The sequence below is a fragment of the Paenibacillus plantarum genome (assembly GCF_013141695.1).
Classification (GTDB): domain Bacteria; phylum Bacillota; class Bacilli; order Paenibacillales; family NBRC-103111; genus Paenibacillus_E; species Paenibacillus_E plantarum.
Genome location: NZ_WHNY01000036.1, coordinates 1 through 115,343, shown reverse-complemented (window position 1 = coordinate 115,343; position 115,343 = coordinate 1). Strand labels below are relative to the sequence as shown.

The following is a 115,343-nucleotide window of genomic DNA, read 5'->3' as shown; positions in this document are numbered from 1 at the left end:
ATCATCATGTAAAGGAGCTGTGGCAACTCGTTAAGAGCTGCACGTTCCCTGACGGACGGTTGATCCGCATCGGCGGGGACACGCGGGCTCGTTATACGTATTGCCAGGAATACCTGGTGCCGGTATGGCTGCTGGCACGTGATCTGTACGGGGATGACGTCGCCAATATGGAGAAAGGTTGGCTGAAGCAAATCCACTGTGAGATGGACGTCAACGGTGACGGCACGTTTCTGTCCAAGCGGTGCGGCGCTCTGGCGAAAGCCTCGCCGCTGTATTACGCGCGGCTGGAATCGGATCGAGCGGCGGCGCTGTCCATGGGTGCGATATGGGCAGAGCTTGCCGGCAGACCGTCGACGACAGACGAAGCGGCACCCTTCGAGCGAGAGACCATCGAGCCGCTGCAATCGTGGAATGACGAGTTTCACGGCGCTTACCTGCATCGAAGCGCCAATCGGGTCGCCTCGTGGGTATGGGATTCGGCAGAGAAGCCGCAGGGGCTGTGTCTCCCTCCGGATGCAAGCCATATGGCGGAGTGGAGAGAAAATCTGGCGGGCAGTATAAGCGGGCTGGGCAAAGTCAGCGGTCAACGGCTGGAGCGTCACGCGGGAAAAAGCTTCGAAGGCGGCTTCATAACGTGGGGCAGCACGATTTATTATACGCATGGGCTGATTGCCGAAGGTAGAGATGCGGAGGACATCGCCCACAATCAGCTGGTTTGCGTCGCGATTCCGGATGACACGCATATGGTTATGTTGCAGCACGCTAAGGCGTTAGACCGCCGAGTGTTTGTCGATGGGGTGAAGGGATTGCAGCTGCTTATCCCGAACGATGTATATAATGGTAATCATCGCAGCTACTATTATTCGGATGGCGTTCATCCGATTCATGGCTACGAGGCGAAGCAGGAAATTGTTGACTTGGACTCGGCTTGGGCCAACGTGGATGATCGTCTCGGCGTCTTGGCGGTCTACGGCACGGATCAACTGCATGTAAACCGGCCGGGACAAAGGCAGATCGGTCTGAAACGATCGCTGCGCTTCGAAGAGAAGGAAGGTTCGCTGTATGCCGATGAGCTGTGCGGTCCAATTCGGCTAGGGCTGCATTCGTTAGATCCGAACGAGACGATACTGGATACCGGGTACGTACTGCAAGCAGGCAAATCGCATTTGTACACGGATCGTTATGCGTCCGAAGGAATGGTGCGAGAGCTGAACGGCATCGCCTCGGATGGGCTCATCCGAGGCGTCGAGCTTCTGGGAGCCGATGGTATACGTTACTTGGTTATTGCGAATTTCGGCATGCAAGCTGAGCCAATAAGCTTCAATGCCGATTATGCCATCTGGGATCTTGCCGAAGACAGCTCTTTGGAGCCGGATGCCTCGGGTTATGTTCGGTTTACGCTGGGCGCGGGGGAAGGCAAGACGTTTAGCCAAATAACGAAAACCTATCCAACTGGTACCAGTACGCTATTTAGATAGAAGGGGGAATTCCGGCATGAAAACGATTAAGTTAACCGAAGCTTGTCTTCGGGGTGCCGTCTCCATAGCACCGACAGAGGTGGGACTTCGTCCTTGGCGTTTGCCTCATCATCAGCTTAACTTGTTCGCCTCTGACTTGGTTGAGAAGGCGGGAGTAGCGGCAGGTGTTCGAGTTGCTCTTGCAAGTGATTCCACTTCCATGGAGCTGCAGGTCGCAGCAGCGGAGCAAGATCTGCAGGTTGACCTAGTGATTGACGATGAGTTAGTCGGTACAGGCACGTTTGTAGCGGGGGAAGAGAGCTGTTTATTTACAGGCATGCCTGCGCGTATGAAGAGGGTTGAGCTGTATTTGTCGCAACAAGCCGCCGTCACAGTGAAAGCGCTGAGGATCGACGATGGGGCCTCGGCCTTGCCCTTGCCGAACAACCGGCCGCGATGGGTAACGTACGGTAGCTCAATCACACAATGCGTTGCAGCTGAAAGCCCCGCTCAAACTTGGCCGGCGATCGTAGCGCGCCGCAAAGGGTGGGACTTGACATGCATGGGCTACGGGGGTCAATGTCATCTGGAGCCAATGGTAGCCCGCGTCATCCGCGACCTTCCCGCCGACATCATCTCCATGTGTCTCGGCATTAATGTCATGGGCTGGGGCAGCTTGAATATCCGGACGTTTCGTTCGGCCGTTATCGGGATGGTAATGATCATTCGGGAGAAGCATCCGAGAACGCCGCTGTTTTTAATCTCTCCGATATATTGTCCTCACAGGGAAACGGATGGGAACTTGGTCGGGTTGAACTTGGTAACCATGCGGGAGGAAATCAGGGAAGCGGTTCAGATTCTAACCTCGTATGGGGATGAGCATCTTGCCTATGTAGACGGCTTGGACGTTTTTGGACAAGCCTTCGCGGATAAGTTGCCGGACGACCTGCATCCGAACGCCGAAGGATACAAAATAATGGCTGATCGTATGCTAGACAAATTAACGTTATAGCTTGCAGGCATCCTTGCTCGCCGGATAGTTGAATCTGGGGGACAAGGGCTTTTTAAGAGTTCCTCGAAATGAGGTGTCTCAAAAGCCATAGGCTCTAGGGGCACCCTCTTCAAAGTTTTGAAATCTGTAAAAAACAAAGAAATCAACCATTGGTAAAATGGAGGTACCACCGCATCTTTGCCGACGCCTATCCTGATGGTGGTCGTATCATCTACGCCTACACGCAACGGATCTACTCTTATTGGTAATGAGTCGATCATTGGACTGTACCCTAAGCGTAGAAGTGCTGAGTACAAGAACGCTTCGGGAATTTCCGGGTCGGTGGATGCAACGCTTGCTGTTGGTGTCGTGGTGCGTGGCCTTAATCAAGAGAATGTAGGGCTTTTCTTAAAAATGTGCAAGTGTGGGTAGGGTTTAGCCCTATGTGTGAAAGAGTATGTCGGTGGGTATTCGTTCAAACGTAGTGGAAGCGGAGACGCACTATGTAGGGGACTCTGCAGTGGAGACTTAGCTAACGTATTTGTCAAAGCAGACATCAAGGAGAAAGTCTAGGATATGTCAAAAGTATTTCAAAACTAATTTGTCATCCAACAGTAGTATCTGGTGATATCGGGTGACGAATATTAAAATAGGAAGAGTTTTTTTAGGCGTTCACGCACTTGGGAGAAAGCTTTAATTTAAATTTGACTAGCTTTTGAAAGTATTATATTGAAGTTCGGATTGAATATCAGGGGTTATTAAATGTATCGACAGGCGAGTTCTGAAATGGAATTCGCCTCTTTATTTTAAATCATAAATCATGCATGATACATGATATATAATAAAGAGCAGATGATGGATTTGAAAAAAGAGCTTAAATCGTTCTGTAATAACGGATGAAATCTATGCGTTGCTTAAGGAACAAATCATCAACCATGACATACCCTCTGGTGAAAAAATTAACATCGATCAGCTAGCTCGTGATCTTGAAGTGAGTAACATTCCTAGTCTCCAGCCATCTGTTGTCCGAGATGGAACTTATGTGCGACCGGGTCGCCATCCTGCAGCAGGGCAAGTTGGTCGACGTGAAGCCGATTGGGCATTTTACCCAGGATAGCGAGCAGACACCAACGTATCGGATTGAAGCACAGCCGATTGAAGAAGCGTTGGATGTCTTGGGACAAATGGAAGGAATCCAGAGAATTAAGCTTCTCGATGAGGCTCTCATTGAGGTCACGACGGAGCGGGAACGCGTTCCGGACATGCTGGATGGGTTGATGCAGCACCATATTCGAATCTATGGCGTCCAGGTAGTTCGCCTGTCACTGGAAGATCGCTTCTTGGAAATTACGGGTACAGGGAGGAAGCAGATTGGTTAATCTTGTTCGTAACGAAAATATGAAGATCTATCGAAGGACGAGAACGTGGATTCTAGTCGGATTTATGATCGCATTGGTGCTTTTTGTCAACATTATCGAATGGCATTCTGATGGTAAACAATCGCAAGGTGAAGGCTGGCGGGTGGAACTGCAGCAGGAGAAAGAACACCGAAACGAACTTTTGACCAAGCCCGAACTCGCAGAGGAAAGCCGCACTTATAACCTACAACGGATCGCCCTCATCGATTATCATCTGGAGAAGGGTATACTCACAACGGATGGTACGATGTGGGATGGCATAAATGGTTCAGCCTCTATGGTACTTGTAATAACCGTGTTCACTATCATCATCGCCGGAGATATCCTGGCAGGCGAATTCTCGACTGGCACCATTAAGTTGCTGCTTATCCGACCAGCTAATCGACTTAAAATCCTAATAGCAAATATATCTCTTCCTTGATGTTTGGCATCCTTTTGTTGCTCACGCTTTTTTTCGTATCCGTCACGGTCAACGGTGTCTTATTCGGCTTTGGAGATTTGAATCTGCCTTTGATCGAAGTGACCTATGAGGGGTATATCGTCGAGAAGAATATGGTTCTTAACTTGTGGAAACCATACCTGCTTAACGGGGTATCAACGATTCTGTATGTCACTATGGCTTTTATGATCTCGTCCGCTTTTCGCAGCAGCACCATGGCCATCGGGTTCTCCATTGTCGCCTTGTTTGGAGGTAATATTTTGCTGGAGGGGCTACACCGGTTTGATTGGAGCAAGTACCTGTTGTTTGCGAATACCGACCTCACCCAGTATTTGAGTGGGAGACCCTATCATGATGGAATGACGCTTTCGTTCTCGATCGGAGTGCTTGCGGTCTACTTTCTTGCATTTAATCTGATTTCCTGGCTTATGTTCACGCGAAGAGACGTGGCGGCTTAAGTTGATGGTATGATAGTAGAATCCGTGTTATAGCAAAAAAGGAATTCACCAAAAAAAGGTTGTTTTAGTTCATCCAAATGATTAAACTTACGGATACTAGTAGATTCAAGTAACCGATGAGATGAAGAGGAGGATACGGAAATGAAGACGATTAAGAGCATGATGGATCACCTGATCTGGGCCGACGGACGCATCTTGGACGCGCTCGGGGAAAGTGGGACGAAGAACAAGGACCTTCTGAAGTTGGTTCGGCACGTCGCGGTCGCGGAACGAGTCTGGCTTTCCCGATTGCAGGGCAAGGGCACCGCGCAATATGCGTTGTGGGAGGAAGCGGATGACCTGACTGCGATCCGGGCGATGTTCGAAGAAAACGCCGAGCAATATCGCGTCTATATCGAAGAACTCGAGGAATCCGAGTTGGACAAGATGATCGACTATGCGAACCAGAGCGGTGTTCCGTTCCGAACGTCCGTCCGCGACATCCTGTTGCAGGTCCTCTTACATGGGCAATATCACCGGGGACAGATCAACCGGGCACTTCGGATCGAATCGGCAGAGCCTGCCCAAGTGGATTACATTACGTTCGCGAGGCTCTAAGTAGTTTGTCAGAAGTAGTTCAAAACTTAATTTGTAAATTGATTTCAAATGGAAGCCAGCAGACCTTTGCGTTTGCTGGCTTCACCTATTAACATTAAAGTTAACACAATAATGACCAGAGCTAAGTAAAAACTCTGGTCATTAATTCGTAAAGCTTATTTTTTAATACTAAATCCATTCGTAGAATCATAGTTAATCGTCAATCCAAGTTCGTCAACTGCAAACTTCCAGGTCATTGGAAAGTAGGTAATATCCTTATAAACAATTAAGGGATAGTCCTCTTTGTAGTTATCAAGCCATGAGTCATTTATGAATACATTAAATGTTGGAAGATCGATGATATATTCGGAGTAAGGATTGTTATACGTACCCTTTTTTTCTGTCAAGAGCGAAGCCTTATTTTCGGTTTTTCTTATTGAGAAGCCTGTATCATCACTCCAATTTACTCCCACACCTAAGGCCTGAGTGTAACTCCAAGTCATCGGGAAATACGTGATATCTTTATAAGATAATACCGGATATTCAGCATACGCATTATCGATTTGAGTTCCGTTTATCAAGATTTTATAGGAGGGTATAGTTGCTTTTAAACTTGTATCAACAACTTCTACTTTTTTAGTTTCTGGGGCTGCTGGAGCTTTTGTTGAAGGAGATGTAGAACTACCACCTGAGCTGCCACTTCCAGAACCTGAACTTCCAGAGCTACTAGAACTTCCACCGTTATGATAATGGTAACCAGAACACAATCCTTTAGACTTGGATGCTGCCGAACAATTATGACCACCGCTAGAATCTGTTCTTCCCGAGTGTGCAGCAGCAGTAGTAGAGAAAGTAATGAGTAGTGCCAATGAACTAAGTAACACTTTATATTTCAAATAAAATCCTCCTAAACATAGTAAAATATTCCTAAATGAGTATATCATAAAAATTAAACCGAATATTTTTTATTTTAGATTTTGAAAAGACTTGATATCCAAGGCTACTTAATTGTCACCCAACAGTAAGTATAAATATCGAAATACAACCTCGTCTTTCCTCATCCTTTTGAGGAAAAATGAGGTTTTTTGCCGTTCCAACAGGCTTTTCCGAAGGAATACTCGGTTGTGATTGTTCACTCGCCTTTGATTATCAGCAGCTATTTCACATTCCCTTCGGTAATGATTGTAGACGGTAATAAGTCGATTCGATAGGATCAGTGTAGTCGGACGGAGAGTTGCTAGCCGATGTTACGGTATGCTGCAAATGAGAGCCTAGCCATGAGCTGGGCATCCATTTAGGGCCTCTGGAGGAATAAGAATAAGGGAGGATACAAGTGGAATACGAGAAATATGAAGATCGGGTTCGGATGGAGAAGCAGCGCGTAGAAATTAGGGAGAATCAATATTCACCCTACTGCGACTTTATTTATTACAACTCTTCCCGCCATCCCGAACTTCAATTAGCAATGCGGGTGCTGAAGCCAGGAAAGCCTTCGCGGCTAGTAGTGACGACACATGGCTGGCATATGAGCATACCGCCTTTCGAGGTAATGGATACACCTTGCGTCGATGAGTTAATTGTAGAAGTAGATATGCGAGGACGTGCATTCTCTGAAGGTTCTCCGGATTGCAACGGCTGGGAGCTGTTCGATGTGATTGACGCGGTCACCTATGTACAGCAACAATATGAAAGCTTCATTGAAGATAGCTCGCTCGTCTATTTTGAGGGTGGAAGCGGTGGCGGTGGGAATGCTTATGCAATCATCGCCAAGTTTCCCGATTTCTTCGCGGCAGCGACGGCGATGTGCGGCATTACGGACTATACGGTCTGGTATGAGAATGACGCGATTGGTGAATTTCAAGATGAGCTGGACGTCTGGATTGGACATCCTCCGCGAGATAATCCAATGGCTTACGCTTCACGAAGCGGGCTAGCGTTAGCTTCGAACCTGCTAACACCCTTATTTATTTGCCATGGAGATACGGATATTCGTGTGCCTGTTGATCATGCCAGGATGTATAAGGAGCGTTTGGAAAGTCTTAATTTGAGCGATAGGCTGGATTACTGGGAGCTGGAAGGTGTAGGAACGCGCGAGCATTGGGGGCATGCCACACAGCAGCAAATGGTGGAAATACATAGCCGGAGCGAGCAACATCGTGCAAGGCATGCAACGCCAATTGATATGCCAGAACGAGGACGGTTTATGATAGGTGGCTACTTATTTACGAAGCGCTTCTCGATCGTACTCGACTCGCTCGATCACATGGCCATGGTCGACTATGACTTAGTTCAAAAACAATTTATTGTAACATCCGTACAAGGAGATGAATGCGGATATAAGTTGGAGCTGTACGGCGGATTAGATTAGTCAGGCATAAGGTTGTTAAAGAAAATATAGAAATTCGCCGATCTTGCATGCGGCGAAATGCCAGAAGGAGGAGGAGCACCATGCTCGCACAACATAAGGCTGTCCCTGGTACCAAAGTAAGGCCCACGGCGGTCGATAGAAAACGAATCGCCAAATTGCTCATTCGCGACCAATGGCTATATTACATGCTGTTGCCCGGCATTATTTATTTTATTTTGTTCAAATATTTGCCGATGTGGGGTGTGCTGATATCGTTTCAAAATTATCAGCCATTTCTAGGATTCTGGCATAGTGATTGGGTGGGCATGCAGCATTTCACCCGTTTTTTCGGGGAGCCAACGTTCTGGATGCTGCTTCGCAATACGATCGTGCTGGCGATGTACAATTTGGTTTTCTTCTTTCCGCTGCCGATCATTATCGCACTCCTGCTGAATGAGGTACGCAAGGAAGCATTTAAACGTTTTGTTCAAACGATGATTTACATCCCGCATTTTTTTTCCTGGGTCGTAGTTGTCGGTATGGTCTATATGCTGTTTACCGTTGAAGGTGGGCTTGTTAATGAACTGATCGCTAAGGCGGGCGGCGAGAAAATCAATTTCTTGATCAGCAGCGAATGGTTCCGCACGCTCATTATGTCTGAGGTGATCTGGAAGGAAACCGGCTGGGGCACGATTATTTTCCTAGCGGCACTCGCAGGGGTTGATCCGCAGCTGTATGAGGCATCGAAAATAGACGGTGCTGGCCGTTGGCGACAACTGTGGCATATTACACTGCCCGCGATTCGAAGTACAATCGTTATTTTGTTCATTTTGCGACTCGGGCATTTTCTGGACACAGGCTTCGAACAAATTATTTTAATGCTAAATGCGTTGAATCGCGAAGTAGGCGAGGTTTTCGATACGTACGTTTATTCCGTAGGTATTAATCAGTCTCAATTCAGCTACAGCACAGCGGTGGGTCTGTTTAAATCGCTCGTTGGCTTAGTGCTTGTTCTTGTAACGAACGCGCTCGCCAAAAAATTCGGGGAAGAGGGCATTTATTAATGCCGAAAGGAGGGGATCTATGTGGGCCGAAATTTAGGCAGCCGATTGTTCGATATGGCAAACTATACATTCTTGATGTTGCTCGGGTTGTTGACGGTCGTGCCATTTCTTTATATGGTGCTCGGCTCGTTCGCAGCGCCTGAGGAATATGCGAAGCAGGGAATTGTTCTACTACCAACACAATTCTCACTATCGGCATATACGTATATTTTTTCAACGGATACGATTATGCGAAGTCTGCTCAATACAGTTATTATTACGATCGCCGGTACATTCATTAACATTGTCTTTACGTCGCTGATGGCGTATCCATTATCGCGCAAGGAGCTGCTTGGGCGCAGGCCAGTGATGTTGTTAATTATTTTCTCCATGTTATTTAGCGGCGGGATGATCCCGACCTTCTTGATTGTTAAGGCACTGGGGCTAACGAATACCTTATGGTCGCTGCTGCTTCCAGGTGCAATAAGTGCCTTCAATCTCATTATTTTGAAAAACTTTTTTCAACAAATGCCTGAGGGGCTGGAGGAATCTGCCAAGATAGACGGATGCAATGACATGATGATATTATTCAGAATCATATTGCCGTTGTCGATGCCTGCCATAGCCACGTTTTCTCTGTTTTACGCGGTTGGGCATTGGAACTCATTCTTCTCAGCTATTCTATATATTAACGATACGACGAAATGGCCTATTCAGGTACTGTTGAGGCAGGTAGTCATTATGTCCGAAGGGGGTATCGGTGATTCAAGTCAAGTGAACGAAGCCATTGCGCTTCCGCCACAATCGCTCAAAATGGCCGTTATCACCGTTTCGACACTGCCGATTCTGATCGTATATCCATTTTTACAAAAGCATTTTGCCAAAGGTGTATTGTTAGGCTCAGTTAAGGGTTAAATGATTTAACCATATAAAAGGGAGGCAGGAAACAAGATGGAAAGAACAACGAATGGGAATAGATTGCGACTATGGGGGTTGGCGTCAGTTGCCTTAACGACATTCCTCGCAGGATGTGGGGATCAAGGTGCATCTTCGGCAACGAAAGCTCCAACAGCCACGGAGGCCACAAAAGAGCCACTCAAACTATCCATGATGAATATGTATTACTCGGCTGAACCACCAAAGGCGGATAATGAGGCGATCAAGCTGATTGAGGCGCATACGAATACGAAGCTCGACATTACGTGGGTGCCTAATTCCGCATATAACGATAAAATCAATGCCACCATTGCGGGGGGCGAACTGCCCAAAATTATGATGATTGCGAGCAATAAGGCTTCCGGTATTGTTAATGCGGTGAAGTCCGGAATGTTCTGGGAGATTGGGCCTTATTTAAAAGACTTTCCGAATCTTAGCAAGTTGAATCCGCTGGTGTTGAACAATATATCCGTAGATGGCAAGGTTTACGGTATTTATCGCAGCCGGCCTGTTGCCCGTGAAGGCATTATTTATCGCAAGGACTGGCTGGAAGCAGTAGGTCTTACTGAGCCCAAAACGATTGACGATTTTTACAATGTCGTGAAGGCGTTTGCAACGAAAGATCCAGACAAGAATGGTAAAGCTGACACTTTCGGCATGTACGAGGGTCGGGGAATGAACGGCTTTCAGACCATTCTGAGCTGGTATGGCGGGCCTAATTTATACGGCGTGCAGGACGGTAAGGTGGTACCTGATTTTATGTCCAAAGAGTACATCGACGCACTCAAGCTGTATAAACGGATGTACGATGAGAAGCTGATCAATCTGGATTTCGCCGTCGTTCCTGGTACGAAACGTCAAGAGTCGATTAACCAAGGAAAAGCAGGACTCATTATCAGCACATTGGACGATGTGAACTCAGGCTTTAACGATTTGGTTAAGGCAAACCCAAGTGCGGTTCTTGACGTGGCTAGTCGGATTACTGGACCTAAAGGCGAGCGTCTCATGCTGTACAACGGCGGTTATGTCGGGGTTTATATGTTTCCAAAGACGAGCATCAAAACCGAGCAGGAGCTGAAACAAATTCTTGGCTTCCTTGATAAGCTTGGTGACAAAAAAATGCAAAACTTGTTTGAGTGGGGAATCGAAGGCAAGCATTATAAGGTGGAAAATGGCAAACCAGCTCGCCTAGATGGTAAGGCGTACGAAACGGATATTAGCTCCATTTACCAGCTTCGCTATGATGATGGCAGCCAAACCGATGCAGGAGAAGATGTGCCGATTGTCAAGAAGTATAAGCAAATGTTCCAGAAAAACACGGAAATTGCCGTCGCCAATCCAGCGGAATCATTCGAATCAGCAACGCTAGCGGAGAAGGGCTCGGAATTGACGAAAATTGTCCAGGATGCGCGAATCAAGTTTATTATGGGTAATATTGACGAGGCTAGCTGGAACCAGGCGGTTGAGCAATGGCGTAAAAGCGGCGGTGATAAAGTCATTGAGGAATATACCGTACAATATAACAAGCAGAAAAAATAAGCGCTAGTGAATCGCAAGACGAGACAGTCGCATCTGCGTTACAATAGAAGCACTGACTCCAGCCACAGTATTCAGCTGAATGCGGGAGTTTACAACAAGACGCTGTCTTATGGAGGTTGATCTTTAATGAAAATCCGCTCACCCCGTTTCTTAATAAAGCTGTTCTTATTCAGTTTGGCTTTGGGTACTCTGCCTGTCCTCTTGCTTGGTGTACTGTCGTACAATAAGTCGTCTGCTATGATCGAGGATAAAGTGGCGAAAGGAAACCAACTGAATTTGCAGCAAACACAGCAACGGGTAGAGCAGATTCTCCGGGCGGCTGACACGTCAGCCACTCATTTCATTAATTCAGCACTGGTCGTCAGTGCGATCAATATGAAGCTGGCACCGGAACAGTTCGAAACGGTTAACGGCTTGCTTCAGGGGCTGCATCAGTTGCAAAGCTTCGAGCTAGGGATCGATGATATCGTGCTTGCCAGCTTCAATCAGGGGTGGGTGCTCGATAACAATACAGAGGTATTGCCGTTGTCAAATTATCGCAATGCCGATCTGATTGAGCGATATAAGCGGGATAACAAATCCACATTCTGGGCACCTTCGGTGTCTGGCGATCAAGTACATTTGGTGAAAAAGCTGCCTTTACATTCGCTGAACCCGTCGGGGTTGCTCATTGTCAAATTTCGGAGCGCGGAGCTTGCTCGCTTGCTAGCGGGCAGCAATGAGCTTGGCGAGGCAATGATCGTCAGTGAAACAGGTGGGTTGCTTGCTCATAGCGATCCCTCTGCGATTTCGCAGGCAGCCGGGTACGAGGAAGCGTTGCAGACTGTGCGTACTAGCAAGGAACCGGTTGGAAGTTTCCGTACGACTGGTAATAATCATGCTGCAGTGGTCTATCGGAAATCCGCCTATACGGGATGGGCTTATGTATCTATTGCATCTGTCGATCTGATCACACGAGATTCCAAGGCCATTGAATGGTATACCTACACCATTTGTTTCATTATTTTAGTCATAACGTTAGCTTTGTCTTGGCTTGGGGCGAGCCGTATGTACCGTCCGATCAACCGGCTTTACCGCGATTTACAGGCTGAGCCGGAGCTTAAGCCAAATGGCAGTTCCGACGAAATTGGCTATATTGGCAGCCAGGTGAAGAATATGCTGGGTGTACAAAGCAATTTGAAAAATATCGTTGAGCGGCAGCGGGTCCAATTGGAAGAGCTGTTTATGATCAAGCTTTACGAAGGTGAGTTGGCACAGCGTGAAATCAGCGAGAAGCTTACTGCTTTCAAGTGGGAGCGGAAGTGGACGCAAGTGTGCGTCATCGCCGTGCAAATTGATGCGTTGCGCGATACACGCTATGAAGAGATAGATGAGGATTTACTGCTATTCTCCATTAATAATATGGCGGAGGAGCTTATACCGCTGCAGCGGAGATTGAAGCCTGTCGTCATGCACCGTAAGCAGGTCATGCTGATTGGGTGTGCAGCAGGTGAGGAAGACCGTTATAAGCAGATCGTCAACGATCTGTGTGCTGAAATGAAGCAGAAGGTAGCGCAGTTTCTGGAGCTGAGCATTACCTTGGGAGTCAGCCGGTTTTATGGGACGATTAACGAAGCCCGGTCTGCCTATGAGGATGCCAACGAAGCGCTGAAATATGCAATTCGTATGGAGCCGGGCTCCGTTATTTATATTGAAGATGCTGAGCCGGAGGGAACACAACTTCGCTTTCCCGTGACGCTGGAACGGGAGCTGCTCGATGCCGTAAAGCTGGCCGATGAGGAACTGGCCAATGAGCGGTTGTCCGCGTATTTGCATAGCGTTTTCCAAGAAAAGGTCAGCCATCGTGAATATTTCGTGACACTAACGTCGTTGCTGCTTGCGCTTGTACGTCTGAAACAGACGTTGGGCGACGAGAAAGAGGCTGTATTTGAGGGCGAGAAATCGCTGATTGACGAGCTATACAAGTTGAAGACAGTAAGAGAGGTGGAGCAGTGGTTTGGGCAAACGCTGATCCACCCCCTTATAACCCGTTTGGAAGGACTGCGTAAAAAGCAATATGCGCGTATTTCCGATCAAATGCTTGCCATTATTCACAATGAAGCGGGAACCGAGCTATCACTCGACGACTGTGCTGCAAGGCTTGGCTATCATCCCGACTATATCCGTGGCGTATTCCGCAAGGAGGTCGGCGTTAACTTCAGCGAGTATTTATCTAATTATCGGCTTAAGCAGGCCAAAGAGATGCTAACCGATACAGAGTTGAAAATCACTGACATTGCTGAAAAACTGCACTATACGAATCCACAAAATTTTATTCGCTATTTTCGCAAGCAGGAAGGAATGACACCTGGACAATACCGTGATTTGCAAAGGAAAAAGGAGTGATCCAATAATGAAGAATAAACGAATAAGCAAACCCAATGCTCGCATGTTTACGTTCTCTCGGTCCGCGAAAAGAGGTATCGCCCTTACGGCCATCTGTTCTATGTTCTGGTCGAGTCTTGTAGCCATTGGAGTCCCAACCCCTGCTGCATGGGCAGATACGCCCCCTCGTGCTCCTATTATTCGCGATGGAACCACGTATGCGCTAGATTTCAACAGCGGCACGATGTCGAACGGAACCTATAACGATGGTGTACGTAATGCGTTCAAATTTGCCGGGGACACGGCGAATGTAGCCTTATCAGGGGGAGAGTTGGCAGTCGGTCCTGTTACTGCTTCGACAGTGGGCGTGTTTGACTATGGCTTCACGAGTGCCCCTGAGCATAAATACAGTGACTTTGAAGCTTCATTCGATATGACGGTGACTCAGCGCGAGTTAAACCGTCAGCTTGGTGTTCAATTCCAGAAGAATGGCTGGAGCGATGGCTGGGATGCTCAGCTCAAAGCGCATATCACCTTTGATGCCAAGATGAATTTGTTCGAAGGCTCGACTTCAATTGCGAATACGGATGGGAACAAATACAGAGGCTTGAAGGAGTACGGGATGCCAGCATTAAACCGGGATACATTGCCGTGGGGGACATTCCGGATGAAGTTATCGGCTGAGGGGAATCGAATTCGCGCCTATGTGAATAATGCCACTTTGCCGATTATCGATGTGACACGCAGTTCGGTGCTAGGCGAAGGCTTCGTCGGCGTGTTTGCGAACGCTGCTACCGGATTTCGTATGGATAATTTCGTCTTTAATCGGCTTCTTCCAGTATCAGATCGGGATCAAGTCAGACTTGCGGGTGATACAAACGGCTTTTATATCTTTATTCCGGAACTGAATGAGAGCGTTTCCAAATTTAATATTCGCTACCGCAATGTAACGGATGGAACCGCTGCGCAGCTCAGTGTTTATAACGCAGAACGCGGCAGCTATGCACGGATTGGCGGTTTGACTGCCGGCAAAGATTACAGCGTCGAGCTGCTGCCGGTTTACACAAGTGATCGTACACTTGTCGATACCGAGTTGACCATGTACCAAGGTGCAACAGTTCATGTAGGCAATCCGTTACAGACGCAGCTATCGCTGTCAGCGGGTGAAACGTTTTATGGAGCGTCCAAATCGATCGATTACTCGGTCATTGGCGCAGATGCAATCCGATACACACTCGATGGCTCTGAACCGGATGTAACCCATGGGACGGAAGTGACTGGCGATACAATCTTTAACGGATCGCTGACGCTCGACCATACAGCCACGCTGAAAGCCGTAGCCATTCAGGACGGTCAGATCAAAGCGAGCAAGCAAGAGACGTATGTGGCTGGCGCGAATCCTGTTACGATGTCTGCCTCCCAAGTATTTTATGACAGTCTCCCGGTTTCACTCGCATCCAGCTATGCCGATGCGATTATATATACGGTAAATGGAACGACTCCACAATACAATGCGGCGACCAATACGGCTGCCAACGGGATGATGGTCAGCGGTGCTGCAGCTACTATTACGGTAACAGATTCCGTCTATATGCAAGCACTGGCGGTCAGAGGTGGTGTAGCCGGAACTGTGATTCGTTCAGCTACTTATACCAAAGTCGCTTTGAACAGCGGACTGGTTACGTCTTGGGATTTTACAAGCAACACGGTTCTCCATGCGGAGGAGCAAGATGAGCTGTATGGCAAAAACTCGGCTCCATGGAGCAACCTTCTTGGCTGGGACGTGAATTCGGATAAGGGCGTCTACGCCAATCATATTGTTACCGATAATGTGTACCGCGATGTGAACGGCGTGCATCTGTTCACGACATCGGAGCCGATTCAGTCCACGACATCCAATCCCAATTTTTATTTGGATACGCATGATGCTGGCCTGCAGCCGATACCATCGGCTTATCGATACGTCAGTGTATGGATGAAGACGAACCATACGGCGAATGCCGCCATTTATTTTGCCACGGATGCGGGAGCAGATACGAATAAACTGAGCGAATCACGTAAAGTGGCGTTCCGAAATACGGCGGCTGAGACGCCTGAGTTTCAGCGTTATATTATCGATATGGGTAACAATCCTGGTTGGACAGGAAACATTACAAAGCTGCGTATTGACCCAATGGCCACATATCCAAGCATGAAGAATGGCATTGAAATTGTTGTGAAGGAGATCTCGCTGCTGCGCAAGCAGGATCTTCCAGCTGAAATCCGACTGACGAAGTTTCAGTCTTCTCCGCACGAGATTGTATCACCAGGCGACCATTTTCAGGTAGAGGCGATGCTTGAAAATATCGGTGCTGACGCATCTGGGATCTCCATCCATCTGGATGCCCCTGACTTCGTGGAGGTGACGAGGGTATCCCCGGCACCGGGGACGACGCTGGCTTCCGGGCAAACGCTTCAACTTGTCTATGACGTGACGGTTACAGGCACAGGCGCCGGAGGCATAGGGCTGACAGTGACGGGCAGCGGTCTCCCTACAACCAGGGACACGGCGAGATTGTTCAGCGTGGCGAACTCGCTTCCGGAGAGCGGGCAGCCGGATGATCTCATCCTCGGCGACGCAGACAAAAGGCTCGTATTTCCGTCGCCAGCTTCGACAGGGCTTGACGGTTATGGTTTCGGCTGGTTGGAAGCGAAACGTGCAGGAGCTTGGGTACGCATGGCCGTACTGCCTTCGCTTGGCAGCGTGCAGCAAATCGTTTACGGTGATCAGTTGGCCGTCCGAGAGCTTTATGCACCAGCACCGGACCCAGAGTCGCCTGGCAACTTCGTGGTGTCATTCACCGATCCTGAAGGAGCGGCATGGAGCGGCAACGTAACCATTACATCAGATGTGTATGGAGACTTTCAGTTCTCTCACACCTTGCAAGCTAACTCTCTGCGGCAAATTGCTGCCATCGTCGGTCCCACGTTATTGCTGGGGGAAGCGGGAATTGCATCTGTGGATCCGCAGCAGAAGGTGATCACCTCGACCTCGTCAACCACAGGGGATTACGTGAATGAAGCTTTGTTCCCTGGCCTGGAATGGCTTGACGACCACAATCTGAACAACCGTTCTTCGGATACACAAGCGGTGTTGAATTCGTCAGATGCGTTCCGTTATGTGCCTCATCCGCGTAAAATTACCGTCCCACTGATGGCGCTGCGCAAAGGAGGCATTTCATTCGGGCTGATGTGGGATGCTCGGCAGTCATGGGATGGTGTACACGATCAGCCTGCAGCATTTTTCGCACTGCCTAACCGTTTGGAACGAGGGGAAGACACGGTATCTGCGAAGCTAAGCTTATTCATCCCGTCTGTTCTTAACGGGGTTAACGAAAATGCCACAATTGCCACGGGGATACCTGCCTATTACGAGCAAGTGACGGCTAATGCCAATAACGAAAATCCAGTGCGTCAGCCGTACTCCCTGCCAGCAACGCAACCTATATCGCTGCAATCAAGGTTGTTCGTGTCGCATGATACGGAAATTTCTTCGACAGTGGGGCGATGGATCAGGACATATGGGCTACCTGAACCTCTTGCGTACGCAAGCGGCACGATGCAGAAAGAAAGCAAAGCCCTGCTTGGCAGCTTTGAGAATTTATGGCTGCCTGAGCAGAATCAATGGATGAACCGGATCGGTCCGGCCGCCACACCTATCATTACGTCTGCTTTTGTCATGCCATACGCGGTGCTTGGCCCTTATGGTGATGCCACGAGGAGGGCACTGGCGGAGCAGCGTGTACAAACCGCAAAGAATCAAATCGGCACGAATTATTCCACATATGGCTATATTTTGCCGTATTATTTGGATGGTATCGCTGCTAAGACGATGGAAGCACTTCAAACCATTAACGTTGATTCATTAGTCGCTTCGGCTACACTTGTAAATCCCTCTAGCGTTACAGCAGGCGTATATTGGGATTATCAGACCTATATCCAGAAAAAAGGATTTCCCGTCAGCGCCTATATGGGTGCACCGAATGAAGTGACGCCAGGCTCAAACGCAGAGTTTGCTTTCAAAATGCTGCGCCAAGCCCGGATGACTGGCAATGTCAATGCTTCGGTATATGGTAAGGCAGCGATTGATTACATCAACGCGAGCTTCACCTTGCCACGAGGTTCACAATCTTGGGAGCTGCGGAACATGATTCCGGAGCTGGAAACGGCTGCTTTCGCTGTCCGCGCTAACGTTGAGGCCTATCAAATCACAGGGCTTGCTGCATACTTGGAGTACGCTAGACAATGGGCCGATCGCGGATTACCATTCGTATATGTATGGGATGACGGCAGCTACGGTATCAGCAAAAACAACGGAGAAGGCGGGGAGTTTGGCAGCCATACGTTTATGCGCTATGGTGCTCTTGCCGCTTTCGGGCAGTCGATTTATCGCAGCGACGGTAAGCCGCTGCCGGGTACTTGGTTCGGCCGTCCTGTCCAGTGGTCGGGACACGACTATGGGATTGCGCTGCTAGAGTTGGAGGCAGCGATGAAGCAACAGGGAAGCTGGAACAGCTATATGCAAAATGGCGGGGTTGATTATCACAAAATCAGCCTGGGGCTATCCGTCAGCGGCTCACGCCAGACAACGGCAGCCGATGCTGAGTATCCTCGCCATTTATATGATGCGACCAGCCTGTTGAAATGGGAGACGTCCGATTATTTATATCCCAATTACCAAGGCGCTGAACTGCTTGGTAAGCTGCTTGGTTCGAAAACAAGCCCGCAGACCGTAAAAACAACTATTGGTGCTAAAGAAATTCGTGTCAGTGCTGCGGCGGAAGTGAAGTCTGTAACCCCTCAAACGAATGAACTACAGCTTAAATTAGGTTTTGAAGAGCCTGGTGACTATACGATACTTGTTCAAGGCGCTTCTGTCATAGGCGGAGCCACAGTCGTTGAAGGTACGGCTCAAATGGTTTCATTCGCTGCTCGTTCTGGTAGTGGACTAGGAGAGATTCATCTCCGGGTAGTGGCAGAGGGGAGTTCGGAAACCGTGGTAAGGCTCACGTCAGTAACTTGGAAGTAAGTTGTCTAGGTATTCCAATTTGGCAACATGGACTATTTTGTCATCTGTGCCACACTCCCAGGTTTTCACCAAAAAGCCAGCAAACCCAAGGGTTTGCTGGCTTCTTTAAAAAACATCTTAAGCCCCTTAATTGGCTAAGAGCTCTTTCTTTATTACTTACAAGCTGAATTCACTAGGATTTAATCCAAGCGAATTGCATATGTCACGAACCGCGGCTTTCTCTTTATCATCGAAATCGCCATCTGCAGCTCCGATTGCACTACATACACCAACGATGACTCGTCCCATCTCAGGCTTACCACTAAATTTGGCAATTGACTTTAGTGCTTCTTGTTTGCCAATCATGGCATCGAACTCAAGGTTTCCAACATAGTGATTGAATCGAGCAATTACATCGCTCATATCAAACACTTTTAGTTCTTCACTGCGGCTCATGTATCCAGCCATTTTTTGCTTTTCATTAGCATCAATGGATCCGTCAGCTGCTGCTACAACCGCACAGCCGGCAACTACGGCATCCATAAAGTCTTTGTTCTTGAATTTTTTGACCTGTTCGGTTAAGCCTTGTTTTGAATTTTGCAACCACGATTTGAATCCAATACTCATATAGGAAGCCTCCATTATAATAATTTGCACGCTTCCTTTATTTTAGATACAATTTATAAATTTAGCAAATTATGTAGAAATCAATCGACATAACTAATTATCTAAAAACATGACGCGTTCCACGGTTAAAAGATTCATGATGCTCCAAGTCGTCCTCATCATCGTCAATATCCAAACCAGTCGCAATGATCGTGTCATTCACGAAGGTTTCCAGCTCACCATCATCCATTGAAATTCCTCCATTTCACTCATGGTTCAGATGCCTCTCATTTTTATTCTCCGCACAATGCAATTATCCTGCTCTTTTCGTATAAGGATGGCATCTCTACGATATCGCCTTTAATAATCCTCCGGTCGCCGATTTTGAAGTGCTATACTTTTCACCTTATGCAAATTAGTTGATTCGATCCTAAAATTAAGGAAGTGGACAACACTGTTTCTCTAGACCCACTCGTGTTATGTCGAGTATGATTGTCTTCGACATGGATCGTGAGGTGGGAACAATAGAAAATTTGTATGATGACATCAAGCAAGGTGAAAAAGGTGCCTGGTTAAGTATTATTACGTATATATGCTTATCAGCTTTAAAATTAACCATAGGGCACTTAACCAATTCCGAAGCGCTGTCCGCGGATGGTTTAAATAATGCTACAGACATTATCGCTTCAATTGCTGTTCTAGTCGGGCTAAGAATATCACGAAAGCCACCTGATAAAGACCACAGATACGGTCATTATCGAGCTGAAACGGTAGCCGCTTTAATCGCCTCTTTCATTATGTTTGCGGTAGGCATTCAGGTTCTCTACCAAGCATTTATTAAGTTTCGGTCTCCAAATATCGAGTCTCCCGATATGGTTGCCGCATGGACGGCTGTTTTTTGTGCGATTGTTATGTACGTTGTCTATGTATACAATATTCGACTTGCAAGGAGAATCAACAGCAATGCCATGATGGCAGCAGCACAAGATAATCGATCGGATGCGTTTGTCAGTGTAGGTGCTTTTATCGGTATTGTTGGTGCTCAATTTGGTTTACCGTGGCTTGACACATTAACAGCATTACTAGTTGGGGTCATTATTTGTAAAACAGCGTGGGATATTTTCCGAGATTCAACTCATGCGCTTACGGATGGGTTTGATGATGCTGAACTTCAAACCATTAAACAAACCATTCGTGACGTCCCCGGGGTGGAGAAGGTCATTGATATTAAAGCCCGTATTCATGGAAACAATAAACTGGTCGATGTAACCATTGGTGTAGATCATGAGCTTAACGTAAGCGAAAGCCATGACATTACCGAGCATATTGAAAATCGCATTCATGAACTTCATAACATATCGTATGTACATATTCACATCGAACCTATCGAGGTATCAGGTAGTCAAGAAAAATAATATCAGAGTGACTTATCTCACATACACGGACTTTCCTTCGACCTATAATGAAATCATAAGGACGAAGGAGATGGTTGAAATGATGAAATGGGTAAGAGAAAATCATTACGCTGCAATACTTTTGACAATCATTCGTTTGTATGTCGGTTGGGAATGGATGATCGCTGGATGGCACAAAATCACCGGTGACAAAGCTTTCGACGCTGCAGGTTATCTGAAAGGGGCCATTGCTAAACCTGTTCTTGAAAGTGGAACGACGGATCTGGTTTACGCGAACTATGTGGCTTTTTTGAAAAGTGTCGCACTTCCGCATGTAGGGTGGTTTAATGTTCTAGTTCCTTGGGGTGAACTCTTAGTTGGTGTGGGGTTACTGCTCGGTGCGTTGACGACGGCAGCGATTTTCTTCGGCTTACTGATGAACTTCATGTATATGTTTGCTGGTACGGTTAGCTCGAATCCATGGTTAGTTCTCCTCGGGTTCATTATTTTTGCAGCTGGAGCGAATGCTGGGAAATTTGGTGTGGATCATATGATTCTTCCTTACCTGCACAGATGGTTTGATAAGCTCTTAGAGCTATGTCATTTAAAAACGAAACTCAGATGAGCTCTGCATCCATGTAAATAGTTGATAAACCTATTCCTTTCTCCATCGAGAGGGGAATAGGTTTTTTGTTTTTTTGGAGTGTGACATTTTTCACTTACAGATGATCATTTTTGAACTAAAGTGACAGGTACATGATGTAGAAAAAGGAGAAGTGATGGGTATGCTTTCAGGAGTTATTTTAGCTGGTGGAGCAAACCGTCGAATGAACGGAGAACTGAAGGCGTTGCTGCCATTTGAGGGAAAGCCGCTCATAGTCCGGCAATTAGATTGTATGAGGGAAATATGCGATGAGTTGATTGTTGTAACGAATGATCCTCAGCCTTATTTAAACAAAGTAGATCGTTCGGTCCGGATTATTACGGACTTTTTCAGGGGACACGGGTCGCTTGGAGGCATGCATGCCGCATTATCCCTAGCTAAACATGCTTCCGTCTGGGTTGTCGGGTGCGATATGCCCTTCATATCCAGCTCGGCTGCTCAATTGTTATTGCAAAGAAAACGGGATGGATTTGAATCCGTTGTCCCTTTGGTAGCAGGTAGGGTACATCCCTTGCACGGTATTTATGATCGCGCATGCGCGTCTCACATCGGGCATCTCCTACAGCAAGGGCAAACCTCGGTTTCCGCACTGCTGAACCATATTTTTTGGAGTGAGCTGGGGGATCAGTTTTTGCATGAGAATGGCGTTGACTTGAGGTTCGTTTCTCAGATCAAGACCTTGGAGGACTACCAGCTCATGAAGCACATGGATACGCAGTGGAAGTAACGAATCGTTCATGATTCTGATTGGCGATCGTGATGAAAGTCACTGTAAACGCAGGGTTATTTTCTTACAATAAGTGCAAGACGTTTACATAGTAGGGGGTATTTCGTATGAAAAGTCATTACAAACAAGCACAAGTATCTGAGCGAACAGAGCACAAGCCAGAGCCTTCCTTGCGGGGTACATTTGCCTCAGTGTTGCTAGTAGGGCTCTTCTTAGTGATCAGTTGGGTCGCGGTATTTCTTCTTTTTATATCTAGACAGTAAAGGGGATTAGAACATGCATATTCATAAACTCGAAAAAGTCTGGTTAACCATTGGGATCGTCATGTTGTTTGTATTTCTAGGTGTCCTTGGGGTTTCCGCATTTGCTATGGGGGCCAAGCCGCCAAGTGCGCATCATCATCAGATTGATCCTGCGAAGGTGTCGGAAACCGCGCCTTTCGATAAGCCAGGACTTCATCCCATCGGCAACAATACCTATGAGGCGGTCATGACTGCATTTACGTTTGGTTATGCACCAGACAAGATGGAGGTCCCCTTGGGCGCAACCATTAACTTTGTCGTGACAAGTCAAGATGTGGTACATGGCTTTGCTATCCCGGGTACGAACGTAAATATGATGATTGTTCCAGGCGAAGTCAGTCATGTCAGTCACACGTTTACTAAGCCAGGTGAATATCTGATTCTGTGCAATGAATATTGCGGCGGTGCACACGAGTATATGAAAACAACGATTATTGTTAAGTAGCCTAGATGCCAAGAAAGGTGGAAGACAGCATGAGAAGTGAACCTACCCAGAAGTTGACTCCTAAATTTGATCTCAAGGATGGCAAATTGGTTGTCGCCCATGTCCTTGTGGCATTCATCGCGCTGCTTATCGGCGGCATTGCAGGGCTTCTGCAGACCATGGTGAAAAGCGGGACGATCAAATTACCCTATAACATCGGCTATTACGAGCTGCTGACAGCTCACGGAGTGTTGATGGCCATCGTGTTTACAACGTATTTTATTATCGGCTTTATTTATTCCGGTGTCTCCTATACCCTTGGCGGCAAACTGCTTCCGGTGGTTCATCGCATGGGGTGGGTTGGATTTTCCCTCATGACTGCGGGGACCACGCTTGGTGTTGCGATGGTATTAGCGGGGAAGGCTAGCGTTCTATATACCTTTTATGCGCCAATGAAGGCATCGCCCTACTTTTATATCGGATTAGCCTTGCTTGTGGTAGGGAGCTGGATTAGTGGTTGGGGGATTTTCTATCAATATAAATATTGGAAAAGGACGCATGAAGGCAAGCTGTCTCCGCTTTTCGCTTTTATGTCTGTTGTGACTTTTCTGATGTGGCAAATCGCAACCATCGGGGTTGCGGCAGAGGTGCTGATTCAGCTAATCCCCTGGTCTTTCGGTTGGGTGGAAACGATTAATGTCATGCTCAGCCGCACATTGTTCTGGTACTTCGGCCATCCCTTGGTGTATTTCTGGCTCATGCCGGCGTATATATGCTGGTATGTGATTATTCCCAAAATCATTGGCGGCAAAATTTACAGCGATGCGCTCGCGAGACTTTCCTTTATTCTCTTATTACTATTCTCGATTCCGGTAGGCTTTCACCATCAATTAATGGAGCCAGGCATTAGCTCTTTTTGGAAATACTTGCAGGTCATTCTGACCTTTATGGTGGTCGTTCCATCGCTGATGACGGCATTCTCCTTATTTGCAACTTTTGAACTGAATGGTCGTGCACTTGGGGCAAAAGGGTTATTTGGCTGGGTGAAAAAGCTGCCTTGGAAGGATGTGCGATTCTTCGCACCTTTTATGGGGATGCTCATTTTCATACCTGCTGGTGCAGGCGGACTGATTAATGCAAGTAATCAAATGAATGCCGTTGTCCATAACACGTTATGGGTAACTGGGCATTTTCACCTGACGGTGGCAACGAGTGTGGCACTTACGTTCTTTGGGATTACGTATTGGTTACTTCCAGCTGTAACCGGTCGTGTGTTAACGCCCCGCATGCATACCTTAGGGATCATTCAAACGATCATCTGGTGCGTGGGCATGTTCTTCATGTCAGGTGCTATGCATTTAGTCGGATTGTTCGGCGCACCAAGACGGACTGCTTTCACAGACTATGAAGGAAGTGCAGCAGCAGCAGGCTGGATGCCCTATTACGTCTTCATGGCAATCGGTGGAACGGTGTTATTTCTCGGTGTCCTGCTTATGGTTTATAATGTCATTGCCTTGCTGTGTGCCCCAAAAGGGGAGACGGAGTATCCGATTGCTGAAGCGATGGAATCAGCCGAGGCAACACCAGCCTATTTGGATCGTTGGCGGATATGGATCACGGTATCGATTCTTCTAATCTTGTTTGCTTACACGATCCCGCTGATGGATATGATTATGAACTCAGCCCCGGGTTCGAAAGGGTTTATTACTTGGTAAGGAACAGGTGCTCAAATTCGGTATGTAAACGAACCTAGGGAGGGACTCTGTGTGGCGATTCAATCTAATGGGTACATTTCGGGGCTTGCTTCTTCAGACCCCGCGAAGCTTGCTTATGCGATAGATCGTTTAAAGGAAGAACATGGTGAATTGAGAGAGAAGCTGAGGAAACTCGAAGCGAGCGCTAAAGAGTTGATTCTTGTAGATGATTCGGAAAAAGGGATACAGCAGATTCGGGCACTCCGTGTCATGACCAATCACTTCATGCAGGAGCTGCGAAAGCATTCAGAGTGGGAATATCGGGATTTTTTTCCATTCCTCCTCACCTATTTCCATCGTCAATCGGAGCCTTCAATGATGCCCTCCTTCTGGGTTTTGGAGAAAGATCATCAACTTGGCGTTTCGTTTATAAGGTCTTTTCAAGAGGCTGCCATTGATGTCACTCCACTTGTTGTGAAGAAGCAATTAGCTGATACCGCAGCTCATCTCGTTCAGGCGTGTCTGATCTTAAATGACCACTTTACGATGGAAGAGCAGCTTGTTTTCCCTTTAACGGAGCGTGTGTTAACCGATTTGGAGCACTTTTTTTCATAGATGAAGATCATTCAGTATAAATACAGCGGCATACTTTCTGTTCACGCTTTTGTACGCGTGTCCGAAAGTATGGCGCTGTTTGGTTTCACTTCATTGAACTATCTTTCCTCGTTAGTTGAGCGCTTTCTGGGACCTTTGAGTAAAATTAACCATAATTACCTATACTACCCATATTCTATTGAAGCAGGTGTATCGGTACTCATGACGTTCCGGCTATTAACAAAGATTACACCAATTCAAGGTGCTGCGCTTTGGATTAAGTCGAAAGCACGGGGATGAGCAAATGAAAAACGAGTTAAAATCAGGAGGCAACAATGAGAACGATCCTAACTTTTTGTGTTTGTTTTTTGTTATTTCAATCTGCTAGTTACGCGGCTCCTCAAAAAAACCGGTCTTATTATGAAACACGCGGAGAAGTCGTCTGGGAAGTATCAACCGATGAGAAAGTGATTGCCTTAACATTCGATGACGGCCCTCATCCGAGTCAGACGCCGATGATTCTGGACTTGCTCAAGCAGTATCATGCAAAAGCTACTTTTTTTGTGGTTGGGAATAAAGTTAAGCTCTATCCTGACGTGCTCAAACGAGAAGTAGACGAAGGACATGAGATAGCCAATCATACCTATAGCCATGCTTTTCTTTCTAAACGGACAAATATGAAAAATGAAATTAATAAAGCAGAGGAAACCATTTTGTCCGCCGCCGGGATTCGATGTCATTTATTTCGTCCACCCGGGGGCTTTTATAATGAGAATTTAGTTAGTATTGCCAAGCAAGAAGGATATAAAATGATCATGTGGTCATGGCATTTGGATACGAGAGATTGGAGTAAGCCAGGGGTCAATAAAATTGTAAATAAAGTTTTAAACAATTCGAGCAGTGGGGATATCGTACTGTTCCACGACTACGTGGAAGCACCTAATCAGACCATCGAGGCTCTAAAAATAATCATGCCGGAATTGGAAAAGAGGGGATATCGGTTTGTTACCGTCTCTGAGTTGTTAACCTATCGGAAGGCAGTCCCTGCTAAGAATCCGTGAACTCTACTGTAACCTAGCTTACTTACATGCGGCATATTTCTACGGGGCAGTTTTCGCAGTGGCAGACTTCACGGAGGTAGGTCACATTCTTAATGACAATTTGCCCATGATCAAATTCTACAGCATCTTCTTTCTTCATATCGCTTAACATGCGATTGACGCTTTCCCGTGTAGCCCCAATCATATCAGCCATTTCGGAGTTGTTAATCTTATAGTTAATGTGGATATGGTCACCTTGGGGTACACCATACGAATTACTTAACCGTATTAATAATGAACAGAGCGCACCGGACTTACCATACATCATTAAATCGCGAAATTTCGTTTCTGTCATACGGTGCATAAGCCCCATCCATTTCATAAATTCAATGGCGAGGTCTCCGTGCTGCCATAGCAGGACCTCGAGATCTTTGCGCTGAATGACCCCGAATTCACAATCCTCTGTTACTTCGGCACTAAAGCTCTGCAAAGAGTTCTGAAACGGATCTATTTGACCGAATAAATCACCTGTTTGATGAAGATACAGAATGAAGCTTTTACCCATTTCAGATAGCTTGGTGATCCGCACGCCGCCATGGATGACGTAATACAAGCGATCTGCGAGATCGCCTTCTCTGAATAAGAAGTCTCCCTTTGCAGCGTGCTTCCGATACATAATGCTTTGCAGTCTATCAAAATTTTCTTCAGAAAAGAAATTCATTATACCAGTATTTGCTTTAACCATGGAAACCAACTCCTCGACGATTCTTATTATCTTTATCATAACGTCTTTGGATGATATTGGTTATCGGGGGTTCACCTGATCTTTGAAGACAATAATCCCCATCTTCTGTGAGGAAAATCACAGTAAGAATCCCTAATTCCCTGAGGATTTACTAAGGGAATCATACTGTGAAATCCCCTGATTTCCTGATAGGGAAATCAGGGTTTTCCCTGACTTACAAGATGGATGCAAACATCTACAATGATAAGTAAAGAGATTCTGCACGGCTGCGTCGAAACGGAGGGGCCCGAATGGCAATAGACGATACAACTTTGTTAACAGAATTAGAACGATTGCGAAGCTTGACGTCATGCGATTTCGTGGCAATAGCGCCTCTTCAAGAGCATACCGGACGCAACCGCTGGCAATATGTCATCGGCAACAGTAATGACCGGTATCAACAAATGGTGATCAAAAAAGGTCAAGGATTAGCTGGTACAGCCCTACGTTTAGGCAGATGGGTGAAGCTGGATGGTTCTCATCCTAATCGTCAGCAAGAAAGACTCCATTGTCCGCTCATGCTTGCAGAGCAATTGCAGGCGGCGGCGGTATTTCCACTCGTGCCTAACGCTAGCTCACAGATTAAGGGCTTGCTTTTCATCGGCAAACGAGAGCAAACCAGATTTGAACACGGCGAGTTGCTAGCGGTCCAAGATACCCTGAACACATTGACTTCGTATCTCTCCGCGGTTGAGGCCAAAGTGTAAGTCGAAAAAATCGACTTACAGCCGCCCGAAGCAGCCCTTACGGGGATTTATTTATTTAAATATAGAATGTAATATGTTTCACATTATAAAATGGCTATATTTCTAGATAAACGCTCCCGTCATGTGAGGACGGTGTAGCCGTTTATTATGTGTTATGATGGGACTACAAGGGGGAGAGTACGCTGAAAATTCTTGTAGTGGATGATCATGCCGTAGTGAGATCTGGCTTAATGATGCTGCTCCATGGCAAGCATAATATGGAAGTCATCGGGGAAGCTGCTGACGGTGAAGAGGGGATTCATGCTGCGGGGCTGCTGAAGCCGGATGTGGTCTTGATGGACCTGAATATGCCAGCTGGCATGGATGGGCTAACTGCGACGGCGGAGCTGCGGCGACTAATGCCTGATTTAGCTATTCTGATATTAACGATGCATGACGATGATGAATATTTATTTAGAGCCATTCACGTTGGCGCATCCGGTTACATTTTAAAAAGTGCACCGCACGAGGAGTTATTGACAGCGATCCGCTCTGTTGCAGAAGGAAATGCCTATCTATATCCAACCGCCACGAAGCGGCTGATGAATGAATATATCGAACGGTTGAAGCAAGGCGAGAATGTCGACACATTCGGGTCACTTTCGGAACGTGAACGGGAAGTTCTGGCTTTAATCGCCAAAGGATTCTCCAATAAAGAAATCGCGGAACAATTGGTGATCAGCGTCAAAACCGTGGAATCACATAAAAGCAACGTCATGGAGAAGCTAGGCCTGAAGACAAGACCGGAGTTAGTGAAATATGCGGCGAAGAAAGGACTGTTGAACTTTGAGTAAGGATTTGAACCGGGAATACCCGGAAGTCATCGGCGAAAATGTAACGGAATTATTAAATCGTCTTGATGAACATATCACGGACTCGTTGTTTCAACAGGATTTGAGACAGTCGCTTAAACAATTATCCAATGTTAAATTTGCTCTCGATGAATCTTCCATTGTAGCGGTTACGGACCATAAAGGAAAAATCCAATATGTGAATGATAAATTTTGCGAAATTTCCAAGTATGCGCGAGGTGAGCTTCTCGGTTTAGACCATCGGATTATTAATTCCGGTTATCATGGGAAAGACTTCATGACCGACTTATGGCGAACGATTTCCTCAGGGCAAGTATGGCGTGGCGAGATAAAAAATAAAGCCAAAGACGGCAGCTATTATTGGGTAGACACAACGATCGTGCCCTTTGTCGATAACCAGGGCCACATCCATCAATATCTAGCGATTCGAAATGAAGTCACGCAACTTAAACGGGTGGAAGAAGAGCTTCAGCTGATGATGTCACAGGTGATGCAGATTCAAGAGGAAGAACGTAGAAAGTTTTCCCGCGAGCTGCATGATGGGATTGGACAAAGCTTATTCTCCTTGTTGATCCAGATGGATCGACTTATTGGCGAAGGTGAGACCGATCAGACGGAACTAACGCGACTTAGGCAAAATGTAACTGGGATCATCGAAGAGGTACGAAGTCTAGCTTGGCAAATCCGTCCTTCCGTTCTGGATGATCTAGGCGTCATACCTGCTATTCGTACGTATATTGAGAATTACACAGACCACCATGGCATACGGGTAGAGCTGAATAGCCATTTGCCTAGACGTCTTGGAGCCCTTGAGGAAACTACCATCTATCGTGTCATACAAGAAGCGCTTACGAATATTGCCAAGTATGCGGGAGTATCAGAGGCAAGTGTTGTCGTTAAAGAGACGGATGGCTTTGTCGTGGTTCGAATAGATGACAGAGGTCAAGGCTTTGCCAGAAACAGCAGTGCCAAAGGTGTAGGCCTGTTTAGTATGGAAGAGCGAGCAAAGAGTATTGGCGGCAAAGTCACAATTGACTCAGTCGTGGGAGAAGGGACTACCGTAACGTTGATCGTTCCCATGAAGATATAAAAGGATGTGTCTCCTTGTTTGTAAAGGAGGCATGTCCTTTTTTTGTTTTTGGTAAAGGTACGTAGTGGCCCTGTGACATTTGTCACAGAGAACATGTTGAAATAGGAGTACATTTTAGATATAGGATGAGGAGTTGAGGATAAATGATCACATGCGAACAATGTGGGAAGACGAATGGCTCAAGAAAGATAGGCAACAGTTGGGTCTGTGGGGATTGCAAAATAGGTGAAGTCAAAACGATTCTTATGAACAAAGCGGGCAAAGTTACGATGGTTAAAGAGAAGATAGTGGGCTATGAAAGCGATGACGAGTCATTGTCCAGAGATCATAAAGTTGAATAAAAGATTCATTAGAAATGAGACGCATGCACGGATTACATTATGTCGAAACGAAGGTGCTCATTCATGAAGTTGAGTTTAGTCAAAAAAATTGTAATTGGTATTGTTATTGTTTCTATCGTCACCTATGGCTGCAGTGCGCTATTTATTTTCTATGTAAAAGACATCATTGCGCCAAGTATGGCAGATTGGCTATACCTTTCTATCATTATGCTGCTTGGCATTTTTTGGACAGGTTTATTGGGATGGTTTGGCGCCACCTGGTTTACAAAACCACTTATCCGATTGACGGATGCCGCAAACGAAGCCGCTACAGGTAACTTACAAGTAGAAATTCCATTGTACCATTCGGATGACGAAATACGCTTACTTAGTGGATCCTTTGAGAAAATGATCGGAAATTTACGGCAAATGATTACGGATATATCGGCTAGTGTTTCGTTTACGGACAGTCATGCCGGCGTATTACGGAGTGGTATGGAACAGGCAGCCCTACAGATTGAACTCACAGCCGGCGCTGTAGAAATGATATCGAACGGTGCATCGGAGCAAGCAGCATCTACGCAAGGAACGTTAACAGCGGTCGTGCAGATCAAACAAGCTGCTGATGAAATCGGCGCCAAAGCAGGAGATTCACAGACCATTTCGCGAGAAACGCTGAAAACGATTAAGGAGAGCGAGGTTATCGTGCGTTCACTCGTACAAGGCCTGCTGAACCTAGCGAATTCCAATCTGGAATCCATTGGCGTCGTCAGACAGTTACACGATAATGCAAAGGAAATCGGACATATCACCCGAGTTGTTGGCGATATTGCAGAGCAAACGCACTTGCTTGCCTTAAATGCTTCTATTGAAGCAGCAAGGGCAGGGGAGCATGGTGCAGGCTTCATGGTCGTAGCTGGGGAAATTCGCAAACTGGCCGAACAAAGCGCCAGGGCGGTGAAGGATATCGACCAGTTGACCACTCGGATTGAATTGGATGTAGCGGGAGTAGTAGAGAAAATAACCGCTCAAGAACAACTCGCAAGCCGTGAAGTTGGCAAAGGTGAGGAAGGAAAGAAGGCACTGAATCAAATCAACAGGGCTGTCTTGGAAACCGCACAAACGGTTGAGAATATTGTAGGTTGTGTGACGGATCAGATTCAGAAGATTGGAAGTGCCTTAATCAAAACGAACGAAGTGGCGGTGATTGCAACTCAAATTTCAAAAGAGACAAAACATGTGTCCATGTCCGTACAAGAACAAATGGCTGTTATGCAAGAACTATCTTCATCTTCGGAAATGTTGCGATGTCAGGCCGATCTGTTGAAATCCAAAATTAATGTTTTTCAAATATAAAGATGAGGTTTAAGGTAGCTGCACCTTTGCACCCAAAATAGAAAAGCCATGAAATTCAATTTGAATTTCATGGCTTTTTGTGAATTCTTTTATTTTCTAATGTTGAAGCCGATAAAAGCTTTTGTGTTGAAATCGAACACAGCAGTTAACGGTCCAAGCAGCTCATCTTGGTCTGTTTTGTAAGTAACCGTCACGACATTGCCGTGTGCAGCTTGCACGTCTGTCAGCAATTTCTTCTGCTCGTCGGTGGAAGGCAATACGCCTACTTCGTTAGAGGAAACGATTTGAACAGCTGCTTCGTCTTGTTTCGTTGTAATATGAGACGTTTGCTCTTTCACTTGTGCCCATGCTAAGTTGCGGTATTCCTGTACTGCCTCTGGGGACATTTTCGGCGTGCCGATTACAGGTGATTGAGTCTGAACAACGAGAAGGAACACTGGACTTTGTGGAGGCAGGCTTTTCGTTTCAATTGGACCGTAGTAGGCTTTTACTTTCGTGCCAGCTTTCAGATCCTCCCATTTCAGGGACTCACCTTGCGACGTCATGACGCGAGTTTCTTTACCGCCATTAAGTACCAGATTGTCTAATTGAACTTGCCAACCATCATCGGTATGTTTCACTTCTTTGATTGTATCTTCTTTAACCAAACGATCTGCGTGAACGTTAATGTTTACAGCATGTGCTTGGCCCGGATAGCTCATCGCCATTGCGGGTCCGAACTCGGCGTCGATTTGAGTACCGGCTTTAAGATCGGCTGCAGTTAGTGTTTTACCGTCTAAGCTCTTAATAGTAGTCGATTTGTCTACGGTTAAAATAACCCAAGTGCTGCCGAGCAACTCGATGCGTGTATTTCCGTCTTCCTTCGTCTGTACGCTTACGATCACACCGGTTGCAGGCATCAAGGCAGCTTCTTCCGCTTCGTCAAGCTCGATCTCTTTGTTCGCTTCATCGTAATTTACCGTATAGCCAAGCTGAGTTGCAGCGTCACGTACGGGAAGGTATGCTTTGCCGTCAATATAGACAGGCGTTAGCTTGCTGTCTTGTCCGTTAACAACAATTTTTACATCCTTCTGCAAGTAGCCTGTAACCTTTTCTACGAAACCCTCAGCTCCGACTGCAGCTGTTGTGCCAAGTATCCCAACCAAACTTAATATGACAGTTAGTTTTTTCTTCATCCGATAAATCTCCTTCCGATATTTGAAAAGTAGCGCCAATCTTGTTGACAATCTCTCAGACGGGGGGTGATAGGAATAGGTTGCAGTTATTCAAGAATTGAATATATATACATTAAAGTGTATTATTATACATAACAAAATGCGCTAGGGGTGTAAAAGTGACATATAAGATATTTGTTGATGGTCAAGAAGGTACAACTGGATTAAAAATACATGATTACTTATCTAAGATTTCTGACATCGAAGTCATCGCCATTGCGTCGGATCAGTGAAAAGATTACGAAACCCGTAAAGCATTAATCAATGAGGCGGACCTCGTATTCTTGTGTCTTCCCGATGATGCTTCAAGAGATTCCGTAGCGATGGTAACGAACCATACGACCAAAATCATTGATGCAAGTACGGCGTTTAGGACTAACCAAGAGTGGACATATGGATTACCGGAATTACATAAAAATCAAAGAGAAAACATCCGGAAGTCGTCGAGGGTATCCGTCCCAGGATGCCATGCGACTGGGTATATTTTGGCTATACAACCTCTAGTGGCTGAAGGCATTATACCGAAGGAGTACCGTACGTCTTGTTATTCGCTCACAGGATATAGTGGCGGAGGTAAGAAGCTTATAACGGAATATAAGAATACGAATCGAGATGAGCTTTTCGCACCAAGACCATATGGATTAAACCTGAACCACAAGCATCTTCCAGAGATGCAAAAATATACGGGGTTACACACAGCGCCACTGTTTACACCAATCGTCGGAAATTATTATCAGGGTGATGCGGTTACAATTCCTTTATTCCCTAGCCTGTTTACTAAGCGGGTAACAGCAAGGGATATTCAAGAACTGCTCGCCGCGTATTATAAAGATGAGCGGTTTATACGCGTGATGCCATATGAATCTGAGGCGAATCTGGAAGACGGATTCTTTAATCTTACGCAATGCAATCATACGAATAATTTGGACATCTTTGTTTTTGGTCATAATGATGAAGTACTGCTTACAACTAGATTCGATAATCTAGGAAAAGGCGCCTCGGGGGCAGCTATTCAAAATATGAATATTATGCTTGGATTTGATGAAGGTGAAGGACTAGAGTGAGCAGGGCATTCCAAACCTTGTATACGATGTGGTAAAATCGACTTCATAGAAACATGTAGGAGGAATGACATCGTGCGTTATGGAGCCATCGAAGCAGGGGGAACCAAGTTCGTTTGTGGGATTGGAAATGAAGAAGGTATCATTGAGGATCGGGTTAGTTTTCCGACGGAACATCCCGAGCAGACAATGCCGAAGGTAATTGATTATTTTGCAGATAAAAATGTGTCAGCGATTGGCATCGGATCATTTGGACCGATAAATGTCGATCCAAGCAGCCCCTTATATGGCTATATCACAACGACGCCTAAGCCAGGATGGGCCAACTATGATGTATTGGGGAAATTGAGAGAATCCTTCAATGTCCCTTACGGTTGGGATACGGATGTCAATGCCGCTGCTTTCGGAGAAGCGAAATGGGGAGCTGCACAAGGTCTTGATAGTTGTGTCTACTATACGGTCGGTACTGGAATCGGCGTAGGCGTATATATGGAGGGCCGCTTGGTTCATGGCCTGGTTCATCCTGAAGGTGGTCATGTGATGATCAGACCCCATCAAGGCGATAGTTTCAAGGGGACATGCCCGTATCATGGTGACTGCTTAGAAGGAATGGCCGCGGGCCCTGCCATCGAACAGCGCTGGGGAGTGAAAGGCAGTGAGTTGCCCGTAGACCATCCCGCTTGGGATTTAGAGGCCTACTACTTGGCACAGTCCATTAGCTCCACGATATTAATGATGTCACCGAAGAAGATTATTCTAGGTGGCGGTGTGATGCAGCAAGCTCATTTATTTCCATTAATTCATGCGCATGTTCAGAAGATCTTGAATGGTTACATTCATACTGAATCCTTATTGGAGAATATTCATAGCTACATTGTGCCTCCTGGATTAGGAACGAATTCAGGCTTGAGAGGATCACTTGCTCTAGGCGTAGAAGCCAAACGTAATCATTCGTAATGTTCGCATGCTCACTAGCAGTCCCCCAAGGCTTGATGCTTGGGGGATTTTTTCGGAGAATCCACGTGCTAACATGTATGTTCCATTTTAAAAATAATAGTTGCAATAACATCCTATTTAGCATATGCTGAAATTAGTTGCAATAGCATCCTATTTATGGAGGGAAGTAACATGAATCAACAATGGAGTCACAATGTCGATGGCATACCCACAGAATCACATGGCCAATATATCTCAGCCATTTATCGCCATATGCAGATAGCGATTTCAGCCGAGTTGGCGCCATACCGCATCGGAAGCGGGCAATATATTTTTCTAATGGCCATCGCGTTTGGGCAGCCCATTACGCAGAAAGCACTGAGCGAAAAGCTGCTCATTGATAAGACAACAACCGCGAAAGCCATTTCCAAACTAGAAGCAGAAGGTTATGTACGGAGGGAAGTCGATACCTCTGACAATCGCTATCAGTTGTTATATTTGACGGAAGCGGGACGTGATGTGGTACCCAAGGTACAGGAAGCACTGGCTCGCGTGAAAAACAAAACCAGGAAAGGTATGAACGATGAGGAGTATGACAAGATGATAAATCTCCTGAAAATCGTGCTTCACAATTTGACTGATTAGTAGCAGACGCAGGGTTGATCGGAAACGAGTAAGTAACTATGAGGAGGGGATGTACATGATGAAAGCTATTCCTTTTATTGTGGTGGAAAATTGCAAGGATGAAATCAAGTACTATCAGCGTATTTTTGGTGGCGAGGTCACGATTTTACGCAAACAGGGAGAAGAAGTGCTTAACGCGGACCTACATGTCGAGGGGGCCATCCTTAAGTTTGCGGATACACTGGCGGCAAAGCCAGTCATGAAAGGCGATTACGTGAGAGTGTTCGTGACGATCGAGAGAGAGGAAGCGTTCCGAACCATCTACGGAGAGCTAGCCACAGGTGGGGCTATTAACGTGGATATGTATGAAGCGCCGTTCAACGGACTGCTGGCCATTGTTACGGATCGAAACGACGTGTGCTGGGTGTTGTCCTATTATCGATAAAAGAGGCTGTCTCAAGAGTGAACGGCACCCCAATTGTTAGACACAACTAACAATTGAGGTGCCGTTCAAAGTCGATTTAGACTTTTTGAAATAGCCTCTTTTTTTCGTTAATGATCGATGGATAATAAACCTGCTTCCCGCAATCTAACTGGATTTTCTCCATCTATTTGAAGTGGATTTCTCGACTTCGAAGGATTAACTGTATTTCCTGTAGTTAAATTCCTTCGATTTGCTCGATTCTTCAAATTTCACCCAAATTAAATGTACTTTCTTCATCTAATCGCGAAAATACGTCAGATTCGAGCAAATTAGCTGTAGTTTATACATCTAACACGAATCGGCAGTCACCTTGCGTTCGCAAGCCACAATCCTATCCCAAGTTCAGTACGCACCAATCCGCCAAGCACACAATCGACTGTGGATTCCGGTATCTGAACACCTTTTCTCATAGTTCCAAAACCTTCACCCCATAAGGAGCGATCTCCAGCTCCCCCGCACCAATCCGGGCACCTTCCAACAAGTCTTCCAGCTCCTTCAGCAAATTAGCTTTGACTGGTTTGTCGGTGTAGTTCAGGATAAAGGCAAACTGGCGATCCTGTTTCACGCGGATCGCAACCTCCACCTCAGGCGGCAGCTTCGCCCAACCTGCAGTTGCAGGTTGCATCCCAAGGCGGCGGATCAAGGCATCCGCTACTTCGCGGCTGAAGGCTGCCCCGAAATAATAGGCTTCACCGCTGCCATAAGGGTTGCGGGTAAGCGCCGGTTTGCCTGCATAATAGTCGCCGTCAAACAAGGCTAGTGTCTGTACGTTCTCGTTCTCAGGATGGAGAATGTCGTTGAACAGACGTGCAGGCGTGCTGGCGTCGTCCCCGCCATCAATCCAGCGCATGTTAGGTGTCGTTGCTTCGTTCACGATAAGTGTAAAGTCTTCCACTGTCACACCGCACAGTTCCGCAACGAGACCAGGGAATGGAATCATTCGGCAATGTCCGCGTTGGTCTTTATAACCGGAGCGAGCACCGAAAAGCAGCTTGCCTCCTGCTGCTACGTACTGCTTAAGCAGCTCGGCCGTTTCCTCCGACATGATGGCTGGATGTGGGTAGACGAGCACTTTGTAACGAGCTAGATCATCTAGGGTAGTCTTATTTTGCACATACAAATAATCGTAGGGGATATGGCTGAATTGTAAGGCTTTCCCCCAGCTATATTGGCTTTCTCTCGTTAGAGGACCGTGATATACGTCAAGCTCCCCATCCCACTCATTATCATAATCGTGCAGGATAGCCACTTCCGCAGCGAAACGAGAACCGGCAATAACTTCCCCGATTTTCCCCAATTCCCGGCTAATCGTTGCGGCTTCTGTAACCCTGCGGTTGGGACGGTTATGATAATCGTTGATCCCATGCCAATAGATTTCGGTACCGAAGGTTGCCGTTCGCCATCTGAAATACAAGACCATATCCGCCCCATGAGCAACCGATTGATACGTCCATAATCGCATTTGACCTGGTTTGGGTGCAGATTGTCCCATCGTGTTCACCCAACCGCCAGGGCCGGACTGTTGCTCCATAATGCAGAAAGTGGGGGAGATCGAGCGCACCTTGGTGAGTTGGTTGGAATTGCCGCGGTCCATGAGCGGATGCTCGCGATCAGCATCGTTCCAAATGGTTGAGAAGTTCGGATACGAGTCGAAAGAAAAGAAATCCAACAGTTCATCCGTCATGGCATGGCTATCTAGATGACCAAACATGCCATTCGTTGTAATCCACTGAGTGGGCGCTAACTCACGCAAGATGTCTGCCTGCAAACGGGCGAAGGAGATTGTGTTGTCCGAGATAAATCGCTTTTCATCCAGCGCTTGATGAGGGTTAACGGACTTGGAAGGCGCAGGACGAGTTAAATGAACTTGTTCCCAGTCGGAGTAACTCTGGTTCCAGAAGACGGTGCCCCAAGTCTCATTTAATGCCTCTAAGGTACTGTATTTCTCCTGTACCCACTTCCTAAACGCTGCATGATCGGCTTCGGCATAGAAGACATTTACCTCACAGTTAAGCTCATTGTCAATCTGCCAGCCTACGACCCCTGGATTGTTGGCATAATGCTGCGCCATAGCCTCAGTAATTTTCGCACAGTATTCGCGGTAAATAGGGCTGCTGTAATTGTAGTGACGTCTCATCCCGTGCTGATACTGCACACCATCAAAGTTAGCATTCAGAATTTCGGGGTATTTGTAAGTCATCCAAGCAGGCGGCGTTGCTGTGGGAGTGCCGAGAATGACCTTCAGTCCATGCTCGTGAGCAAGATCTATCGCACGGTCGAACAGATCAAAGGCGAATACTCCTTCCTCTGGTTCAAAGAAATTCCATGCAAACTCACCCATCCGTACGATGGTAAAGCCGATTTCTCGCATTCTCCTATAGTCGTCCGCCCACATACCCTCTGGCCACTGCTCAGGGTAGTAGCATACGCCTAGATCAAAATTCTCACCCGGAATGGTCTTTTCCATGAGTCATAACATCCCCGTTTCTATAGAAATAGTAATTTTTTGTTATTAAAAATCCTTTATGTACTCATTATATTTCTTTATAATATGTTGTATATAACATCATTTTGCGACGTATATCATATTCTTGCGTTTTGGAGGACACATGAAAATTCATTATGTATTACCGGAGCCCATGTACAAACACTACACGGTTTATCCGGATATGATTGGTCAATATGCAGATTTCCCTGAGCATCAGGAGCGGCGGTTTAAGGGGCAGCTGCAACAAGCCAATTTGCATATTGTGTTAAGCGGTAAAGGCTATGTCAAAGCGAACAGGAAGGAATTCTCACTGGAAGCAGGGCAGGGCTTTTATTACGGAGCGGGCCTTGAACAGGAGTATCGAACCGATCCAAACGATCCGTGGCAAGTATTCTGGGTACACCTTGCAGGTGAGGGACTCGACAGGCTGTTGAATGATCAAGGAACTTCAGCTGTGTGGCTGTTTACGTACAGGGATGTACCTAAGCTCAAACAATTGACCGGGGATTTATTGGAGCTGGCATCTCCATATGATCGGAACGAGGTACAATTGGCCGTGAAGCTCTATGAACTGCTTGCTGAGCTTGCCTTACGTGCGGAGACGCATGGAACAGTAACGATTCTGGATAAGCGTGCACGGATGAGAGTGGTCGCCGAGTATATTCGTACGCACTGTACGAAACCGCTAACTCTCTTGCAGATGGCCGAGCAGGCAGGCTTCAGTACCTATTATTTTAGTCGAATGTTTCACGAAGTAATGGGGCGGACTCCGGTCGTGTGGCTGTTCGAATGTCGTCTGGTTGTAGCTAAACAACTGCTCATGTCGACCGAATGGACGATTAAGCAAGTGGCTGAGCATGTCGGATTTTCTCAGAGCAGCTACTTTATTGCGCGCTTCCGAGAGCATACCGGAATGACACCACAGGAGTATCGACGGCTGTACAGCACGTAGGTTTCCTAGGTCTACTGAGCTTCATCTCCTAAAGAGCATTAATAAGTAGCAAAGTATGGGATAATCAACGACACCCTTATATGTATGCGCTTTCATCGACTACCAAAGTCAAATAAGCAATAATTAAAGGCGAATCTACGTTTTACAATCGATAAAGAACGGCGTAAGATTCATTACGACAAGTTGATTTTATGTGAAAAGAAACCACTTAATTCCCAGTAGGGGAAACGGGGGAACCAATCGAAGCCGTTCAAGCAATACTTGGCTTCATGGGGTGAATCCTGATGCTCGCAAGCATTAGGTAGGACGCTCTCAAGTCCGAATCCGACAGCTAACCTCGTAGGTGCATTGAGAGAGAACCGCACACTCGCCTTCTTATGTAAAGAAGTCCGAGAGTAGAGATTCTCTGCTCTTAGGGCTTCTTTTTGCATGCCATTAACCCAAAATGTTACATAAATGTTATAAGGAGGCTATATCATGCATGCTATTGAAATCAACAATTTGACCAAGACCTATGGGAACGCAAGAGGTATTACGGATGTTAGTTTTTCGATCGAAGAAGGGGAGATCTTTGGTTTTATCGGACCGAATGGGGCAGGGAAATCAACAACGATTCGAACGCTGCTGTCTCTGATTTTTCCAACAAGCGGCAGTGCCAAAATTTTCGGTAAAGACTGCATCCAGTTTGCGCCTGAAATAAAGAAAGAGATCGGCTACTTGCCGTCCGAAGTTTTTTATTATGACAACATGAAAGTGATCGACTTACTCAAGTATTCAGCCAGCTTTTACAAGAAGGATTGCACCAAGAGAATCAAAGAGCTTGCTGAAATCATGGATCTGGATGTTACGAAGAAAATTGATGATCTATCTCTGGGGAACAAAAAGAAAGTGGGCATCGTTCAAGGGTTGCTGCATGATCCTAAGCTCATTATTCTGGATGAACCGACAAGTGGACTGGACCCGCTCATGCAGCAGAAGTTTTTCGAATTGCTCGAACAACAGAATCAAAGAGGAGCCACGATTCTTTTTTCCTCTCATATATTAAGTGAAGTTCAAAGATTATGCGATCGCGTCGCGATTATTAAGGAAGGCAGGATTGTGACGGTTGAGAAGATAAGCACGTTAAAAGAAAACAATTTCAAGCGATTTAAAGTGGATACGGCACAAGCGCTTGATCCTAACTTTTTCAAAATGACCGGAGTCAATAACATTGATGTCCAAGGCCAGACGACGAGCTTCTTATTTAAAGGCAACATTAATCAAGTCATGCGAAAGATTGCGGAAATCGAAATAGAGAATCTGTGGATCGAAGAGCCTGATTTAGAGGAGATCTTTATGCACTACTATGAGAAGGAGGCTTAAAGTGGAATGAATATATACCTTCATGAATTGAGAGCGTATCGGAAATCCACGATTACGTGGACCTGCTCCTTAATTGCGGTCATCGTCTTATTCCTATCCCTTTTTCCTTCGGTCTCTAAGGACTTTGCTGAGTTCTCTTCCATACTAGAGGGGTATCCCGAAGGGGTTAGGAAAGCGCTTGGTATTCAAATCGAAACGTTTGGTACCCTGCTTGGATTCTATATGTACATCTTTATGTACATTACGCTTTGCGGAGCCATTCAAGCCATGGTTCTGGGAACGTCTATACTCTCGAAAGAAATGCGCGAGAAAACAGCAGACTTTCTGCTTACGAAGCCCGTAACACGTACGAAAATCGTCACTTCCAAGCTATTAGCGGCTGTTACTTCTTTAGTCATTACCTGCGTGATTTACATCGTTGCAGCCTATCTAATGGCGCTTCAAGTCAAAACAGTTGATTTCGATGTGAGCACATTTCTATTGATTTCCCTCACTTTGCTGTTTATCCAGCTGATGTTCCTTGCTATTGGATTCATCATTTCCGTCGTATTTTCTAAAATCAAAGCCGTGTTATCCGTCAGTCTAGGTACGGTGTTTGCCTTTTTCGTTATCGGAATGATCGTTGCCGTAGATGGGGAGGGGGTCAAACGGTATTTCTCGCCATTCAAATACTTTAGCGGGACATACATGCTTGAGCACGCCAGCTATGAAGCCTCTTATGTCATTGCTGCCATCGCGATTATCGTCATTTCGATTGCGGCCAGCTACTTCATCTACACGAAAAAGGATGTTCATGCCGTATAAATGCGGGTGAGGGGAGGGATTAGCACGTGAATATTTTTTGGCGAGAACTGAAAACGTATCGGAAATCGATGATTTTTTGGAGTCTAGGACTCATTTTTCTAATCGCAAGCGGGATGAATAAGTATCAAGCAACAGCAGCGAACGGACAGATTAATGATCTTATGGCGGAAATGCCGAAGTCACTCCAAGTGATTATGGGTGGCGGCGCGTTAGATTTATCGAAGGCAAGCGGTTATTTTGGGATTCTGGTCCTCTATTTCTTGTTAATGGCAACAATCCATGCGGCAATGCTGGGCGCGAATATCATCGCGAAGGAAGAGCGGGACAAGACGGCAGAGTTCCTATTCGTGAAGCCGTTATCCAGGCATCAAATCATCACGTGGAAGCTGCTAAGCGCTTTCGTGAACATACTTATTTTTAACCTCGTGTCATGGATTTCGAGCATGTTGATTGTTGGGGCTTATAGTAAAGGTGAGGCCGTCAACGGGGATATCTCCATCGTCATGCTGGGTATGTTTATTCTACAGCTGCTCTTTCTAGTCATCGGGACCTCCATTGCAACCGTTTATCGGAATTCCAAAAAAGCAGCTTCGCTGTCAACTGGCATCATGCTCGTTACGTTTATCTTATCCATTGCCATTGATTTCAACGATAAGCTGGCATTCTTGAAATATGTAACCCCGTTTAAATTTTATGAGGCGAAAAATATCATGTATGGCGGTGGATTGGATGCCGTGTATGTCGTTATCTCCGCAGTCCTCATTGTCCTGTTAACGGTTGTTACGTATGTTTCCTTTAAAAAACGTGATTTGCACGTTTAAAGAGTAGAAAGACCTTTCACCCTATCCATCGCTGGATGCGGGCAAAAGGCCTTTTTTATTTTATGAGATTAATGATTGAATGATAGCTTATTTCTTCAAATCCAAACGCACATCGCGACCATCATCTTGGACAGACAGCTCTTTACCCGCAGCCTTCAAGGTATTGACGTGATTGACCCAAGCGTCCAGCATAATGGCGCCATCTTTCCAATCCTTCACTTCACCGAATACCGTAAAGCCATCGCCAGTGCCAGTAGCCATGAAATCATTAGTTGTTACTTTGAACGTACGGTCGGTATTGAACTTGCCATCGACATAGATCGGAGTGCCATCTGCCAAAGTGATTTTGGAATATTTCTCACCAAGCGGCTTCGTATTATCCCACTCAACCTTCAAACCTGAGAATTGAATGGCTGGCAGATTTGTATACTTGTCCGTAACTTCGAGCGCTTTTTTGATTTGAGCAGCGGTCATTGTACCCGTTACGTTGTAATTGCCAAAAGGGAGTACTTCGAACATTTCGCTGTAAGTTAGCTCACCTTTATCAATATCCGTGCGAATACCGCCAATATTCGTGAAAGCAATATCGGATTTCTCAGAAGCACGCATCGCATCTGTGATGCTGTTGCCTAACTGTGTTGCGCCGTCACGATCAGCCCCGCCATTAGCTTCAAAGCGGAAAGATTTACGATTTAGCGGCTCTGCAACTACGACTTCTACTTCGCCGGATTTCCCCGAAATTTTGGCTTTATAATCCTCAACCGTTTGATGAATGTCCGCGTCAGCTGTCGTTAAGTTCGTGTACGTTTCTAGCAAGCTTGCATTGGAGGATACGACTTGCTTGGTGGATTTGTCTACAAAGAGTTGAATGTGCCCAACCGCATAAAGCCAGCTTTGCGCCTCAACCACGGGAATGCCATTTACGATTCCGGCTACACGCATGTGGGAGTGACCACCAACAATCGCGTCTAAGGTTCCATTTCCAGTGCCTTTTGCAAGATCAGCAAGCTCACTAATGATTTCAGCGGATTTCTGGTTTTGCTCACCAGGGAGGTGGGAGGTAACCATGATGATATCCACACCTTTAGCGCGAAGCTCGGCTGACAATTCTTTGGCCAAAGGAACTGGATTTACAAAGGAAAGGCCTTCGATGTTCGTTGATTTTGTAGTAGTCGTCGTTTGTGGCGTTGCGAAGCCGATGATACCGATTTTCAGACCATCTTTTTCAACAATGACATAGGGCTGTGTCCAGTCAACGCGTTTACCTGTCTGAGCATCGATAATATTAGCCCCAAGGATAGGGAATTTAGCCCTCTTAATATTATCGATCAGAACGTCACGGCCGAAGTCGAATTCATGATTTCCGATAGCTGCAGCATCATATTGCACTTGCGCCATGGTATCCATCACGGATTGGCCATTCGTTGTATTGGAAATCAGCGTACCTTGCCACGCATCTCCGCCGTCAACTACGACGGTTCCTTTGGGATTCACAGCACGGAAATCGGAGACGATGCCGCCGAATGTTTCGATGCCGCCTTGACCTTGGTTGCGCTTTTTATCGAAGCCGACTTCGATTTTACCGTGAATATCATTCGTTGTTAAAATATCAACCACTTTAAATAAAATGGGTTTAAGCGCCTTAGCGACTTCATCGCGCGTTACTTCAGCAGTAGGATTGAAGTTACCGTCGAGCGTAGGTGTGAAAATTCCGCTAATGACGGCATAAGCGACATAGGGGCGGGAGTCTTTGGCGATGGATGCGGAGTCTTTAAAATAGTTCAACACATTCTCATTTACTTGTGGCAGTTGGCCGCCAGTTACGACTTTCACGATTAACTCAGCAAGCTCTTGACGAGTCACGGCAGCATTCGGATGAAAGGTACCATCAGCAAAGCCGCTAATCAGTTTAGCTGCAACGGCATTCGCAACTGCTTGTTTTTGCCAAGTCGCAAGGTCCGTGAACGTAGCTGTACTCGAATCAGCGCTTTGCAGCTTGGCAGCGCGGTTAATCATCGTTACGACTTCAGCGCGAGTAGCGGCATTTGTACCACGGTAGTCTGTATCTCCGTAACCCTCGACAACGCCGTTATCAATGGCAAGACGCATATCGGATTTCATAGCAACAGGTGAAGTTGGCGCGGTTGTTTCGGCAAATGCTAGAGAGCTAGCGAAAGAGCCAGTGAGAACGGTTACAAGCGCCATGGCGGTAAGGCGGGTAGTAAATGTTTTTTTCATGTTAAAAATTCCTCCTATATATTAATAGAACGATGGTTAATAAGTTCGTCTATTAGTATAAAGGAAATGCTAGATTTTGAGAAGTGAAGAAATTATTAACTATTTAGTCTCTGAATTCCTTCGGTATAAGCGGTGCTAAATCGTGGAATATAGATCCTTAAAGGGGGAGGATCTTATGCATGTGGACTGGATTTGGACAGCTATCATCATTATCACCGCGGGTTCATTGTTCCTCCGACTTGCCGGTCGTACATCAACCACATCATTAATCTAGCTGTGCTAACGGCAACTAGTAGACAATACTACAAGGCTGACAACTTTAACTCTTTGCTGGAAGCTGTATTAGTCCGATATCTCCGAATTAAAACGAAGATTTCATTTGAAAAAGGACGAATAGTCAGATTCTACCGAATTATCTTCGCATTTTCCTTGTGTGAAGGTTGTTTGGGGCGATTTAGTTGGGTTATTCCGGACTAACTAAGAATAAATGGCGCGGACAGTGAGATTAATTCGGCAATTTCGAACTATGGGTGTATGGGAGTAGTCCGACTATCCCCACATGCCCCTGGAGGAGACCAAAAGCAAAGGAGCTAAGCGCTATTTAAGCCGCGTAGCTCCTCTTTTTACTGCGAGATTACTCCTGCGCCGCTAAGCTCATTTCCACACACATCAGGATAAATGCGCCAGCGCCATGCAAATCGTTCTCGCTTGTAGGACGGGCGATGTAGTGGGCGTAGTCGCCGATTCCCGTACCGATACAGATTTGGCCAATGATCACATGACCGTTCTCATCAAACTTCAGCGTATCAATAACCCCTTGATAGCCTTTCCACGCATAGGTCAAATACTTCGCATCCAAATAGCCGAATCGCACGGCTTTAGCAATGGCATGTACATACAATGCGGTGCAGGAGTTTTCCAGCCAATTATCTGCCATGTCACCTTTATCCACAACTTGATACCATAAGCCTGTCGCGGCATCTTGGAATGGGATCAAAGCGATGAGCAGGTCTTGCAGGATGCTCGTTAACTCAGCTTTATCTTTGTGGTCCGCAGGAAGGTACTCGAACATTTCCAGTAAAGCAACAGGATACCAGCCGATCGCGCGTCCCCAGAATTCCGGAGCCAAGCCTGTTACAGGATCAGCCCAAGCTGCAGCTTTAGTTTCATCCCATCCGTGGTAAAGAAGACCGGTGTTAGGGTCCTTGGTATGCTTTTCCATGAGAATAGCTTGATAGGTCATCATGTCAAAATACGCAGCTTCGCCGAAGGTTTTACCGAACTGCGTAGCAATCGGCCCCGCCATGTATAAGCCGTCTAGCCACATTTGATTCGGATAACGCTCCTTATGCCAGAAACCGCCGGATGGATTGGTTTTCCATGCTTTTAATAGGGGAACCAGTGTGTGCAAGGCTTTCTTATACCGTTCATCGCCAGTTTTCTCATACAGATTAAAGAGCAGCACGCCAGGCTGAATATCATCCAGCTCTTCCGGATTGTACTTCTTGATGCTGCCGTCTGGGAGGATCTGGCTATCCACCCAACGTTTGATATACGTATAGTATTTATCGTCGTTCGTTTCCCGCCAACATTTCTCCATACCGGAAAGGAAAACACCTTGATGATAATGAAACCGATCTGGGGGAAGCTGTTCGGGTTCAAATTTGGCCATTAACGCTTCGCACGCTTTCTCCGCCCATTGGAGGGGAGTCAGTGCTTCTTGTGTGGTGCTGTTTATTTGGATGTTATTTTCTGAAGTTTGCATCTTCGTTTATTCCTCCTTCAATCTACTTAAGCTTATCTTAGCAGAGGAAAATGTACATTTTTTGCGGAAATACGCGATTTCTTCTTATATCTTGCAGGATATGAGGAGAGGCGTATAATAAATAGCAAACGAAGTGAAAGGCGAGTAGAACATGGAAGATTTTCAATTCGATAACGGCGAAGGTTCCTTCTCCGTATCTTATCGCAAAGCCTTAAGTCACAATATGCCGATTAACCATTTTCACAGTACCTACGAAATCTTCTATTTGATGTCCGGCAAACGGACGTTTTTTATAAAGGACAGGACGATGATTATCGAAGAAGGGGATGTCGTCATCATCTCTCCGAATATTCTTCATCGAACCACCAATACGGAAATGCCGAAGCATGAGCGGCTCATCGTGAATATTCATGAGAGCCAGATGACCTCGGTGAATGATGCTTACCGGGATATCTTTCAGCCCCTTTTTGAGCAAGCCTACTTCATTATAAAATGTCCGCTGCAAGACAAGCTTGCGATCGAGTCGGTTGCTCAAAGCATCATGCAGGAGATGCAAGAAAAGAAGCCTGGTTTCGAGATGTTTGCGCAGACGTTGGTGCTGCAGCTGCTCATTATTTGCTGTCGGCATGCCAAGCAAAATGCGCTGGTACCGCTGGAAACTCCTAGTCCCATGCATGAAAGAATCTTAGAAGTTGTTCGTTATATGAACACCCATTATATGCAGGATCTGCCGCTGCATCTGTTGGCGGAGAAATTTTATGTAAGTCCCTATTATTTAAGCCGATTTTTCAAAGAAGCGACGGGGTTTACGTTCGTGGAATATTTGAATAGTGTCAGGATTAAGGAGGCGAAAAAGCTCTTGGAGCAAACTTCGTTAAAGGTGAGTCTGATTGCCAGAAAGGTTGGCTTCGGGAGTGTAACGCATTTTGGCAGAGTGTTCAAATTGGTGACGGGACATGCCCCGTTGTATTATAGGAAGGACAAATAGGAGAAAGGCATTTCCTTGCAACGAGTGTGTCCGTATCGGAGTTGGAACGATTCCAAGAACCTATTCAGAAAGTAAACTGGATTAATCAAGGATCTGTTTTTATTCTTAATGAAGAGAACGGTGTTCTGGCATCGACCAAAGATATTCGTCTGCCGTCTTCTATTTCCTATGGGCAATTGTCTGGGAAGAGTGGTACGGTAGCAGGTTGGTTTCTTCAGCAGCAATACCTTAATCCGAACGTTTAAGAAAATGGAGAGTATCACGCCGGGTATGTACAGGGATATGCTGAAAGGACTTATGAAGACATGATGATTTGTGATAAGAGGTAGGGCTAAGCCCTCCTCTTATTTTTTTTGACGACTAAATGGAAAACATACAGTTAATTCTCGCAAATTCCTCCGAATTTCACGATTAGATGGAATTTATGTTGTTAAATCATCGGATTTCATCCCTATTCTCTTGAAATTTTGAAATTACATGGATAATTTCCAGTTAAATCACTGAAACACGAATTAGACGTGAAATTAGCTGTACAAAATACAGTTACTCCTAGTATTTGGTCCACGGCTGCCCGCATCCCTGCACGAGAGCGGAGCACCAACGTGGCTGCCGTATATCAAAAGGGACGTACTTCTCAAGTACAGTCCCTTTTCTTGTAGTTCTCCATAAACGCTCCGTCCTTGAAGGACGGCGGCGGCATTTCTTGTTTTGTTACTGCCATCGCAGGTTTCCCGGCTACTTACCTATGATCTAAATTACTCAAAGCTGTAACAGCATCTAGAATAAGCTTGGCGTAAGCTTCAGCACCCTTACCTGTTAAGTGGACACCATCACTGACAAACCAATCCGGCTTATTTGCACTATAGGAATACCAGTCGACGAGTTTGACATTCGCATGCCCTCTACTTACACCGGCCAGAGTACCATTTACCACATATTCCCACTTTTTGGGTACTCGTGTATTGATGAGAATAATCTTGCGGTTTTCTCCAATCGTCTCGAGCAGAGTATCAAGCTGTTCCGAGGTAAAAGGTCCATTCGTACCGAGGTGAATAACGACAATTGGATTTAATTTGTTATCGGCTTTGAATTGCTGGATGATGTCAGGAGCTTGCGATAGTTGCCGACTGACTTTCCCGTCTACGGTAATCCCTGGAATCATTTTCTCCAAAACTGGAGCAGCGCCCAGCATGACGGAATCCCCGATAGCAGTAACACTTTGGGTTGACAGAACAGGGTTATAAGTGCCAGAAGCGTTCACCGGGGCAGGGCCTGCCAATTCAGTTGAATTCTCAGCTTTAGGCGATGCGGTTGGGGCAGGGCTAGGGCTGGTGACCGCAGCTGGATTCTCACCTTTAGGTACCGTCGGGACGGGACTTGTGCTTGCTGGTGAATTCTCAGCTTTAGGTGATGCTGTTGGTGCAGGACTTTTCAAAGCAACCGAAGTCTTTCCTTTAGGTGTAGATGTCGGGACAGGGCTTGTCGTTTCTGGCGGTTGGTTAACGACAGGAGAAGAAGTCAGGACTTCGCTCGATAATTCAGGTGATTGAGTCGCAGGCGAGGCAATCGCAGTTAATTTCGTCAAACTTTGGGAAGAGACTACGACCTCAGTGCTGCTCAGATTTATGATTTTGGAAACGCAGATCAGCATAAGTATGACTAGCGGTACGGTTCTAACTAAGAACTTAAGTGGATGCTGCGTTATCATCCCATTCGACCGAAATTTGATCATTTTGGACCAAATGCCCCAATTACCAGTTCTAAATGGGGTTTCAATGAAGGAGTAGGACCAAGCAGCTAATCCGATACTCAGCGTGAGCTGAATCATGAGGAGAAAGTAGTTAGTATCCGTATTCGAACTAATCGGATTCGTTATGACGATCACAGGATAATGCCAAAGGTAAATGGAGTAAGAACGTTTACCGATCCAGCGTAGAACTTTCCAACCGAGAATTTTGCTAACCAAGGTAGATGGGCTTGCTGCCGCTGCTATAACGAATGATGATACGAAGGAAAGGATGAGCATACCACCGGTGTACAGCGATTGATCGTATTCTCCGGTTCGCATAAACATGTAGATAACAATAAATAGTCCAATTACACCTGTTATATCTATCCACAAACGATGTTTGCGTAAGTTAGGTTGGGCAAGTTTACTACTTGGCCATAGAAATGCAAGGGATGCACCGATCAAGAGCCCGAATGCCCTTGTGTCCGTTCCGTAATATACTCGGCTTGGGTCCGTGCCAGGTTCATATAAAAGCACCATCGCGACGAAAGAAAGAATGGCTCCGGCGAGTGTAAGTAAAACAAACTTACCGCGTGTTGGGCTAAAGAAACGACTCAAGCCAATGACAAGCAGCGGCCATAACAAATAAAATTGCTCTTCAATGGCGAGCGACCAAAGATGCCCTATAGGCGAAGGAGGTCCGAAGCTCTCGAAGTAAGAGATGTGGTGAAAAATGTTGTACCAGTTGCTTGTATATGTTAACGCCGACCAAATATCCCCCTGTATGGAAATTAACCTCGGGATATCCGTAATTGCTAAATAGACGGCAACAGCAAGTATCATAGCCACCATTGCCGGAAGCAATCTGCGGATGCGACGAATCCAAAACCTTTTTAGATCGATACGTTGTTTATTCTTGCGCTCTTCAAGCAGCATATCCGTAATCAGGTAACCGGAGAGTACAAAAAATACACTTACTCCTAAGAATCCCCCTGAGGCCCATCCCCAGTTGAGATGATAGCTAATTACAGCAAGAACTGCGAGCGCCCTGATCCCATCCAATCCAGGCATATAAAGCCGATGATTTTGTTTGATTTCCTTCATGTTGATAAATCCTCCAATGTGTCAATTCCTGAAAACAATACTTCTTAGACTGTGTTCTACTTCTTGCAGTTCAAAAAGAAATAAAGTTTTTTTTCCCATACCTAAAATGCCGTATCAGGAAGCTATGAATGGGGAATAGGCTATTTTCATTTGACGAACTTAAGTCCTGCTTTTGCAAGGATTGATCATCGTAATACTCAGATCACAGTCGTATACTTGTAAAAACCGATAATTGCTGGAATTTAAGGAGGGATTCTAAATGCACCAATTAACTAAAAAATGGCGGAAGTATGTAACTGGGAATACCATCCGTCCTGAAGTTGTACAACAGGTTCAGACGTATCAGGCAACGGTGCTGCATAATAAAGAATTACTGTGGCCAGATGTTCCATACAAAGAGGATGCTTCGGATTCGTACATCATCATAGCTCGACTTCGTGACATGGCGATAGTCGTGAGTACACCTACAACTCCCTTTTACATGGACAGCACGTTGAAGAGTCAACTCCTGCAAGGATTAGCATGGTTATATGACCATAGATATAACGAAGTGTGCCAGCCTTATGGCAACTGGTGGAACTGGGAAATCGGCGTGCCGATTGCCTTGCTCGAAATTATCATCGCCTTAGAGGATCTAAACGTGCTGAATCATGCCTTCATCGAAAAACTGCTTCGCCCAGTAGATAAGTACGTAGGTGACCCGGCGTTCCATGCGCAGTGGTTTAGACCGGATCCGCCACGATCAACGGGTGCGAACTTGGCTTGGAAAGTAACGGCTGTTGCACTGAGCGCGGCCATTCAGCGAGATGAGCATAAGCTGCAAGCAGCGCGAAGCGCATTGCTGCCGGTATTTAGTTATACCGAGATCGGGGATGGATTCTATGAGGACGGTTCCTTTATTCAGCATGATAAATATGCCTATACGGGCGGATATGGAAAAGGGCTACTGCATGATATTACCCGCATCATAATCTGGTTTCATCGCACACCATGGGAGCTGCCGGTGGATGCAATTTCTTTGACTTTCCAATGGATCAAGGATTCTTTTGCACCGCTCATGTTTAGAGGGGGGCTGTTTGATATGACAAGCGGTAGGGAAATATCCAGGCGGGATACACAGAATCATGAAAGCGGGCATAGCGTGATCACCTCCTGTTTACGGCTCTCTCGTGTACTGGATGTCTCAGATGCGGCATGGTTATTATCCAAGGTAAAGCAATGGATTCTAGCAGATACCTATAAATCTTATCTCCATACCGCACCGCCGGATACAACTGAACTAGCCCGACTTTTGCTAGAAAATGATCACATACAGCCTACTTCAGAAGAGGTCTTCTGCAAAATGTATGCCAACATGGATCGCGCTGTACTCCAGGGACCCGGATTTGCTTTTGCCATCAGCATGTTCTCGAATCGTATTTATTCATATGAATCGATTAACGGGGAGAACTTGGAGGGGTGGTATACTTCGCAGGGGATGACCTATCTTTATAATGGCGATATGGGTCAATATGCCGATGCTTTCTGGCCGACAGTCAATCCTTATCGGCTTCCTGGTACCACAGTAACGGATACGTTACGGGAGAATGGAGCCGGAAAAGGTCGACTAAGCACACGATCTTACGTAGGTGGTGCAGTGCTACAAAATAAATATGGGGCCATTGCCATGGAATTAGCGGATAAGGTGGATGAGGAAGATGACCTACTAACGGGGTTGAAAAGCTGGTTTTTACTTGGAGATCGCGTAGTGGCAATTGGATCCAATTTGATGACCTCAAGCCCAGCCGGTGTTGAAACAATCATAGAGAACCGCAAGCTTGGAGATCAGGGTGACCCTGTAATTCTCGCGGATGGAAGTCCAATTTGCTCCAATGTGGATCAAGTAGAAACGATTCACCCCCGCTGGATTCATCTGACGGGTAGCGTTCCTGAGTCTCATGTCGGCTATGCGTTTCCTAGGTCGAGTGCTGTACAGGCTTTGCTTGAAGTGCGGCAAGGCAGTTGGAGAGATCTCAATTTAAAAGGTTCGACTGAAACGATTAAGCGCAGCTTCTTGACACTGTGGTTTGATCATGGGGAAGCATCGATGGAGTCGGGGGCTGACTATGCTTATGTAATTCTGCCGGGTCAAACGGAGCAGGAAACAGCCAGGTTTGCGGAACGTGCTCCGATCCGTATCGTGGATCAAGACGATCATTGTCATGCGGTGGAGGACGAAGAGCAAGGTCTCTTCGCCGCACATTTCTGGAAGAATGCCCGACATCAGAGTGAGTTGGTTTCCTGTAGCGGTCAGGCATCTATTGTCTTGAAGATGACCGACACCGGATGGAGTCTGGCTGTGGCTGATCCTACCCAGAAGCTGATTCAGCCAGTTGAGTTGGTGATCGATTTACCGGATAGCGGTGTACATCACCAGTCGGAACGAATACAAATTCTGGGTAGGGAAGAAGGGTCGATTCAGCTTATGTTTGATCCTGTGGGTGCGGCAGGAGGGTCCTATGAGATCGAGTTTTACTGGAATTAGGGAGAACACTGAGGCTCTTTGAAATTTTGCTAAAATACATAGACGACTCTTTTCCATTTTCGCATGGAAGGAGCCGTTTTTTTTAGGTATGCATGTTTTGGTTATAAATTTCCTGTTTTTCTTTCCGATCGGTAAGTTGTCAAGTATAATCATGTGCAAGATCGATATAGGGAAATGAAAAGGAAGAGAGAATTAGGAGTGTGAGTGAGTCAGTGGTGCAGATAGCAATCACAATCACGATGATCAATATGCACGGCGAGTCAGGAGATGTAGGATGAAACCTTGGAAAGCATGGCATTTAAAAACCAAAGTTGTGCTCAGCTTTTCTTTCCTGTTTGCGTTCTCGATTATTTCAAGCGGGATTTTCTATTACTATAGCAGCGTAGGTGAGTTGAAAAAGCAGACACTGCAGCTGCTCGATACGAACAGCACACAAATTACGCGAACGATAGAGCTGTATATCGAAGATATGGAAAAGCTCTCCCTATCCGTTTTTTATGATTCGCTGGTTCAGCATGTATTAAGCCATCCAGATGAAACCAATGAAGCGGAAGATGCGAGTTTAAATCAACAGATTACTTCCCATTTGTTGAACATATCCATTCCCTGGCCATCCGTTCAAGGGATTTATTTATACCCCACGGATAATCAAGGGATGACGTATTATTCGGCCAAAAGAAGTCCATTTGTAGGCAATACGATTGCCGAGGAACCTTGGTATCCGTATATCGAAACCTATACGCAATCTCCTTATTTATTGTGGCCTACCATGAAGGAGAACACGATTACTAATTTTCAAGACATCAAGGTGTTCTCCTTAATTCGCCAGATTAATCAAATTCCCACAGGCAAAAAGATTGGCTATATGAAAATGGATATGGATGTTAATGTCATGAAGGATCTCGTTTCGTACAGAGAATACGGAGATGCGCAGGATTCGAGTTTATTTATTGTGACGGATCAAGGCAACGTGATTTATGCGAGTGCGGATGAATGGACAGGGAAAGTGTTAGACGGAATCCCTGTAGTGGACTTGATAGGGAAAAGCACATCAGGTTCACTCACATGGCAGGGGAAATCCTATTTATACGGCAGTTACCGTTCGGAGGATACCCACTGGACGACATTAATCTTGAAGCCAATGAATTCCATTACGAGCCGGTTAAAAGAAATCCGCAATACGGTCATGAGTATTGAGTCGTTGATTTTGGTCCTCGTCATTGTCATTGCTTGGTTTATTGCAACCGGGATTACCCGTCCCTTGCGGACCATGATTACGACGATGCGTCATGTGGAACGGGGAGATTTCAGCGTTCGAGCTTCTCATAGTGATAATCGGAATGAAATCGGCCAGTTGGGCAAAGTGTTTAATCAAATGTTAGACAGCATGCAGTCCATGATCTCGCGGGTCTATGTAGCCGAATTGAGGGAGAAAGACGCACGATTATTAGCGCTTCAAGCACAAATTAATCCGCATTTTTTATTTAACACATTAAATATTCTTAAGTCTTTGGGACGAAAAGGGGCAACAACTGATGTCGTGGAGGTTACAGAGTCGTTAGCCCATTTGTTTCGGTATAGCTTGCATGATTGGCATGGCAACGTTGCCTTAAGCGAAGAGTTGAATTTAATCCAAAGCTATATTAAAATCCAAACCTACCGCTTCCAGGATCGTTTCACGTATGAGCAACACATACCGGAAGGACTCTTGCATGCACGAATTATACGCTTAACGATTCAACCGCTTGTAGAGAATGCCGTGGTACATGGGCTGGAGCAGCGCAAATCGGGGGGATTGATCTCGGTTCAAGTTACGGCCAATGCAGACACATTGGAGATTCTGGTTTCAGATAATGGCGTAGGTATTAACCGTCAGACACAAGAGATGCTCAATCAGAACTTTGCAGAAATTGATATTCATAGCGCCAACACGGATTCCGAACATATGGGCATTGCCTTGTTGAATATTCAGAAACGGTTGCATCTGATTCACGGTAACCAGTATGGGCTTTCATTCCTGCCTAAACCAGATGGCGGAACGACAATTCGTTTAGCTGTACCACTTCAATTGGCATAGAGAGGCAGAGGGTATGATGAGGATTTTTCTAATCGAAGATGAAGCGCTGGCTATGGAAGAATTGCTATTCATTATGAAGCCGTATGCGGAACAACATACGATCGTCTGTTATGAGAATGGCGAAGATGCCTTGGAGGGAGCGCTTCAAGCAGCACCAGATATTATTATTTCCGATATTAAAATGCCTGGATTAAGCGGATTGGAAACGCTGCAAAGGCTGACTTTGATAAATCCGCAGCTGCAGGCTATTATGCTAAGCGGCTATAACGAGTTCGAATATGCGCGAGCGGCCATTAAACTAGGCGCGAAGGAGTACATTTTAAAGCCTGTCGTTGAGAAGGAATTGTATGAGGTGTTGGATCGTTTGATTGCCTCCGTAATAACCGAGGAGCATAAGATGCAAATGGCCAAGGACTGGTCATTAACACGGATGATGCGTGGGATGAGTCCCCATCAGGATGCGAGAAACGACGATACACTTAGCGGGAATTGGTTGGTTTGTGTTATTTTATTGCGCAATTGGAACAGTGAGCATACGTGGGCGAATAGTCAGTTGACGGCGAGTCGATTCTCAGAATGGCTTTACACGGTGGTGGATCACAATACGAAATGCTTAGATATGGACGTGCATATGCGAATTGTTATGCTTCCAGTGCCTAAATCAGAAAAGGAAAGTAAGCTTCGATTGAAGGTTAATCAGATCCATGATTATGTCTGCACCTACGAGTCGGTAGTTCACACCGTTTATCATATCAAGAAGGAGCAGGATGTGTTGGATGCTTCTTACCGCATGTGTCTGCGCTTGTTGGACGATCAAGTTCGACTCGAAGTATCCACATTCATGCCAATTCATCAAGCTCCACAGCTAGCCGCTGTTTGGGATAGTGTGAGATTAATCGAATTGCACCTGCGCGAGTCGGAATATGCCAAGCTCAATATGGAATTACGACGGATGTTGGAGAGCTTGCAACGAGCTGGCATTCACTTAAAACAATTGTCGGTATTCTTGTCCGATTTCTTTTATGCCCTTAAATATAATTTGAACCTAAGCAAGAATGATCTAGAATCCTTCAGCATGGACTCCATCTATGAATTTATCAAAACCTGTGACACATACAGCATGCTGCAAGAATGGTTATTAGGAAAGCTTAGTGGCATGATAGTAGGCCAGCCAACAGAGATGAGCCATCCTAAGCAAATTATTCCGATACTTTTGGATTATGTCCAGCAGCATTACAGCGAAATGATTCATCTTCAGGATTTTGCCGTTAAATATCATCTCAGCGTTGGTTATTTATCGAAGTTGTTTAAAGCTGAAACGGGCAGCAATTTCTCGGAATATATCGTGGAGATTCGCATGAGAAAAGCGCAGGAACTTTTAGATGGCGGTTATAAAAAAGTAGCTGAGATCAGCCAAATGGTGGGTTATGAGGATCCCAAATTTTTCAGTCAAACCTTTAAACGCTGGTCCGGGGTTACGCCTGCCGAGTACAAAAAGAGATAAATGAACCTACCTAAAATGGAAAATGACCCTACATTCCCTAAGGAGCAAAGCAGGTAAGATTAGAACTGTAAGATATTTAAGAGGGGGTTCCATTCATGCCAAGAAAAAAAGGAATGTTAACAACTACACTCGTAACAGCCGTATCGTTGTCGGTAGCATTAACGGGCTGTAGCAGTCAATCAACGGATGCACCTGCAGCGGGTAAAAGCACAAGTACGGGTAAACCTGTCACGTTGAAAATGTTTCACTTCATGGAAGCAGAAGCAGGTCCAACGCTTAAGGATATTAATAAAAGGTTTCATGAGAAATACCCGAATATTACAATCGAATATGAAAACGCTCCCACGGATCAGTATCAAACGACGATTAAAACACGATTTGCTTCAGGCGATGCACCAGATATTATTGGTGTTTTCCCAGGTACTTGGAAGGATCCCTTTGTCAAAGCTGGTTATTTGATGGATCTGTCGGATCGGCCATGGGTATCCAGATTGCAACAAGGCGCGCTAGATATGGAAAGTAAAGATGGGAAAGTATACGGGTTGCCGCTGGATCAGAATGCGATTGGTGTTATTTATAACAAAAAGATTTTCAAAGATTTGAACTTAACGATTCCAAAAACTTGGAATGAGTTCTTAAAAGCAGCAGATACCATTAAGGCCGCTAACATTACGCCTATTGCCCTTGGATTAAAGGATCTTTGGGTGACACAGATCATTCCTTACGCGATGGCACCATCCGCGATCTATCGAGATTCGAAAACATTTGATAAAGATATGTATGACGGTAAAGCCACATTTGCTAATTCGCCATGGAAGAAAATGATGGAAGATTACACGATGATGGATGCCAAAGGCTATTTTAATAAAGGTGCCCTAGGAACAAGTTACGATCAAATGGTTCAATTGATGGCAACGGGTAAAGCGGCTATGGAGATTATGGGCAACTGGGGTCTGCCGCCAATCCTAGCAGCGAATCCGCAAGCGGATCTGGGAATGTTCCCACTCCCTTATGCTGAAGAGGGCAAACAGGTGTATGTATCCTCGGCAATTGCTTTAGGTCTAGGTGCCAATGCGAAGACGAAGTATCCGGATGAAGTGAAGTTGTACCTCGATTTCTGGGCTGAACCAGCGAACAATGCCCAATTATTAACACAAGCCAAGGCGTTTCCCGTATTTAAAGATGTGAAGCCAGAATTGGATGCAACGCTGAAAGAATTGGTTCCCTATCTGAATGTGGGGACGTATAACTTCCTAGATCAGAATTGGCCAGCTGGCGTACAAGATACGATGTTTAAAGGTATTCAGAATGTGATGGTTGATGGTGGGAAATCCTTCCCGATCGACAGTATGTTGAAGGATATGGACAAAGTGTTCACGGAGAAAAAAGGGCAATAAGGAACACGAATAATTAGAAATAAGCGGTCAGGAGAATATGGTTCTCCTGACTTCTTACTAAGAGGGAGATTGGATGAGAAAACTGTGGGTACAGGTGCTTTTTATATTGCCAGCCTTAGGGATATTTGGCGTATTTATCGTCATACCAATGATGAGCAGCATGTATTATAGTTTGACGGATTGGAATGGCTTGGATCCCAAGATTACCTTTATCGGTATGGACAACTATCGGAAGTTGATGGATGATGCCGAAGTATGGATTGCTCTCAAAAACACAGTCGTTTTTGCCGTCCTTGTTACTATTTTCCAAAATGTACTTTCGTTACTATTGGCGCTATTGGTGGATGGTTCGAGGTGGTATTACCGGTATTTGCGTGTGGTGTATCTGATTCCAGCTTTATTGAGCGCTTTGGCTATTGGGTATATTTGGAGCTATTTGTACAATCCGGTGTTTGGCATCATCAATACGGTGCTGGAAAATATCGGTTTAGGAGCGCTCGCGCAAGATTGGTTAGGAGACCCTAAGTGGTCGATGTTTAGTGTTGTATTCACCAACGTGTGGCAATGGGCTGGTATTACCATGATTATCTATATGGCAGGGCTGCAAGCGATATCGGCTGATTTGTATGAAGCTGCGGATATTGATGGCGCGAATAAATGGCAGACATTTACGCGAATTACGTTCCCGCTAATTGCACCTGCGTTTACGATCAACATGATGATTTCCATCATCGGCAGCTTCAAAGTGTTTGATATCATCTATGTGATGACGAAGGGTGGACCCGGGACGACGACAGAATCGTTAGCGATTCTCTTGTATAAGAAGGCATTTAACTTCAACGAAATGGGTTATGGGACCGCGATTGCCGTAGTCATGTTCTTAATTATTCTCGTCATCTCTATTCTCCAATTGTCGATTCTTCGCAAACGGGAGGTAGAGGCATAATGGCGTTAGCATGGGCAGGTAAGGCTAGTAAAATTATCATTTTGGTTGTATGGGCGTTAATCGTAAGTATTCCACTTCTTATTCTCGTAACGGTTACTGTGAAATCGCCTCAGGATTTATTGCACACGACACTAGGTTTTCCAAAGGTTTTCATGTGGAGCAATTTTGCAGAAGCTTGGCGAACAGCGAGTTTAGGCATGGCATTCGGCAATAGTATCCTCATTACAGGGCTCGCGATTGTGGGTATAGTGCTGGCAAGTTCGTTTGCTGCTTATCCGCTCGCTAGGGTGAAGTCAAAATTTACTAGCACCATGTTCCTATTCTTCATTTCGGGAATTATGGTTCCGTTTCAACTAAGTATGATTCCATTATACAAACTCCTGAAATTCTTGCATTTGATCAACACACATCAAGGCGTCATTCTGATTTTCATTGCGATGTCGATTCCATTTTCCATATTTCTATATACGGGTTTCTTAAAAGGAATACCTAAGGAGTTGGAAGAATCTGCTCTAATCGATGGCTGCGGTCCATTTCGTACCTTTGCCGTCATTATCTTCCCGTTGATGAAGCCGGTGACCGCTTCGGTCATTATCACGAACAGTTTATCCATCTGGAATGACTTCTTGGTTCCACTCTTATTTCTGCAAGCCAAAACAAGTCGCACTATACCGATGGCGATTTTTACATTTACGGGTCAATACAATAACAGTTGGAATATGATTTTTGCTGCTATTTTATTAGGGACATTGCCACTCATTATTACGTTCCTTTTCTTGCAGAAGCATTTTATTAAAGGGATTGTGGGAGGAGCTGTTAAGGGGTAGAAGGATTTCTCGAAGTTCATCGTGAAGGGAGCGAATGGATGAAATAGATCTGAAAAAAGAACAAAAACTGAAGAGAATCGAGCAAAGACAGCGGACTAAGAAAACGTTTACAATAAGCTTGTAAAACAAATTTATGAGCGGGGGTATTAGATATGAAAAAGAATTTAGTAGTCAGTATGTCTGCCTTAATGGCCATGTCCTTGACGTTAGCGGCTTGTGGAGACAGTGCATCCACACCTTCACCTAGCACTGCTTCCACGGGTGAGAAACAGTCCGCGGCTCCAACGACTGCGAGCAGTGAAGCGCCAAAGAATGCGAATAACGACGCCTACACCTTGAAGGTATCCAGCTGGTTCTTGGATGATACGCCCCAAAACAGCAATTTTAAACAAGTGGCAGAGAAGAAGTTTAAAGAGAAATACCCGAATGTGAAGATTCAATGGGATACGCTGGTTGGAGAAAAATATATGGACAAATTAAAGGCGGATCTTACGGCAGGGAGCGCGGCCGATGTCATCTGGAGTCAGAACGTCGCGCAGTTCGGGAAAGCCGGATATTTGGCTGATTTGTCTAACGAACCATGGGCAGGGAATGTACTGGATGCAACCAAGCCATTGGAATCCTTCGATGGCAAGCTATACGGTGCAGCAGCGACGGTTTCGGTGAACGGTGTATTTTATAACAAAAAAATGTTTAGCGATGCCGGCGTGCAGCCACCCAAAACGTGGGATGATTTCATCGCCATTAACGAGAAGCTGAAGGCCAAAAAAGTGACGCCAATTATCGCCGGATTTAAAGACGCGTGGACAATTGGACTGACACTGGGCGTTATCGCCGATTCCATGATCGAAGTGACCAATCCGAACTATTTATTCGATATCTATAATGGCAAGGCTAAGCTTACCGGCCCAGAAATGACAGCTACGACAGATGCGTTCCTGCAATTAGCCAAGGGCGGTTATTTTAATAAAGATGCCCTATCCTTGGATTGGCCGGGCAGCTTGGCAGCTTTTGAGCAAGGAAAAGCAGCTATGATTATTCAAGGCAACTGGGTACCGGGGATGATGGACGGGGATGTGAAGGATAAAGGCATGCCGAAGCAGGAAGTTGGATTCTTCGCGATACCGAATAAAGAGGGGAAATCAGCGCTTTCAGCTGGACCTGACCACAGTATTTCGGTCAATGCCAAGACACAGCATATGCAAGCGGCGAAAGATTTTGTTGCCATGGTGTTGAGCCAGGACGTTCTATCTGTGCACATCAAAGATGTTGCTTTCCCAGGTATTAAAAATATTAAAGGGGATTTCGCTAATCCAGCTATGACGGACGTGATGAATGCAATGAATACCAGCGCTTCCGTAATCGGCGTGAACAGCAGCAATTTCCTAGCGAGCTCGGCTTGGACGGGGATTCAAAACGGGGTGCTGAAAGTCATCGGCGGTGGCGATTTCGGCGATACACTGGCAGTAGCTCAGCAAAATTATGATAAAGACAAAGGAACTATCGTTATTCCTAAGCAATAAGAACGCTAAGTGAAAACTCTAAGGATAGCCAGTTGTGGCCTTGGCTGCTGCTGGCTGTCTAATCAGGGGAGAATCGTATGAACAATGAAAGCAGGATGTTTCGCTTTGGGTTGTTGTTAACGCTGCCAGCGACCGTTATTTTTTTGCTTTTTAATTATTATCCGTTTATTAGCTCTCTGTATTATTCCTTCACGCAATGGGACGGGATTAATAAACCTATTTTTATCGGCCTGAAAAATTATAAGGACTTGTTTCATGATCAGGCTATGCTCCATGGAGGGCTTCATACGCTGTACATCGTCATCTTCGGGATCATCATCTCTAATCCGCTTTCTTTGCTTCTAGCCTTGCTCTTAGACAAACCGTTTCGGACGAAATCGATCCTGAGAACCGCCTTTTATTTGCCCGTTATTATTAGCTTGGTTGTCGTATCCATTGTGTGGAACTTCTTATTGAAATACGACGGTGTCATGAACGCGGTGCAAACGGGGCTTGGATTGGGTGCGTACACGCAAGATTGGCTGGGGAGTATCCATTATGCGCTGGGTATGATCATTATGATTTCCGTATGGCAGGGTACCGGTTTTGGAGCCGTCATCTACTTGGCGGGGCTGCAGTCCATTCCCAAAGAGATCTTGGAAGCATCGCAGATCGATGGTGCCAGCGGCTGGCGTAAGGTCATTTATATCATTATCCCGCTGATCATGCCGGTGGTCACGATTTGTACGTTTTTCGGTCTGGTTGGCTCTTTGAAAATGTTCGATTTACCGTTTGTACTCACAAACGGGGGACCGGGCGATGCGACGCTGACGATCGCACAAGCGATTTATAATTTTGCATTCGTCAATCAAACGTATGGCTATTCGACGGCAGCCGGGATTGTCTTCATGATCATTTGCCTGATCGTGACAACGCTGCAATTGCGATTTACCCGCAAAATGGAGGTGGAACTATGACGCAATCCTCCCTTACGACCAAGCGCAAGCCTGGGTTTGTTGTGCTAGAAGTGATTCTGCTAGTCATGGCTCTGCTCTATCTGTTTCCGGTCATCTACTTATTCGGCGCTAGTATGAAGAAGAGTGCGGAATTCTACGAGCCGCTGAAGCTTCCTCATTGGTATTTCGGCAATTATGCCAAGGTATTCGAGCAGACGCATCTGTTTCAGGCTTTGGGCAACACCTTGTACATTTGTGCGGTAACGCTGGCCATCAATATACTTGTTTCTTCCATGGCGGGTTATATCATCGGAAGAAACAACCATCGTTATTTTCAATTATTATTCTATGTATTTCTGTCCGGCATGATTATCCCGGTTCAGACGAGTATGGTTCCTTTATTCAAATTACAGCAAATTCTTCATATGCAAAGTTCACTCACGTATTTATGTCTGCTGTATGTCGCGGGTGGAATCCCTTATGGGACAATGGTTTATTCAGGGTTTATCAAATCGGTTCCGAGGGAACTGGAAGAATCGGCTTCGATCGACGGGGCAGGACGATTCCGAACATTTTGGTCGATTATTTTTCCACTGTTGCTGCCGGCGACCGGCACGATTCTCGTAACGACTGTATTTTGGTATTGGAATGATTTCATTAGTCCATTGTTATATTTGGATATTAACCATACACCAACTTTGATTACGCTGATCTTTAAATTTAAAGTCGACCGTGGTGTCGATTGGGGACCGATTTTCTCTATTTGCGTGTTGGCGACTTTACCCTTAATCGTATTGTTTTTGTTTACCCAAAAATACCTAATTAAAGGCTTTGTTGCAGGTGCTGTGAAAGGATAACCTGACGAAGCTTCCTACATTCATATCGGAGAAGGAGAATTATCATGAAACAAACCGAGGTAGCTGTCTATTATTTTCCCAATTATCACCCCGATCCCCTAAACGAACAATGGCATGGTCAAGGATGGACGGAGTGGGAGTTGGTTAAAGCGGCAAGACCCCGATTCCAAGGGCATGATCAACCCAAAATTCCAATGTGGGGTTATGAGGACGAGTCAGATCCGGCGATTATGGCCAAAAAAATTCAAGCGGCTGCCGATCATGGGATTTCATCATTTATCTTCGATTGGTATTGGTATGAGAATGCTCCCTTTCTGCAAGGTGCGTTGGAGCGGGGGTTCCTTCATGCGGTGAATAGCCAGGACCTGAAATTTTCGCTCATGTGGGCGAATCACGATTGGTATGATATTCAGCCTGCACCGCGTAATTTCCGCAGTAATTTGGCGGCTAGCGGTAAAGTGACGGAGGAGCAGTTCATAGCGGCAACCGATTACATGATTGCGCATTATTTTCATCAACCGAATTATTGGAAGGTTGAAGGCGGTTTGTATTTTTCCATCTATGAATTAATGAATCTAATCGAAGGATTAGGCGGAAGTTACACGGAGACGAAACGGATTTTAGAGGATTTTCGTACGCGTGTACGTAATGCTGGGCTTGGTGAACTTCATTTGAATGCAATCGTCTGGGGTGTGCAGAACCTGCCTGGTGAGAAAGCCATTGAAGATGTGAACAAAGTGCTGGATGATCTTGGTTTTGACAGCATCACTTCGTATGTCTGGATTCATCACAACGCTATTCCACACTTTCCGATGTCGGATTACGGCATGTATCGGGAGTTATCGGTGAAGGATTTCGAGCGTTTTACGAATGAATACGATCTGCCTTATTTTCCTAACGTATCGATGGGGTGGGATTCCAGCCCGCGTACGGTTCAGACGGATGTATTCGATTGTGTCGGCTATCCGTACACACCTATCTTGGTGGGGAATACACCCGAACAATTCGAGAAGGCGCTTCGGGAAGCGAAAACCTTTCTCGATAAAGGCGCTACTGAGCGTAGTATTTTAACGGTTAATTCATGGAACGAATGGACAGAAGGAAGTTATTTAGAACCCGACACCCGTTACGGCATGAAATATTTAGAAGCGATTCGCGATGTGTTTGGTGTCAAACGCATGGTGGGAACTCAAACAGAGGTTGGATAATGCCATCTTATTCCTCGCTAGGAGGGAGAACCTATGAGTAACATTCGGCAAGTCGATTTCCTCAATTTGGCCCCCTATGTCAGGTATGTGCATGAGTTTGAGCATAAGGAGCAATATGCGGTCAAAGTGCCGCCACGCATTATTTATGATTACGAAATGATCTTCATGATTGGCGGTTCAGGGAACTACCGAATTAACGATCGTTCCTTTGTGTTGAATGCGGGGGATCTGTGCATCATCCCCCCTTTCGTGCAAAATTCCTTCTTTGTACCGCAAGGACAATATTGCAATTACATCGCTGTGCACTTTGATCTCGTCTATATGGGGCACAATTATGATTTCTCGCCTGAGGATGTCTATGTGAATCTAGATTACCAAAATATGGATAGTATTCCGTGGGAAGAAGAACTAACCCACCGGCCTCATGTCGTGCTCAATGAAATTTCATTTCCTGATCATATGCAGCCCAGCGACCCTATTTTCGTAGCCAATACGTTAAAAGATTTGCATGCTACCTTCGTATCCAAGGCGTATGGTTATCATTTAAGGCTGCGGATCTTGCTGCTGCAATTGCTGGAGGCCGTAGTCAAGGATATTGCGACAAACGACGGGGTTGGCAAACGTCATAAGTATCGCGAGACGATCGCAGGAGCCATTCAGATTATGAAAAGTCAATACAAGGTTCCGCCGGATTATCGGCAAATGGCCAGTGATTTCGGTTTATCGCTCAATTATTTCCGAACGCTTTTCAAAGAGGCGACTGGTAAAGCCCCGTTGGAATATTTGATTCAAATCCGCATGGATAAGGCAAAGGAACTGTTAACAACAACCAACTATTCAGTTGGAGAAATCAGTGTCATGGTGGGGTATGACAATATTCATCATTTTAGTAAATTGTTCAAAAAGATCGAAGGCATTTCACCCAAGCATTACTTGGAGTCTTTGACGGGACGAAAAGGAGTTTCAACTACGCGGATTTCACCGAATACGACGTGGAGGTGATGCGAATGAAGGGTACCTACTGATGACGATGAGCATGGTATCCCCTACTAACGAGCAAAGGGATGATTGTGGAACGCGATTTGGTATGAAAATGGTTAATGACGAGGAGGCAAGGGATGTTAAAATTTACGAAACAAGTGGTAGCCACGGTGGGTATCCTAGGTGCTCTATTGTTACCAGCGACAGGTGCTTTTGCTTACACAAACCCAATGACGCTTTCTAATGAATGGTCGAATTATGGGACTGGCGATCCATTTGTCATGAAATACAATGGGAAGTTCTATCTGTATAGCTCTACAGGGCAATACCAAACCGGTGTTAAATGCTGGAGTTCCACGGATACGGTGAATTGGACATATGAAGGCATGTGTTCCACGGATGCCGCTACTTATCAAGGATATGCGCCTGAAGTGGTCTATTGGAATGGCACTTTCTACATGTATACGTCACGCGATGGTACCGGTCATTATGTTCTGACCAGCTCCAGCCCAACAGGGCCATTTACCGCAGTGACCGGCAATTTGGGCCATAGTATTGATGGGAGTGTCTTCATCGATGACAACGCGAGTTGGTATTTCTTAAGTGCAGGAGGGGACGGGATTCACGCTGCTCAGATGAGCAGCCCAACGTCCATCGGCAGTGATGTGGTTCTAGGCGGCACACAAATCGGTGGACAATGGACAGAAGCGCCAACTTTGATCAAAAGAAACGGTATTTACAACCTCACCGAGACCGGAAATCATGTTCTTAGTACAGGTTACAGAGTGAATTTAGCCACCAATACGACGGGACCTTTGCAGCCCTTTACGCCGAGTAATCAGAATCCGATTCTGTTGAAAACAGAAGGCTCTCAAGTTGGTTTGGGTCATAGCAGCAACTTTATCGGACCTGACCTAGATACCTACTATACGGTTTATCATAATTTAGCTAGTGTAGATCCAGCAGGCTATCCGATTCGTCACGTTAATTTTGACCCCATTGGTTGGAATGGTGACAAAATGGCGGTGTATGGCCCATCGAATTGGTCTGTGCCCAATCCGGCTTTACCCAATTTTGAGGACAGATTCCAAAGAGCAAGCATAGGTACTGGCTACTCGAACCTGAATGGCGGAACGTGGGGAATTTCGAATAATTTCCTCTACCAGAATGCCAAAGGCAGTACAGCCTTGTATATTCAATATGAGAATACATTTACAACAGCAAGCGATTATACGGCAGAATACAATATGAAACAAGTCTCCAAGGGAACGTTAGATCCAAGAATTGGGGCCATATATGGGTACGTTGATGCCAACAATTACGGAGTTGCTGTATTAAACGGCAATACGAACCGACTAGAGACCAATATGGTCGTTGGCGGGGTATGGGGCACGCAGGTGAATACGGCATTACCAACAGGCTTTGATATCACTAAGTTACATAATGTGCGTATCGAGAAGTCGGGAGCTACGTACAAGTATTTCGTGGACGGTCTGCTAAAGGAAACGAAAACGAGTGCCAATTTGGGCGCGGGTAAGATTGGCTATATGTCATCAGATAACGAAGCGAATTTCGGTTATTTAGCCGCAAGTAATAAAGTGAACGGAAGCGGCATCTTTGACGTGTACAAACCGATTCCAGGCACCATTCAAGCCGTTCATTACAATTCAGGCGGCGAAGGTGTTGGGTATCACGATAGGACTACTGGGAACGCAGGAGGTAAATATATCCGAAGTGACAATGTGGATATTCGAGATAACCCTGAAGGCGGCGAGAACATTGGCTGGAATGGTACGGGAGACTGGTATAAATACAATGTCAGCGTGCAAGCGAACGGCACGTATAACTTAGGTTTACGATATGCAACAACCAATACGGGAACGCAAGTGAAGGTATGGATAGATTCTACGGATGTAACCGGTGTGGTTACCCTTCCAAGTACAGGAGGTTGGGATAACTGGCAAACCTACACGATCAAAGGGCTGACTCTCCCAGCAGGCAACCATACGATCAAAGTTGAAACGGTAACCGGTGAATTCGATTTCTATACCCTACAGTTCAATGCAGCGGATAACGCCTCCTTTACGAAAACAGACAACTTCGCCACGGCTTTCAGCAACGATTGGAATTGGAGCGGCGGGAACTGGGCGATTGAAAGCGGAGAAGCAAGTATTGATAATGTAGGCAAAAAGACGCTTGGCAGCACGGGCTGGTCCGATTACACCGTTGAGGCGGATGTTAAGGGCATTAGTGGATTAAATAGTGGCATCATGGTTCGGGTGCAAAATCCTGCTCAAGGCGGAGCGGGCAATGATGCCGGTCTTGGAACGGATTTCTACCAAGGTTATCTGGCTGTCCTTTCGGGGAGTTCCGTTTCACTTGGCAAACAGAATTACAACTGGACGACTTTGGCATCCACGGCAGGAACGTATGCGACCAACACTTGGTATCATATGAAAGTGGTTGTCAGTGGCAACAACATCAAAGTCTATGTAGGCGATATGACGACTCCGAAAATCAACTATACCGACAACAACAATCCGTTCATCAGCGGAAAGATTGGACTCAGAGCTCATTATGCACATACTCACTTTGATAACTTTAGTGTGACCCATTAAAAGTGTAGATCTTTCTTAAGATGTCCCTAATCGGTCGATCGTTGTTCCGATTAGGGACATTTTCTGAACATATAAGGAAGTCGATGTTTGAACATTTTTATTCAGGCATTTGTCTTATTTGCCCTATGTTAATGTCGTGAACACCTCCCAATATAACGATCGAAATGAGATATGATGAGAATGACTAAACTCTGGGGGATGTTACAAATGAACGAGGATGTTAAGAAAAGTGGAATCAGAGAACATCACAAGAAAGCGATTACCAACTTAGTAAATCGGATTGGGCAGGATGCCGATTACTTAGCTGTCATTATTGCTGGCTCGGTGGCTAAAGGAATAGCACGAGATGATTCAGATATTGACTGCTATTTGGTTGTTAAAGATGAGATTTTTCAGGAGAGAAAACGGCGAGATCATTTGTTTTATTATGCAGAAGATGGTTGTGAGTATGAAGGTGGTTATTATGACGGGAAAATGATTAATTATGATTTTCTTAAGGCGGCAGCAGAGAAGGGGAGCGAACCAACACGTGCTTCTTTTGATGGAGCGATCGTGGCGTTTTCTCGAATCCCTAACTTGAGTGAGCTTATTAACCGTATATCGATATATCCTGAAGCTAACCGGGAGAGAAATTTCACGGATTTTTATGCGCAGGTGGAGTTATATGGGGGATATTTTGCCAAACGGGCGATTACTTTGAACAATACCTACTTATTATCGCATGCAGTTAGTCAGGTTGCGTTATTTGCAGGAAGACTCATTCTGGCTTATAACCGAATACTTTTTCCCTGCCATAAATCATTGCTAAGTACGTTGGAAAGAGCAATTGAAAAACCAGCATCTTACGTGGAATTGCAGGATGCAATGCTTACTAAGCCGAACACGGAAACGATAAGCGCATTCATTGCGTGCATTCGTTCCTTTCATAATTGGGGCATCACACCGAATGAATCCATCAGCCGTTTTATCGTGAACAACGAATGGAACTGGTTGGATGGTGAGCCTCCCATCAGTGACCGTTAGGAATTAAGCCAACGGAGTTAACTAAGTCTAGGAGGTATAGAATTATGTCTATCATCGAAAAAATCACACCTTGGAAGGCCAACTGGATTTGGGGCGGCTCCGAGGAAAGCCCGCGCAATGAATGGCGCTGGTTCCGAACCTCGTTCGTCTGTCCGCAGGATTTGGGACAGCTGGAGAAGGCGATCTTATGGATTACAGCGGACTCTCGCTATGAAGCTTACGTGAATGGAAAGCGAGTAGGAAGAGGGCCGGTTCGTTATTTTCCGACGGATATTCGTTATGACGCTCATGAGGTCGGGCATCTCCTTCGACGTGGCGAGATCAATATGATTGCGGTGCAAGTGATGCATTTTGGCATCTCTAATTTTCAATATTTAAGAGAACGTGGGGGGTTGCTTGCGCAATTAGATGCCTTTGTAGGTGACAACGAAGTGACGCTTGTCCAAACGGGGGCTGACTGGCGGACGATCGTGCATGCTGGACAAGATCCGGCTATTTCACGTATGTCCTGCCAGACCGCCTTCGCGGAACGAATTGACGGCAGGAAGTTGGCAGAGGACTGGACGTCTACTGCCTATTCAGATGCTGGATGGCAGCAGGCGCTGGTTATTGGGCCAGTAGGTATGGAGCCTTGGGTGCGGCTAGTTCCGAGGGACATTCCGTATTTGACGGAAGAGCCTGTTCTGCCTACACGCGTGATTTCTGTGAATAGGGTAGTTCCCTATCAGCTTACTGGGTTTATCGACGCGTACCATTTAATGAAGGCTCCCGGCGAAGAGAATGCCAATCATATCCGATTCTGCGGCGCTTTTGCGACGATCCTTCGCTTGCGGGAAGAAGCTGAAGTCAAGGTGATGTTCCACGTTGGAGGCCTCGGCATCGTTCGGCTAGGGGAGCGGCTTTATATGGAAGCCGAACTTGAAGTGGAGCCACCGCTAACGCATATTCGTGCGACATTGCCAGCAGGCGACCATCTGTTGCTATACACGGTGAACGGTCCTGAACATGGACATAGTAACCGAGTGGGGATTGATGCGGATACAGAGATTGCGTGGATCTCGCCGCTTGTGTCGGAGGGGAATGGTGAGAGAATGTCACCCTTCGTTTGTATTGGCCCGTCCTTTACTTATTCCTGTATCGATTACACCGACCAGGATGAGTTGTTAGCATCGTGGGAAGTTGAGAAAGTTCGCTTCGCTGATCGCATCGCTCCTTTGGCAAGCGTCGAAGACTTGCAGGCGAGCGGCTATCTCGTTGCCCCTATTCCGCATAGCTTGGCGAATGGGGAAGATGCCTTCATGCCGCAATTTGCTAAGCGCGAATCGGAGGCTTTCTCCGTTCCTTCGAGTCTGCAACGTATCGCTGTCGCTTCCACAGATCCAGGCGTTGTGCCTGTGTTTGAGAATGGAGATACCGAGTTCATACTCGATTTCGGCAAGGAGTGGAGCGGGTTCCTCGAATTCGAATTGGAAGCGGAAGCGGGGATTACCATCGATTGGTACGGCATCGAATATCGGAAGGATGCGTATGTTCAGCATACGTTCGGTTTGGACAATACGCTTCGGTATGTGACGCGCGAAGGGAATCAACGCTATGCATCCCCGATCCGCAGAGGATTCCGATATGTGATTGTTACCGTCCGCGGTGCGAAGAAACCGGTGTTGATCCGTGATGTCCGGGTTGTTCAAAGCAACTACCCGGCTCCCGAGATCGGTGCTTTCCGAAGCTCGGACTATAAGCTGAATCAGATTTGGGATATTTCCAAGCATACGACGAAGCTATGCATGGAGGATACGTTTGTTGACTGTCCGGCTTACGAGCAGGCTTTCTGGGTAGGGGACAGTCGCAACGAAGCGCTCGTCAATTATTATACCTTCGGAGGGACAGAGATTGTTGAGCGATGCCTTCGCCTTGTTCCCGGATCCGAGTTCCAGACGCCGTTATACGGCGATCAGGTACCTAGTGCTTGGACGAGTGTTATTCCGAATTGGACGTTTTTCTGGATTGTAGCTTGTCGGGAATATGCGGAGCACACGGGAAATCGCGCTTTCGCAGCCGACATGCTGCCGAAAATGCTGCTGACATTGGAAGCGTATCTGGAGTGTGTCAACGCCGATGATTTATTGGACATGAAGGGGTGGAACCTGCTTGACTGGGCACCGATGGATCAACCTAATGATGGTATAGTCACACATCAAAATGTGATGCTGGTGAAGGCCCTGGAGGAAACCGCAGCCATGGCAGCCTTCGCTGGATTGCCTGAACAGGGGACAGTATGTGCGGAGTTCGCTGTCAGAGTGAAAGCAGCGATTAATCGGCATCTCTGGAGTGAGGAACGCGGCGCCTATCTCGATTGTATTCATCCAGGAGGTCGCCGCTCGACGATCTTCAGTATGCAGACGCAGGTCATGGCGCTGCTAGTCGGCGTTACAGAAGGAGAGCGAGCTGCAAGATTAAATGCCTACTTGACCGCCACGCCAGATGGATTCGTACCCATCGGAAGCCCCTTCATGTCGTTCTTCTATTACGAGACGCTGATGAAATCGGGCAATGTACAATGGATGCTCGATGACATGCGTGAGAACTTCGGCTTTATGCTCGATAACGAAGCGACGACATGCTGGGAAATGTACGGCCACACGACGATGAATCGTGCGAACGAGAATGATCTGACGCGCAGTCATTGCCACGCTTGGTCGGCTGCTCCCGGATATTTCCTCGGCGCTTATGTGCTAGGCGTGCGACCTGCTGCACCAGGGTGGGCGAAAGTGATCATCGAACCCATGATCGGCGATTTAAGTTGGGCGAGTGGAACGGTTCCGCTGCCGCAAGGCGGGAGTATCGATGTCGCTTGGAAAGCAGAGAAGGGGGAGATTGCTTCGCTGGTTATTACGGCGCCCGCAAGTGTAGAACTCGATATTCGAGTGCCAGCGGCGTGCAGTGTTGCAGTTAGCCGGGTGAGAGAACTTCCAGCCGTGTAACTTGGAGATTGGCAATAGCTAAATGGCAATAGCTAAATATAAAGACGGTTTTTAATTCGATGCTGAATTAAAGGCCGTCTTTTTGCATTAGAAGGGCCATTGATGGCAAAAGAGCAAGCGCAAGTCGATAAAATCGACTTACGCTCCTCCAGCGGAGCAAATGTTTCACATTAATTGTATAAATTCTTCCAGATATCGATTGGTGAAGGCGCGTTTTGGTGGGGGAACCCCACTTTTTATTCATTATTCAAAAGATGTTTCATTCTTTGATATTTTATTTATGCGAAAGGCGTGCTAACTTGAGGTAGCAGAAGCTTAGTGATTAGCGAATGTCGATTGAAAGGCGGAAATTGCGTGCAGGTAAAGTCAGCTAGAAAGCAAGGAATGTGGCATGAGCTGGGCAAGAACAGATGGGGCTATCTCATGGCACTGCCTGGCATTGTGTTTCTGCTTATGTTTTCTTATTTACCCATGAGCGGGCTTGTCCTTGCATTCAAGGATTATAATCGCGTGGATGGCATATTTGGAAGTCCTTGGAACGGTTTGCGCAATTTCGAATCATTCGTCACATCATCGGATGTGCTGAGGGTAGGTTTGAACACCTTATATTTAAATGCTTTATTCATTATTTTTGGTACACTGGCACAAATTACTGTTTCAATTCTTTTACACGAAGCCGCGAAGAAATGGTTTAAAAAACTGGCACAATCGTTGCTTTTTTTTCCCTACTTTGTATCTTGGGTTGTTGTGGGAGAACTAGTGTATAGTGTCTTATCTAAGGATTTCGGGTCTTTGGACAAAATAATAGCCCAATGGGGATTACCGCGTATGGAGTGGTATACACATCCAGAGTATTGGAGAGGCATCTTGGTGTTTGTTTATATATGGAAGTGGACGGGGTACGGTGCCATTATCTATATAGCTGCTTTAACCAGCATCGATCCTAGCTATTATGAAGCCGCAACCGTAGATGGAGCCAACCGTTGGCAGCAAATTAAGCATATTACATTGCCCTTGTTAATGCCGACAAGCACCATTCTTACCTTATTAGCGATAGGAAGAATATGCTATGGTGACTTTGGGATGATATTCGGAATCGTCAAGGAAAATGGCATACTCATGTCAACAACAGATATCGTGGATACCTATGTCTATCGTGCATTACGCGTCTATAATGATATCGGCATGTCGACAGCTGTAGGCTTTGTTCAATCGGTCATGGGATTCTTTCTTGTATTCGTAAGTAATCGGATTGCGCGAAAAATCGGGGATGGCACATCACTTTACTAGGGAGGTGAAACGAATAAAAACAGCGCTGGCAGATCGCACTTTTAATTGGTTTGCATACGGGACCGTATCCATGTTCATGATGGTTTGTTTATATCCATTGCTTCTTATGCTTTCCAGCTCCTTCTCAACAGAGAAGGAAATTATTCAAACGGGCTATACGTTATGGCCAAAAGGTTTTACGCTGGATACATATGCTTATTTGTTCCGAAGTGGCGGTGATTGGATTCTGTCCTCCTACCTCGTTACGATATTCGTGACGGTCGTTGGCACGGTGTGCAGCATGTTAATCACAGCGATGTTGGCCTATACCCTATCTTCCAAAAAGCTAAAATATAGAAACAAGATATCCCTATATTGTTATTTTACCATGCTGTTTAATGGCGGGCTTGTCCCTTGGTACATTCTCATTGTCAATTATTATCATCTAACCAATACGATTGCTGCATTGATTGTTCCCTATTTATTAAATGTTTTCTTTCTATTCGTCATGAGGAGCTACTTTGATACCATTCCTGAGCCTCTGCTGGAATCAGCAAGAATGGATGGGGCTACTGAACTCTACATATTCGCTAAAATCATGATTCCAATTGCACTCCCAGGGATTGCGACCATTTCTTTATTTTATGCGATTCAATATTGGAATGATTGGTGGTTATCTCTTTTGTTTATTCGTGACGACAGTTTATTCCCGCTGCAGTATCGGTTATATAATCTGTTATCGAACACACAAGCGTTGGCTAGCAATATGTCCCAACATGCAGCTGATAAAGTTGCTGTACCCACAGTAACGGTCAAAGCTGCGATAACGATGGTTACGATTGGACCGATTCTCTTGGTATTTCCTTTTATTCAGCGTTTTTTTGTAAAAGGGTTAATGATTGGGGCCGTTAAAGGTTAACGAACTGCAGAAAACTCATTGAGAGGGGTGATTTATGGGAGATATCGGCAAGAAATAAGTGAATTTACAAATAAGAAGAGGAGGGTCTACAGAGGGAATGCAGAGAAATTGGAAAAGTCGAGTACCTGTACTAACCATTTCATTAGTGGTTGTGTTAGCTCTTACTGCTTGTTCGAAGAACAATGAAACTATGGTGAGTCCAGACAGCAAGCCATCAGTGGGAACAGTCAGTAATTCCAAATTGGTAACCATTCATATGGTCATGCCTGGGGACCAGAGTTCTCGCATGAAAGCTTTCTTAGAAACCGAGTTTGCTCAGAAGATGAAAAAGGAGCTGAACCTGGCATTTGATATTACTTATACACCTTGGGCGCAATATTATGATAAGTTAAATCTTATGTTTGCATCTGGGGAGGACTTGGACTTATTCTGGGCAATCCCAAGTAATTTTGCTCAATATGTAAACAAGAAAAACATTATGGCTGTAGATAAGCTTTTAGAAGAGAACGGCCCTAATATTCTAAAATATTTCCCACAAGAAAATTTCGACGCGGTCAAATTAAATGGCAAAATGTACGCGCTTCCAGTTGCTAAAGCACCTTCTGCAGCCAAATTCCATTCCCTTTTGGTGAGAGAGGATTTGTTGAAGGAGGCCGGAATGGCTGCAATCAAGTCTGTTCAGGATATCAGTGACTTTGCAGCTAAGGTGAAAGCGAAGCATCCGGAGATCACGCCAATTTTCGAGGTAGATCCCCTGAGTCCTTACTACAGGGCATTCTCACCGGCTAATGTCTCGCTTACACCGATTGGGAACGCTGCTTATTATTATGTAAATGAAGATGAGAAGGATGGAAACGTATATTCTTTATTTGAAAATGTGGACTTAGTCAAAAAGATCAGTGACATGCGCGCAGATTGGCGAAGCAAAGGATATATCAAGGATAACCAGTTAACTAATTTTGGCAATGCGCTAAGTGAATTTAATTCAGGTAATTATGCCATGACGAGTGGAGCAGCTGGAGACCGCGCGGTCAATTTCATAGGCCCATTAACGAAGAATGTTCCTACAGGCGAGCTGAATGAATATTTATTAAATCCAGAGAAGCCTAAATATACGCAGATGGTTGTTACCGATATGTTCTATGTAGCAGCGCAATCCAAGCATGCGGATCGGGCTGTGCAATTCTTGAATTGGGTATTTGAAAACCAAGATAATTACGATTTCATGATCAATGGTGTGAAAGACAAGGATTATAAAAATGTTGGCGATAAAATTGAAAAGCTCACCACGGATGAGCTTTGGCCAGCTTGGATGCTCTATAACAAGAAATATGCCAAATTCAGTACGCTTATCCCGGACAAAACAGCAAATAGCTACAAAAATTGGGATGTTGGTACCAAGCTGTCCAAAACAGCAGGATTCGTTTTCGATAATGCGAATGTGAAATTGGAGGAAACGAAAGTAAATCAAATTATTGTAGAAAAGATAAATCCGATTCTCTGGGGCTTTCTAGATTTTGAAGGGAATTTTCCAGCAGCTAGAAAAGCGCTTAAGGATGCAGGGATTGATAAGATCCGTATGGAATATGAAGGGCAACTAAAATCGTATCTCAGCAAGAAGTAAAATTTCCTATGGAATGAGTGGAGTACATGAGTATGACCAAAGCAAGTAAGGAGAAAATCATCGCAAAGACTTTTTTCATTAAATTATTGCTTATTTATTTGGGAACAGCTGTGATGTCCGTACTTGTTCTGGCCATAATTTTGTATTACTGGTTCGGCAATAAGAGCACCGAGGATATTCTTGCCATGAACCGTTTAATCTTGAATAGTGTCCACGCCAAGGGTAATAGCGCTATATCCAACGCCAATCAAATCGCTTATCAAATATTTAAACAAAGTGAATTCCAAGGCCTTATGGAAGACGAGAAGCCAGGTGCTGCTGATCTACTCAATACCTCTAAATTTATCGATACGATTCTGCTGACGAATCCGGCAGTAGCTTCAATCTACATTATCAAGAACAAGCAAATTGTCATGGAGAAAACGGGAAGAGGCGTTGCAGAGAAGGAGTCTACAATCATTGAACTGGTTGAATCCATCAAGAATCTTACTCCCGTGGTGCGATCCGTTCCCTACACGACTGGAAAGATTGCTAATGTCATTTCTATTTTATTTAAAGATGAGGAAATTGGTTCTGTACTGGTCACGTTGGATTCGGATCGGTTAAAGCAGGAGGTATTCAATCACAATGTTGCAGATACCTCGGTTGCGGCCATATTTGATGCTAACGGTCAAATCCTGTTAAGCAGTAATGAAGAGATTAGTTCTACCAAGCTATATCACAAGGCGTATGAGCAGCTATCCAAAAATCATCAATTGTCCGGTAGTGGTTCAAGGATTATGCAGGATGAGCAGCATCTTATTGCCAACTATATCTTTTTTGAGAATCCGGATTGGACCGTGCTATCACTCATTCGTGATAATGATATTATCCGAGAGCAATCCAAAGCCATGAAAACGATTATTGCGGTCATATCGGTTATTTTTGTGATGCTGTTGTTCATTTCGATTGTGGTTTCTAAACGGTATTATTTGCCAATGATGCTGATTTTCAGCCAAATTGTTCGTTCCGCAAGAAAAACGGGTGTTTCCGAATCGATGGAAGCTGTCAATCTAAAAGTGATTGTAAACGCAACCAAATCACTCTTTGAACGGATGAATGTGCTGGAGCACCAAGAAGAAATGAGCATATTTACGATGCAGTCACGCTATATCCATACCTTATTGCAACAAAGCAATGAGATGGATGAACAGGAAATCAGGGAGCATCTCTTGGATTTAAGAGTGGTGAACAGCACGCAGGATGCATATATCATTCTAGTCATTCGCATCAATGGGCTTGTCGAGTTTCGAGAACATAATACGAAGATGTCATCTTCTTTAAAGCTGAATTCATTAGGAAATTTAACACTCGAGATGTTAGGTTATGACACGAACAGCACCTATGTCATCGTGGACGAGGAACAGTTGGTTTTCTTACTCCAAGTGGATGCGCATGATAGAAGATTCGATCCTGTTGCATTTGAGAGTGTTCTTCTACAGTTAAGAGAAACCTCGCAGAATCTATGGAATCTTGCATTTACTGCTGGTGTAAGTGAAGTTGAAGAACAATACAATCGTATCGCCAGCCGATATAAACAGGCCTGCGAAGTTACGAATTATCGCCTTTATTATGGCAGGGATCCTGTTCTATACACGTCAGCCGTGCTAATAGAATCGGAAAACATTAACGAATCTATTCGTAAAACTGAGAAACAGCTGATCAAGGATATTAAACAGCTGGCTACATTCGAATATGAGCAGCATGTGAATGAGTATCTGGCCTTGCTGTGTGCGCTTCCGTATCGAACGGCTGTAAAGCTCAATGCGCAAACGATTCATTCGCTCCTCTGCATTCTCGAAGACGCCATTTTTCTGCAAGCTGTTAAGCCTGAATATGATTATCAACTCATTTATAATCGTGTTCTGACCATGGAGACGTTGTCTGAGCTCAGGGAATGGTATGCGGAAGTGTATGAATCTGTCAGCCGGGAACTCATTCAAATCAATTCTTCAGGAACTTCGGATATTGTGCGTAAAATTATAGAGTTGACGGAACAGAACTATGCCAACTCAGGGATTTCTGCGAACGGGCTTGCCGATGAGCTGAATATTACCCCCCAATATTTTAGCCGAATAGTGAAAGAAGCCATGGGGATGAGTTTCCCAGATTACATCAATAATTTACGGTTAAACAAAGCGCGGGAATTGCTTATCTCCCATCCTGAAATGGGTGTGAAGCAAATTTATGAGAGCATTGGCTACAACAATGCGGCCTATTTTACGACTTTATTTAAAAAGACATATGGCGTAACTCCGACCAAATACAGAAAGACGGTTAATTAGTTGTGAGAATAGAACTGGAGGAAAAAAGAATGGTAATCAGAAAAGGGATTAGCCTAGTATGCGTAGCATCAAGTTTGGTTTTGGTAGTTGGATGTTCGTCTACGGACGGGGGCAGTGCACCAGCTGCCGGCAAGGAAACATCATCTGTAGCCAAATCGACTCCAGCTGCAGAGGCAACTGCTTCTAGCGCGGGTAAAGGCGAGAAAACGGAACTCACGTTCTATATTCTGTCAGATTGGGAAAAAAATATAAATCAGGTATCCGCCGATTTCATGAAGGAAAATCCGAATATCTCGATCAAAATGCAGTCATATCCATTCCGTCAGCTTTTCGAAACGATGGAGGTAAAGCTGGGATCGAAATCTCCTGAAATCGACATTGTACTTACGGACGGTCCGCTAGTCTCCAACTATAATGCCAAAGGATATTTGGAGCCGCTGAATGATCTGATCAGCAAGAAAGCTCAAACGAATTATATCCCGTCGTCGTTGGAAGCGGGCTCTGTGAACGGAACGCTGTTGGCAGCACCGATGAATACATCCTCGCAGGTGCTCTATTATAACAAAGATATTTTCAAGGAAAAAGGGGAAACCGTCCCTGACTTTGATATCGCGAAACGCTGGACGTGGGAACAGGTTGTAGCGGCAGGGAAAAAACTGACCTACGACAAAAACGGCGACGGCCAACCGGATGTATTCGGGTTTACGTTTGAGCAGCTCAACCGTCCTTATCAATTACTCTCTTTGGGCAACGGTCTAGGCGGCAAAGCGATCAGTGAAGATGGGTTAAAGTCGGACGGTTTTACCAACTCGCCAGAAATGGTGCAAGCAGGCAAATTCTACTACGACCTATACAATACCTTTAAAATTTCACCAAAGATAACGGCTGATGAAACCGTAGATTATTTTGCGACAGGTAAAGTCGCGATGTTCGTGGGCGGAACTTGGGATGTTGGGAAGTTTACCGATGCCAAGATTAACTTCGGAATCGCACCTCATCCGTATTTTGAGGGTAAAAAGGTGGCAACGCCAACTGGAAGTTGGCATGTAGGGGTTTCCAAATATTCCACGCATAAAGATGCAGCGGCCAAGTTCATTGAATACCTCACGGCGGGCAAAGGAGCGGAGACTTGGGTTAATGCGAGTAATGACGTACCTGCACGAATCGACCTGCTGAACAAGATTGATTCTGATCCTAATTATCAGAATTTTCCGAAAAATATCATGAAGCTTGCTGCTTCCGAGGCTAATAACACGGCGGTACCTAGACCGAAATCGCCTGGTTACCTGGAATGGGAAACATTGATGGACAAAGCGTTTAGCGATATCAAAAACGGTACTGAGCCGAAGAAAGCACTCGATGGTGCAGTTACGCAAATTGACCGCCAACTAGCTAAGTATTCGGTCAAGAAGTAAGCAGGGATCTCAGGGGTTTTCGGGCTTCCGAAAATCCCTTTCTAATCACAATAATCGACGGGAGTAGCCATATGTTGAAGAACAAACTAGTTCCTTACTCGTTTTTACTCCCAGCCCTACTGGGCTTGGCCATTTTTAAATTATATCCACTAGCCATAGGTTTTACGGACAGTTTTTATCAAACCATCTTTATGACGGGGCAAAAAAGCTTCATTGGATTCGGGAATTACATCTCCTTGTTTAAGGATCCGATTTTTTGGAAGTCGATTCAAGTGACGTTATGGATGAACTTGCTCATTAATCCGATCCAAATCGCGTTATCGTTTGCTCTTGCGATCTTTTTGAACAAGAAGGTGAAGGGCATCGCGATATTCAGAACGATTCAAATCGTTCCGATCGCCGTTTCAATTCCGATTGCGTGCATCATGTTCAACATCATCATGAACCCCGAGCAAGGGGTACTCAATTCCATGCTCGTCTGGATGTCGCTAGATCCCCAGCCATTTCTAACGAGTTCGGGCCAAGCGATGTGGGTCATTATTCTGCTGGCTACATGGAAAGGCGTGGGGTATTGGATGCTGTTCCTTTTGGCAGGCTTGCAGGAGGTTCCTGATTCTCTGTACGAAGCTTCATCGATTGATGGCGCTAGTAAATGGACACAGTTCAGAAATGTCACCTTCCCGATGATGAAAAGACCCTTGGTATTTGTCACTGTCTCCACCACTGTAGCGAATTTCCTACTGTTTGCTCCCATGTATATATTAACGAACGGCGGCCCGCAGAACAGCACGAATGTTCTCATGTTGGAAGCTTACAATAGTGCATTTGTCTATTCCGATATGGGCAGAGCGTCTGCCATTATCATTGTTTTACTGCTCATCATCCTGTTGATCATTTCCGCTCAATTTATGCTGCTACGGGCGAAGCATTAGCAAAGGAGGGAAGTTTAGTTGAAACTAGCTCCCATCATCTCGAAACCAGTCATGTATATCGCTCATATTCTTCTCGTGATTATTGTCATATTCCCTATTTTCTTTGCTCTAACCTCTTCGTTCCGTCCGCTGGAGGACGTGTTTCGCTACGTATCTCCAATTAGTTGGAAAACGTTTATTCCCACACGCTTCACCTGGGATGCCTATTATAATCTTTTTGCCCAAAGAGGCTTTGCACGAATTTTCTTTAATACGTTTTTTGTAGCAATCGTCAATGTGTTTTTCGGCGTCATTGTGAACTCTATGGCTGCATTCGCTTTTGCGAAAATGGCGTTTAAAGCAAAAAATGGGCTGTTTTTTCTCGTGCTGATCACGTTCATGATTCCTTTTGAGGTGATTGCACTGCCACTTTACAGCTTAGTCGACAGCTTTGGCTGGCTGGACTCTTACTATGGACTGATCGTGCCAGGAATAGCGAGTGGTTTGGTTATATTTCTATACAGACAGTTTTTCATGGATTTGCCGGTCGCCTTATTGGAGGCTGCACGGATGGATGGCGCATCCTGGTGGCGGATTTATTACAAGGTTGCTATTCCGCTGTGCAAACCAGTTACGATCAGTGCAAGCCTGCTCATATTCATTTCCCAATGGGAAGCCTTTATGTGGCCGCTTCTTGTCAGCCGTTCCAAAGAATATCGCGTGATACAGGTAGCCATGAGTTATTTTGTTACGGAACATGCGACATACTGGAATGAAATGTTTGCCGCATCCATTTTGGCGATTATTATCCCTGTGTGCCTGATACTGCCGTATCAGCGCTATTTCGTACAAGGGGTAACAAGCACGGGAAGTAAAGAATGACATATAGCACATGCTTTGCTTCAAAATTCAATCAAATGGGAGGTAAGTAATGTTAAGAACAACGTCTAAAAGATTTATCTGTTTCGTTATGGCCTGTATGATGGTTTTAAGTTTAATGGTTGTGTATACCAAACCAGTTTCAGCAGCAGATGAATATGACACATTAAGAGCCAAATGGAAGGCCACTTTAGTCGGAAGCGCGACCTACAGCCCCACTGACCCCAATATTGCTGCCCGTATTACGGCCATAACCACGAAAGCTCAGGGGTTATGGGACACGATGATTAAAACGCCTACTCGAGCAACGCTTTGGACTGGATATAATTTCAATGGCTCTTCGTCAGCGACGGTAACGGCTGCGTATACGAATCTCAAAGATATGGCACTTGCCTATGCGACGCGAGGCTCAAGCTTAGAAGGGAATACAACATTAAGAGATGATATCATTGGTGGTTTAGATTGGATGAATGCGAACGTCTTCTATGCAGGAGGCGTGCAGTATCAGAATTGGTGGCATTGGCAAATAGGGACACCCCTGTTGCTTAATGATATCACTGTTCTCATGTATGACGATTTAACGCCAACACAAATTACCAACTACATGGCTGCAGTTGATTATTCTCAACCAACGGTAGCGATGACGGGAGGTAATCGGGCCTGGGAAGCTATAGTCATTGGAGTTAGAGGCATGATTGTTAAGGATAGTGCCAAAATAACCCTTGCTACTGCTGGTTTAAGTCTTTTATTTGATAATGTAACAAAAGGAGACGGCTTCTATTCGGATGGTTCCTTCATCCAGCATACTTTTTTTGCATATACAGGTGGTTATGGCTTATCTCTGCTTGAATCGGTAAGCAATTTAATGTACCTCTTCGGAGGATCTTCATTTGATGTTACGGATCCTGATAAGCTGAACGTATATAAATGGATTTATGATGCATTTGAACCGCTTATTTATAAAGGCGCTCTTATGGATATGGTGAGAGGAAGAGAGATCGTTAGAAGTTGGTCAGAGGATCATATGGTTAGCCATAGTGCCATGCGTTCCATCCTTCTGTTAGCTGAGATTGCTCCTTCAACAGATGCAACAGCTTTCAAACGTATGATCAAATACTGGCTGCAGACAGATACATTTAACAATCTATTAACGGATTCTTCGATTCAAGTGATTGAAATGGCAACAGCATTGCTGAATAATGCTTCCATTACGCCAAGAGATGAACTGATTGGATACAAACAGTTCGTGGGCATGGATCGTGCCGTTCAGCTAAGACCAGGATTTGGATTCGGAATTAGTATGAATTCTACCCGTATTGGCAATTACGAAGCGATAAACAGTGAGAATAATAAAGGCTGGCATACCGGTGATGGCATGACCTATTTGTATAACAACGATTTGTCTCAGTTTAGTGATAATTTCTGGCCTACTGTGAATTCCTACAAGCTTCCTGGGACTACTGTTTTGCAGAATACATCCGTTGCTGCAAATGTTCGTTCGGATAAAGATTGGGTTGGTGGTACGGACATCTCGGGGTTATATGGGGTGACAGGGATGGAATTACATCCGTCTGGTCAAACGCTAACAGCTAAAAAATCTTGGTTTATGTTTGATGACGAAATTGTTGCATTGGGTTCTGGGATAACCAGTACAGATGGCATTGCTGTCGAGACGATTGCAGAAAATCGAAAAATAAACAGCAGCGGAAATAATGCATTGACCGTAAACGGTACAACTAAATCAACAGCTCTAGGCTGGACGGAGAATATGACAGGTGTTAATTCCATTCATTTAGCTGGAAGTGTAGCGGGTTCAGATATTGGCTACTATTTCCCAGGATCTACAGCCCTAACAGGACTGCGCGAGGCTAGAACAGGCAATTGGAAACAAATTGACGGCAATGGCGGTGCGTCAACGACGCCTTATACACGCAATTACTTGAGTTTGGTACTCAACCATGGCGTCAATCCTGCAAATGCAAGCTATTCCTACGTCACCTTACCTAATAAGACGAGTGCACAGGTAAGTGCTTATGCAAGTAATCCAAATATCACAATTTTGGAAAATTCTACAGATGCGCAGGCTGTTAAAGAAAATGGACTCAATCTTGTAGGGATTAATTTTTGGAATGATAGTACCAAAACGGTAGGCCTTGTGACCTCGGACAGGAAAGCCTCCGTTATGACCAAGGAAACGGCAAATGATGTAGAGGTATCTGTATCAGATCCAACCCAAGCTGGCAGGGATACGATAAACATCGAAGTTAATAAAAGTGCAACTCAGTTGCTGTCTGCTGACAGCGGTATTGTCGTAACTCAGCTGTCACCAACTATCAAATTTTCGGTCAGTGTTGTAGGCGCTAGTGGCAAGTCATTTAAAGTGAAGTTCGCTACTACTGGAACGGCTGTTCCGTTGCCAACGCCTGTTCCAATGGCTAATCCATTTATTATTGAAGCAGAGACGCTTACGGTAGTTGGTACTTCGGATAGCCATACAATTGTGAATAGCTCTACGGCTAGCGGTGGCAAAGACGATATGTTCAATGCCAATGCGATCAATGATTATATTGATTACAAGGTAAATGTGCCAATCGCAGGAACTTACAAAATCACGCTCAGACTATATAAAGCAAGCCTCCCTATTCTATATCAATTAAAAATAGGTAATGCGGATCATGCGGCGCCATTTAATACTTATTCAACTGCAGCCAACTATTTTGATGTTGATTTAGGCAATTACACGTTTATTGGTCCTGGGGATCGCGTATTCAGACTTACGAATACCGGTACACAGGCGGGGAAAATTAGGGTTGATTATATGAAGCTGGAGCAGACAAGTGCAGCAGCGCCAAGCCCAGTCTTCACCAAAGGGGTCAACTTTAACGGCGGGGCCGTGACCATCGAGGGAAATAGCTGGCTCGCGCAAAGCGCGGCAGTGACCTCCGGCATGACAATCAGTTCTGTCAGTTCGGCAACCAATACGCGCACACCAAATCCATCCGCAGATGTGGACACAGCATCTATGCTGCATTCGGAGATTTGGAAAGGTGGCAACATAAGCATTTCCCAAACCGTTACAAATGGTACCTATTCGGTCTTCCTATGGGTTATGGAGGACTATCAGAACAATTTCCGCAGCTTTGATGTGAAGCTTGAGGGCGCAGTAAAGGGAACTGTTGCAACAGGTACAGTAGGAAGTTGGACCCGGTATGGACCCTATACCGCAACAGTCAGTGACGGATCACTGACGATGGATCTCGTACGATTGACAGGTGATGTACTGCTGCAGGGGATGGCAATATATGCGGTCACGCCTTGATAGGATCGCTATAAATGGGATACGTGAATGACAAAGACAAGGAGTTAAGCAGGTTTTATAGGCTTAGCTCCTTTTCTTTTTTACATGGAAAACATCCATCTATTTTTCGTGATTTCCTCGATTTGAAACGAGTAGATGGATATTTTACAGCTAATATCGCGAGATTGGAGCAAATGTAAGGGAATGGCCGGAATTAGATGCATTTTTTCCATTTATTTTGAATTTTTCTTTAAAACACAGAGAAATAAATGGAGGTTTTCCAGTTAAACGTGAGTTTAACTAATACCGCATCTAATCGGAATAGAGTGGGTTGGTGAATGTACATTTGTAACAAATGGAATGTCCAAAAAGTCCACCTTTTCCGTCGATATCGTTCTCCCTCTCTTTGAGCGTTTTCTCATAAGATAGAGGTACGAATAATGGAGACGACGAAGGAGGAACAAGCATGCATCTAGCTTGGCAGCTAACGAACCTAAGAACGAATGCAATGGTAAATCCACTGGGGGTGGAAACAGCAGCTCCCCTATTAAGCTATATTATCGAAGCTTCTGCTCGAAACCAGCGTCAAAGCTGTTATCAAATTCTAGTGGCGTCTACCAAGGCCAAACTCCAAGATGATAGTGGCGACATGTGGGATTCAGGTAAAGTAGCGGGAAGCGCGACTAGTAACATTCTCTATAACGGAACCGAATTAGCTTCGAGGCAAAGGGTATATTGGAAAGTTCGGGCGTGGAATGAAGCAGGCGAAGTGTCAGACTGGAGTGAAGCTTCCCAATGGGAAGCGGGGCTTCTTCATGAAACCGATTGGGCTGGTAAATGGATCGGACAGGGAGAGACGTGGGAAGGTAATCGTTCTGTGGTTCCTATGTTCGTGAAAGAGTTTGAGGCAGCGACGGGTAAAAGAATTGCTCAAGCCAGACTCTATATCAGTGGATTGGGGTTGTTCGAGGCTTACTTGAACGGCACTAAAGTGAGTAACCACTTTTATGAACCTGGTGAAAGTGATTGCAGAGATACCGTGTTTTACGTGACCTACGATGTAACAGATCATTTGAAGTCGGGGAATAATGCGATGGGTGTTCTGCTTGGCAACGGCATGTACGGCAATTATTCCGAAGTCAGCACACAAACGGGAGATCGTCTCCGCTATACGAAGTCAGATGGGATTGAGCTAAGTACCTCGTGGCAAGGTTTGTACGGAAGATTGAAAACGATTGCACAAATAGAAGTTAGGTATGAAGATGGCTCGGTCGACACAACGGTTACAGATGAGAGCTGGGTATTCACGGAGAGTCCAACGACATTCTCGGGTTGGTTCGGCGGTGAAGACTATGATGCGACGAAAGAAGTGACAGGCTGGAATTGTGCAGGCATAGCCAGGGACAACTGGCAACCCGCTCAAGTCATGGAGCCGCCGATGGGCAAGCTTTCAGCTAGAGAATGTCCACCCATTACAATAGCTGAAAGCTTTCCAGCTGCATCGGTTACGAAGCTGGCGAGTGGCAATTATCTCGTGGATATGGGCCGGAATGGCGCCGGGATCCCCGAAATCATTTTAACCAATACCACACCTGAGATGGCTGGCGGCAAGATTACCTTGTATCCAGCGGAAGTTCTAACGTGCGAAGGCGGAGCCGATCCTCATAGTGGTATACAATACATCGAGTGGGGAATTGTTTACAATAGCTATGTGCTAAGCGGCAAAGGAGAAGAGCGGTGGCAGCCAACTTTTTCATACCAAGGATATCGCTATTTAGAAGTCGAACTAAGTATGGAGCTGGCTGACTGGGTTCCAGATGTGTCTCATTTCATGAACCATCTGCTGCGAACAGAGAATGAGGTTGTTGGCACATTCCGAACGTCAAGCGAGGATATTAACACGATCGATACCATCATTACACGTGCAATAGAGAGTAACATGTACAGTGTTTTAACAGATTGCCCGCATATGGAGAAATTAGGATGGGCCGAAGTTAGTCAGTTTATGTTCAATTCCATGTCGTCCACCTTTGATATTCAGGCATGGATGAAGAAATTTACCAAGGATATGATGGATTCGCAAGAGGATAGTGGAGAAGCGATTGCGATTGCTCCTGAGTACCAGCGCATTACGTTTCTGTACAAAGATCCAAACTGGGGCGGTGCTCTGATCCTGACGCCATGGCAGATCTACCAGGTGTATGGGGATTGGACGATTCTGCAGCAAGCTTACCCGAACATGAAGGCCTATATTGCTTATCTGAAAAGCCAAACGACAGACCATCTGCTTATCGGTTATGCTCAGATTGGTGAATGGGGAGCTTATGATACCTCGACACCTACTGACTTTGTAGCTACGTGTGCTTATTTCCGAATTGTGCATACCGTAGCTCAAATAGCAGGCGTCCTAGGGCAAGCTGAAGACGCAGCTTACTATCTGGATTTGGCAGCTGACATTCAGGCAGCTTTTAATCATGCTTATTATGATGTGGCGACGGGGATCTACGGCTCAGGCAGTCAAGCGAGCTATGCTTGCGCGTTATTTAGTGAATTGGTCGAAGAGCAGTATGTTCCGCGGTCTGTAGATCTACTAGTCCAAGCAATCGAAGCGACAGACTTTCATTTGAGTACAGGTGAAGTTGCGCTCAAGCAGATGTTAACCGTACTGGCGGACCAAGGCCGCAATGATATTGTCTATAAAATGGTCACGAATAAAACGCAGCCAAGCTACTTGTACTTTGTAAGCCAAGGTGCCACAACGTTGCCCGAATATTGGGACATGGCTCGTTCGCAAAATCATTGCATGATGGGACACGCCAAGGAATGGCTGACCCGTTCACTTGCGGGGATTTCACCGGCAGCGCCGGGGTATGACGCCTTCGAGATCAAGCCGTACTTACCGGAAGATTTGGCTGAAGTCGAAGCAACCTTGAAGTGCAATTATGGGATGATTGCCGCGCATTGGATCAACGACACAGCTAATCATCGAATAACTTTAAAAGTAACCATTCCCGTTGGTCCTGAAGCAACCGTGTATGTCCCTAAGTGCGGAGATATTCTTCGCATGGATGGGCAAGAAATCACAGCTGCTTTGGATGGTAGCGGTTCATACTACGTCGTAGAGCAAGTAGGATCAGGGACGTATGTATTTACGACAGAAATAGCGATTTAAGGTTTGTTAATATCACTTGGCCAATGGCCGTGGGAGAGCACTTATGCTGCCATTCATGCAACTGTTGCAAAAACAACCCATACGGCCCTATGTCCGTTATGCGCATCATATGCTTCAAGCCTTGCATATGGTTCCGCGTATCATTTTCGATCATGAATTGGTGTGGATTGAAAAGGGGAATGGCGTACTTACAGTGGGCGAGTCATCCCTCCCGTATCAAAAAGGGGATTTACTTCTGATTCCTCCTGGGACTGTTCATACGTTGTCTGGCCCCTTTGAAGCGCATAAAGCGATTCACTTTGATTGGGAACATCGACCTGAGGCGCAGGAGGCACTCGATCAGCAGATGGATGATCGAGAAGCAGGAAGAGTTCGCCATAAACGCGGCTCTCTTTGGCTGCCTCACGCCGTTGTCTTTCATGCGGTAGGCCTTGACATCGTAGCTGCCATCGATGAAGTTGTTGACGCCTACCAATCTGACGCCAAGTTCAGGTCGCTCCAGCTTCAAGCTGCCTTCAGCCGACTGCTCCTTCATCTTGTTGTGGATGTAGACGAAAGACGCGTATCGTATGATCAGCTTGTAGCACAGGACCCTCCTCACATGGCAATTTCATTGGAGGAGAAGGCAGAGATCACGGGGTTAGCGGATCAATTGATGACACGGGTAGAGATAGCGGATGTGGATCCGTGCCTCTTGCAAGAATTGATCCAGTCGATTCCACTAGGTGAAGCGCAGATAAGACGCCTATTCAAAAGACAATTTGGTTACACACCGCACATGTACCTTACGCTGCTATGCATGAATAAGGCACGTAAGCTGCTCCAAGAAAGCTCAACATCTGTACAGGACATTGCTTATGGTTGCGGCTATGAAGATGCCAAGTATTTCAGTCGATTGTTCCACAAGTTGGAAGGTGTTGCGCCCGTGGAGTTTCGTTCGCTGCATAAGCGAGTGTAAGAGTCGCAGTTGCAAGAGAAGAGACCAACCTCAAGTAGTGAATTCTACTTAGGGTTGGTCTCTTCTTTTATGAAACTAACACTCTCACAAACAATTTCTAATAGTAATCTAATAGTCTTCATTTACTATACAGATATTGGGATAACAACTAATTTATATAACTAGAACGGAGATGGATACGATGGAATCAAAACTTCAGCAGAAAATTGACAGCTTGCGATTCGAAATGATCAATCAAGCAGCGATCAATGGTAGCCTAACACATGAGAAAGTCGTATCCGTTAGTCAGTTGTTAGATCGATACATTGTGCTATACCAGAAGCTTATCCTCAAAAAAGCAAAATTAAAATTAATTAGTTAACTATGGCCTTCATAACGATTAGCTACTCATCTTGTGGATCTGGGGCAGGTTGTTCTTCGGCTGCAGCGACTTCATCAATTGCTTCTTCATTCACTTCATTCGTCTCTTCACTTACTTCGTTACTTACTTCTACTTCAGCGCTGTCGCTTGCTGTCTCGTTTGGAGCTGCATGCTCACCCGCAAGTTGTTGAAGCGCTTCTAATCTGCTGCTCAAGCTCTTAATTCTTTCATCCGCTTGGTTGCCAGTGCCAGATAGTTGCTGCGCATGGCTGAGCAAGGATTGTACTCTTTTAATTTCGGCTGTATGTGCCATCGTTATGTTGCCTCCCCATAGTCTCGTTCATTTTATCAAACACCAAGGAAAACTATCATCCATAGAAAAGTGTATACTTTTCTATCTTGTACTACAAGAGAAATTAGCATGGCTGCCCATCGTACCAACGAGTGAGGATTGAAGAACACTTTTTCTGTCCAAAATAGGAGTAAAACTCTTTCAGACAGATGAGTGGTGACCATGAAGGATATAACTTTTAAAGCTTTGGCCATAACGAATGAAATCGATTTGAATAAAATTGCCGCCTACTGCGGGATTCCCAAAAAATTTACGTGGGAACAGCCTTTAAGTTTAAGAGGTGACATTCTTTCTAAGATTCTCCAAAAAGATTTAGTTGGATTTCAACAAGTGTTTGTGTTTTCTTTCGGAAGCGTCGTCTTCGTTAATCAAGTAGACAAGGGAGAAATAACGAACTTCTTGAAATTTATTCAGACATTTGAACCAGCTATCGATCTTCAACATGCAGAGAAATACACGGAAAATTACAGGCTGCACACCGAGCCAATCGATAACATGGAATTGACGGACAAGTATGTCGTAGTCGCTGAATATGAGCCCTATTATCCGGAGTTAATCTCGACCGTCCTTGCCAAATCAGTTGCACTCGAAAAGATCGAGGAACAGCTTGGGAAAATTCATGATAGTCTGGAAATGATGATCGATAGACTTGAAAAAGGGAAGCTTCGTGTAGGCAACAAAGAATTGGCAAGGACGACTGCACAAATCGTTCGTCATGAATATAACACCCTTGCGTATATCATGATATTGGATAAACCTGATTTAACTTGGTCAAATAGCTCAGCGGGCCATTTTTACGATGAGATGATCGAATTTTTTGAATTGAATGATCGGTTCACCATTCTTAAAAGCAAAACGGACATTTTGTATCACATTTTGGAAGGTTTCTCAAACATTAGTCACTCCATCCGAGGCCTCTTCGTTGAATGGATCGTTGTGATTCTCATTGTTATTGAAGTGGTATTAACGATCTTGCAAATCTTAGGTTGGATTCCCTCACATTAACCCAAAGCGGCCCCTTCTAGGAGGAGGTCGTTTTTTGTGCAGAGCTTTTGTATGCTTGCTTCTTCCTATTTTTGTAACAATTCTATAGGAAAAAGGATAGGCTTTGTTATATAATAAAAAAGACCGTACGGTTCGGTTTTTTATAAAGAGCTTCACCTTAGAAAGGATGAAGGTATGTCCACTAGTAAAAAAGCGTACTTATTCATGCTATTAATTACAGTTGTATTTATCGTGTACGTCTTGTACGCCAACTTTGTTCATGATCCGCAAGCAACCGCTTTTCTAGGCCATAAAGAAACGCTTAAACGAGCTTTACACACGGAAGTCTGGCTGAAAGTGATGAATGTACACGTCATTTTCGCATGTATGGCTATGCTGTCGGGTGCTGCTAATTTCTCTACAGTTATCTTGAAAAAGTATCGTCAATTCCATCGTATGAACGGGTATTTCTACTTGCTCTCCGTGGTCATTGTTGACGTCACTTCCGGGTATATGGCGCCCTATGCGACAGGCGGGAAAGCTAGCAGCATGGGGTTTAACTTGATGAATATTGTGTGGCTGGTTATGACCATCGCCGCAATCGTCAAGATCAAGAAAAAACAGGTCAATCAACATCGCAAGTGGATGACGAGGAGTTATGCTTTCGTGTTTACGAATCTCACGATTCATGCCATAACTGCGCTGCTCCATAATGGGATTGGCCTTACGTATACAACCAGCTACACCGTGGCCGTGTACGGATCGATCATCTGTCTCATGATAGCTGCGGAGATCGTTATTCGAACTGTTTTTAGAAAACCTAGCACGACGATGATCTGAAGGAGGGACTAATATGCACGTTCAAGTGGTATTATTCGATGGATTCGATCTCATGGACGCTCTAGCTCCATACGAAGTATTCGCTGCAGCGGCGATGTATGCGGGTGGAGCCATCACGTTGGAGTTAGTGTCCGCTGAGGGGAAACGTTCGGTACCGAGCGGCATGAAAGGACCTGCGATCGAAGCACAAGCCGCATTAGATCCGAGCCGCTCAGGTATTATTCTTGTTCCTGGAGGTTCAGGCAAGCCAGAGGGAGATTCCGAAGATGCTGTTCCTAGCATTCTGAGATTAGCGATGGAGTCGGATTTGACCGCTTTGATGGAACGAGCTTTGGAGAATGAGCATATCACGGTTGCAACGGTGTGCGGAGGTTCCTTGGTGCTTGCCATGGGCGGCTTATTGGAGGGGCGTTATGCGGTTACGAATCATTTGGGGATGTCTGCCTTAGGAGCTACGGGTGCAATTCCGATAGAGGCCAGAGTCGTTGAAGATGGACATCGTTTGGTCAGTGGGGGAGGTGTGACATCAGGACTTGATGTAGCCCTGTACTTGGTGGAGCGTGAAGTAGGGCCCCAAATCGCATCGGCTGTGGAGAAACTATTTGAGTATGAACGACGCGGGACGGTGTGGCGTGCACAAGGCATTGTGCCGATTAACTTCGCAGCGAGTTCGGATGCATCTGCCGAAGATCTCGTAATCCCTGTAGGCGATGCGGCATCTGATGAAGATCCGAAGATAGAAGGCACATGGCAAACTACAATCGCAACGCCTATTGGTAAAATGTCCGTCATGCTGCATATTTCCATGAAGGACGGTTCCATTCGGGGAACAGCAAAACAAGGGGATGAGGTTGACGAACTCCTTAACCCCACATGGGACGGTCGTCAATTGACATGGACGCAGAAGGTCAAGAAGCCGATGAGACTGAACTTGAAGTTCGAGGTAAAGGTGCATGGCGACGTCATGAGTGGAACCGCTAAAGCAGGGATGCTGCCATCATCGAAGGTTACAGGCAGGCGAGTACACTGAAAGCGCAGAGAAAAACGGCTGCTAATGAGCCTTATAGGTCATGAGCAGCCGTTCAATATGTTGACGAGAATAAGCCACATGACGGTTGTCCCGAGTAAGTCTGCTAGCCATTATGCCGCCTTCAATGCTTGAAAAAATAAAAGAAGCTACCGATTCTAGTTCCATCTCTGGTTGAAATTCCCCGTTGCTCACTCCTTGAGCAAGCAAAGATTGAAGGAATCCAGACATTTGGGTGTAAGCCTGGGCAGCATGATCTCGAAGAACAGGGAAGGAGTGGTCGCTTTCGACCGCTGTATTTAAGAACGGACATCCACCTTGGATGGGTGGGTTATGGACGGTGTCACGGTACACGTCGCACATCGCTAGAATTTTGCCAATAGCCGTGTCCTGAAGTTCGATGGCCGCAGCGAACTGCTGCCATAAGACATGTCCAGCGTATTGGAAAGCTTCAATCGCAATATCGTCTTTGCTGGTGAAAGTGCGATAGATCGCTCCTTTGGTTAAGCCAGTTGCGTCCATAATATCTTGCATCGTCGTGCCTGTGTACCCTTTATCATTAAAAAGAACAGCCGATTTCTCAATGATGCGGAGTTTCGTTTGTTCACCTTTGCGCATGGGGATAATTCCTTTCTAACCAAACTGACAATGTTAGCCCAATTATAACACATCGCAATGCGCCTGATTACCCTTTCGCGGTTCCCACAGTGAGCCCCCCACATTCTTCCAAAAAAAACGGTTGCAAACGATTCAAATCCGATGTAAGATACAAATAAGCAAAAAGCAAACGCTTACAATTAATTGTATTAAACCGGTTTAATAAACTTTAATAAACCGAAACAGGAAATTTTACATTTTAGGAAGAGTACTCGTGCTCCATGTGTTAAGCGCTTACATTTTTATTAAAACGGTTTAACTACATACATCTCATTTTTTTTAATATCTTATTAAACCGGTTTAAGGATATTCTACCTTGGGGGTGAAAGGTACCGATTTCTAATTAAGGGATAAGGCATAAGGAAGAACAAGTTTAACATTATGGAGGGGATTGGCTTGAAAAGAAGTGGTTTGTTTATTGGGATGATGTTGATATTTGCAGTTGTTTTTGCAGCATGTGAGAGTGAAAGTGAACCAAAAGCAAGCTCAGCAGTGAAAGAAACAACAGGTCCAGTTGCATCAGCGGCTACAAAGATAAGCGGATTCAAAGAAGCCCCGATGTTAGCTAAGCTTGTTACTGCGGGATCGCTTAAGCCAGTAACGGATCGGTTGCCTGTTAAGGAAGATATTATGGTCGAAAAGGTAACGGATGAGATCGGCAAATACGGTGGCGACTGGAAAATGCCTTGGGCAGGACCCAATGATCGCTGGACGGTTGGTGCACCGACCGAAGAATCGCTTTTCCGTTTTAATAAGGATGGAAGTACGGTTGAGCCGAACGTTGCCAAGAGCTTTGAAGTGAATAAAGACTCAACAGAATTCATTATCCATTTGAGACAAGGCATGAAATGGTCAGATGGGATGCCTTTTACAGCGGATGATGTTCTGTTCTATTGGGAACATATGCTGACGAAAGAAACATTCGGTAAAAAGATTTATGATGCCTACTACTCCATCGATCCTGTATCTGGAGAAAAAGCATTAGCAACCGTGACTAAAGTGGATGATTATACAGTTAAAATTACGCATAAATATCCGAGCGTGCTATTTCTAGAGCGTGTTGCGATTGATAACAAATGGTTCTTTGCACCGGCACATTTCCAAAAAACGATACTACCTGAATTTGTAGGTGACGCGAAGGCGCTTGAAATTGCGAAGCAATGGGGCTTTGCCGATGTGAAATCTTTCTTGGTCGCAACAGGCTATTACGATTGGATTAATCCTCAGATCCCAACCTTACGACCTTGGGTAGCTAAAAACGATCCGAATAGTGATCAATTTATTATGGAACGTAATCCGTACTATTGGAAAGTGGATAGCGAAGGAAATCAACTGCCTTATATGGACCGTCTCGTAGCTACTAAAGTGCAGGATCCAGCACAACGAGTTCTTGGCGCATTAGCTGGCGATTATAATCTGCTTGATTTTGACTTTAAAGACTTCACGGTTTTGAAAGAAAATGAGAAAAAAGCAAATTTCACTGTTACGCCTTGGACGCAAGCAGCATGGTCGAGCGCGGGTCTTCAATTCAATCAAACGATTAGCGATCCTAATCTGCGTAAGCTTTTCCAAGACATTAAATTTAGAGAAGCTGTTTCGGTTGCGGTTGACCGCAAAGAGATTTCTGAAATTGTTACAAACGGATTAGGCGCTCCGCAACAAGCTTCCGTTCCAGAAGGCTTGGTTGGCTACCAAAAAGGATGGGCTGATCAATGGACGAAATTCGATCAAGCACGTGCGAATCAGCTTCTGGATGAATTAGGTCTGACAAAACGTGATAAAAACAATTTCCGTTTAAACGCTGACGGTTCTGATCTAACCATTACGATTACTGAGAACACGACGAATACGGCAACTTTCTTGGAATTAGTCAAGAAATATTATGAAAAAGTGGGTCTTAAGGTAGATATCAAAGTTGTAGATGCCGGTACGCATAATGATCTCAAATACGCCAATAAGATTGCAGCAACGACAGAAAATATTTCACTTGTGAATGTGGCTTTTAGACCGGATACACTTGTACCGTTGCGTGTTTTGACACCATGGCTTGGCAATTATGGCTTGTACACATCATCCAATGGGAAAGACGGCGTTAAACCGGAAGGCGACATCGCGTTGATTTTGGATTACTGGAATAAAGTTAAATCCTCGACAACGAAGGAAGATATTACGAAATGGAGCAATGAAATCATTAAACTCAATCAAAAGAATCAATGGCTGATTGGTTATGCAGGCCCAACGCCTAAGCTGATTGTTGCATCTAACAAGATCGGCAACGTGCCTAAGAATTTAATCTATGCGGATGAATTCCGCAGCTTAGGCCATGGACATCCGTCACAGTTCTTTATCAAACAATAGATCATTGGTAACGACATACTGGGGAAATTTATTTCCCCAGTGTACGTTTCAAGAGGAACATCGAATTAACCGGAGAGGACAGGATCTAGATGCTCCAATATATTTTAAGAAGAATCATTATGGTCATACCCGTCGTTTTTGTTATATCCGTAATCGTCTTCTATATCATTCAGTTACCTCCTGGTGACTATGTTTCATCTTATGCGGCGAAGATGTCTGCAGCAGGTGAAGTCATGACACAAGCAGATATTGCTGAAATGAGAGCTACCTTAAAGTTGGATCAACATTGGTTTATTCAATATTTGGATTGGATGAAAAACATTTTCACCGATTTTAACTTCGGCTATTCGTTTAGCTATAACAAGCCTGTTTTGAGCGTGATATCGCAATTTATGGCGTTAACCTTGATCGTCTCTCTGGCGACGATGGTGTTTACGTATGCGGTGGCCATTCCAATCGGGATCTATTGTGCAGTCAAACAGTATTCCATCGGTGATTACATTTTCTCAGCATTCGGTTTCCTTGGCATGGCGACACCTCACTTTTTAATGGCGATCATACTGATGTATCTGTCCTATGTGTATTTTGGTGATCCCTTGTTAGGTTTATTTTCGAGTGATTACGCGAGTGCGGCATGGTCGATGGGCAAAATTCTTGACTTGCTGAAACATATGATTATCCCTGTCATTGTTATTGGATTGGCGAATACAGCAGAGCTGATTCGCGTCATGAGAGGGCAAATGCTGGATGAATTGAATAAGCCGAATGTGGTGACTGCACGGTCCAAAGGCTTATCAGAAACGAAAATATTACTGAAATACCCGACGCGCGCTGCGCTTAACCCGATCGTAAGTACCCTTGGATGGTCATTAACGTCCATTTTTACAGGTTCAACGATTACGGCGATTGTTCTGAATTTGCCTATTCAAGGTCCAGTCATGTACAACGCATTATTGGCTCAGGATATGTATCTGGCAGGAACGTGGTTATTATTTATGGCCGTCTTAACGGTTGTGGGGACATTAATTTCGGATATTTTGTTGGCATGGCTTGATCCCAAAATTCGCACGGCATTCCGAGGTGTGTGACCTATGAAACCAATAACATCAATAGGAAATCAAATATCGACCAGATTCAAGCGTCCCAAAAACAACGATGTCTACTACAGCTCACAGTGGCGTCTTATCTATCGCAGGTTGAAAAAACATAAATTAGCGCGTGTCAGTTTAATTATTCTAGGCTTATTCTACCTAGCAGCGATCTTTGCGCAGTTCATTGCGCCTTATGGATTGCAAAGCTATGACAGTAAATATGTCAACGCGCCTCCTACGAAATTGAGCTTCAAGGATGCGGAAGGCCATTTTCATATGCGACCATTCGTCAATGACCTGAAGTCAGGCAGAGATCCTGTTACACTGCGGAAAATTTTCGTGCAGGACGAGAATGTTCGCCATCCGCTGCGTTTCTTGGTAAAAGGGGAAAGCTACAAATTTCTCGGTTTGATCCCAACGAAGACGCATCTATTTGGTGTAGATGAGCCCGGTCGTATCTTTCTTTTCGGTACAGATGGTATGGGAAGGGACTTATTGTCGCGTGTTGTTCTGGGCAGTCAAATTTCACTAAGTATCCCGCTCATTGGCGTGTTTATAAGCTTCGTCTTAGGCTTGTCTATCGGAGGCATATCCGGGTATTTCGGTGGATGGATTGACTCCGTGATTCAGCGGTTCATTGAAATCATTCGTTCCTTTCCAACGCTTCCTTTATGGATGGCCTTATCCGCTGCCATACCAGCCCGCGTTCCCGTAGTGACCATGTATCTGTATATCGTCATCATCTTTGCGTTCATCGGTTGGACGGATTTAGCGAGGGTTGCGAGAGGGAAGTTCATTTCGTTAAAAAATGAAGAATATGTATTAGCAGCTAAAATCGCCGGTGTTAGCGACGCTAAAATTATCATAAAGCATCTATTGCCTGGGTTTATCTCCTACTTGGTTGTGGCGACGACACTAGCCATCCCAGGTATGATTCTGGGTGAGACGGCCATGAGCTTTCTAGGACTTGGCATACGATCTCCTGCGACCAGCTGGGGTGTATTGCTTCAGGAAGCACAACAAATTGAGAATATTGCTTTGTATCCTTGGAAGCTAATCCCACTCGGATTTGTCATTGTTACCGTATTAACGTTTAACTTTCTAGGCGACGGTTTGCGTGATGCAGCCGATCCATACAAGAAATAAACTAAGGTAAGGCGGGGAATGTCATGACATCAAAAGCTGTTATTGATTCACAATCCGAACTACCCCTACTGTCTGTTCAAGACCTCAAGATACGTATCCAGATGGATAATGGGGAAATGAGGGCCGTAGATGGCGTTGATTTCGATATAAAAAAAGGGAAAACGCTTGGACTTGTCGGTGAGTCTGGCTGTGGTAAAAGTTTAACCAGCAGAGCGATTGTCTCCATTAATCCAAAAGAGTGCGAAACTTCCGGTAAAATTGTGTATCACTCTACGTCGGAGAAGGCGCTCAACCAGCTGGATTTGCTATCGCTAGATACGCGAGGTAAACAGATTCGATCCATTCGCGGCCGGAAAATTGCGATGATCTTTCAAGAGCCGATGACGGCATTTTCACCGATGTATACGATTGGCAATCAGATCATGGAATCGATCCTCATCCACCGAACCAAAGATAAAAAAGAAGCGAAAAAAATCGCGCTTGAAATGTTAAGCAAAGTGGGCATTTCGGATGAAGCGAAAAGATTTGACCAGTATCCGCATGAATTCTCGGGTGGTATGCGTCAGCGAGCGATGATCTCCATGGCCTTATCCTGTAATCCGGAATTGTTAATTGCGGATGAGCCCACGACTGCGCTCGATGTCACCATTCAAGCCCAAGTGATGGAGCTGATGAAGGGGCTACAGAAAGAGTTTGGCATGGCAATTCTGCTTGTCACGCATGATCTAGGCATCATTGCTGAGATGTGCGATGAAGTAGCTGTCATGTATTTAGGGAAGATTGTGGAGCAGTCGACCGTAGGTGAAATTTTTAAAAATCCCAAGCATCCCTATACCAAAGGCCTGCTCAATTCGATGCCTAAGTTAACTGGGAATAGAAATAAACGATTAGAATCGATCGAGGGTACCGTTCCGATGCCAATCGATATGCCTCCGATGTGCGGTTTCTATGACCGATGCAAGGATCGGATTGAAGGGGTATGCAACAAACAAGCGGTTCCCAAAACGCGCATATCCGATAACCACATGGTTAGATGTTTCCTTTACACGAAGGAAGGTGAGGAGCGTACCTATGTCTAAACCGATTTTGAAAGTAAACCATCTAATCAAAAACTTTGAAGTCAAAGACAAAAATAAATTGTTTGCTAGGCCTTCATCCGTTCGTGTATTGAACGACGTTTCTTTCGAACTTATGGAGGGAGAGACGCTGAGTATTGTTGGTGAATCAGGCTGCGGGAAAACAACGCTAGGCCGTTGTATCGTGAGGGGAATGAATGCTTCTTCTGGGGAAGTGATTTACCATACGGAGGGCGATGAGCAAGTTGATTTCCTAGGCCTTCGCGGGAAAGAATTCAAGAAATTCAGAAAAGATATTCAGATGATCTTTCAGGATCCGTATTCCTCACTAAGTCCGAGAATGAGTGTGTATGACATTATTTCGGAGCCGCTGCTCGCCAACTTTAAGCTAACGAAAGCGGAATTGGATGAGAAAGTGACCTTAATTGCTGAAAAGACGGGGCTGAATGTCAGCTACCTGAAGCGTTATCCGCATGCCTTCTCCGGAGGACAGAGACAGCGTATCGCGATTGCGCGTGCACTTATTTCCAACCCTAGACTCATCGTCTGCGATGAAGCGGTATCGGCCTTGGATGTTTCGATTAAAGCACAAATTATTAATCTGTTGAAGGATCTGCAGAAGCAGCTTCAGATTACGTATATTTTCATCTCGCATGATTTATCTATCGTTCAAAATATTTCTGACCGTGTAGCGGTGATGCACTTGGGGCGGATTGTCGAGTTAGCACCTGTGGATGCACTATTTCAATCGCCTAAGCATCCTTATTCAGAGGCGCTTCTGTCGGCCGTACCTGAACCTGACCCGGATTATAAGAAGGAACGCATCATTCTAGAAGGTGAAGTACCGAATCCGGCCAATCCTCCGAGCGGGTGTCATTTCCATCCTAGGTGTATGTATAAGACCGACAAATGTGTGAAGGAAGAACCGAAGCTGCAGGATTTAGGCAACAAACATTATGCAGCTTGTCATTACGCTGATCAATTAAACTTAAGAGGTGTCGTACAATGAGTAAACCAACAACGAAAGATCATATAGCGATTGATCCCAATGCGAAGAAACTGATTGTTTTCCTGGACTGTGGAGATACCATCATTGATGAAGGAACCGAAATTAGAGATGACCATGATATTGTGATTAAAGCTGATCTGATTCCTGGGGCTGATGTGATGGTGAGGACACTTGCCGAACGTGGCTATATCCTAGCTCTTGTAGCTGACGGTAGAGCGCAATCGTTCAAAAATATGCTAACAGATCATGGCTTGTATGATTATTTTACGACGATGATTTATTCAGAATCGATTAAGGACGCGAAACCAAGTCCTCGTATGTTTAAAGCCGCGATGGGTGCGTTAGAACTCACGGAGCAGGACTGCTCAAGAATCGTCATGGTTGGCAACAACCTAAGCCGTGATGTGAAAGGCGCCAATCAAATGGGGATCACGAGCATCTTCTTGAGCTGGACGTCAAGATATCCGAAGGTGCATGAAGACGAAAGTCAAAAACCTGCCTATACCATTAGCAATCCGGTAGATTTAATTGACTTGGTCGAGAAGCTTAATGCACAATTGGAATAAACGGACATTGTAACGAAGGGAAGTTTACCCGAACATGGCAAAAATTGATGATGTTGCAAGGCTAGCGAAAGTCTCAAAAGGGACAGTTTCTAATGTCTTTAGCCAAAAAAGACCGACAAGCAACGAAGTCAGAGAGCGTGTGATGAGTGTTTCTAGACAATTAAATTATGTCCCTAATCATACTGCGCGAAGCTTGGTTACCAAGAAAACGATGGCCATTGGCTTAACCATACCGCACGGCAGCTTCTTCTTCAGCGCATTTCATACGCAGTTTATCAACGGGGTCATTCTGGAAGCAGCTTATTATGGGTATAGGGTCCTGTTAGATATCATTCCTGTACATGAGGTGAAAACGCCATTTTTGACGAGTTATCCGATCGATGGTGCTGTTGTGATGAGGCCTACAGCCAATGATGAACGGATCAACCTCATGCACATGGGACAGATCCCTTTTGTGACGGTGGGTCATGTGATGAATGAAAACATAGAGCATTCTACTAGCGTAGATAACGATAATGTACAGATGATGTCCAATATTTGCGAGTATTTAGTTGGCAAAGGCCATACAGATATTATGTTTTTGAATGCGAATGAGCATATGACCGTTTCTATTGACCGCAAAGCTAGCTTCATTCAAGCCATGAAGGTTCGTGGGCTAGATGTGGAGGAGTACATGATTCATCATAAGCCTCCTGAGCTGAACTCGAGTGAATACATGGATTATGGCTATGAAGAGACGATTGATATTCTCGGTAAGCAGAAGAAAAAAGTAACCGCGATTATTGCCGATGATGACCGTACCGCATTCAGTGTTCTTAATGCCATTAAGGATCTTAATCTTAGTGTTCCTGGAGATGTCTCTATCTTTGTGATATGCGGAGATAACTCGATGATGGTGCAATCGAACCCGTCTTTGACGAGTATGGATTTGCAGCCATCCGAATTAGGTGCCCAATCGGTCCGATTGTTAATGCATCAATTAGGCGTGCTGCAAGGTGATTATGATGAAAATATCATTGTTGAAGGCAAAATTATAGAGCGAAATTCAGTCTCGACGATTGGTCACGAGGAAGATCGCAAATAAGGGAGCGAACATGATGAGTACTAAACAATGGCGTGTAGGCATTATTGGCCTTGGCGGTATCGGTGATTACCATATGAACAATCTTGCGAAAATTACCAATACAAACGTTGCCGCCATCTGTGATGTGAATGCGAAAGCGGTGGAACAGGTCGGTGAGCGGCTGAATTTGCCAGCTGAGAAGCGATACACGGATTATCGAGCCCTCATAGCCGATCCTGACATCGATTTCATCATTTCAGGGGTATCCAATAAATTCCATTTTGACATCTTGAAAGTGGCGATTGCATGCGGTAAACCGATATTTTCGGAGAAGCCTTTTACCCGAACCATGGAGGAGGCGGATGAATTAATAGCTTTGTATGAGCAAAATCCGATCCCCTGCATGATTGGATTTTCATATCGGTATAGACCGTGCTTCCAATACGTGAAGCAGCTCGTTACGGACGGTGCTTTAGGACGGATCCGACATATCGCAGCGCATTATTTACAAGAAGAAAACGCGCCAATGTTTAACAAGGAATACACATGGCGATTTAATAAAGCCATGGCGGGATCCGGCATTTTAGCGGATATCGGCTCGCATATGGTGGATGCGGCGCGCTTCTTTGTGGGCGAATTTACGCAGGTGTCAGGTATGATGACCACGTTCACGGATCGCCGATTGGATAAGCGAACAGGGGACTACGCTGAAGTTGATGTGGATGATTTTACTGGCTTCCAGAGTGTATTAGAAGGCGGCGTGATGGGGTCATTTTATACCCATAAAAATGCGATTGGGACAGGTAATCAATTCAACGTTACCTTGTTTGGCGACTTGGGGACGGTCCGCATGTCAGTCGAGAAGCCGAATGAAGTTCATTTGACGCTCAGATCTGGCGAAAATCTTCAACTGACCGAATCTGTCATTCACTTGGATGAGAAATCGGTGAAGCCGATGCTCCAAGATTTCGTAGATTATTTGGAGCAAAAGAACTCTTCTTCGCTCCCGACCCTTATCGATGGTTACCGTAACCAACAAGTGTTGCAAGCTATTATAGATTCAGCGCAAGACGGTGTAACGAGAAGCTTATCACACCATCCGAATGTGAAAAGGGAGGAGCTCGTATGATCCGAGTCACGATATGGAATGAATTCCTTCAGGAGCAACGAAAAGAAGAGGTCGCTCGGATCTATCCCAAAGGCATGCATGGAGCTATTGCTGAGGGCATTCGTCAGGATGGATTTGAAATAAGCTGTGCAACCTTCAATGAGCCTGAGCATGGGTTAACCCAAGAAAAGCTGGATCAGACGGATGTCCTTATTTATTGGGGACACGTTGAGCATAAGGGCTTTCAAGATAACGTCGTTGATCGTATATGCAAACGTGTACATGAGGGTATGGGGCTGGTCGTACTTCACTCAGGTCATCATTCCAAATTGTTCCGCAAACTGATGGGCACTTCCTGTGATCTTCTATGGAGAGAAGCGGACGAGAAAGAGCGATTGTGGGTCATGGATCCCTCACATCCAATCGTAGAGGGGATTGGACCGTATATCGATTTGGAAGAAGAGGAAATGTACGGAGAGCATTTCGATATTCCTACACCGGAGGAATTAATCCTTGTCAGTTGGTTTCAGGGGGGCGAAGTGTTCCGAAGCGGATGCACGTATCGTCGCGGCCAAGGGAAAATCTTTTATTTCCGTCCAGGTCACGAGACGTACCCTACCTACCACAATAAAGATGTGCAACGCGTCATTGCCAATGCTGTGAAATGGACAGCCCCGATTCAAAGGGAAAAGACGTTTTATGGGCATCACGCGCCGCTTGAGGAAATTAAGAAGTAGTGAGTTCGTTGCAGATAAAGCTTCTTTCATAGTGAAAGAAGCTGTTTGGCTTGCGAATTCAGTCATATACAAGAAGGAAGTGGCCCGGCATGACGGCAACTGCAAGTATTTGGACCATTAGTCACGGAGAACTGCTTTTGCGACTGGTGATGGCCGTTCTCATGGGGGGAGCCGTAGGGATCGAGCGGGAATTGCATAACCATGCGGCAGGATTCCGGACACATATTCTGGTCTGTTTGGGATCTACTACGATCATGCTTCTCTCGATATACGGATTTTCTCAATTTGTGAATGAACCGAATGTTCGGCTAGATCCGGCGCGACTCGCGGCTCAAGTGATCAGCGGTATTGGATTTATCGGCGCTGGTGCTATTTTGCGGAATGGCTCGGTCATCAGCGGCTTAACGACAGCAGCTTCGATTTGGGTCGTAGCCGCCATTGGTTTGTGCATTGGTGCCGGCTTTCAATATGCAGCCTTTTGCTGTACAGCTCTTCTATTGATCAGTCTGCTGGTCCTGAATAAATGGGAGAAATATCTCATGCGCAACCGGCGAAATCAAGAGCTGTCGATTAAAACCCGGAATAACCCGATCGCGCTTGGTCAAATCGTCAATACGCTTATAGAAGAGGGACTTCAAATCGTCAATGTGAAGATGATTCGACATGAAGCAGCGACGGCTACGGATGACTTGGGAGAAACTTCGATCTTGCATATTCAGTTCGTTCTGAACGTTCAGAACCCTGTCAAACTCATTATGGCGATGGAGCGGATACGCGCCTTAGATTTTGTAATTGGGACAGAGTCCGATGTAAGATCATTGGATAACATCGGTCGAGTAGTCAGTCAGGCGCATTCCTAGAAAGGGGATGCCAACTATCCTAGGTTGAGGTGAAAGATGTTGAAGACATATCCCTTACTAACGGCACATACAGGGTGTATGGGCACACCTGATAATAGTTTGCTTTCCATAGAAACAGCGCTTCAAAGCGGGGTAGATATTGTGGAAGAAGATATCTTAATCACCTCCGACGGGGTCCTTGTGCTTTCTCATGATGATCTTGTTTATTCGTTAGATGGAACCGTGGTTAAGATTTCCCAAATGCGTTTTGCAGAACTTAGTCAGTTGGATATCAAAGCCCATAACGGGTCACCTGGCGAAACGATTCGTATCTTATCTTTGGAGTCAGTTATTCCCCTCTTGCAAGCTTCCGATAAGAAAATGAATCTGGATGTGAAATCGGATGCCTGCATTGAACCTGTTGCCCGATTCGTTGAAAAGAACAGATTAGTGGAGAGGATTCTTCTAAGCGGATGTGAAACCGATCGTGCCAAACAAGTTAACAGAACGGATCACCGCTTACGCAAATTGCTGAACGTAAATACTTCCTTATTTCAAGCCGAAAATGAGAGGGAAGCCGTTCAAATCAGCTGCGAGGACGCTTTGAGCGCGAATTGCTTTGGTCTCAACGTGAACTATCGTGTTGTAGGGCCCGAGCTCCTTCAGACGGCGAAAGATCACGGTCTTGATGTGTACATCTGGACGGTCAATACAGAAGCGGAGATGAAGCACTTTATTGAAATGGGCGTTCAATCTATCACTTCTCGAAATATTTCGGCTTTGGTGCAAGTAAAGAAGGGAGATAGATGATGAATACGAAGCGAACAGTGAGGCAACTAGAGAAAATATATGTCGTTTTTAAAACTCACGTAGACTTGGGTTTTACGGATTTGGCGAGCAACGTCGTCTCCCAATATAGAGAAGAGATGATGAACGACGTTCTAGCTGTATGTGAGGACACAAGGAAGGATGGACCGGATCATCATTATGTATGGACACTGCCTGCATGGATGCTGAAGGAATGTTTGGATACGCCGGATATGGATAAAAAGGAAAGAATGGAGGCCCTGATAACGAACGGACAACTGCGTTGGCATGGGCTTCCCTTTACGACACATACGGAGTTTTGCGGTACCGAAGAATATATCAGGGGACTATACATCTCGGAAAAGTTACGTGATCAATATGGACACACGGCTATTTCCGCCAAAATGACGGATGTCCCCGGTCATACGTGGATGCTGCCTACCTTATTGAAAAATGCAGGCATTGAATTTCTGCATCTAGGCGTAAATGCTTGTTCATCACCGGTGGATTTGCCTCGGCTGTTTCATTGGGAAGGTCCTGATGGCAGCAGGGTCTTAACTTATTATTCCAAAGGGGCATATGGCACAGACCTGACGCCGCCTGAGGACTGGCCCTATCCCATTTGGATAGCGCTGCTGCAAACGCAAGACAACTATGGTCCACAGGATGGCTCTGTGGTGCAAGACTTGTTGGATGAGATTGCGAGTAAGTATCCGGATACCGAGGTGAAAATCGGGACGATGGACGATTTTACACGCGATTTTGTGGCCAGAGATTATCCAGATATCCCAGTGATTCGCAAGGATTTAGCCGATACCTGGATTCATGGGATTGGAACGTATCCCGAAGAAGTGTCCCGTGTACGGAGGATGCGCTCGGATATTGCAACACGAGAAAGCTTATCAACGCTCGAGCAGCTGCAAGGCAACCGTGTTGGTGATGAGCATAAGAATGCCATAGCGGAGGCTTATGAACACACGCTGCTATTCGGCGAGCATACGTGGGGAATCGATATTAAATCGAATTTGTTGCCTGGCCGCAACAGCCAGCGCGCTTTTGGGAAAGCTGCGATTCAGAAAGACCGTGCCATGTTTCCAGAGTCCTATCTTAAGACGGAGGCTTCTTGGGCCGAACAGAAAAACTACATCGATCAAGCTGAGAAAGCGATCCGCGAAGTGCAGCCTTTTACAGTGATAGATTCGAATATCATTGGTGTGTATAACCCGCTTGCATGGGAGCGGCAGCATGCGAAGATCACGCTGCATAATCATATGCGGGGTACGCTCACAGATAGAGAAACAAGGGAAGCCTATTTCATTAATGAAACGGGCGAGGCCTATATTGGTGAATTGGCATCAATGGGGTATCGAACTTTTGAGTATGCGGAAAGCTTGAACGACGTTCTTGCAGATGCAATCGCGGGGAAAGACGCTGAGAACGCGATACTAGAAAACGATGCGATACGCATCGTGGTCAGCATGCAAACAGGCTGTATAACCAGCTTTTATGATAAGCAGAATCAGAAGGAATGGGCCATAAACGGAAAGTTCGCGCAATACGAATACGATGTTTACGGGAAAGAGGAGATTTTGGATTTTGTAAAAGCATACAGCTATGATCTCATGGATTGGTATGTGAATGATTTCGGTAAACCGGGATATCCTCGAATCGAGCATAAGCATTATGGGCTGGAGCTTGCAGATGTTAGGATCTCCAATGGTGAAGGCTGGGGCAGCATTGAAATCGACTTCACGACGCCAAATGAAAGTTACGAGGAGTTTGGAAATGGCGAAGGAATCGGCCTCTCGATCCGCTTGGAAGGGGGCCAACCTTTTGCAGATATAAAAGTGGTAGTTGATCGTAAAGCAGCTACTGCGTATGCCGAGAGTGGGCATTTCACGTTCGCACTAAATGCGGATCAGCCGAATTATCGGTTTCAGAAATTAGGCAGCGTCGTCAATCCGCTCGAAGATATTGAGAAAGGTGCGAATACACGGCTTCACTGCGCTAGTCAATGGGTTGATGTACAGGATGATCAAGTGGGATTAACGATTATTCCCTTCGATACGCCGTTATTTTCCATTGGTGAGAAGGGGATTTACCAATATGCCAAAGAAGTGTACGTTCCTGAACAGCCAAACCTACATTTCAACTTATTTAACAATCAATGGGGGACGAATTTCCCGCAATGGATCAGCGGCAGTTTCCAATATGCCTTCCGGATAGTACCTCATGCGGGGGATTGGAAAGCAGGGCGCGTTCAGCAGCTAGCCGCCGAAGCATGCATGCCGCCTCAGGTGACAGCAGGTTGGAAGCCGGAAGGACCAGTTAGGTATCGTTTCCTGAAAGAGGGCGTAGAGGGGATCCATGTGTTATCCTTCAAAAAAGCGGAGCAAGGCGACGCCTACGTCATACGATTCCAAAACCTGCTCGATATGCAACTGGTGGCGAAGCTTCCATTTACCGAGTCTCTTGCCGATGTGAAGGAATGTGATCTGGTTGAACGTACGAAGGAAACGAAAGTGGAGTTTAGTAGAGATCATCTCACAGTGATGATGAATCCTTTTGAGATTAAAACGATGAAGCTGTGGTTTGCTTGAAGCGGATGAAGAAACAGACAGCTGGCGTGCAGCTGTCTGTTTTTCTTTTTTTAAAAAACGCTATTCGTATCCTACTTCGTTTGGTAAAATGGCAGTGTCAATATTAAAGTAAACACAATTCTTGTTATAAATCAGAGCATTCTATCCGACCGGGAGGAAATGGCTCACAATGAAAACAAAATTTGCTAGATTAATTCTGGGGACAGTTTTGCTAGTTTCCAGCGGCTACGCTTTGTTGGGGTATGAAGATCAGGTTACAGCTTCTACACCTGTTTATGTAATCTCACCTCAGCAAACAGTCATAACGAACACGACAACGGAAGTCGTCATGCAAGCCCCGATAGGCGCCAAGATTGAGATTTTTGAGGGCGAAGTGATGCTTATTGCGAAAGACGTTGAGGGATATTCGGTTGTAAAGATGGCCTTGCCAGAACTTAGCAATGGCGTACATATGCTTACGGCAGAAGTGCTAGTAGGTATGGACTGGCATTATTTCACATTGCCTCCTTTCGTTGTTCATCAAAGCGAAGCGTTCACGATCGAAGATATCTCAACGATTGCTTTAGAGTTACCTGATCATCAAGAATGGGATATGAATGGCGATAATGAGTTTGTTCCCCAAGATGAGATTGCCTATTTACTTTCTAGGATTGACCCCATCGCAGCTGTAAATCCTATTGATGATCTGAGTGTTGTCCAATCAGCTACAACAGCCACATATGCGACCTTTACGTATAGCAAGCCAGTTGGGGCGACAAGTGTAAGTTTGCTTAAGAAGAAAGTAAGTGACGATGATTTTAGTACAGTATCGTCGCTAAGCATTAACGAAGGGACGTATATCGTAAACGGGCTTATGCCGGACACGACTTATCAATTTAAATTGGATGTAATAGGTGGCATACATGCGGGAGAGTCGAATGTTGTGTCTGTTGTGACAGCTACAGAGATTCCACCTGTTCAACCAGAGGCTGGGCCTTATCAGGCTTTAGATTTTGATGGTGTCGATGATTATGTGCAAATCACGCATGACGAAATTTATAATTCTTCGTCGTTTACGATGGAAGCTTGGGTGAAACCGGAGGCTTTTAAATGGAAGACAGGAATTGTGTCTAAGTATCAAGAACACAATCAGGCTTCCTTTACGCTTCGATTAAGCGATGGTCCACCTATTTATAATGATTATAATAAAATCAACTTCAGCGATGGAGGGGATCTTGATTCAGTAATCAACTTTGAATTGAATAGATGGTACCATTTGGCAGCTTTATACGATGGAACTTCTCACACCATGAAGTTGTATATAAATGGCGTACTGGATTCCCAGATAGGGAATGTTGGTTACAGTACGAACTCCTCCTCAATGACTATCGGTGTAGATTTCTTAGATACCGCTAATTCAAATCATGCTGCACGTTACTTCAAAGGACAGATTGGAGAAGTTAGATTCTGGACAGTGGCCAGATCAGAAACTCAAATCCAAACAGATATGAACAACCATGCTGCAACCCAAAACCATGAAGATCTTGCAGGATATTGGACATTTAGAGATGGTGCTCAAGATGCTTCAGGCAATGGTCGACATGGATCCATTCATGGTAATCCTGCAACGAATTAAATAGAAGACTGCCGATTCATCTTTAGATGCATAAACTACAGCTAATTTGCTCGAATCTGACGTATTTTCGTGAATAGATGGAAAAGATACATGTAATTTGTATGAAATTTGAAGGAATGAACAAATCGAAGGAATTTAACTACAGGAAATACAGTTAATCTTTCGAACTCGAGAAATCTGCTTCAAATAGATGGAGAAAATCCAGTTAATTTGCGGGAAGCAGGTTCCTTACTCATCGGTCATTAACGAAAACCGAGGCTGTTTCTAAAAGTCTAAGTGACTTTAGAGACAGCCTCTTTAAAACTCGTGAGGCTGAGCATGCTGCCTACCTTTACTGCAGCACCGCTGTTGCCAAATACGTGCGCAGCGAGAGAAGAATCGCCTGCTCCCGCGTGGTATCACCGTGCGGATCGAGCTTGTTGCCAGCAGCGCCATTCATGATGCCATAGTTCACAACGAAGTTCATGGCATCCTGCGCCCAGCTCGAGATGGAGCTGGAGTCGGTGAACGTTGTTTTCGTCGTTGTATCCAGTGCTACGCCTGACTTGGCGAGTCTTACCGTTCGCAGCAGCATAACGCTCATCTCCTGGCGGGTGATGGGGTTCTTAGGACCAAACGTATCGTTCGTCAAGCCGTTCACGATCCCTAACCGATACGCCTGGTTCACTTGCACATTATTCGTATCCTTGAACACGGGATTGTAGTCCGGTGCTACGGTTTTCCCCGTTAGCTTCTCATAGAGCCGAACGGCGAGCCCGGCAAAATCCTCTCTCGTGATCGCCTCTGTATACTTGCTCATGGTTTCACTGGTCGTCAATCCGAGCCCGAACGCTTGCTTCAACTCGGGCAATGCCCATGAACTGGCACCAGCAAAGATGTCCGGCACATTCGTAATAACGCCGTCCACTTTCGCAATAAGATCAGATGAGACCGTGATCTTCGCAATATCATCGAGGACGTTTAATTTGGTTTTACCTGGTTTCAGAATGGGTTTTATGCCAGAGCCTTTCAATAGAGGCGCAGTGGTTTGGATGTCATTTATTCCGGCGAGTGGAGGTGTAGATTCCACAATCGTGACGGCCTCTCCGGGGACCAAATACTCGGGAATGGCATATTGGTCAATGATGGGCTTAATTTGGTACACGTACCAAGTATTATTGGTTTTACTTGTTTGCGTATCTACATAGGAGACTTGGCCGATCGAATCGGTTTTACCTGAAAGGGTGAACGTCTTCTTGCCATCAGGTCCTGATCGCGTAATGTCGTAGCGGGATTCCATATTCGAATTGTCCAGCCAAGTTAGTGTCACGGATCCGTTGGAATTGGCTGTGGCTTTCACATCGGTCGGAGCGCCAGGCTGCTTCACGGAGTATGGTGCGGACTCATAATCATCCTCACTATTGCTGCCCACGAGGGGATCGAACCAAGCGTGTATGCGAAACCGAACAGAGGTGAGGCTGGCATCGATCGGGAGCGTTAGCGCACCGCCTTCCCCGCGCGTGAGTGGAATCCAGCTTACCCCATTATCTCGCGAATAGAACAAGGTATCGGTTGAAGTTGTAGACACAACCTTGGTTGTATCGTACATAATGACGAAGGGAACCTCTGCGGTTACGTATTGAAGCCTATGTTGATAGTCACCCCCTATTGGACGCAGGCTCATGCTTCTAATATCTGCCTCTGCGTCAGCCCTAGCTCCCCCAACGGTGACACCTGTCAATAACAGTGCACTAGCAGTCAAGAGCAGCGAAGTTTTTTTCAACAATGGATACATGCCTAGCCTCCTTCATACCGTAAATCCGTATTTTGAGGCTAGCATACCAGTGAACTTGTTCGCTGTCATGAGTGATATGGGCTAATTTTCCATAGCATTGCATGCGAAAACCACTATTTTTAGCGAATGTGAACGCAGCTTATCCTTTCACGGAACTAGCAGCGAGAACCACACCATTCATGAAGGGGATATTGGATGCTGGAATGAGAGATGTACCCTGCCTGCAGCGGTAATTGTACGTGGGATACCGCAATTGTACCTAGCTATGTCAGAGAAAGCTCCCCTACAATGAGCATAAAGAAAGCGTAATCATAATGGGGGAATTGCAATGATGAATGAAACGAAGCTATGGTATACGCGTCCTGCATCGAACTGGTCAGAGGGATTGCCAATCGGAAATGGACGGTTGGGGGCAATGATCTACGGCGGTGTGAAGCATGAAACATGGAGCCTAACTGAAGTGACGTATTGGTCGGGGAAAGCAGAACCAATTCTTGGTCATTCCAACATCAGAGCGGATCTGGATCAAATGAGAGAGCATTTGTTTGCCGGCGATTATAGGCGGGGAGACGAGCTGGCGAAGCAGTCACTGCAACCTGAAAAAGGGAATTTCGGTACGAACTTATCGATGTGTGATGTTCAACTAGCGTTTGACGATCATGGTGATCAATTGGTTCGAGAGCTTAGACTTGATCAAGCATGTACATGGACTTCCTATCAATCGAATGGACATACACGGACAAGAGAAGTATGGGCTTCTCATGCGGATGGCATTGTGGGTTCCCGACTATCCAGCAAACAGCCTGGCGGTGTATCTCTAACGATTGGTATCCTTGGGCGAACCGATCGGTTTACTGCAACATTAATCGGTCAGGATACGTTAGTTTTTGAAGGGCAAGCCATAGAAAGCATGCATAGCAACGGGGAGTGCGGTGTACGCTGCCAAGGCGTACTGAAAGTCATTGCCAACGGCGGTAGTGTGTCCGCAGACGGTGACCAAATTCGGATAGTCAACGCAGACGATGTGGTGATCTATTTGGCAGCGAATACCGATTACGGCAGTAGCGATGATGAGTGGATGTCAAAGTCGGCACGCCAAGTTGATGATGCGATGGCCAAAGGCTATGAGCGACTGAGAGAAGATCACGTGGCGGATTATCAGAGTTTGTACGACAGAGTCCACATCGATCTAGGTGTAACGGATCAAGCGCATCTACCAACAGACGAGAGAATACAGCTTTTTCTGAAGGGGCAGGATGATGATCCGCACTTATTTGCCCTATTTTATCAATACGGCCGCTATCTAACGATTGCTGGGTCGAGGGCGGATTCGCCGCTGCCGCTCAATCTGCAAGGAATTTGGAATGACGGCGAAGCCAATCGTATGCAATGGAGCTGCGATTATCATCTGGATATCAACACCCAAATGAATTATTTCCCGACCGAAGTCAGCAATTTGGCGGAATGCCATCTTCCCTTAATGCGATTCATTGAGCAATTAGCGGGGAGTGGAAGAGCGGCAGCGAAGCATTTCTATGGCTGTGAGGGATGGGTTGCGCACGTATTTTCCAACGCTTGGGGATTCACGTCACCAGGATGGGAAACATCGTGGGGGCTGAACGTCACGGGTGGCTTGTGGATTGCCACACATCTTCGAGAACACTACGAGTTCGGACTCGATCCATCGTTTTTGGCAGAGACAGCTTATCCTGTGTTGAAGGAAGCAGCCTTATTTTTCCTCGACTATATGACGGTTCACCCGAAGTATGGCTGGCTGGTGACCGGCCCGTCGAACTCGCCTGAAAACAGCTTCTATATGAATGATCCGATGAGAAGTGAATATCAATTATCCATGGGCTCCACGCTGGACCAGGTGCTGGTTCGCGATTTGTTCGTATTTTGCCTAGAAGCATCGGAATTGCTGCAAGTGGATGTAGAGCTTCAACAGAAGTTGAAGAACGCCATTACTATTCTTCCGCCGCTGTTCATTGGACAAAGAGGACAAATACAGGAGTGGCTAGAGGATTATGAAGAGGCACAGCCTGACCATCGCCACTTTGCCCATCTATTCAGTTTATACCCCGGTAATCAGATAACGCCTGAAGGTACACCTGAGCTCAGCACGGCGGCAGAGGTAACTTTGGTCAATCGTATGAATCGTGAAATGTTAGAGGATGTTGAGTTTACGTTAGCCTTGTTTGCAGCGAATTTCGCCAGATTGCATGATGGAGAGAATGCCTACAAGCATCTCATGCATTTAATCGGTCAGTTGTGTTTTGACAATTTATTAACTTACTCCAAGGCAGGGATCGCTGGAGCTGAAACGAATATATTTGTGATAGACGGTAATTTCGGCGGTACAGCGGCTATTGCTGAAATGTTGTTGCAAAGTCATGCAGGCAGCATTCACCTGCTACCAGCCCTTCCAGCCAAATGGCGCTCAGGTAAGGTCACGGGTTTACGAGCAAAAGGGAACGCAGAAGTAGATGTAACTTGGTCGGACGGACAGTTGGTCGAGGCGACCGTAAGGGCACTGTCAGCAGGCCGATTGTTCCTTCGTTATCAGGATCGCAAGATCGAGCTCGTTCTGGAGCCCAACTGTACGTATGGCATCGACGGTAATTTGAACATAAAACAAATCTAAATACCAAGTAGACCAAGGCAGCTACAGTCGGAATAAGCGTAGTTGCCTTTCCTTTTTTTATTCAGAAAAAGACATGGTATAATAAAGACTAATTTAGATAGCGCTTTCATAATTGGGGGGATAGCGTTCATGCCGAAGTTCTCACGAATATTCCGTAAATTTCTCATCTCCTATATCGTAATCTTGTTTATTCCGAGCATTGCTGGATATATGTCATACCGTACGGCGATTGCGGTAACACAATCCGTATCTATTGAGAATAACGTGACACAGCTTCGAAAGAGTCAAGATATTTTGGAGCGAAGGATGGCTGAGGTCGAAGGTTTCACAAGGCAATTGGCTCTGAATCAAGAGCTGAGCGTTCTTATGAATGAGAAGGGAATGGATGAGAAGGTCAATCTGTATGGCATTTGGAAAGTAAATAATGATATTAAAGCGTTTAGCCAGACGAATGATTTCCTGCAGCAATTTTATATCTATTTAAATAATTACAATGTGCTCTTAACGCCGGCCTCATCCTATTTCCAGCCTGAACGTTACTATCAGTCCTTCCACTATAAAGATCTACCCGCAGATGAATGGAAACGAACGTTATTAGAGCAGACGCACAATAGGGAAATCATACCGCTGAAACCCTTTATCACGAATGGTGCGGAATCCTCTGTGATTACGTATATACAGTCGCTCCCGTTAGACAGCTTTAGTGGTACCGCACGGGCCACAGTCGTTGTTCTCATTGATGAGAAAGTTATCTCCAGCGTCTTATCGGATCTTAAGGATCAATACGGCGGGTGGTCTCACATTAGTGATGCTCAAGGGCATACGATAAGCTTGCTTGGCATAAATGAATCGGACGCGGCGAAATTAGCTTCAGACACTAGCTTTGATCAATCCAAAGCCAATCAGTTCTATAACGATGATCTGGTCATTACGATTCGATCCAAAACTACTGGATGGGTATATAGAGCGGGAATCCCAAGACATGTTTTAATGGAAAATGCGAATAAAATCAAATATATTACTTGGTCCGTGACAAGTGCAGCACTTGTGGTGGGATTGTTGGTGGGACTATGGCAAGCTTACCGTAATAGTTCCCCACTGCACCGATTGCTGAATGTGATGAAGGAGCAGTTTGGCAAAGATGCCGCTGTGGGACGCAACGAGTATGACTTTCTACAGGGCAATATCTCGAACATGATTTCTAATAATAAGCGTCTCGAAAATGAATTGAACCGACAACTCCCTCTAATCCGGGATGCTTTCTTGAAAAGGCTTATCGCTGGCGAATTCCGATCGCTGGAAGAGATTGCAGCAGCTGCTGAGCAGGCGAATACAGGGTTACAAGCGGATACGGGGTACACAGGTATTTTGCAAATTAAAGGGTACTCCGGTATGGACAGTGTCGACATTCTGAACGAGTTAAGCGCGGCTCGACTAATTATGAAGCAGACCTTGCACGATCTAGGGTGGCTGGTGCATATGACGGATTTGGGTGCTGATCGGGTTGTGGTCATTTTTGAAGGGATTGCTTCTGGTGAAGACACGGCGACAGTGAATAAAGAGGTTGAGCGAATTCTGAATGAGCTTGCCGAGTTTTTATTTATGGAATATAAAATTACAATCATAGCAGCGTTGGGCAATCCCTTTAGCACGATGATGGAGGTCCGGCATACGTATGAGCAAGCAACTCAAGCGCTAGAGTATGCCCTTCACATGAATCGAAAAGGCGTATCATGGTTCTCTGATGCCAGATTGGAAAGTGACACCTATTATTATCCGCTAGATATTGAACTGCGTTTGATCAGTACGATTAGAGCGGGGGATCTGGAAGAAGCGAGCAGGATTCTGGACGCAATTGTAGCGCAAAATATTGAAAATCGTGAGCTATCACTTGAAATGAAGCATCAGCTTGTTGGGGAGCTGAAGGGGACTTTCCTGAAATTGCTTTATCAGAAAACCTTCCAGGAATCCGATATCTTCGAGGCAGTGAAACATCGCGTTGCTAACATTCAGGCCAATGACGAAATGGAAACGATTCGGCAAGATATCACTGACATTATGGCAAGCTTATGCGGGGTAATTGCGAATAAAAAGAACGATCATCACAATCAAACCGTGGAGCAAGTGATGAAGTATATCGCTGAGATGTACAGTGACCCTGATCTGAATTTATACCGAGTGGCCGAAAAGGTGGAGCGCCCCGAGAAATATATCTCGAATCTGTTCAAAGAGGTAACGGGGAAGAATTTATCGGATCATTTGGAGCAGGTACGAATGGATCAAGCGGCCAATTTGTTAAAAGGAGACACGTACACGGTAGATGAAATTGCTGCCCGTGTCGGATACAACAGCTCGCATTCTTTCCGGAGAGCGTTTAAGCGAGTGCTGGGTGTTTCGCCGAGTTCTTATCGGCAGTCTACGACGGAATGATCATAGAGAAGCTAAGCGGATTGTTGCGCTTAGCTTCTTTGTTGTTGATTTTTGCTGTCTTCTTCGGTAGGCAGACAGCAAAGAGTTAGTCGGAAAAACCGACTAACTCGGCACGTATTACTCCCCGATACCGACGCCGCCCCGGTCCAGCCACAGCTCCCACTCCCTCCCAGCTCCCAGTAGTCCGAGTTTATCGAACTAATTACACTGTCCGCATCAGCAAATCGTGATTAGTCCGAAATAGCCCAACTAAATCGCCTCAAACATTCCGCAGGCAAGAAATAAGCGGAAATAGTTCGGTAGAATCGGACTACAGCTCCTTTTTTACATGTAAACCTCGTTTTAATTCGG

The 115,343-nt window shown here is 45.5% G+C and carries 89 protein-coding genes, 2 pseudogenes and 1 riboswitch (1 of these 92 running past the window's edge); of the genes and pseudogenes, 79 read left to right on the top strand and 12 right to left on the bottom strand.

Annotated features, from left to right (window positions below; translation table 11 throughout):
* From GC096_RS11405 to GC096_RS11375, 6 genes and pseudogenes are all read left to right on the top strand, one after another.
* Nucleotides 1-1,478, top strand: partial view of a hypothetical protein gene (locus tag GC096_RS11405; RefSeq protein ID WP_171630353.1) — the 3' portion only. 805 nt of this gene lie to the left of the window's left edge; only the last 1,478 of its 2,283 coding nucleotides appear in the window; its start codon lies beyond the left edge, outside the window; it ends in the stop codon at nt 1,476-1,478.
* A gap of 16 nt (nt 1,479-1,494) precedes the next feature.
* Nucleotides 1,495-2,469: an SGNH/GDSL hydrolase family protein gene (locus tag GC096_RS11400; protein ID WP_171630352.1), complete on the top strand. Its 975-nt coding sequence runs from the start codon at nt 1,495-1,497 to the stop codon at nt 2,467-2,469.
* A gap of 177 nt (nt 2,470-2,646) precedes the next feature.
* Nucleotides 2,647-2,880: a hypothetical protein gene (locus GC096_RS11395; RefSeq protein ID WP_171630351.1), complete on the top strand. Its 234-nt coding sequence runs from the start codon at nt 2,647-2,649 to the stop codon at nt 2,878-2,880.
* Nucleotides 2,881-3,488: 608 nt separating this feature from the next.
* The gene (locus tag GC096_RS11390; protein WP_171630350.1) at nt 3,489-3,827 is read left to right on the top strand and encodes a hypothetical protein; all 339 of its coding nucleotides are present in this window, start codon (nt 3,489-3,491) and stop codon (nt 3,825-3,827) included.
* A pseudogene (locus GC096_RS39700) lies at nt 3,820-4,763 on the top strand (ABC transporter permease). The gene GC096_RS11390 and the pseudogene GC096_RS39700 overlap by 8 nt, the downstream one beginning before the upstream one ends.
* A gap of 141 nt (nt 4,764-4,904) precedes the next feature.
* Nucleotides 4,905-5,360, top strand: coding sequence for a DinB family protein (locus GC096_RS11375; RefSeq protein WP_171630347.1), 456 nt, complete (start codon nt 4,905-4,907; stop codon nt 5,358-5,360).
* 155 nt (nt 5,361-5,515) lie between these two features.
* Here the strand turns inward: GC096_RS11375 and GC096_RS11370 are convergent, their stop codons facing one another.
* Entirely contained in the window at nt 5,516-6,235 is a 720-nt protein-coding gene (locus GC096_RS11370; RefSeq protein ID WP_171630346.1) for a YHYH domain-containing protein, read from the bottom strand.
* Nucleotides 6,236-6,672: 437 nt separating this feature from the next.
* On the opposite strand from GC096_RS11370, the gene GC096_RS11365 reads away from it, so the two are divergent.
* From GC096_RS11365 to GC096_RS11340, 6 genes are all read left to right on the top strand, one after another.
* Complete coding sequence (locus tag GC096_RS11365; RefSeq protein WP_171630345.1) at nt 6,673-7,707, top strand: alpha/beta hydrolase family protein; 1,035 nt, start codon at nt 6,673-6,675, stop codon at nt 7,705-7,707.
* A gap of 80 nt (nt 7,708-7,787) precedes the next feature.
* Nucleotides 7,788-8,750, top strand: a complete 963-nt coding sequence (locus GC096_RS11360; RefSeq protein ID WP_171630344.1) for an ABC transporter permease — start codon at nt 7,788-7,790, stop codon at nt 8,748-8,750.
* A gap of 54 nt (nt 8,751-8,804) precedes the next feature.
* Entirely contained in the window at nt 8,805-9,644 is an 840-nt protein-coding gene (locus GC096_RS11355; protein ID WP_171630379.1) for a carbohydrate ABC transporter permease, read from the top strand.
* Nucleotides 9,645-9,680: 36 nt separating this feature from the next.
* On the top strand, nt 9,681-11,204 hold the full coding sequence (locus GC096_RS11350; RefSeq protein WP_171630343.1) for an extracellular solute-binding protein: 1,524 nt from the start codon (nt 9,681-9,683) through the stop codon (nt 11,202-11,204).
* Between the two features lie 126 nt (nt 11,205-11,330).
* A complete protein-coding gene (locus GC096_RS11345) occupies nt 11,331-13,589 on the top strand; it encodes a helix-turn-helix domain-containing protein (RefSeq protein WP_171630342.1) in 2,259 nt (752 codons plus the stop codon).
* Nucleotides 13,590-13,596: 7 nt separating this feature from the next.
* Nucleotides 13,597-18,636, top strand: a complete 5,040-nt coding sequence (locus tag GC096_RS11340; protein ID WP_171630341.1) for an FN3 associated domain-containing protein — start codon at nt 13,597-13,599, stop codon at nt 18,634-18,636.
* Between the two features lie 156 nt (nt 18,637-18,792).
* Here the strand turns inward: GC096_RS11340 and GC096_RS11335 are convergent, their stop codons facing one another.
* Entirely contained in the window at nt 18,793-19,242 is a 450-nt protein-coding gene (locus tag GC096_RS11335; RefSeq protein ID WP_171630340.1) for a tellurite resistance TerB family protein, read from the bottom strand.
* A gap of 97 nt (nt 19,243-19,339) precedes the next feature.
* Nucleotides 19,340-19,471 (bottom strand): hypothetical protein, encoded by a 132-nt coding sequence (locus tag GC096_RS39065; protein WP_281366778.1) that lies wholly within the window; start codon nt 19,469-19,471, stop codon nt 19,340-19,342.
* A gap of 274 nt (nt 19,472-19,745) precedes the next feature.
* Between GC096_RS39065 and GC096_RS11330 the strand changes: the two genes are divergently transcribed.
* The 9 genes from GC096_RS11330 (at nt 19,746) to GC096_RS11290 (ending at nt 26,081) form a co-directional block, all read left to right on the top strand.
* The gene (locus tag GC096_RS11330) at nt 19,746-20,636 is read left to right on the top strand and encodes a cation diffusion facilitator family transporter (RefSeq protein WP_312886247.1); all 891 of its coding nucleotides are present in this window, start codon (nt 19,746-19,748) and stop codon (nt 20,634-20,636) included.
* Between the two features lie 79 nt (nt 20,637-20,715).
* Nucleotides 20,716-21,240, top strand: a complete 525-nt coding sequence (locus tag GC096_RS11325; RefSeq protein WP_171630338.1) for a DoxX family membrane protein — start codon at nt 20,716-20,718, stop codon at nt 21,238-21,240.
* Nucleotides 21,241-21,400: 160 nt separating this feature from the next.
* A complete protein-coding gene (gene mobA / locus GC096_RS11320; RefSeq protein ID WP_171630337.1) occupies nt 21,401-22,006 on the top strand; it encodes a molybdenum cofactor guanylyltransferase in 606 nt (201 codons plus the stop codon).
* 107 nt (nt 22,007-22,113) lie between these two features.
* Nucleotides 22,114-22,269 carry a cytochrome c oxidase subunit 2A gene (locus tag GC096_RS11315; RefSeq protein ID WP_171630336.1) on the top strand — a complete coding sequence of 52 codons (156 nt, stop codon included), beginning with the start codon at nt 22,114-22,116 and terminating at the stop codon, nt 22,267-22,269.
* 13 nt (nt 22,270-22,282) lie between these two features.
* Entirely contained in the window at nt 22,283-22,753 is a 471-nt protein-coding gene (locus tag GC096_RS11310; RefSeq protein ID WP_171630335.1) for a cytochrome c oxidase subunit II, read from the top strand.
* Between the two features lie 29 nt (nt 22,754-22,782).
* Nucleotides 22,783-24,447 carry a cbb3-type cytochrome c oxidase subunit I gene (locus GC096_RS11305; protein WP_171630334.1) on the top strand — a complete coding sequence of 555 codons (1,665 nt, stop codon included), beginning with the start codon at nt 22,783-22,785 and terminating at the stop codon, nt 24,445-24,447.
* A 51-nt stretch (nt 24,448-24,498) separates the two neighbouring features.
* Complete coding sequence (locus GC096_RS11300; protein ID WP_171630333.1) at nt 24,499-25,041, top strand: hemerythrin domain-containing protein; 543 nt, start codon at nt 24,499-24,501, stop codon at nt 25,039-25,041.
* Nucleotides 25,042-25,320, top strand: a complete 279-nt coding sequence (locus tag GC096_RS11295) for a hypothetical protein (protein ID WP_171630332.1) — start codon at nt 25,042-25,044, stop codon at nt 25,318-25,320.
* 35 nt (nt 25,321-25,355) lie between these two features.
* Nucleotides 25,356-26,081 (top strand): polysaccharide deacetylase family protein, encoded by a 726-nt coding sequence (locus tag GC096_RS11290; protein ID WP_171630331.1) that lies wholly within the window; start codon nt 25,356-25,358, stop codon nt 26,079-26,081.
* Between the two features lie 22 nt (nt 26,082-26,103).
* Here GC096_RS11290 and GC096_RS11285 read toward each other — a convergent pair whose 3' ends face one another.
* Nucleotides 26,104-26,805 carry a Crp/Fnr family transcriptional regulator gene (locus GC096_RS11285; protein ID WP_171630330.1) on the bottom strand — a complete coding sequence of 234 codons (702 nt, stop codon included), beginning with the start codon at nt 26,803-26,805 and terminating at the stop codon, nt 26,104-26,106.
* Between the two features lie 290 nt (nt 26,806-27,095).
* Between GC096_RS11285 and GC096_RS11280 the strand changes: the two genes are divergently transcribed.
* The 5 genes from GC096_RS11280 to GC096_RS11260 all read left to right on the top strand — a co-directional run bounded on the left by GC096_RS11280 (nt 27,096) and on the right by GC096_RS11260 (nt 31,168).
* A complete protein-coding gene (locus tag GC096_RS11280) occupies nt 27,096-27,551 on the top strand; it encodes a GAF domain-containing protein (protein ID WP_171630329.1) in 456 nt (151 codons plus the stop codon).
* 182 nt (nt 27,552-27,733) lie between these two features.
* A complete protein-coding gene (locus GC096_RS11275) occupies nt 27,734-28,384 on the top strand; it encodes a response regulator (RefSeq protein WP_216626097.1) in 651 nt (216 codons plus the stop codon).
* Nucleotides 28,377-29,492 (top strand): PAS domain-containing sensor histidine kinase, encoded by a 1,116-nt coding sequence (locus tag GC096_RS11270; RefSeq protein ID WP_171630328.1) that lies wholly within the window; start codon nt 28,377-28,379, stop codon nt 29,490-29,492. Before GC096_RS11275 ends, GC096_RS11270 begins: the two co-directional genes overlap by 8 nt.
* Before the next feature lie 143 nt (nt 29,493-29,635).
* On the top strand, nt 29,636-29,833 hold the full coding sequence (locus tag GC096_RS11265; RefSeq protein ID WP_171630327.1) for a hypothetical protein: 198 nt from the start codon (nt 29,636-29,638) through the stop codon (nt 29,831-29,833).
* 63 nt (nt 29,834-29,896) lie between these two features.
* Nucleotides 29,897-31,168, top strand: coding sequence for a methyl-accepting chemotaxis protein (locus GC096_RS11260; RefSeq protein ID WP_171630326.1), 1,272 nt, complete (start codon nt 29,897-29,899; stop codon nt 31,166-31,168).
* Nucleotides 31,169-31,257: 89 nt separating this feature from the next.
* Here the strand turns inward: GC096_RS11260 and GC096_RS11255 are convergent, their stop codons facing one another.
* Nucleotides 31,258-32,343 (bottom strand): stalk domain-containing protein, encoded by a 1,086-nt coding sequence (locus tag GC096_RS11255; RefSeq protein WP_171630325.1) that lies wholly within the window; start codon nt 32,341-32,343, stop codon nt 31,258-31,260.
* 284 nt (nt 32,344-32,627) lie between these two features.
* Here GC096_RS11255 and argC point away from each other — a divergent pair.
* From argC to GC096_RS11235, 4 genes and pseudogenes are all read left to right on the top strand, one after another.
* Nucleotides 32,628-33,446, top strand: a pseudogene (argC, locus tag GC096_RS11250) (N-acetyl-gamma-glutamyl-phosphate reductase); the annotation flags it as partial.
* Nucleotides 33,447-33,518: 72 nt separating this feature from the next.
* The gene (locus GC096_RS11245) at nt 33,519-34,400 is read left to right on the top strand and encodes an ROK family protein (protein WP_171630324.1); all 882 of its coding nucleotides are present in this window, start codon (nt 33,519-33,521) and stop codon (nt 34,398-34,400) included.
* A gap of 171 nt (nt 34,401-34,571) precedes the next feature.
* Nucleotides 34,572-35,024, top strand: coding sequence for a MarR family winged helix-turn-helix transcriptional regulator (locus GC096_RS11240; RefSeq protein ID WP_171630323.1), 453 nt, complete (start codon nt 34,572-34,574; stop codon nt 35,022-35,024).
* Between the two features lie 55 nt (nt 35,025-35,079).
* The gene (locus GC096_RS11235) at nt 35,080-35,448 is read left to right on the top strand and encodes a VOC family protein (protein WP_246302696.1); all 369 of its coding nucleotides are present in this window, start codon (nt 35,080-35,082) and stop codon (nt 35,446-35,448) included.
* A 445-nt stretch (nt 35,449-35,893) separates the two neighbouring features.
* Here the strand turns inward: GC096_RS11235 and GC096_RS11230 are convergent, their stop codons facing one another.
* Nucleotides 35,894-37,954: a beta-galactosidase gene (locus tag GC096_RS11230; protein WP_171630322.1), complete on the bottom strand. Its 2,061-nt coding sequence runs from the start codon at nt 37,952-37,954 to the stop codon at nt 35,894-35,896.
* Nucleotides 37,955-38,096: 142 nt separating this feature from the next.
* Between GC096_RS11230 and GC096_RS11225 the strand changes: the two genes are divergently transcribed.
* From GC096_RS11225 to GC096_RS11210, 4 genes are all read left to right on the top strand, one after another.
* Nucleotides 38,097-38,927 carry an AraC family transcriptional regulator gene (locus GC096_RS11225; RefSeq protein ID WP_171630321.1) on the top strand — a complete coding sequence of 277 codons (831 nt, stop codon included), beginning with the start codon at nt 38,097-38,099 and terminating at the stop codon, nt 38,925-38,927.
* A gap of 195 nt (nt 38,928-39,122) precedes the next feature.
* Nucleotides 39,123-39,289, top strand: a riboswitch (cyclic di-AMP (ydaO/yuaA leader).
* A gap of 115 nt (nt 39,290-39,404) precedes the next feature.
* Nucleotides 39,405-40,289 (top strand): ABC transporter ATP-binding protein, encoded by an 885-nt coding sequence (locus tag GC096_RS11220; RefSeq protein WP_171630320.1) that lies wholly within the window; start codon nt 39,405-39,407, stop codon nt 40,287-40,289.
* Between the two features lie 6 nt (nt 40,290-40,295).
* Nucleotides 40,296-41,093, top strand: a complete 798-nt coding sequence (locus GC096_RS11215; protein ID WP_171630319.1) for an ABC transporter permease subunit — start codon at nt 40,296-40,298, stop codon at nt 41,091-41,093.
* Nucleotides 41,094-41,119: 26 nt separating this feature from the next.
* Nucleotides 41,120-41,914 (top strand): DUF2705 family protein, encoded by a 795-nt coding sequence (locus GC096_RS11210; RefSeq protein ID WP_171630318.1) that lies wholly within the window; start codon nt 41,120-41,122, stop codon nt 41,912-41,914.
* Nucleotides 41,915-42,001: 87 nt separating this feature from the next.
* Here GC096_RS11210 and GC096_RS11205 read toward each other — a convergent pair whose 3' ends face one another.
* Together GC096_RS11205 and GC096_RS11200 are read right to left on the bottom strand one after the other, a co-directional pair.
* On the bottom strand, nt 42,002-44,152 hold the full coding sequence (locus GC096_RS11205; RefSeq protein ID WP_171630317.1) for a 5'-nucleotidase C-terminal domain-containing protein: 2,151 nt from the start codon (nt 44,150-44,152) through the stop codon (nt 42,002-42,004).
* Between the two features lie 634 nt (nt 44,153-44,786).
* Entirely contained in the window at nt 44,787-45,917 is a 1,131-nt protein-coding gene (locus GC096_RS11200; RefSeq protein WP_171630316.1) for a glycoside hydrolase family 88/105 protein, read from the bottom strand.
* Between the two features lie 151 nt (nt 45,918-46,068).
* Between GC096_RS11200 and GC096_RS11195 the strand changes: the two genes are divergently transcribed.
* Both GC096_RS11195 and GC096_RS11190 read left to right on the top strand, forming a co-directional pair.
* Nucleotides 46,069-46,905 (top strand): AraC family transcriptional regulator, encoded by an 837-nt coding sequence (locus GC096_RS11195; RefSeq protein WP_171630315.1) that lies wholly within the window; start codon nt 46,069-46,071, stop codon nt 46,903-46,905.
* A gap of 26 nt (nt 46,906-46,931) precedes the next feature.
* Nucleotides 46,932-47,150, top strand: coding sequence for a hypothetical protein (locus tag GC096_RS11190; protein WP_171630314.1), 219 nt, complete (start codon nt 46,932-46,934; stop codon nt 47,148-47,150).
* Between the two features lie 494 nt (nt 47,151-47,644).
* Here GC096_RS11190 and GC096_RS11185 read toward each other — a convergent pair whose 3' ends face one another.
* Nucleotides 47,645-49,738: an acyltransferase family protein gene (locus tag GC096_RS11185; protein ID WP_171630313.1), complete on the bottom strand. Its 2,094-nt coding sequence runs from the start codon at nt 49,736-49,738 to the stop codon at nt 47,645-47,647.
* Nucleotides 49,739-49,997: 259 nt separating this feature from the next.
* Here GC096_RS11185 and GC096_RS11180 point away from each other — a divergent pair, with 259 nt between their 5' ends.
* The 25 genes from GC096_RS11180 (at nt 49,998) to GC096_RS11060 (ending at nt 88,269) form a co-directional block, all read left to right on the top strand.
* Entirely contained in the window at nt 49,998-52,262 is a 2,265-nt protein-coding gene (locus GC096_RS11180) for a polysaccharide lyase 8 family protein (protein ID WP_171630312.1), read from the top strand.
* 274 nt (nt 52,263-52,536) lie between these two features.
* Nucleotides 52,537-54,339, top strand: a complete 1,803-nt coding sequence (locus GC096_RS11175) for a sensor histidine kinase (RefSeq protein ID WP_171630311.1) — start codon at nt 52,537-52,539, stop codon at nt 54,337-54,339.
* A 13-nt stretch (nt 54,340-54,352) separates the two neighbouring features.
* On the top strand, nt 54,353-55,843 hold the full coding sequence (locus tag GC096_RS11170; RefSeq protein WP_171630310.1) for a response regulator transcription factor: 1,491 nt from the start codon (nt 54,353-54,355) through the stop codon (nt 55,841-55,843).
* Nucleotides 55,844-55,938: 95 nt separating this feature from the next.
* Entirely contained in the window at nt 55,939-57,240 is a 1,302-nt protein-coding gene (locus GC096_RS11165; RefSeq protein WP_171630309.1) for an ABC transporter substrate-binding protein, read from the top strand.
* A 73-nt stretch (nt 57,241-57,313) separates the two neighbouring features.
* On the top strand, nt 57,314-58,186 hold the full coding sequence (locus GC096_RS11160) for a carbohydrate ABC transporter permease (protein WP_171630308.1): 873 nt from the start codon (nt 57,314-57,316) through the stop codon (nt 58,184-58,186).
* On the top strand, nt 58,186-59,013 hold the full coding sequence (locus tag GC096_RS11155) for a carbohydrate ABC transporter permease (protein WP_171630307.1): 828 nt from the start codon (nt 58,186-58,188) through the stop codon (nt 59,011-59,013). Before GC096_RS11160 ends, GC096_RS11155 begins: the two co-directional genes overlap by 1 nt.
* A gap of 152 nt (nt 59,014-59,165) precedes the next feature.
* Nucleotides 59,166-60,536: an ABC transporter substrate-binding protein gene (locus GC096_RS11150; protein WP_171630306.1), complete on the top strand. Its 1,371-nt coding sequence runs from the start codon at nt 59,166-59,168 to the stop codon at nt 60,534-60,536.
* A gap of 77 nt (nt 60,537-60,613) precedes the next feature.
* Nucleotides 60,614-61,492, top strand: coding sequence for a carbohydrate ABC transporter permease (locus GC096_RS11145; protein WP_171630305.1), 879 nt, complete (start codon nt 60,614-60,616; stop codon nt 61,490-61,492).
* Nucleotides 61,489-62,328 carry a carbohydrate ABC transporter permease gene (locus tag GC096_RS11140; RefSeq protein ID WP_171630304.1) on the top strand — a complete coding sequence of 280 codons (840 nt, stop codon included), beginning with the start codon at nt 61,489-61,491 and terminating at the stop codon, nt 62,326-62,328. The genes GC096_RS11145 and GC096_RS11140 overlap by 4 nt, the downstream gene beginning before the upstream one ends.
* A gap of 44 nt (nt 62,329-62,372) precedes the next feature.
* Nucleotides 62,373-63,536: a glycosyltransferase WbsX family protein gene (locus GC096_RS11135; RefSeq protein WP_171630303.1), complete on the top strand. Its 1,164-nt coding sequence runs from the start codon at nt 62,373-62,375 to the stop codon at nt 63,534-63,536.
* Between the two features lie 33 nt (nt 63,537-63,569).
* Complete coding sequence (locus tag GC096_RS11130; protein ID WP_171630302.1) at nt 63,570-64,538, top strand: AraC family transcriptional regulator; 969 nt, start codon at nt 63,570-63,572, stop codon at nt 64,536-64,538.
* A gap of 116 nt (nt 64,539-64,654) precedes the next feature.
* Nucleotides 64,655-67,135: a family 43 glycosylhydrolase gene (locus GC096_RS11125; RefSeq protein ID WP_171630301.1), complete on the top strand. Its 2,481-nt coding sequence runs from the start codon at nt 64,655-64,657 to the stop codon at nt 67,133-67,135.
* Between the two features lie 207 nt (nt 67,136-67,342).
* Nucleotides 67,343-68,158: a nucleotidyltransferase domain-containing protein gene (locus tag GC096_RS11120; RefSeq protein WP_171630300.1), complete on the top strand. Its 816-nt coding sequence runs from the start codon at nt 67,343-67,345 to the stop codon at nt 68,156-68,158.
* A gap of 44 nt (nt 68,159-68,202) precedes the next feature.
* Nucleotides 68,203-71,139 (top strand): family 78 glycoside hydrolase catalytic domain, encoded by a 2,937-nt coding sequence (locus GC096_RS11115; protein WP_171630299.1) that lies wholly within the window; start codon nt 68,203-68,205, stop codon nt 71,137-71,139.
* 354 nt (nt 71,140-71,493) lie between these two features.
* Nucleotides 71,494-72,429 carry an ABC transporter permease gene (locus tag GC096_RS11110; protein WP_312886246.1) on the top strand — a complete coding sequence of 312 codons (936 nt, stop codon included), beginning with the start codon at nt 71,494-71,496 and terminating at the stop codon, nt 72,427-72,429.
* Nucleotides 72,430-72,433: 4 nt separating this feature from the next.
* Nucleotides 72,434-73,327 (top strand): carbohydrate ABC transporter permease, encoded by an 894-nt coding sequence (locus GC096_RS11105; RefSeq protein WP_312886245.1) that lies wholly within the window; start codon nt 72,434-72,436, stop codon nt 73,325-73,327.
* A 97-nt stretch (nt 73,328-73,424) separates the two neighbouring features.
* Nucleotides 73,425-74,951, top strand: coding sequence for an extracellular solute-binding protein (locus GC096_RS11100; protein ID WP_171630297.1), 1,527 nt, complete (start codon nt 73,425-73,427; stop codon nt 74,949-74,951).
* A 26-nt stretch (nt 74,952-74,977) separates the two neighbouring features.
* Nucleotides 74,978-77,275 carry a helix-turn-helix domain-containing protein gene (locus tag GC096_RS11095; RefSeq protein WP_171630296.1) on the top strand — a complete coding sequence of 766 codons (2,298 nt, stop codon included), beginning with the start codon at nt 74,978-74,980 and terminating at the stop codon, nt 77,273-77,275.
* 29 nt (nt 77,276-77,304) lie between these two features.
* Nucleotides 77,305-78,690 carry an ABC transporter substrate-binding protein gene (locus GC096_RS11090; RefSeq protein ID WP_171630295.1) on the top strand — a complete coding sequence of 462 codons (1,386 nt, stop codon included), beginning with the start codon at nt 77,305-77,307 and terminating at the stop codon, nt 78,688-78,690.
* A gap of 71 nt (nt 78,691-78,761) precedes the next feature.
* The gene (locus tag GC096_RS11085; protein WP_171630294.1) at nt 78,762-79,622 is read left to right on the top strand and encodes a carbohydrate ABC transporter permease; all 861 of its coding nucleotides are present in this window, start codon (nt 78,762-78,764) and stop codon (nt 79,620-79,622) included.
* Between the two features lie 18 nt (nt 79,623-79,640).
* Nucleotides 79,641-80,483, top strand: a complete 843-nt coding sequence (locus GC096_RS11080) for a carbohydrate ABC transporter permease (RefSeq protein ID WP_246302695.1) — start codon at nt 79,641-79,643, stop codon at nt 80,481-80,483.
* 49 nt (nt 80,484-80,532) lie between these two features.
* On the top strand, nt 80,533-83,799 hold the full coding sequence (locus GC096_RS11075) for a polysaccharide lyase family 8 super-sandwich domain-containing protein (RefSeq protein WP_171630293.1): 3,267 nt from the start codon (nt 80,533-80,535) through the stop codon (nt 83,797-83,799).
* 445 nt (nt 83,800-84,244) lie between these two features.
* Complete coding sequence (locus tag GC096_RS11070; RefSeq protein ID WP_171630292.1) at nt 84,245-86,950, top strand: family 78 glycoside hydrolase catalytic domain; 2,706 nt, start codon at nt 84,245-84,247, stop codon at nt 86,948-86,950.
* 43 nt (nt 86,951-86,993) lie between these two features.
* Complete coding sequence (locus tag GC096_RS11065) at nt 86,994-87,908, top strand: AraC family transcriptional regulator (RefSeq protein WP_171630291.1); 915 nt, start codon at nt 86,994-86,996, stop codon at nt 87,906-87,908.
* Nucleotides 87,909-88,089: 181 nt separating this feature from the next.
* A complete protein-coding gene (locus GC096_RS11060) occupies nt 88,090-88,269 on the top strand; it encodes an aspartyl-phosphate phosphatase Spo0E family protein (RefSeq protein WP_056622930.1) in 180 nt (59 codons plus the stop codon).
* Nucleotides 88,270-88,291: 22 nt separating this feature from the next.
* Here the strand turns inward: GC096_RS11060 and GC096_RS11055 are convergent, their stop codons facing one another.
* Complete coding sequence (locus tag GC096_RS11055) at nt 88,292-88,582, bottom strand: hypothetical protein (RefSeq protein ID WP_171630290.1); 291 nt, start codon at nt 88,580-88,582, stop codon at nt 88,292-88,294.
* A gap of 201 nt (nt 88,583-88,783) precedes the next feature.
* Here GC096_RS11055 and GC096_RS11050 point away from each other — a divergent pair, with 201 nt between their 5' ends.
* The 3 genes from GC096_RS11050 to GC096_RS11040 all read left to right on the top strand — a co-directional run bounded on the left by GC096_RS11050 (nt 88,784) and on the right by GC096_RS11040 (nt 91,475).
* On the top strand, nt 88,784-89,626 hold the full coding sequence (locus tag GC096_RS11050; RefSeq protein WP_171630289.1) for an RMD1 family protein: 843 nt from the start codon (nt 88,784-88,786) through the stop codon (nt 89,624-89,626).
* Nucleotides 89,627-89,800: 174 nt separating this feature from the next.
* Entirely contained in the window at nt 89,801-90,445 is a 645-nt protein-coding gene (locus GC096_RS11045; RefSeq protein ID WP_171630288.1) for a DUF2306 domain-containing protein, read from the top strand.
* A gap of 13 nt (nt 90,446-90,458) precedes the next feature.
* The gene (locus GC096_RS11040; protein WP_171630287.1) at nt 90,459-91,475 is read left to right on the top strand and encodes a DJ-1/PfpI family protein; all 1,017 of its coding nucleotides are present in this window, start codon (nt 90,459-90,461) and stop codon (nt 91,473-91,475) included.
* Between the two features lie 21 nt (nt 91,476-91,496).
* Here the strand turns inward: GC096_RS11040 and GC096_RS11035 are convergent, their stop codons facing one another.
* Complete coding sequence (locus GC096_RS11035) at nt 91,497-92,090, bottom strand: TetR/AcrR family transcriptional regulator (protein ID WP_171630286.1); 594 nt, start codon at nt 92,088-92,090, stop codon at nt 91,497-91,499.
* A gap of 435 nt (nt 92,091-92,525) precedes the next feature.
* On the opposite strand from GC096_RS11035, the gene GC096_RS11030 reads away from it, so the two are divergent.
* The 13 genes from GC096_RS11030 (at nt 92,526) to GC096_RS10970 (ending at nt 108,144) form a co-directional block, all read left to right on the top strand.
* A complete protein-coding gene (locus GC096_RS11030; RefSeq protein WP_246302694.1) occupies nt 92,526-94,487 on the top strand; it encodes an ABC transporter substrate-binding protein in 1,962 nt (653 codons plus the stop codon).
* Nucleotides 94,488-94,576: 89 nt separating this feature from the next.
* A complete protein-coding gene (locus GC096_RS11025) occupies nt 94,577-95,575 on the top strand; it encodes an ABC transporter permease (protein ID WP_171630284.1) in 999 nt (332 codons plus the stop codon).
* Between the two features lie 3 nt (nt 95,576-95,578).
* Nucleotides 95,579-96,724, top strand: coding sequence for an ABC transporter permease (locus GC096_RS11020; RefSeq protein ID WP_171630283.1), 1,146 nt, complete (start codon nt 95,579-95,581; stop codon nt 96,722-96,724).
* 23 nt (nt 96,725-96,747) lie between these two features.
* Nucleotides 96,748-97,803: an ABC transporter ATP-binding protein gene (locus tag GC096_RS11015; RefSeq protein WP_171630282.1), complete on the top strand. Its 1,056-nt coding sequence runs from the start codon at nt 96,748-96,750 to the stop codon at nt 97,801-97,803.
* The gene (locus GC096_RS11010) at nt 97,796-98,809 is read left to right on the top strand and encodes an ABC transporter ATP-binding protein (RefSeq protein ID WP_171630281.1); all 1,014 of its coding nucleotides are present in this window, start codon (nt 97,796-97,798) and stop codon (nt 98,807-98,809) included. Before GC096_RS11015 ends, GC096_RS11010 begins: the two co-directional genes overlap by 8 nt.
* Entirely contained in the window at nt 98,806-99,375 is a 570-nt protein-coding gene (locus tag GC096_RS11005; RefSeq protein ID WP_171630280.1) for an HAD family hydrolase, read from the top strand. The genes GC096_RS11010 and GC096_RS11005 overlap by 4 nt, the downstream gene beginning before the upstream one ends.
* Before the next feature lie 34 nt (nt 99,376-99,409).
* A complete protein-coding gene (locus GC096_RS11000) occupies nt 99,410-100,459 on the top strand; it encodes a LacI family DNA-binding transcriptional regulator (RefSeq protein WP_171630279.1) in 1,050 nt (349 codons plus the stop codon).
* 10 nt (nt 100,460-100,469) lie between these two features.
* Nucleotides 100,470-101,567 (top strand): Gfo/Idh/MocA family protein, encoded by a 1,098-nt coding sequence (locus GC096_RS10995; protein WP_171630278.1) that lies wholly within the window; start codon nt 100,470-100,472, stop codon nt 101,565-101,567.
* Nucleotides 101,564-102,283: a ThuA domain-containing protein gene (locus tag GC096_RS10990; RefSeq protein ID WP_171630277.1), complete on the top strand. Its 720-nt coding sequence runs from the start codon at nt 101,564-101,566 to the stop codon at nt 102,281-102,283. The genes GC096_RS10995 and GC096_RS10990 overlap by 4 nt, the downstream gene beginning before the upstream one ends.
* An 89-nt stretch (nt 102,284-102,372) precedes the next feature.
* Nucleotides 102,373-103,143, top strand: a complete 771-nt coding sequence (locus GC096_RS10985; RefSeq protein ID WP_171630276.1) for an MgtC/SapB family protein — start codon at nt 102,373-102,375, stop codon at nt 103,141-103,143.
* Nucleotides 103,144-103,179: 36 nt separating this feature from the next.
* Nucleotides 103,180-103,932, top strand: coding sequence for a glycerophosphodiester phosphodiesterase (locus tag GC096_RS10980; RefSeq protein WP_171630275.1), 753 nt, complete (start codon nt 103,180-103,182; stop codon nt 103,930-103,932).
* Nucleotides 103,929-106,529: a DUF5054 domain-containing protein gene (locus GC096_RS10975; RefSeq protein WP_171630274.1), complete on the top strand. Its 2,601-nt coding sequence runs from the start codon at nt 103,929-103,931 to the stop codon at nt 106,527-106,529. Before GC096_RS10980 ends, GC096_RS10975 begins: the two co-directional genes overlap by 4 nt.
* 169 nt (nt 106,530-106,698) lie before the next feature.
* The gene (locus GC096_RS10970) at nt 106,699-108,144 is read left to right on the top strand and encodes a LamG-like jellyroll fold domain-containing protein (RefSeq protein ID WP_171630273.1); all 1,446 of its coding nucleotides are present in this window, start codon (nt 106,699-106,701) and stop codon (nt 108,142-108,144) included.
* A 331-nt stretch (nt 108,145-108,475) separates the two neighbouring features.
* Here the strand turns inward: GC096_RS10970 and GC096_RS10965 are convergent, their stop codons facing one another.
* Entirely contained in the window at nt 108,476-109,918 is a 1,443-nt protein-coding gene (locus tag GC096_RS10965; RefSeq protein WP_171630272.1) for an S-layer homology domain-containing protein, read from the bottom strand.
* A gap of 328 nt (nt 109,919-110,246) precedes the next feature.
* Here GC096_RS10965 and GC096_RS10960 point away from each other — a divergent pair, with 328 nt between their 5' ends.
* On the top strand, nt 110,247-112,562 hold the full coding sequence (locus GC096_RS10960; protein WP_312886243.1) for a glycoside hydrolase family 95 protein: 2,316 nt from the start codon (nt 110,247-110,249) through the stop codon (nt 112,560-112,562).
* Between the two features lie 129 nt (nt 112,563-112,691).
* Entirely contained in the window at nt 112,692-114,992 is a 2,301-nt protein-coding gene (locus tag GC096_RS10955) for a helix-turn-helix domain-containing protein (protein WP_171630271.1), read from the top strand.
* Nucleotides 114,993-115,343: the final 351 nt, after the last annotated feature.

What these genes read in the sequence shown, in the direction of transcription:
- GC096_RS11285 (WP_171630330.1), bottom strand. Translation starts at nt 26,805, where the DNA reads ATGGTTAAAGCAAATACTGGTATAATGAATTTCTTTTCTGAAGAAAAT.
- GC096_RS11145 (WP_171630305.1), top strand. Translation starts at nt 60,614, where the DNA reads ATGAACAATGAAAGCAGGATGTTTCGCTTTGGGTTGTTGTTAACGCTG.
- GC096_RS11325 (WP_171630338.1), top strand. Translation starts at nt 20,716, where the DNA reads ATGATGAAATGGGTAAGAGAAAATCATTACGCTGCAATACTTTTGACA.
- GC096_RS11095 (WP_171630296.1), top strand. Translation starts at nt 74,978, where the DNA reads ATGAGTATGACCAAAGCAAGTAAGGAGAAAATCATCGCAAAGACTTTT.
- GC096_RS11360 (WP_171630344.1), top strand. Translation starts at nt 7,788, where the DNA reads ATGCTCGCACAACATAAGGCTGTCCCTGGTACCAAAGTAAGGCCCACG.
- GC096_RS11390 (WP_171630350.1), top strand. Translation starts at nt 3,489, where the DNA reads ATGTGCGACCGGGTCGCCATCCTGCAGCAGGGCAAGTTGGTCGACGTG.
- GC096_RS11050 (WP_171630289.1), top strand. Translation starts at nt 88,784, where the DNA reads ATGAAGGATATAACTTTTAAAGCTTTGGCCATAACGAATGAAATCGAT.
- GC096_RS11010 (WP_171630281.1), top strand. Translation starts at nt 97,796, where the DNA reads ATGTCTAAACCGATTTTGAAAGTAAACCATCTAATCAAAAACTTTGAA.
- GC096_RS11130 (WP_171630302.1), top strand. Translation starts at nt 63,570, where the DNA reads ATGAGTAACATTCGGCAAGTCGATTTCCTCAATTTGGCCCCCTATGTC.
- GC096_RS10980 (WP_171630275.1), top strand. Translation starts at nt 103,180, where the DNA reads ATGTTGAAGACATATCCCTTACTAACGGCACATACAGGGTGTATGGGC.
- GC096_RS11120 (WP_171630300.1), top strand. Translation starts at nt 67,343, where the DNA reads ATGAACGAGGATGTTAAGAAAAGTGGAATCAGAGAACATCACAAGAAA.
- GC096_RS11070 (WP_171630292.1), top strand. Translation starts at nt 84,245, where the DNA reads ATGCATCTAGCTTGGCAGCTAACGAACCTAAGAACGAATGCAATGGTA.
- GC096_RS11350 (WP_171630343.1), top strand. Translation starts at nt 9,681, where the DNA reads ATGGAAAGAACAACGAATGGGAATAGATTGCGACTATGGGGGTTGGCG.
- GC096_RS10970 (WP_171630273.1), top strand. Translation starts at nt 106,699, where the DNA reads ATGAAAACAAAATTTGCTAGATTAATTCTGGGGACAGTTTTGCTAGTT.
- GC096_RS11340 (WP_171630341.1), top strand. Translation starts at nt 13,597, where the DNA reads ATGAAGAATAAACGAATAAGCAAACCCAATGCTCGCATGTTTACGTTC.
- GC096_RS11255 (WP_171630325.1), bottom strand. Translation starts at nt 32,343, where the DNA reads ATGAAGAAAAAACTAACTGTCATATTAAGTTTGGTTGGGATACTTGGC.
- GC096_RS11065 (WP_171630291.1), top strand. Translation starts at nt 86,994, where the DNA reads ATGCTGCCATTCATGCAACTGTTGCAAAAACAACCCATACGGCCCTAT.
- GC096_RS11005 (WP_171630280.1), top strand. Translation starts at nt 98,806, where the DNA reads ATGAGTAAACCAACAACGAAAGATCATATAGCGATTGATCCCAATGCG.
- GC096_RS11225 (WP_171630321.1), top strand. Translation starts at nt 38,097, where the DNA reads ATGAAAATTCATTATGTATTACCGGAGCCCATGTACAAACACTACACG.
- GC096_RS11075 (WP_171630293.1), top strand. Translation starts at nt 80,533, where the DNA reads ATGTTAAGAACAACGTCTAAAAGATTTATCTGTTTCGTTATGGCCTGT.
- GC096_RS10995 (WP_171630278.1), top strand. Translation starts at nt 100,470, where the DNA reads ATGATGAGTACTAAACAATGGCGTGTAGGCATTATTGGCCTTGGCGGT.
- GC096_RS11125 (WP_171630301.1), top strand. Translation starts at nt 64,655, where the DNA reads ATGTTAAAATTTACGAAACAAGTGGTAGCCACGGTGGGTATCCTAGGT.
- GC096_RS11160 (WP_171630308.1), top strand. Translation starts at nt 57,314, where the DNA reads ATGAGAAAACTGTGGGTACAGGTGCTTTTTATATTGCCAGCCTTAGGG.
- GC096_RS11000 (WP_171630279.1), top strand. Translation starts at nt 99,410, where the DNA reads ATGGCAAAAATTGATGATGTTGCAAGGCTAGCGAAAGTCTCAAAAGGG.
- GC096_RS11230 (WP_171630322.1), bottom strand. Translation starts at nt 37,954, where the DNA reads ATGGAAAAGACCATTCCGGGTGAGAATTTTGATCTAGGCGTATGCTAC.
- GC096_RS11220 (WP_171630320.1), top strand. Translation starts at nt 39,405, where the DNA reads ATGCATGCTATTGAAATCAACAATTTGACCAAGACCTATGGGAACGCA.
- GC096_RS39065 (WP_281366778.1), bottom strand. Translation starts at nt 19,471, where the DNA reads ATGGATGATGGTGAGCTGGAAACCTTCGTGAATGACACGATCATTGCG.
- GC096_RS11165 (WP_171630309.1), top strand. Translation starts at nt 55,939, where the DNA reads ATGCCAAGAAAAAAAGGAATGTTAACAACTACACTCGTAACAGCCGTA.
- GC096_RS10975 (WP_171630274.1), top strand. Translation starts at nt 103,929, where the DNA reads ATGATGAATACGAAGCGAACAGTGAGGCAACTAGAGAAAATATATGTC.
- GC096_RS11315 (WP_171630336.1), top strand. Translation starts at nt 22,114, where the DNA reads ATGAAAAGTCATTACAAACAAGCACAAGTATCTGAGCGAACAGAGCAC.
- GC096_RS11135 (WP_171630303.1), top strand. Translation starts at nt 62,373, where the DNA reads ATGAAACAAACCGAGGTAGCTGTCTATTATTTTCCCAATTATCACCCC.
- GC096_RS11045 (WP_171630288.1), top strand. Translation starts at nt 89,801, where the DNA reads ATGTCCACTAGTAAAAAAGCGTACTTATTCATGCTATTAATTACAGTT.
- GC096_RS11290 (WP_171630331.1), top strand. Translation starts at nt 25,356, where the DNA reads ATGAGAACGATCCTAACTTTTTGTGTTTGTTTTTTGTTATTTCAATCT.
- GC096_RS11265 (WP_171630327.1), top strand. Translation starts at nt 29,636, where the DNA reads ATGATCACATGCGAACAATGTGGGAAGACGAATGGCTCAAGAAAGATA.
- GC096_RS11205 (WP_171630317.1), bottom strand. Translation starts at nt 44,152, where the DNA reads ATGAAAAAAACATTTACTACCCGCCTTACCGCCATGGCGCTTGTAACC.
- GC096_RS11015 (WP_171630282.1), top strand. Translation starts at nt 96,748, where the DNA reads ATGACATCAAAAGCTGTTATTGATTCACAATCCGAACTACCCCTACTG.
- GC096_RS11185 (WP_171630313.1), bottom strand. Translation starts at nt 49,738, where the DNA reads ATGAAGGAAATCAAACAAAATCATCGGCTTTATATGCCTGGATTGGAT.
- GC096_RS11155 (WP_171630307.1), top strand. Translation starts at nt 58,186, where the DNA reads ATGGCGTTAGCATGGGCAGGTAAGGCTAGTAAAATTATCATTTTGGTT.
- GC096_RS11240 (WP_171630323.1), top strand. Translation starts at nt 34,572, where the DNA reads ATGAATCAACAATGGAGTCACAATGTCGATGGCATACCCACAGAATCA.
- GC096_RS11310 (WP_171630335.1), top strand. Translation starts at nt 22,283, where the DNA reads ATGCATATTCATAAACTCGAAAAAGTCTGGTTAACCATTGGGATCGTC.
- GC096_RS11090 (WP_171630295.1), top strand. Translation starts at nt 77,305, where the DNA reads ATGGTAATCAGAAAAGGGATTAGCCTAGTATGCGTAGCATCAAGTTTG.
- GC096_RS11235 (WP_246302696.1), top strand. Translation starts at nt 35,080, where the DNA reads ATGATGAAAGCTATTCCTTTTATTGTGGTGGAAAATTGCAAGGATGAA.
- GC096_RS11260 (WP_171630326.1), top strand. Translation starts at nt 29,897, where the DNA reads ATGAAGTTGAGTTTAGTCAAAAAAATTGTAATTGGTATTGTTATTGTT.
- GC096_RS10955 (WP_171630271.1), top strand. Translation starts at nt 112,692, where the DNA reads ATGCCGAAGTTCTCACGAATATTCCGTAAATTTCTCATCTCCTATATC.
- mobA (WP_171630337.1), top strand. Translation starts at nt 21,401, where the DNA reads ATGCTTTCAGGAGTTATTTTAGCTGGTGGAGCAAACCGTCGAATGAAC.
- GC096_RS11020 (WP_171630283.1), top strand. Translation starts at nt 95,579, where the DNA reads ATGAAACCAATAACATCAATAGGAAATCAAATATCGACCAGATTCAAG.
- GC096_RS11055 (WP_171630290.1), bottom strand. Translation starts at nt 88,582, where the DNA reads ATGGCACATACAGCCGAAATTAAAAGAGTACAATCCTTGCTCAGCCAT.
- GC096_RS11140 (WP_171630304.1), top strand. Translation starts at nt 61,489, where the DNA reads ATGACGCAATCCTCCCTTACGACCAAGCGCAAGCCTGGGTTTGTTGTG.
- GC096_RS11170 (WP_171630310.1), top strand. Translation starts at nt 54,353, where the DNA reads ATGATGAGGATTTTTCTAATCGAAGATGAAGCGCTGGCTATGGAAGAA.
- GC096_RS10965 (WP_171630272.1), bottom strand. Translation starts at nt 109,918, where the DNA reads ATGTATCCATTGTTGAAAAAAACTTCGCTGCTCTTGACTGCTAGTGCA.
- GC096_RS11400 (WP_171630352.1), top strand. Translation starts at nt 1,495, where the DNA reads ATGAAAACGATTAAGTTAACCGAAGCTTGTCTTCGGGGTGCCGTCTCC.
- GC096_RS11085 (WP_171630294.1), top strand. Translation starts at nt 78,762, where the DNA reads ATGTTGAAGAACAAACTAGTTCCTTACTCGTTTTTACTCCCAGCCCTA.
- GC096_RS11180 (WP_171630312.1), top strand. Translation starts at nt 49,998, where the DNA reads ATGCACCAATTAACTAAAAAATGGCGGAAGTATGTAACTGGGAATACC.
- GC096_RS10985 (WP_171630276.1), top strand. Translation starts at nt 102,373, where the DNA reads ATGACGGCAACTGCAAGTATTTGGACCATTAGTCACGGAGAACTGCTT.
- GC096_RS11115 (WP_171630299.1), top strand. Translation starts at nt 68,203, where the DNA reads ATGTCTATCATCGAAAAAATCACACCTTGGAAGGCCAACTGGATTTGG.
- GC096_RS11280 (WP_171630329.1), top strand. Translation starts at nt 27,096, where the DNA reads ATGGCAATAGACGATACAACTTTGTTAACAGAATTAGAACGATTGCGA.
- GC096_RS11215 (WP_171630319.1), top strand. Translation starts at nt 40,296, where the DNA reads ATGAATATATACCTTCATGAATTGAGAGCGTATCGGAAATCCACGATT.
- GC096_RS11375 (WP_171630347.1), top strand. Translation starts at nt 4,905, where the DNA reads ATGAAGACGATTAAGAGCATGATGGATCACCTGATCTGGGCCGACGGA.
- GC096_RS11355 (WP_171630379.1), top strand. Translation starts at nt 8,805, where the DNA reads ATGGCAAACTATACATTCTTGATGTTGCTCGGGTTGTTGACGGTCGTG.
- GC096_RS11200 (WP_171630316.1), bottom strand. Translation starts at nt 45,917, where the DNA reads ATGCAAACTTCAGAAAATAACATCCAAATAAACAGCACCACACAAGAA.
- GC096_RS11025 (WP_171630284.1), top strand. Translation starts at nt 94,577, where the DNA reads ATGCTCCAATATATTTTAAGAAGAATCATTATGGTCATACCCGTCGTT.
- GC096_RS11040 (WP_171630287.1), top strand. Translation starts at nt 90,459, where the DNA reads ATGCACGTTCAAGTGGTATTATTCGATGGATTCGATCTCATGGACGCT.
- GC096_RS11195 (WP_171630315.1), top strand. Translation starts at nt 46,069, where the DNA reads ATGGAAGATTTTCAATTCGATAACGGCGAAGGTTCCTTCTCCGTATCT.
- GC096_RS11175 (WP_171630311.1), top strand. Translation starts at nt 52,537, where the DNA reads ATGAAACCTTGGAAAGCATGGCATTTAAAAACCAAAGTTGTGCTCAGC.
- GC096_RS11305 (WP_171630334.1), top strand. Translation starts at nt 22,783, where the DNA reads ATGAGAAGTGAACCTACCCAGAAGTTGACTCCTAAATTTGATCTCAAG.
- GC096_RS11100 (WP_171630297.1), top strand. Translation starts at nt 73,425, where the DNA reads ATGCAGAGAAATTGGAAAAGTCGAGTACCTGTACTAACCATTTCATTA.
- GC096_RS11150 (WP_171630306.1), top strand. Translation starts at nt 59,166, where the DNA reads ATGAAAAAGAATTTAGTAGTCAGTATGTCTGCCTTAATGGCCATGTCC.
- GC096_RS11345 (WP_171630342.1), top strand. Translation starts at nt 11,331, where the DNA reads ATGAAAATCCGCTCACCCCGTTTCTTAATAAAGCTGTTCTTATTCAGT.
- GC096_RS11035 (WP_171630286.1), bottom strand. Translation starts at nt 92,090, where the DNA reads ATGCGCAAAGGTGAACAAACGAAACTCCGCATCATTGAGAAATCGGCT.
- GC096_RS11295 (WP_171630332.1), top strand. Translation starts at nt 25,042, where the DNA reads ATGAAGATCATTCAGTATAAATACAGCGGCATACTTTCTGTTCACGCT.
- GC096_RS10960 (WP_312886243.1), top strand. Translation starts at nt 110,247, where the DNA reads ATGATGAATGAAACGAAGCTATGGTATACGCGTCCTGCATCGAACTGG.
- GC096_RS11335 (WP_171630340.1), bottom strand. Translation starts at nt 19,242, where the DNA reads ATGAGTATTGGATTCAAATCGTGGTTGCAAAATTCAAAACAAGGCTTA.
- GC096_RS10990 (WP_171630277.1), top strand. Translation starts at nt 101,564, where the DNA reads ATGATCCGAGTCACGATATGGAATGAATTCCTTCAGGAGCAACGAAAA.
- GC096_RS11060 (WP_056622930.1), top strand. Translation starts at nt 88,090, where the DNA reads ATGGAATCAAAACTTCAGCAGAAAATTGACAGCTTGCGATTCGAAATG.